This window comes from Winogradskyella epiphytica, from assembly GCF_003217215.1.
Classification (GTDB): Bacteria; Bacteroidota; Bacteroidia; order Flavobacteriales; family Flavobacteriaceae; genus Winogradskyella; species Winogradskyella epiphytica.
In genome coordinates this window covers 57,672-173,014 of record NZ_QJTD01000001.1, presented here as the reverse complement: position 1 = coordinate 173,014, position 115,343 = coordinate 57,672, and the positions used below count along the sequence as shown (strand labels likewise).

At 35.2% G+C, this 115,343-nt stretch carries 99 protein-coding genes (2 of these 99 cut by a window edge); 50 read left to right on the top strand and 49 right to left on the bottom strand.

The window, feature by feature from the left end; all coding sequences use genetic code 11:
* Both DFQ11_RS00760 and DFQ11_RS00755 read left to right on the top strand, forming a co-directional pair.
* A protein-coding gene (locus tag DFQ11_RS00760) for a mechanosensitive ion channel family protein (RefSeq protein WP_110473735.1) crosses the window boundary here: on the top strand, window positions 1-755 show its 3' portion. Its footprint begins 349 nt before the window's first position; only the last 755 of its 1,104 coding nucleotides appear in the window; its start codon lies off the left edge, out of view; its stop codon occupies window positions 753-755.
* A gap of 103 nt (window positions 756-858) precedes the next feature.
* The gene (locus DFQ11_RS00755) at window positions 859-2,163 is read left to right on the top strand and encodes a Glu/Leu/Phe/Val family dehydrogenase (protein ID WP_110473734.1); all 1,305 of its coding nucleotides are present in this window, start codon (window positions 859-861) and stop codon (window positions 2,161-2,163) included.
* A gap of 105 nt (window positions 2,164-2,268) precedes the next feature.
* Here DFQ11_RS00755 and nagB read toward each other — a convergent pair whose 3' ends face one another.
* The 3 genes from nagB to DFQ11_RS00740 all read right to left on the bottom strand — a co-directional run bounded on the left by nagB (window position 2,269) and on the right by DFQ11_RS00740 (window position 5,459).
* Entirely contained in the window at window positions 2,269-3,072 is an 804-nt protein-coding gene (gene nagB, locus DFQ11_RS00750) for a glucosamine-6-phosphate deaminase (RefSeq protein WP_308425313.1), read from the bottom strand.
* A 67-nt stretch (window positions 3,073-3,139) separates the two neighbouring features.
* Entirely contained in the window at window positions 3,140-4,105 is a 966-nt protein-coding gene (locus DFQ11_RS00745; protein ID WP_110473733.1) for a Gfo/Idh/MocA family protein, read from the bottom strand.
* 31 nt (window positions 4,106-4,136) lie between these two features.
* Window positions 4,137-5,459 carry a sugar MFS transporter gene (locus tag DFQ11_RS00740; RefSeq protein ID WP_110473732.1) on the bottom strand — a complete coding sequence of 441 codons (1,323 nt, stop codon included), beginning with the start codon at window positions 5,457-5,459 and terminating at the stop codon, window positions 4,137-4,139.
* 196 nt (window positions 5,460-5,655) lie between these two features.
* On the opposite strand from DFQ11_RS00740, the gene DFQ11_RS00735 reads away from it, so the two are divergent.
* Window positions 5,656-6,600, top strand: a complete 945-nt coding sequence (locus DFQ11_RS00735) for a UDP-glucuronic acid decarboxylase family protein (protein WP_110473731.1) — start codon at window positions 5,656-5,658, stop codon at window positions 6,598-6,600.
* A gap of 74 nt (window positions 6,601-6,674) precedes the next feature.
* Here the strand turns inward: DFQ11_RS00735 and DFQ11_RS00730 are convergent, their stop codons facing one another.
* The 5 genes from DFQ11_RS00730 to DFQ11_RS00715 form a co-directional block, all read right to left on the bottom strand.
* Complete coding sequence (locus DFQ11_RS00730; RefSeq protein WP_110473730.1) at window positions 6,675-7,268, bottom strand: AIM24 family protein; 594 nt, start codon at window positions 7,266-7,268, stop codon at window positions 6,675-6,677.
* Window positions 7,269-7,355: 87 nt separating this feature from the next.
* Window positions 7,356-8,420, bottom strand: coding sequence for a nucleotidyltransferase family protein (locus DFQ11_RS00725; RefSeq protein WP_110473729.1), 1,065 nt, complete (start codon window positions 8,418-8,420; stop codon window positions 7,356-7,358).
* A gap of 30 nt (window positions 8,421-8,450) precedes the next feature.
* Window positions 8,451-9,587, bottom strand: coding sequence for a hypothetical protein (locus DFQ11_RS00720; RefSeq protein ID WP_110473728.1), 1,137 nt, complete (start codon window positions 9,585-9,587; stop codon window positions 8,451-8,453).
* 15 nt (window positions 9,588-9,602) lie between these two features.
* On the bottom strand, window positions 9,603-9,767 hold the full coding sequence (locus tag DFQ11_RS15220) for a hypothetical protein (protein WP_189342967.1): 165 nt from the start codon (window positions 9,765-9,767) through the stop codon (window positions 9,603-9,605).
* 697 nt (window positions 9,768-10,464) lie between these two features.
* The gene (locus DFQ11_RS00715) at window positions 10,465-14,052 is read right to left on the bottom strand and encodes a T9SS type A sorting domain-containing protein (protein WP_110473727.1); all 3,588 of its coding nucleotides are present in this window, start codon (window positions 14,050-14,052) and stop codon (window positions 10,465-10,467) included.
* Between the two features lie 699 nt (window positions 14,053-14,751).
* Between DFQ11_RS00715 and DFQ11_RS00710 the strand changes: the two genes are divergently transcribed.
* The 24 genes from DFQ11_RS00710 to DFQ11_RS15215 all read left to right on the top strand — a co-directional run bounded on the left by DFQ11_RS00710 (window position 14,752) and on the right by DFQ11_RS15215 (window position 44,209).
* Complete coding sequence (locus DFQ11_RS00710) at window positions 14,752-15,135, top strand: HU family DNA-binding protein (RefSeq protein ID WP_110473726.1); 384 nt, start codon at window positions 14,752-14,754, stop codon at window positions 15,133-15,135.
* 996 nt (window positions 15,136-16,131) lie between these two features.
* A complete protein-coding gene (locus tag DFQ11_RS00705; RefSeq protein WP_110473725.1) occupies window positions 16,132-16,551 on the top strand; it encodes a DUF2061 domain-containing protein in 420 nt (139 codons plus the stop codon).
* Between the two features lie 17 nt (window positions 16,552-16,568).
* Complete coding sequence (cysC, locus tag DFQ11_RS00700) at window positions 16,569-17,168, top strand: adenylyl-sulfate kinase (RefSeq protein WP_110473724.1); 600 nt, start codon at window positions 16,569-16,571, stop codon at window positions 17,166-17,168.
* On the top strand, window positions 17,165-18,070 hold the full coding sequence (gene cysD / locus DFQ11_RS00695; protein WP_110473723.1) for a sulfate adenylyltransferase subunit CysD: 906 nt from the start codon (window positions 17,165-17,167) through the stop codon (window positions 18,068-18,070). The genes cysC and cysD overlap by 4 nt, the downstream gene beginning before the upstream one ends.
* Before the next feature lie 991 nt (window positions 18,071-19,061).
* Window positions 19,062-20,318, top strand: a complete 1,257-nt coding sequence (locus DFQ11_RS00690) for a sulfate adenylyltransferase subunit 1 (RefSeq protein WP_110473722.1) — start codon at window positions 19,062-19,064, stop codon at window positions 20,316-20,318.
* Between the two features lie 273 nt (window positions 20,319-20,591).
* Entirely contained in the window at window positions 20,592-20,948 is a 357-nt protein-coding gene (locus DFQ11_RS00685; RefSeq protein WP_110473721.1) for a four helix bundle protein, read from the top strand.
* Between the two features lies 1 nt (window position 20,949).
* Complete coding sequence (gene cysQ, locus DFQ11_RS00680; protein WP_146221485.1) at window positions 20,950-21,936, top strand: 3'(2'),5'-bisphosphate nucleotidase CysQ; 987 nt, start codon at window positions 20,950-20,952, stop codon at window positions 21,934-21,936.
* A gap of 264 nt (window positions 21,937-22,200) precedes the next feature.
* Entirely contained in the window at window positions 22,201-23,484 is a 1,284-nt protein-coding gene (locus DFQ11_RS00675) for a nucleotide sugar dehydrogenase (RefSeq protein WP_110473720.1), read from the top strand.
* Window positions 23,485-23,647: 163 nt separating this feature from the next.
* Complete coding sequence (locus tag DFQ11_RS00670) at window positions 23,648-24,646, top strand: SDR family oxidoreductase (RefSeq protein ID WP_110473719.1); 999 nt, start codon at window positions 23,648-23,650, stop codon at window positions 24,644-24,646.
* A 13-nt stretch (window positions 24,647-24,659) separates the two neighbouring features.
* Window positions 24,660-26,186 carry an oligosaccharide flippase family protein gene (locus DFQ11_RS00665; protein ID WP_110473718.1) on the top strand — a complete coding sequence of 509 codons (1,527 nt, stop codon included), beginning with the start codon at window positions 24,660-24,662 and terminating at the stop codon, window positions 26,184-26,186.
* The gene (locus DFQ11_RS00660; RefSeq protein ID WP_110473717.1) at window positions 26,186-27,178 is read left to right on the top strand and encodes a glycosyltransferase family 2 protein; all 993 of its coding nucleotides are present in this window, start codon (window positions 26,186-26,188) and stop codon (window positions 27,176-27,178) included. The genes DFQ11_RS00665 and DFQ11_RS00660 overlap by 1 nt, the downstream gene beginning before the upstream one ends.
* A gap of 3 nt (window positions 27,179-27,181) precedes the next feature.
* Window positions 27,182-28,243, top strand: a complete 1,062-nt coding sequence (locus DFQ11_RS00655; RefSeq protein ID WP_110473716.1) for a polysaccharide pyruvyl transferase family protein — start codon at window positions 27,182-27,184, stop codon at window positions 28,241-28,243.
* A gap of 38 nt (window positions 28,244-28,281) precedes the next feature.
* Entirely contained in the window at window positions 28,282-29,244 is a 963-nt protein-coding gene (locus tag DFQ11_RS00650; protein ID WP_110473715.1) for an ATP-grasp fold amidoligase family protein, read from the top strand.
* Window positions 29,245-29,259: 15 nt separating this feature from the next.
* Window positions 29,260-30,393, top strand: coding sequence for a glycosyltransferase (locus DFQ11_RS00645; protein WP_110473714.1), 1,134 nt, complete (start codon window positions 29,260-29,262; stop codon window positions 30,391-30,393).
* 208 nt (window positions 30,394-30,601) lie between these two features.
* Complete coding sequence (locus tag DFQ11_RS00640; RefSeq protein ID WP_110473713.1) at window positions 30,602-31,693, top strand: EpsG family protein; 1,092 nt, start codon at window positions 30,602-30,604, stop codon at window positions 31,691-31,693.
* Between the two features lie 9 nt (window positions 31,694-31,702).
* Complete coding sequence (locus DFQ11_RS00635; RefSeq protein ID WP_110473712.1) at window positions 31,703-32,512, top strand: glycosyltransferase; 810 nt, start codon at window positions 31,703-31,705, stop codon at window positions 32,510-32,512.
* A gap of 125 nt (window positions 32,513-32,637) precedes the next feature.
* The gene (locus tag DFQ11_RS00630; protein ID WP_110473711.1) at window positions 32,638-34,023 is read left to right on the top strand and encodes a phenylacetate--CoA ligase family protein; all 1,386 of its coding nucleotides are present in this window, start codon (window positions 32,638-32,640) and stop codon (window positions 34,021-34,023) included.
* A gap of 155 nt (window positions 34,024-34,178) precedes the next feature.
* On the top strand, window positions 34,179-35,285 hold the full coding sequence (locus DFQ11_RS00625; RefSeq protein ID WP_158524971.1) for a glycosyltransferase family 4 protein: 1,107 nt from the start codon (window positions 34,179-34,181) through the stop codon (window positions 35,283-35,285).
* Between the two features lie 960 nt (window positions 35,286-36,245).
* Window positions 36,246-37,346: a non-hydrolyzing UDP-N-acetylglucosamine 2-epimerase gene (gene wecB / locus DFQ11_RS00620; protein WP_110473709.1), complete on the top strand. Its 1,101-nt coding sequence runs from the start codon at window positions 36,246-36,248 to the stop codon at window positions 37,344-37,346.
* A 1,585-nt stretch (window positions 37,347-38,931) separates the two neighbouring features.
* Window positions 38,932-39,927: an MraY family glycosyltransferase gene (locus tag DFQ11_RS00610; protein WP_158524970.1), complete on the top strand. Its 996-nt coding sequence runs from the start codon at window positions 38,932-38,934 to the stop codon at window positions 39,925-39,927.
* 66 nt (window positions 39,928-39,993) lie between these two features.
* Window positions 39,994-40,755: a polysaccharide biosynthesis/export family protein gene (locus DFQ11_RS00605; protein WP_110473706.1), complete on the top strand. Its 762-nt coding sequence runs from the start codon at window positions 39,994-39,996 to the stop codon at window positions 40,753-40,755.
* 1 nt (window position 40,756) lies between these two features.
* Window positions 40,757-43,093: a GumC family protein gene (locus DFQ11_RS00600; RefSeq protein ID WP_110473705.1), complete on the top strand. Its 2,337-nt coding sequence runs from the start codon at window positions 40,757-40,759 to the stop codon at window positions 43,091-43,093.
* A 92-nt stretch (window positions 43,094-43,185) separates the two neighbouring features.
* Entirely contained in the window at window positions 43,186-43,611 is a 426-nt protein-coding gene (locus DFQ11_RS00595) for a CBS domain-containing protein (protein ID WP_110473704.1), read from the top strand.
* 457 nt (window positions 43,612-44,068) lie between these two features.
* Window positions 44,069-44,209, top strand: coding sequence for a hypothetical protein (locus tag DFQ11_RS15215; RefSeq protein WP_189342966.1), 141 nt, complete (start codon window positions 44,069-44,071; stop codon window positions 44,207-44,209).
* A gap of 672 nt (window positions 44,210-44,881) precedes the next feature.
* On the opposite strand, the gene rpe is transcribed toward DFQ11_RS15215, so the two are convergent.
* The 9 genes from rpe to rpsO all read right to left on the bottom strand — a co-directional run bounded on the left by rpe (window position 44,882) and on the right by rpsO (window position 56,025).
* Window positions 44,882-45,544: a ribulose-phosphate 3-epimerase gene (gene rpe, locus DFQ11_RS00590; protein WP_110473703.1), complete on the bottom strand. Its 663-nt coding sequence runs from the start codon at window positions 45,542-45,544 to the stop codon at window positions 44,882-44,884.
* A gap of 1,200 nt (window positions 45,545-46,744) precedes the next feature.
* The gene (locus tag DFQ11_RS00585) at window positions 46,745-47,608 is read right to left on the bottom strand and encodes a sigma-70 family RNA polymerase sigma factor (protein ID WP_094967995.1); all 864 of its coding nucleotides are present in this window, start codon (window positions 47,606-47,608) and stop codon (window positions 46,745-46,747) included.
* Between the two features lie 95 nt (window positions 47,609-47,703).
* A complete protein-coding gene (locus DFQ11_RS00580; protein ID WP_110473702.1) occupies window positions 47,704-48,078 on the bottom strand; it encodes a hypothetical protein in 375 nt (124 codons plus the stop codon).
* A 166-nt stretch (window positions 48,079-48,244) separates the two neighbouring features.
* Window positions 48,245-49,444: a glutamate-5-semialdehyde dehydrogenase gene (locus DFQ11_RS00575; protein ID WP_110473701.1), complete on the bottom strand. Its 1,200-nt coding sequence runs from the start codon at window positions 49,442-49,444 to the stop codon at window positions 48,245-48,247.
* Between the two features lie 21 nt (window positions 49,445-49,465).
* The gene (gene proB / locus DFQ11_RS00570) at window positions 49,466-50,245 is read right to left on the bottom strand and encodes a glutamate 5-kinase (RefSeq protein ID WP_110473700.1); all 780 of its coding nucleotides are present in this window, start codon (window positions 50,243-50,245) and stop codon (window positions 49,466-49,468) included.
* Between the two features lie 115 nt (window positions 50,246-50,360).
* The gene (gene proC / locus DFQ11_RS00565) at window positions 50,361-51,167 is read right to left on the bottom strand and encodes a pyrroline-5-carboxylate reductase (protein WP_110473699.1); all 807 of its coding nucleotides are present in this window, start codon (window positions 51,165-51,167) and stop codon (window positions 50,361-50,363) included.
* Between the two features lie 411 nt (window positions 51,168-51,578).
* Entirely contained in the window at window positions 51,579-53,015 is a 1,437-nt protein-coding gene (locus DFQ11_RS00560; RefSeq protein ID WP_110473698.1) for a glycosyltransferase, read from the bottom strand.
* A 255-nt stretch (window positions 53,016-53,270) separates the two neighbouring features.
* Window positions 53,271-55,526 carry a polyribonucleotide nucleotidyltransferase gene (locus tag DFQ11_RS00555; protein WP_110473697.1) on the bottom strand — a complete coding sequence of 752 codons (2,256 nt, stop codon included), beginning with the start codon at window positions 55,524-55,526 and terminating at the stop codon, window positions 53,271-53,273.
* A 229-nt stretch (window positions 55,527-55,755) separates the two neighbouring features.
* Entirely contained in the window at window positions 55,756-56,025 is a 270-nt protein-coding gene (gene rpsO, locus DFQ11_RS00550; RefSeq protein ID WP_110473696.1) for a 30S ribosomal protein S15, read from the bottom strand.
* A gap of 217 nt (window positions 56,026-56,242) precedes the next feature.
* Here rpsO and DFQ11_RS00545 point away from each other — a divergent pair, with 217 nt between their 5' ends.
* Together DFQ11_RS00545 and DFQ11_RS00540 are read left to right on the top strand one after the other, a co-directional pair.
* Window positions 56,243-57,349 (top strand): sensor histidine kinase, encoded by a 1,107-nt coding sequence (locus DFQ11_RS00545; protein ID WP_110473695.1) that lies wholly within the window; start codon window positions 56,243-56,245, stop codon window positions 57,347-57,349.
* Window positions 57,350-57,475: 126 nt separating this feature from the next.
* Entirely contained in the window at window positions 57,476-58,615 is a 1,140-nt protein-coding gene (locus DFQ11_RS00540) for a sensor histidine kinase (protein WP_110473694.1), read from the top strand.
* A gap of 55 nt (window positions 58,616-58,670) precedes the next feature.
* On the opposite strand, the gene accD is transcribed toward DFQ11_RS00540, so the two are convergent.
* From accD to tamL, 3 genes are all read right to left on the bottom strand, one after another.
* Window positions 58,671-59,528, bottom strand: coding sequence for an acetyl-CoA carboxylase, carboxyltransferase subunit beta (accD, locus tag DFQ11_RS00535; protein WP_110473693.1), 858 nt, complete (start codon window positions 59,526-59,528; stop codon window positions 58,671-58,673).
* Window positions 59,529-59,801: 273 nt separating this feature from the next.
* On the bottom strand, window positions 59,802-60,869 hold the full coding sequence (fbaA, locus tag DFQ11_RS00530; RefSeq protein ID WP_110473692.1) for a class II fructose-bisphosphate aldolase: 1,068 nt from the start codon (window positions 60,867-60,869) through the stop codon (window positions 59,802-59,804).
* A 185-nt stretch (window positions 60,870-61,054) separates the two neighbouring features.
* Window positions 61,055-63,643, bottom strand: coding sequence for a translocation and assembly module lipoprotein TamL (tamL, locus tag DFQ11_RS00525; protein WP_110473691.1), 2,589 nt, complete (start codon window positions 63,641-63,643; stop codon window positions 61,055-61,057).
* 164 nt (window positions 63,644-63,807) lie between these two features.
* Between tamL and DFQ11_RS00520 the strand changes: the two genes are divergently transcribed.
* A complete protein-coding gene (locus tag DFQ11_RS00520) occupies window positions 63,808-64,542 on the top strand; it encodes a TrmH family RNA methyltransferase (protein WP_110473690.1) in 735 nt (244 codons plus the stop codon).
* Here DFQ11_RS00520 and porT read toward each other — a convergent pair.
* Window positions 64,529-65,245 carry a type IX secretion/gliding motility protein PorT/SprT gene (gene porT, locus DFQ11_RS00515; protein WP_110473689.1) on the bottom strand — a complete coding sequence of 239 codons (717 nt, stop codon included), beginning with the start codon at window positions 65,243-65,245 and terminating at the stop codon, window positions 64,529-64,531. The genes DFQ11_RS00520 and porT overlap by 14 nt on opposite strands.
* A 2-nt stretch (window positions 65,246-65,247) precedes the next feature.
* A complete protein-coding gene (gene ubiE / locus DFQ11_RS00510; RefSeq protein ID WP_110473688.1) occupies window positions 65,248-65,979 on the bottom strand; it encodes a bifunctional demethylmenaquinone methyltransferase/2-methoxy-6-polyprenyl-1,4-benzoquinol methylase UbiE in 732 nt (243 codons plus the stop codon).
* Window positions 65,980-66,247: 268 nt separating this feature from the next.
* On the opposite strand from ubiE, the gene trkA reads away from it, so the two are divergent.
* Together trkA and DFQ11_RS00500 are read left to right on the top strand one after the other, a co-directional pair.
* Complete coding sequence (gene trkA / locus DFQ11_RS00505; protein ID WP_110473687.1) at window positions 66,248-67,597, top strand: Trk system potassium transporter TrkA; 1,350 nt, start codon at window positions 66,248-66,250, stop codon at window positions 67,595-67,597.
* 4 nt (window positions 67,598-67,601) lie between these two features.
* Window positions 67,602-69,104, top strand: coding sequence for a TrkH family potassium uptake protein (locus DFQ11_RS00500; RefSeq protein WP_110473686.1), 1,503 nt, complete (start codon window positions 67,602-67,604; stop codon window positions 69,102-69,104).
* Window positions 69,105-69,212: 108 nt separating this feature from the next.
* Here the strand turns inward: DFQ11_RS00500 and DFQ11_RS00495 are convergent, their stop codons facing one another.
* Entirely contained in the window at window positions 69,213-70,397 is a 1,185-nt protein-coding gene (locus DFQ11_RS00495; RefSeq protein WP_110473685.1) for a pyridoxal phosphate-dependent aminotransferase, read from the bottom strand.
* 18 nt (window positions 70,398-70,415) lie between these two features.
* Window positions 70,416-71,516, bottom strand: coding sequence for a fatty acid desaturase family protein (locus DFQ11_RS00490; RefSeq protein WP_110473684.1), 1,101 nt, complete (start codon window positions 71,514-71,516; stop codon window positions 70,416-70,418).
* A 142-nt stretch (window positions 71,517-71,658) separates the two neighbouring features.
* Between DFQ11_RS00490 and rsmG the strand changes: the two genes are divergently transcribed.
* Window positions 71,659-72,288, top strand: a complete 630-nt coding sequence (rsmG, locus tag DFQ11_RS00485; protein ID WP_110473683.1) for a 16S rRNA (guanine(527)-N(7))-methyltransferase RsmG — start codon at window positions 71,659-71,661, stop codon at window positions 72,286-72,288.
* 70 nt (window positions 72,289-72,358) lie between these two features.
* On the opposite strand, the gene DFQ11_RS00480 is transcribed toward rsmG, so the two are convergent.
* Window positions 72,359-74,038: a DUF6029 family protein gene (locus DFQ11_RS00480; protein WP_110473682.1), complete on the bottom strand. Its 1,680-nt coding sequence runs from the start codon at window positions 74,036-74,038 to the stop codon at window positions 72,359-72,361.
* A gap of 45 nt (window positions 74,039-74,083) precedes the next feature.
* Window positions 74,084-74,563: a TlpA family protein disulfide reductase gene (locus tag DFQ11_RS00475; RefSeq protein WP_110473681.1), complete on the bottom strand. Its 480-nt coding sequence runs from the start codon at window positions 74,561-74,563 to the stop codon at window positions 74,084-74,086.
* Window positions 74,564-74,660: 97 nt separating this feature from the next.
* On the opposite strand from DFQ11_RS00475, the gene DFQ11_RS00470 reads away from it, so the two are divergent.
* Entirely contained in the window at window positions 74,661-75,731 is a 1,071-nt protein-coding gene (locus tag DFQ11_RS00470) for an Omp28-related outer membrane protein (protein ID WP_110473680.1), read from the top strand.
* A gap of 82 nt (window positions 75,732-75,813) precedes the next feature.
* On the opposite strand, the gene DFQ11_RS00465 is transcribed toward DFQ11_RS00470, so the two are convergent.
* The 4 genes from DFQ11_RS00465 to DFQ11_RS00450 all read right to left on the bottom strand — a co-directional run bounded on the left by DFQ11_RS00465 (window position 75,814) and on the right by DFQ11_RS00450 (window position 81,253).
* A complete protein-coding gene (locus DFQ11_RS00465) occupies window positions 75,814-77,520 on the bottom strand; it encodes a T9SS type A sorting domain-containing protein (protein ID WP_110473679.1) in 1,707 nt (568 codons plus the stop codon).
* A 142-nt stretch (window positions 77,521-77,662) separates the two neighbouring features.
* Window positions 77,663-79,288 carry an L-glutamate gamma-semialdehyde dehydrogenase gene (pruA, locus tag DFQ11_RS00460; protein WP_110473678.1) on the bottom strand — a complete coding sequence of 542 codons (1,626 nt, stop codon included), beginning with the start codon at window positions 79,286-79,288 and terminating at the stop codon, window positions 77,663-77,665.
* Between the two features lie 202 nt (window positions 79,289-79,490).
* On the bottom strand, window positions 79,491-79,877 hold the full coding sequence (gene apaG, locus DFQ11_RS00455; protein ID WP_110473677.1) for a Co2+/Mg2+ efflux protein ApaG: 387 nt from the start codon (window positions 79,875-79,877) through the stop codon (window positions 79,491-79,493).
* Window positions 79,878-79,999: 122 nt separating this feature from the next.
* The gene (locus tag DFQ11_RS00450; protein ID WP_110473676.1) at window positions 80,000-81,253 is read right to left on the bottom strand and encodes a type IX secretion system plug protein; all 1,254 of its coding nucleotides are present in this window, start codon (window positions 81,251-81,253) and stop codon (window positions 80,000-80,002) included.
* Window positions 81,254-81,415: 162 nt separating this feature from the next.
* Here DFQ11_RS00450 and DFQ11_RS00445 point away from each other — a divergent pair, with 162 nt between their 5' ends.
* From DFQ11_RS00445 to nqrF, 6 genes are all read left to right on the top strand, one after another.
* Window positions 81,416-82,762, top strand: a complete 1,347-nt coding sequence (locus DFQ11_RS00445; protein ID WP_110473675.1) for a Na(+)-translocating NADH-quinone reductase subunit A — start codon at window positions 81,416-81,418, stop codon at window positions 82,760-82,762.
* A 10-nt stretch (window positions 82,763-82,772) separates the two neighbouring features.
* Window positions 82,773-83,999, top strand: a complete 1,227-nt coding sequence (locus tag DFQ11_RS00440; protein ID WP_110474784.1) for an NADH:ubiquinone reductase (Na(+)-transporting) subunit B — start codon at window positions 82,773-82,775, stop codon at window positions 83,997-83,999.
* 3 nt (window positions 84,000-84,002) lie between these two features.
* Window positions 84,003-84,752 carry a Na(+)-translocating NADH-quinone reductase subunit C gene (locus DFQ11_RS00435; protein WP_110473674.1) on the top strand — a complete coding sequence of 250 codons (750 nt, stop codon included), beginning with the start codon at window positions 84,003-84,005 and terminating at the stop codon, window positions 84,750-84,752.
* A 6-nt stretch (window positions 84,753-84,758) separates the two neighbouring features.
* Entirely contained in the window at window positions 84,759-85,403 is a 645-nt protein-coding gene (locus tag DFQ11_RS00430) for an NADH:ubiquinone reductase (Na(+)-transporting) subunit D (RefSeq protein WP_110473673.1), read from the top strand.
* A 73-nt stretch (window positions 85,404-85,476) separates the two neighbouring features.
* A complete protein-coding gene (gene nqrE, locus DFQ11_RS00425) occupies window positions 85,477-86,226 on the top strand; it encodes an NADH:ubiquinone reductase (Na(+)-transporting) subunit E (protein ID WP_110473672.1) in 750 nt (249 codons plus the stop codon).
* Between the two features lie 5 nt (window positions 86,227-86,231).
* Window positions 86,232-87,539 carry an NADH:ubiquinone reductase (Na(+)-transporting) subunit F gene (nqrF, locus tag DFQ11_RS00420; protein ID WP_110473671.1) on the top strand — a complete coding sequence of 436 codons (1,308 nt, stop codon included), beginning with the start codon at window positions 86,232-86,234 and terminating at the stop codon, window positions 87,537-87,539.
* A 70-nt stretch (window positions 87,540-87,609) separates the two neighbouring features.
* Here nqrF and DFQ11_RS00415 read toward each other — a convergent pair whose 3' ends face one another.
* Window positions 87,610-88,320, bottom strand: coding sequence for a YggS family pyridoxal phosphate-dependent enzyme (locus DFQ11_RS00415; RefSeq protein WP_373287858.1), 711 nt, complete (start codon window positions 88,318-88,320; stop codon window positions 87,610-87,612).
* Between the two features lie 13 nt (window positions 88,321-88,333).
* On the bottom strand, window positions 88,334-89,359 hold the full coding sequence (locus DFQ11_RS00410) for an AAA family ATPase (protein WP_158524969.1): 1,026 nt from the start codon (window positions 89,357-89,359) through the stop codon (window positions 88,334-88,336).
* Window positions 89,360-89,685: 326 nt separating this feature from the next.
* Between DFQ11_RS00410 and DFQ11_RS00405 the strand changes: the two genes are divergently transcribed.
* Both DFQ11_RS00405 and DFQ11_RS00400 read left to right on the top strand, forming a co-directional pair.
* Complete coding sequence (locus DFQ11_RS00405; RefSeq protein ID WP_110473669.1) at window positions 89,686-90,063, top strand: Na(+)-translocating NADH-quinone reductase subunit F; 378 nt, start codon at window positions 89,686-89,688, stop codon at window positions 90,061-90,063.
* 52 nt (window positions 90,064-90,115) lie between these two features.
* Complete coding sequence (locus DFQ11_RS00400) at window positions 90,116-91,093, top strand: FAD:protein FMN transferase (RefSeq protein WP_110474783.1); 978 nt, start codon at window positions 90,116-90,118, stop codon at window positions 91,091-91,093.
* 29 nt (window positions 91,094-91,122) lie between these two features.
* Here the strand turns inward: DFQ11_RS00400 and DFQ11_RS00395 are convergent, their stop codons facing one another.
* The 4 genes from DFQ11_RS00395 to map form a co-directional block, all read right to left on the bottom strand.
* Window positions 91,123-91,494 carry a DUF423 domain-containing protein gene (locus DFQ11_RS00395; RefSeq protein ID WP_110473668.1) on the bottom strand — a complete coding sequence of 124 codons (372 nt, stop codon included), beginning with the start codon at window positions 91,492-91,494 and terminating at the stop codon, window positions 91,123-91,125.
* A 13-nt stretch (window positions 91,495-91,507) separates the two neighbouring features.
* Window positions 91,508-92,272: a class I SAM-dependent methyltransferase gene (locus DFQ11_RS00390; RefSeq protein WP_110473667.1), complete on the bottom strand. Its 765-nt coding sequence runs from the start codon at window positions 92,270-92,272 to the stop codon at window positions 91,508-91,510.
* 48 nt (window positions 92,273-92,320) lie between these two features.
* Window positions 92,321-92,701, bottom strand: a complete 381-nt coding sequence (locus DFQ11_RS00385) for a GxxExxY protein (protein ID WP_110473666.1) — start codon at window positions 92,699-92,701, stop codon at window positions 92,321-92,323.
* Between the two features lie 67 nt (window positions 92,702-92,768).
* Window positions 92,769-93,587, bottom strand: coding sequence for a type I methionyl aminopeptidase (gene map / locus DFQ11_RS00380; protein WP_110473665.1), 819 nt, complete (start codon window positions 93,585-93,587; stop codon window positions 92,769-92,771).
* 124 nt (window positions 93,588-93,711) lie between these two features.
* Between map and DFQ11_RS00375 the strand changes: the two genes are divergently transcribed.
* Complete coding sequence (locus tag DFQ11_RS00375; RefSeq protein WP_110473664.1) at window positions 93,712-94,977, top strand: acetyl-CoA hydrolase/transferase family protein; 1,266 nt, start codon at window positions 93,712-93,714, stop codon at window positions 94,975-94,977.
* Between the two features lie 13 nt (window positions 94,978-94,990).
* On the opposite strand, the gene DFQ11_RS00370 is transcribed toward DFQ11_RS00375, so the two are convergent.
* From DFQ11_RS00370 to pepE, 3 genes are all read right to left on the bottom strand, one after another.
* Window positions 94,991-95,389: a BT0820 family HAD-type phosphatase gene (locus tag DFQ11_RS00370; RefSeq protein ID WP_110473663.1), complete on the bottom strand. Its 399-nt coding sequence runs from the start codon at window positions 95,387-95,389 to the stop codon at window positions 94,991-94,993.
* A 41-nt stretch (window positions 95,390-95,430) separates the two neighbouring features.
* On the bottom strand, window positions 95,431-96,948 hold the full coding sequence (gene gpmI, locus DFQ11_RS00365; RefSeq protein WP_110473662.1) for a 2,3-bisphosphoglycerate-independent phosphoglycerate mutase: 1,518 nt from the start codon (window positions 96,946-96,948) through the stop codon (window positions 95,431-95,433).
* An 82-nt stretch (window positions 96,949-97,030) separates the two neighbouring features.
* On the bottom strand, window positions 97,031-97,738 hold the full coding sequence (pepE, locus tag DFQ11_RS00360) for a dipeptidase PepE (protein ID WP_110473661.1): 708 nt from the start codon (window positions 97,736-97,738) through the stop codon (window positions 97,031-97,033).
* 166 nt (window positions 97,739-97,904) lie between these two features.
* Between pepE and DFQ11_RS00355 the strand changes: the two genes are divergently transcribed.
* The 6 genes from DFQ11_RS00355 (at window position 97,905) to DFQ11_RS00330 (ending at window position 104,447) form a co-directional block, all read left to right on the top strand.
* Window positions 97,905-98,723, top strand: a complete 819-nt coding sequence (locus tag DFQ11_RS00355) for a carboxypeptidase-like regulatory domain-containing protein (RefSeq protein WP_158524968.1) — start codon at window positions 97,905-97,907, stop codon at window positions 98,721-98,723.
* A complete protein-coding gene (locus tag DFQ11_RS00350; protein ID WP_110473659.1) occupies window positions 98,707-99,522 on the top strand; it encodes a peptidase associated/transthyretin-like domain-containing protein in 816 nt (271 codons plus the stop codon). The genes DFQ11_RS00355 and DFQ11_RS00350 overlap by 17 nt, the downstream gene beginning before the upstream one ends.
* Before the next feature lie 46 nt (window positions 99,523-99,568).
* Window positions 99,569-100,078: a DUF6702 family protein gene (locus tag DFQ11_RS00345; RefSeq protein WP_110473658.1), complete on the top strand. Its 510-nt coding sequence runs from the start codon at window positions 99,569-99,571 to the stop codon at window positions 100,076-100,078.
* Between the two features lie 64 nt (window positions 100,079-100,142).
* Window positions 100,143-102,440: a M1 family metallopeptidase gene (locus tag DFQ11_RS00340; RefSeq protein WP_110473657.1), complete on the top strand. Its 2,298-nt coding sequence runs from the start codon at window positions 100,143-100,145 to the stop codon at window positions 102,438-102,440.
* Window positions 102,441-102,541: 101 nt separating this feature from the next.
* Window positions 102,542-102,832, top strand: coding sequence for a Sec-independent protein translocase subunit TatA/TatB (locus DFQ11_RS00335; protein WP_110473656.1), 291 nt, complete (start codon window positions 102,542-102,544; stop codon window positions 102,830-102,832).
* Window positions 102,833-102,947: 115 nt separating this feature from the next.
* The gene (locus tag DFQ11_RS00330; protein WP_110473655.1) at window positions 102,948-104,447 is read left to right on the top strand and encodes a S8 family peptidase; all 1,500 of its coding nucleotides are present in this window, start codon (window positions 102,948-102,950) and stop codon (window positions 104,445-104,447) included.
* 75 nt (window positions 104,448-104,522) lie between these two features.
* Here the strand turns inward: DFQ11_RS00330 and DFQ11_RS00325 are convergent, their stop codons facing one another.
* The 10 genes from DFQ11_RS00325 to kynU form a co-directional block, all read right to left on the bottom strand.
* Window positions 104,523-104,906: a DUF3037 domain-containing protein gene (locus DFQ11_RS00325; protein ID WP_110473654.1), complete on the bottom strand. Its 384-nt coding sequence runs from the start codon at window positions 104,904-104,906 to the stop codon at window positions 104,523-104,525.
* The gene (locus DFQ11_RS00320) at window positions 104,896-105,675 is read right to left on the bottom strand and encodes a HipA family kinase (RefSeq protein WP_110474782.1); all 780 of its coding nucleotides are present in this window, start codon (window positions 105,673-105,675) and stop codon (window positions 104,896-104,898) included. The genes DFQ11_RS00325 and DFQ11_RS00320 overlap by 11 nt, the downstream gene beginning before the upstream one ends.
* An 11-nt stretch (window positions 105,676-105,686) precedes the next feature.
* Window positions 105,687-106,328, bottom strand: coding sequence for an O-methyltransferase (locus tag DFQ11_RS00315; protein WP_110473653.1), 642 nt, complete (start codon window positions 106,326-106,328; stop codon window positions 105,687-105,689).
* Window positions 106,329-106,400: 72 nt separating this feature from the next.
* Window positions 106,401-107,489 (bottom strand): amidohydrolase family protein, encoded by a 1,089-nt coding sequence (locus DFQ11_RS00310; RefSeq protein ID WP_110473652.1) that lies wholly within the window; start codon window positions 107,487-107,489, stop codon window positions 106,401-106,403.
* An 86-nt stretch (window positions 107,490-107,575) separates the two neighbouring features.
* A complete protein-coding gene (locus DFQ11_RS00305; RefSeq protein WP_110473651.1) occupies window positions 107,576-108,112 on the bottom strand; it encodes a 3-hydroxyanthranilate 3,4-dioxygenase in 537 nt (178 codons plus the stop codon).
* Between the two features lie 287 nt (window positions 108,113-108,399).
* Window positions 108,400-109,182, bottom strand: a complete 783-nt coding sequence (locus tag DFQ11_RS00300) for an SDR family oxidoreductase (RefSeq protein WP_110473650.1) — start codon at window positions 109,180-109,182, stop codon at window positions 108,400-108,402.
* A gap of 76 nt (window positions 109,183-109,258) precedes the next feature.
* Complete coding sequence (locus tag DFQ11_RS00295; protein ID WP_110473649.1) at window positions 109,259-110,698, bottom strand: aldehyde dehydrogenase; 1,440 nt, start codon at window positions 110,696-110,698, stop codon at window positions 109,259-109,261.
* Window positions 110,699-110,755: 57 nt separating this feature from the next.
* On the bottom strand, window positions 110,756-111,181 hold the full coding sequence (locus DFQ11_RS00290) for a RidA family protein (RefSeq protein ID WP_110473648.1): 426 nt from the start codon (window positions 111,179-111,181) through the stop codon (window positions 110,756-110,758).
* Between the two features lie 50 nt (window positions 111,182-111,231).
* The gene (locus tag DFQ11_RS00285; RefSeq protein WP_110473647.1) at window positions 111,232-112,632 is read right to left on the bottom strand and encodes an FAD-dependent oxidoreductase; all 1,401 of its coding nucleotides are present in this window, start codon (window positions 112,630-112,632) and stop codon (window positions 111,232-111,234) included.
* Between the two features lie 299 nt (window positions 112,633-112,931).
* Window positions 112,932-114,209: a kynureninase gene (gene kynU / locus DFQ11_RS00280; RefSeq protein WP_110474781.1), complete on the bottom strand. Its 1,278-nt coding sequence runs from the start codon at window positions 114,207-114,209 to the stop codon at window positions 112,932-112,934.
* Window positions 114,210-114,356: 147 nt separating this feature from the next.
* On the opposite strand from kynU, the gene DFQ11_RS00275 reads away from it, so the two are divergent.
* A protein-coding gene (locus tag DFQ11_RS00275) for a sensor histidine kinase (RefSeq protein WP_110473646.1) crosses the window boundary here: on the top strand, window positions 114,357-115,343 show its 5' portion. 396 nt of this gene lie beyond the right edge of the window; only the first 987 of its 1,383 coding nucleotides appear in the window; the start codon lies at window positions 114,357-114,359; its stop codon lies off the right edge, out of view.

Here is a 115,343-nt window from a genome sequence, read left to right as displayed (position 1 = left end):
AAGAAAAGGTCACACAAGACCTAGATCCTACAACTTATAAATTCTTGAGATACCTCGCGGTATTTGTCATCTGCTTTTTAGGTCTGCTGTTCTGCTTAATGGCTTTTCCTTCTATGAAGGGCATTGCGCAAACGGCTTTAGGTGGTGCGGGAATTATAGCTTTAATTGCCGGTGTAGCCTCACAAGAAGCGCTGTCTAACCTCGTTGGTGGATTGTTCATTATTTCTTTTAAGCCCTTTAAAATAGGAGATGTCATAAAGGTAACCGATACAATGGTAGGGACGGTAACGGATATTACATTACGCCATACCATTATTAGAAATTTCGAAAACAAGATGATTGTAATTCCTAATGCTGTCATTAACAAAGAACGACTCATTAATTACGATTTAGGTGAATTGAAGAATTGTGAGCACGTGGAAATGGGGATTTCTTATAGTAGTGATATCGATCTCGCCAAAAAAATACTCCAAGAAGAATGTGAAAAGCATCCTTTAATTATTGATAACCGAACGGTACTTGAAAAAAAGGAGGGAAAACCAATAGTAAGAACAGCTTTAACCAAATTTAATGATTCGTCTATAACAATTAGAGCCTGGGCATGGTCGGCAAAATTTGGTGATTCCTTTACTCTAAAATGCGATGTTTTTGAAAGCACAAAAAAGCGATTCGATCAAGAAGGTATCGAATTGGCTTTTCCAACACGTACGATATACTTCGCAAATGAAAATTCTATGGAAAAGAAAGATATTTAAGTCTATATAATTTAGATATTTCTCGGCAAAACATATTTTTCTTACGAAAAACATTATTTTAGTGGTGTAAAATTTAATAATTCTAAAATTACACCTTTAAAAAATGGCAAAATCAAAAAAAGAGAAACAGACTCAACATAAAAAGCCGCCTTTAAGAGGGATGATGGATAATGTGATGGAGCAATTTAATAATGCTGCCGATCGTATACAGCTACATCCTCATATAAGAAAAATTCTGAGCATCACTAATAACGAGATTTTAGTGAATTTTCCTGTAAAAATGGACAATGGTGATGTTGAAGTGTTTACGGGTTATCGGGTGCAACATAATGCCGCCTTAGGACCTTATAAGGGCGGATTACGTTACCATCCTACAGTAGATTTAGATGCCGCACGTGCTTTAGCCATGTGGATGACATGGAAATGTTCTTTAGCGGGCTTGCCTTACGGTGGTGGTAAAGGGGGCATTAAAATTGATCCTTCAAAATTTTCTGAAACAGAATTAGAGCGAATCACTAGGCGATTCACTTACGCTTTAGCCGATAATATTGGTCCTGAACACGATATTCCAGCACCAGATGTCAATACCAATAGTCAAACTATGGCTTGGATTGCAGATACTTATATGAGTACAAGACCTCCGGCACAACGTACTGCCAATCAGCATATTGTTACAGGTAAACCAGAAGGGTCGGGAGGCTTAGAAGGTAGAGATAGAGCTACAGGCTATGGCGTGTATTTAACCATTATCTTTTGGGCAGATAAAAATGATATCAACTTAAAAGGTAAGAAATTTATTGTTCAAGGTTTTGGAAATGTAGGGTATTGGGCCTCTCATTTCTTAGAAAAAGATGGTGCTAAACTTGTAGGTGTACAAGATGCCTTCGGAAGCATTCAAAACGAAAAAGGAATTAATGTTGAAAATCTATTTCAATACACTAAAACCAATAAAGGAAGTATTGTTGACTTCCCTAATTCACAAACCGTCGATCATGATGACTTCTTTGCTTTAGACTGTGATATTTGTATTCCAGCGGCCCTAGGAAACCAGATTACAAAAGAGAATGCGCCACATATTAAAGCTAAATTAATTGCTGAAGGTGCTAATGGGCCGACCAATGTGGATGGTGAAAAAATCTTAATCGATCGCGGCATTACCATTATCCCTGATATTTTATGTAATTCAGGAGGGGTTATTGCGAGTTATTTCGAATGGTTACAAAACCGAAGTGGCGAGATATGGCATTACGACGAGGTCATGGAAAAGCTCGAAAAGAAATTAAAAGGGAACTTCAATAAAGTCTTTGTCTATGCCGTTAGAGAAGGTGTAGATATGAGAACCGCAGCATTTTGCATAGCGATAGAGCGCGTAGAAAAAGCCTATGTACAACGAGGGATATTTCCATAAATCATTTAGGAGATGGAAAGAGGAGTCCTCATTTAAACTAAACATAGAGCATTTTCAGGCTTGGTAAAGCTTATCAAGCCTGAATATGTGATATGATAAAAGCTCTTATTTATTACCTGATGGGGTTGGAATCAAACGCTCAGGAGAATGTACTCGTGTCAGTTTTGCGGAAGACGCATGGTCGAGCACAAAGGTCACGTTATGGTGCTTCTGTAAATAGGAAGGAGGAACGTTTTTAGTTACCTTACCTTCAATAGCAGCACTGATAATCTCGGCTTTTTTATGACCCCAAGCCATTAAAATAACACGCTTCGCTTCCATAATTTTCTGAACGCCTAAGGTGATAGCTGCTTTTGGGGTATGTTCAATTCCAGAAAAATAAGGACTAGCCTCTTTAATGGTGATATCATCCAAAGCTACCCAACGTGTTTTAGAATCCTCTCGTGACCCCGATTCATTAAAACCAATATGTCCATTGGCACCAATACCTAAAATCTGAAGATCAATGCCGCATAAGGCTTCTATTTTAGTTTCGTAGTCCGTACAATAATCGTCAATAGCGTCTTTAGCTAAGCAACCATCTGGGATATGATGGTTTTCAGGAAGCATATCGATATGATCAAACAAATACATATTCATAAACTGATAAAAACTTTGTTCTGAGTCGGGTTGTATGGGATAGTATTCGTCCAAATTAAAAGAAATCACATTCTTAAAACTTAGTCCTTCGTACTTATGTAGCCTAACCAATTCCGAATAAAGTTCAATGGGAGAGTTTCCAGTAGCTAAACCTAAAACACAGGGTTTGTTCTGAGCTTGTTTGTCACGGATGAGTTCTGCGATTTCTTTGGCAATTTCTTTTGAAGCGCTAAAAGGGTCTTTTGAAAATAACAGTATCGATCTTTTCAAATCGTCGGTCTCTATCCGTTGCGGTATCGTATGTGCTTTTAATCATATTTGAAACTTTAAACACGTTTTATGTTAATATCTGCTCCATCACCCAACTTGTATGCGCTGCGGTGTCACCTGTTGAAGGGTGTAAGCTCACATGTTGCAGATGTTTTTTAATATTTTCAACATGGTATAATTGAATATGTTTTGGATTTTCAATAATCACACTTTCACTATTACCACTGTGGTTCAGTAAGATAGGTTGGTTGGCAAAGATAGAAAATTTTATTTTTCCTTGACTACCAAAAATTTCAACCTCATCTTCTCGTTTTTCCGTTCCAAAATTCCAACTTCCCGAGCCTGTGATGCCCGATTCATGAAGCCAATAACCTGTAATAGCATCTTTGGCAGAATATAAGCCTTGCTGATTTATAGCTAGGCCATTGGCCTTAATAATATCACCTAATAGATAGCTAAACAAATCTAATCCATGCGATGCCAGGTCGTCAAAATAGCCTCCAAGGGCAATACGCGCATCGGTACGCCAATTATAGTGTTGAGACAAGTCCATTGGATTAGCAGGTTTACTAAAATGCCAACGGATATGTCTGATTTCTCCAATTTTGTCCTCCTCAATCCATGATTTCACTTTTTGAAAGCGTGGTAGCGATCGTCTGTAATAGGCAACGAATAGAGGAAGGTTTTTTTTTTGGAAGGCGGTATTGATTCGTATACAAGCCTCGTAGCTTGGAGCCATGGGCTTTTCAATACAACATATTTTTTGGGCTTCAGCCACTTTTAAGGCGTAAAATTCATGCGAGTCAGGAGGAGTAGCGATATAGATGGCATCAATGTAGGGATCATTAATCAGTTCCTCAGCAGTTTTATGGACTTTAGGGACCTGATGTCTTTTAGCGTAATCTTGAGCCTTTTCATAATTCCGACGCATCACAGCATGAAGCTCAAAACCTTCCGTCTGCTGATAGGCGGGTCCACTTTTAATTTCCGTCACGCTCCCGCAGCCAATAATGCCCCATCGGTATGTTTTCATAATGGTGATTCTGAAATATGCGATTAAATTATTAGTCTTTGGTCGGCTTCGATTTGATTTTATGGCCCCAAACGGCAAAAAATAAAATCATTGCATAACAGGGAATTAAAATCCAATAACTTTCCGTCGAGGCTATGGCTAAAGCCTCTGATGAATCCATTCCTGAGCTCATCAATTCTAACTTGGTACTGTCCACAATTCTTCCGTAGAGCGGTGGAATAATGGCACCACCAGCAATAGCCATGATGAGTAGGGCAGAAGCTGTTTTGGTATGTTTACCAAGTCCGTCTAAGGTTAAAGGCCAAATCGCAGGCCAAACTAAGGCGTTTGCAATTCCTAAAGCCGCTACAAATAAAACCGATGTAATTCCAGAGGTGGATAAAATCAATATACTAAACACCATACCTAAAATTGCACTAACAATCAGTGCGGTTTTTTGATTGACGTACTTCGGAATTAAAAAGACGCCTAAAGCATAGGTGCCTACCATAGCCATTAAAGTATAAGTGGTAAAGAATTTCGCATCTGTTCCGGGCATGCCAAGGGAAATACCGTAAGAAATAATAGTATCTCCGGCAATCACTTCAGCGCCTACATAAACGAATAAGGCTAACACGCCTAACCATAAATGCGGAAATTGAAATATGGTCTTTTTCGAGGTGTCGCCATGGATATCATCTTCCGATTCAACAGGTTCAACATGTGGAAGAGGTGCTTTTCGAATGAGAATTCCTAAAATAGCTAAAACCGAGGCCATGATGATATAGGGCATAAATACAGAATCGGCCATGGTATCTAAAAGTATTGTTTTTTCGTCGTCAGAAGCTCTGGCCAATTGCTCTTGCACCGCATCAATTCCAGAAAGAAGGATAGCTCCAAAAATTAGAGATCCTAAGGCACCAGCGGTTTTATTGGCAATTCCCATGATGGCGATACGTTTCGCCCCACTTTCAATAGGACCTAAGATAGTGATATATGGGTTGGAGGCAGTCTGCAACAAAGTCATTCCAATACCTTGAATAAAAATTCCAGTAAGAAATACCCAATAAGTTCGCGCTTCAGCCGCGGGAATAAATAGTAAAGCACCGATAGCCATGATAAATAAACCGAGCGACATACCTTTGCGATAGCCTATTTTACTCAAAATATAAGAGGCTGGCAGTGCCATTACCACAAAGGAGATATAGGAGGCAGAGGCTACTAAGTAGGATTGTGCATCCGTAAGCTCATTAATGGTTTTCATAAAGGGAATTAAGGCCCCATTAATCCAGGTCACGAAACCAAAAATAAAGAAGAGACCAGCAATTATTAATATGGGAACAAGGTTATTTTGTGGTTTTGTACCTGTAGTCATTAGTTCGAATGAGTTTTAAATTGGAGGTTAATATAATAGTTTTGTTTTAAAATTGGAGCAGCTTTGGGTTTAATAATTCGGTGTGGATAACTTTAAAAACACAATACTCATAGCGTCCATACTCAATTTAATGTGAGTAAGAGCAAAGACACTTATAAAATATGTCTTATTTTTAAACTTTTAAAAGATATACTAGATGATAAGAATTTTAGTTACTGGTGGTGCTGGATTTGTAGGTTCGCATTTATGTGAACGATTATTAAATGAAGGTCACGAGGTGATTTGTTTAGATAATTATTTTACGGGGTCTAAGGGCAATATAGAACATTTAATGGATCACCATTATTTTGAATTAGTACGCCATGATATCACCAATCCGTATATGGCGGAGGTCGATGAAATCTATAATTTGGCTTGTCCAGCCTCACCAATCCACTACCAGTACAATCCTATAAAAACGATTAAAACCTCGGTAATGGGTGCTATTAATATGTTAGGATTGGCGAAACGTGTAGATGCAAAAATTCTACAGGCCTCTACTAGCGAAGTCTATGGCGATCCCACCGTCCACCCACAGCCAGAAAGCTATTGGGGAAATGTGAATCCTATTGGTTTACGTTCCTGCTATGATGAAGGCAAACGTTGTGCTGAAACGCTGTTTATGGATTACCATAATAAGAACCAAGTAAATATTAAAATCATCCGTATTTTCAATACCTACGGACCGCGTATGCATCCTCAAGATGGTCGTGTGGTCTCTAATTTTATTATGCAAGCACTAAGTGGAAAGGATATCACGGTATTTGGAGAAGGGACACAAACCAGGAGCTTTCAATATGTAGATGATCTTATTGAAGGAATGCATCGCATGATGAATACCAGAGATGGCTTTACAGGCCCGGTGAATATAGGAAACCCTATTGAGTTTACCATGTTAGAACTCGCCCAGGAAGTGATTGATTTAACAGGATCTTCCTCTAAAATCACCTTTATGCCCTTACCTCAGGACGATCCCTTACAACGTCAACCTGATATTAGCTTGGCTAAAAAAGAATTAGGAGGTTGGGAACCTAAAATTCAATTAAGAGAAGGATTAAAACAAACGATTAATTATTTTGATGATTTACTTAAAAAGAATTAAGTAATTAGCTTAGGTGATATAAAAAAGGCTCACATGAACATGTGAGCCTTTTTTATACTATGATTTAAACTAGATTATAATTTAAATACGAATTGTATATGATGCTGAAAATGGTTATTGTCAATATTAACCATATCGCTATCTGAATGGTTAAGTGCAAATTTGGCTATAGTTTGTAATCTTATACCAAAGCTTTTTTCACGATTTAGCCAAAATAATACGCCGCCACCTACGTTTGCAGAGATATTGGTTTCATCGATATGGCTAAAACCTAGACCTCCGTTCACATAAATATCAAACCATTCCGCATTTCTGCTAGGCGCTTTTCCTAAAAGGAGGTCGCCAAAATAATACTTCAAATGTGTGTCTAATGAGATATAATTATAATCTCTTGCTGCATTGGGATATGGGTCTAAAAAATCACCTTTATTAAATCCGTTAAAAGTTAATGATTGTTCTATTGCAATATTTTCTGCCCAATTAAATTCTACAGCAGCTGAAAGCGGAAATTTGAAGGCCCAATCACTAGAGTTTTTATATGGGTTTTTAGTTCCTACATCATTAATCGCATTGACTCCTATACTAAAAAACCATTGATCCTGATGCCTTTGAGCAAAAGAAGACAAACTAAATGCAACTAATAAGATTATTAAAAATATTTTTTTCATACTAAAATAATTTTTCACCAAAGGTAAACTTTAAAGGTTATAAAACAAATTAAGTCACAAAGTTATGAAATAAATAATGATAAATCCTTACAAATTTTTTAAAATAGATTTAATGCGGTTATAAAGCTGTTTTCTCCTTTGAAATGAAGCCATTCTATAACTTTTATTGGACATAAATAGTAAAGTTCTAGATATTATTGTTGGTATGTAATTAAGAATTTTTAAAATTCTAAACCAAAATTTGTTAAACCTAGGATGTTTAAGTGTGAATATATAAAACTTCGAAAATATATTGGGCTCGATTTGAGTTTTTTTAGTGATATCTTTAAAGAAGATACTCGTATTACTAAAATAGCTTTTAAAATATTTGTCCTTGTACCAATATGTTGAATCCAGATAGTTACGCTGTAGTATTATGGTGTCGTAAGCTGCTCTAAAACTTATACTATTATACCAAGTCCCATCATCGTTAATTTGAAAACTAAGTATATTGTGCATTAGTAAATGTTGATGGGAGGGAATATTTATATTTTGTACAATTATTTTCTCTTTAAAAATAGATTTCGGTAATAAGGGCTCAAAGTTGTATAAATCAAATAGTTTGCTGTGCAATTCTACGGCAGCAATAAACTGGTTCGATTTAAGCCTCGGAAGGTGTCTAGTGTCAAAATATTCATCTTCTAAGGTCTGTTCATTGGGGTAATAACCATTATTGCAAAGTAAGTGGTGGGCTATAGAAATTTGCTCCTTTGGAATTAAAAGATCAATATCACCTACCATGCGCTCTGCAATATCTTCGAAACATCCGAACACTAATAGCGCAGCACCTTTTAAAAAAATATAATCGATCTCATGTTTATCAAACAAATCAACGAGTTGATGTATTTCATTTATTATAGTCGTATTCCTAGTTCTATTTAATGCGGTAATTTCTTCTAAATAAACGATCAGGTCGGGTGGTAGAAGGTGAAGAAGTTTTTTAGACTTTAATCTACAATAGAGAGCTGGTAATACTAAATGCCTACTTCCATGAATGACTATAGCATCCCAATCAAAAGCAGGGTCACTTAATGTGGCTTTCAGCTCATCATGAGCTGTTTCAAAACTTAAAATATCAGCTATATATCGGTATGTTATAGCATAGTTTTCCATAGAAATAAAATAAAAGTCGAATATACACTTTTATAGACCAAGGTGATAGTGCTGAAATAGCTTGGTCACTTCCGAGTGCACACTTGCCGTATCGCTATACGTCAATTGATACAGATCTAAGGTTTCTAGCCAATCTAAAAACTGTTGGGCATGTTTAGGGGTGGGTGACAACCATGAATCTTCAATAATCGTTTCAAGAACTTGTTTAATGGAAATGCGTTCTAAGGTGGTTTCTGCTTTGGCTTTATAATTGACTAATATAATGGCGCGACAGGGATAATGATTTCTCTTGGGCTTTTTACAAGGGAGGTACTTTAAATCCCCTTTACTTCGTGTGAAACTGATGACTGGCAATTCTTCAAAGTTAGGAACTTCGGTTTTTAACAATTCGAAAGCGCCAGATTTAATGGAGATGGCTGCTGGATTGTAATAAATATGCTGGTCTTCAGATAGTATAGGAGACACATCATCCGCCAATAAATCAAAGCCGTGGGCTGTTAATAAGGCGCATAAAGTGCTCTTTCCTTTGCCTGATTGTCCTGCAAAAAGTAAAGCATTTTTGCCGTCTGTTAGGGTAGAACCGTGTAAGGTGCCTAACCAATCTTTTTCTCGTTTATCATGTAAAATGCAGAACAAATGCATGATAAACTTACCTTGAATATAATGATAGTCTCTTTTGGGGACTTTGGTAATCAATTCGTCGTCTATGAAAAGATGTAGTACATCATTTTTAAGATAGGTATCTATAGTGGTATGAATCAAAGCCTCCGTATTAGAATAGTACTGCGCTATTTGTGGATGTACTATTTTTTGGACTAATTCCGAACTATAATAGACTTCAATGGTCTTTTCCTCAAAAGTATATTGCTTTGAAATTCGCCTTTGAGAATGGTCGATTTTGATAGTATCAACTGGAGGTGAGGCATTGACTGAATTGCTAGCCTGGAGATAATTTAATAACGTTTCAGAGATGTGGGTATATTCTGAAGCGCTAAGGTCGTCTGATAAAGTCTTAGAGAACTCTGATAATGATTTAGACTTAATATAGGCATCTAAAAGCACCTTAAATTCAGGTGTAATAATAGAGTAACTATTGGATATGGCGTACCACATCACCCAATAGTCACCAAAATACTTCTGAAAAGCAGGTGCTAAATTATGATTCAAAATTAATTATAAAAATTAATCGAATGGGTTACCGCCAGGATCTTGTGGCACTGAAAACTGTTGAGCTTTAAGAGGATTTAAAATCACAAAAGTTCCTAGAGCGGTAATGGCCGCATATTTCCCCATTTTTTTTATGGCGTCTTGACGAGTGATTTTATCTGAGTTATTGTCTTTCTTCATGGCTGTTGCCCTAAATTATGTTATTTAATTGTATAGCTAAAATTCAAATATATAATAAGAAAACGTATACCCTCAAGTTAATCTATAAACAGTAGAGTTTTTAGTTTAAGTGTACTGCCTAAGCACAACTTAATCTTGATTAAATCTACATATTTAAAATAATATGATATTATATACTTTTTTCAACTTGCAAATATAAGAAAATTAAGCATATAAATCCTTATATCTGTATGAATTAGGGTACAATATAATAGATTTTTATTGAAAAGAGAATTTCAATAGATATAATTTTTATAAACTAATTGTATTATCACTTAAAATTCGCAGGAGTATGAAAGGTTTTAGTTTTAACAAGATAAATAATACAAATGTTATTAGAATAGTATATAAGAATTCTTTAAGTGTAAGCTATCAACGATGTGGGAGTGGAATGATAGGTTGTCTATGAAAGCTTATGGTTAAGGAGCAGGCTCTTGGTCACTAATGATAAAGGGATGATCCTTATTTTATTATGATCAATAAGACTTGAGTGGTAGAGCATTTTGCCTTGTTGGAAATATAGTCTTTGAGTTTTACTAAGGAGTTTTATTAGGGGTATTCATTCAGTTAAATATTGTAAGCCTTACTTGATGTTATGGTATAAAAAAAGCGCACTTTGAAAAAGTGCGCTTTTGATAAATATAAAAGTATTCTCAAATTATTTAATAATAACTTTTTGAGTTCTACTACCAGAAGTGTTGTTTAATTCTACTACATAGATACCAGCAGAAATATGTGATACATCAATCTGGTGCTCATTAGATTTTGAACTTAAAACCTGTGAATTCACCATACGACCTTGGATGTCATATAATTTAAACGTTGTTTGAGTTTCTAACTGACCTTTTACTACAATCGCTTTTGGATGAGCGTTCGTGTAAATTTGTAGATCATTCATGATATTATCATTTAATCCTAATCCTACTTGAGACATTTGTAAATAGAAACGACCAGTACCAGATAAGGTTGACGATGCCGTAAACGTATAGTCACCTTCAATTAAGTCAGTATAGGTATTGTTCAAGTTATCGTATAGAGTGATCATCGTTCCTTCTGGAACAAAATGTTCATGTAGGCTAATGGTTGCTTGCTCACCTTGAGCAATATGAACCCCTAACGGAATCGTTACCTCTTGTAAATCCGAATAATGAACGGTTTGTACAACCATATTTTTACCTGAATTGTCTTCTACTAATTGTGAATACAAAGCAAAATTTGGAGCGTTGGATTCGAACATCTCAGAATCATATCCAGGATCTAAACCTAAAGAGGCATTAGAATTAAAATAGATGTCCGTTTTATAGTTTCTATCATTACTAGAAAGGGCTAGGGTTAAATTCGCTGACTCCGTTGACTCCGCTGAGCGTCCAACAATAAAGTCACCTGAAGTTCCTGCTGATCGCATTTCAGGAGTGAAATTAATCGTGCCACCGCCCACTTTAGAATTAACGAAGAATCCTTGGCCAGGTGCTACTAAAGCTTCAGGATTTGCATCTGTGAAGGCTTTGTTATATACCTTAAATCCGAGGGTTGGATCTTCAACATCGCCTGTATAAGCATAGATCCCTGCGCTTGTAGGGCTGAATTCCCCAAGGTTAGCATCAATAAATGCTCCCATATTTATATATGACGGATAAGGGTTACCGATAAGGTTAAACTTAGTGCTTGAACCTACAGTAATAGGTACTGACAAAGATCCGGTAATCACATTTCCTACAAATTTAAAAGGTGAACCTGTAGGTGCAGTAGATGCCGTTCTATAACCAATACCAGCTTCAACGACATCAGGATCATTAGTTGCTGTATAGTTGATATATTCATTCGTGTTTTGGTCAAAAGGACCAAATAAGAATGATGGAACACCTTGGATAGTCCCTGATGGAATATTAGAGTTTGTGGCGCGTAGTACAGCGAAAGTTTGGTTCGGACTGGTCACAGGAGCAGAAACCAAATCATTATGTCCACTAGACGAACCTGAATCTGCAAACTGGTTCACGTGTCGATTGTAAATCACCTCACCTATGACCTCATTACCTATCAAGCTAGAAAATGTCGACGCGGTAGAATTTAGTTCCAAAGTTCCGTTATTAATTACAGTAGCGTTTGCAATAATAGATTGTGAAGGAGGAATTGATGTTTTAGCGCCTTCTTTAATAAAAAAGTTTTTTAATTTAATTTGTTCTTCTTCAGGGTCTTCCATGGCAGCTATATAGGTGCCGCTCATCACATAGGCGTTTTCATTTCCTGTAGTCGAATCTGGAGTACCACCTATCCATCCTGCAGTTTGTCCATCATCCATATAAATCATGCCATCAAATGCACCTACGAGTTTAAAATTGTCAAAACCAGTATAACCATTGACGTCATTTCTGTTTCTTAATCGAATTTGTAAAGAGATGCTATTTACCGTGTCAGGAATTGTGACGTTTTCCGTTCCAGTAGTTGTAGCAGCAGGAACACCACCTTCAACGATTCTAATCCATGGTTGAGCAACTCCATCATATAGCAATCGGTATTGAACAACACCAGCACTATTTGAATAACCATGTACATTCCAATCAAAAGAAACTCTAACATTAGTAAAGTCGCTAATACTGACAGGTTCTAAAGTTAGCGTAGCAAACCCTGTAGTACCATTACCTTCATCATTAATATCATTTTCTCCGAAAATATTTCCTGAGAATGATGAATGATTTAAAGGCGTAGCTATATTGCTGTCTATCACACCGTAATAGCCATCAGTTCCCCAGCCATTGTCAAATGTAGTGACGTCTGTGCTGTAAGGCCAGTTTGGTGTGCTGCCATCAAAATCTTGTTGAGCTAAAGTTAGTGAAGGGCCGTGGACACTAAACGATGTGCTCATGACAAAGAATGGGTCTAGTACCACTAATTTTACTGACGAACTCTTGTTCGATAAAGTAATATTATCTAAAACGGCCAAACCATTAGTAATTGGGTAATTGTTTGGATTTGGTGTAATGTTTGAACCATTAGCTAATATGCCAATAGTGTCGTTATAATCATAATCACGATTACCATTTACATCCACAGCAATAACTGTTGGAAACGGTGTCATAATATCAAATTGGTTAGTGTCCGTTGGTTGTTGGCCAAATATAAAACGGTCAGCAATAACATTGATTCTGTTATCATCACCAACTATAGGTGTTTGAGCTGCTCCGGCATCAAAAGCTTCAAAAACAGATCCTAGTAACGGGTTAGCTACAGCTTTAGTAATTTTAAGCTGAAATTGTTCCTTGTCCGTTACTGCACTATTAAAAGTAGTTCGAATTTCAAAGATCTTTGATCCATTATCAGGAGCTTCAAGCCCTGATAAACCAGAAAAGCTAACTGTATTCGAAGTGACTGCTGCTTCTGCTATTCGAGTACTACCATCAAAAATAGCAATAGTTTTTAAGTTGCTGCTATTTGTGATTTCAAAATCTAAGTCAGTTAAAATCGTACTAGCGTTATCAGCGTCTGTTAAATCATCACCACCATCTTGAATTGTAAATTCACCGATTTTTAAAGAACTCCCCACGGTTAATCCAGTTGATCGCGGATATGTTGTATAGTTATCGATATTGTCATATGGATCGAAACTTGAGGCCACAATATTTGACTCAGCGCTAAATACTACTGTAGATGCTATCGTTCCTCGCATTCTTAAACCAGGTTTAGCAATGCCATATTGTGCCCATGAATTCTGACCAGCGATTATAAAATAACCAAATTGATTAGGTGCGTTCCACGCATAGAGTCTAAAGGTAATCGTTCCCCCAGTGCCTGAAGTAATATTCAAACCTGTAAAATTTCTTACATCTGCCGGGTTAGGACTGGTCTCTACTCCTGAAACTGGTATTCCAGGTGTTGCGAAATTATCTAAGCTATAAAATATTTGATAATTAGCCGGGCCATTTGCTGTGGCTCTGAATTTTCCATCAATTCTACTGATGTTAATGCTGTTCGAGACACTAGCAGTTGTAGACCATTCGATATATTCATTACCTAATACGGCATCTGCTAAACTTGTCGACTGCCATCCATTTGTAATAAAATTTTGGTCTGGATTACCAGCTAATTGTACACCGGCACCTCTTACAAAACCGCTAGAGCTTATTGCCGGGTCATTTCCAGTAGCGGTAGGACCTACAATATTATGGCGGTCTATCGTGACGATCGGAGATTGACTAAAACCTAATGAGAAAAAGGCTAGTAAAACATATAAGATGTAATGTTTTTTCATGAGTGTAATTTTCTATAATTAAAAATTTTTTATTTGGGTTTGTTAGGCCACAATTAGGGGCTTTATAATCAAATAAAGCGATTTATTATGTCCCATAGTTTGCGAAACTACTTATTTAAAAGCTTACGTTATAATATCTTAGATGAAACGCTTATTATCTTGGTTGAAAAGAGTTGGTTTAAAAAAGGATGGGGGTGTGGCGAACTTTTCCTTCAAAATTGATGCGCTAAGAATAACCAGTTTTATAGTTTGTTCGAATCGTTAATTGGGTGGATAAATCAAGGAAGGTGACGGTTGTTATTTGGCTAATGACCTACTTTATTTATCTCATCAGCATCAATTCTATTTTTATAGTTGAGATAAAACGTACTTACGGTAAATTTCAATATGAGGACAGTAAAAGCAGTCGCTGCTCGATGATCATTTAGGACTTATTAACATAGAGGGTTTATTAGTGTGTTATAAATTTACTGTAAATAACAAGAAATGCTTTAGGTTTATAATGTTAATTAGCCTTATTTATTTGATATTGACACTATTTCGGTAGAGTTGAATCAACATGCGCAATGTAGTTATGTTTGGTTTTTGTTAATAAGTCATAAGGGAATTATAGAATAAATTTATAATCTTTGTATCTGACAGTTAGGCGCTTAGGTGTACTAAGTCGAACATTTATTTATTAATTAAAACACACATGCAATGAGTGTAAAATTCAAGGCGCAAGCCAGACGGAACCCTCAGGATGTCACATTGCCTGAGAAGTACTACGCTGCTGCGATAGCAGATGGCGAAGTAGATTTAGAAGTGCTCGCGGAGCAAATCTCGTACGAAAGTACGGTAACCGAGTCCGACTGCCATGCCGTTCTGCTCTCTTTAGAACGAAACATATTGGTTTCGCTAAAGCAGGGACGGATTGTAAAGTTAGGCCGACTCGGTAATTTTCAAGTGAGTGTCAGTTCGGAAGGGCGTGATACGGAAGAAGAAGTCAATGCCTCCTTAATTACAAAGGCACGAATTCTTTTTAGACCAGGTAAACGCCTGCGTAATTTATTAGGTGATTTAACTTTTAAGAAAGCGAGCTAGAACCCCGTTTTTCACCTAAATTTAATAAGGTCTTGAGTGTTCTTACCACTCAGGACCTTTTTTTTATGATTAAATGTGGTGGTATTTATACGGGTAAAGAGAGTGGAAGATGCTCAACAAAGAGACTGTTGTTCCGTATGTTTCATTTTAAAGCTGCTGATGAACTAAACCCATGTGGTTTTTGATGTTGTTTAACACGAATTAGTCTTGAATTCTTCAAATCCTATTCGATTTACGGTTGTATCGGGCATTTAAATGCTTGAAAAACGGCGTAAAAAAAGCCTAAAACACAGCTAGAACCCCGTTTTTAGGCTAAATTTAATAAGGTCTTGAGTGTTCTTACACACTCAAATCAAATGATTATTTTACAAATATAATGAAGTGATTTTGAAATCACCTTCTTTTTGAGGCTTAAAATGAGGTTTTGTTTGAATAGAAGCAAAGATTTCCCTGCAGGTTCTGGCGGTCGCTCGTTAGGTGCGACTATTATTGCGGTTTCAGGGTGCGTTTAGCTTAAAGTCGCGTAGATTTTGCTCATGGACTAAACTTTAAGAATAAGGGCCAATCGCGACTAGTAAAATGGGGGTTTAGGAGGTCGAGGATTCTGGTCACTTTAAAACGGCTTTAAAATTAGAATGCTGCCTTAAAGTTAATTTCAATTCGTATTTTAGTGCAGCCCATCAGTTGTAAGTGTGGTCTAGTTTTTAGGAATGTCTCTTGTTGACTTTTATTTTAAGTGATTCCAGCATAAATTCTAAGAGATAGTGACTAAATAGTATCAAATGATTTAATATTATTGTGTAAATAAGTATTTTCGGGAATTTAAAACACACATCTTATATATCGGAGTGCGATGGTATAAAGAAGGCTTGTGTTCGCTTAAAGTGAGGTTACCTCAATAAAGAAAAAGGGAAAGAGTTTAGCTCGGAAAAGATTTTTGAGTCTTAAACTGGGAGGGTGACAATAAATATTAGGAAATAATCATAAGCATAAATTTTGAAATTTAGTAAACGTCATGCGGCCAAAACGCTTACTTGGAGACTTGTAGGTACTCTAGATACTATGCTTTTGTCATGGTTGCTGTCTGGAGACCTATGGATAGGGCTGCAGATAGGTGGATTTGAGTTGGCGACCAAATCGTTTTTGTACTATATGCACGAAAGGTTTTGGTATCGAACGAAAATAAAGTCGGCAAACAAAAGACATATATTTAAAACATTCTCATGGCGATGCATTGGGACTTTAGATACCATACTGCTCGGTTGGCTGGTGACAGGAAGCCCCTTAACTGGTCTGAAAATTGGAACGGCCGAGGTCTTTACGAAAATGCTATTGTATTTTGTGCATGAGAAATTGTGGTATCGTATTAATTTTGGTCTTGACAAAAGAATTAAAGAACGACGACTTCAATCGTAAAAATAGTTAATCACATCATGAGTTCACACACACGGCAACAGGCCTATAGAATAACAAAATTGGACAGGGAAAAACGTCATGGTCATCGCTCTTTTTTACTGTGGTTTACGGGGTTATCTGGCTCTGGAAAGTCGACCTTGGCAAACTTGGTAGAGCAAGAGCTTTATAAGCGAGGGATCTCCACCTACTGTTTGGATGGTGATAATATAAGGCAAGGTATTAATAAAGATCTTAGTTTTGCGCCAGAGGACAGAGCTGAAAACATTAGGCGTATAGCTGAAGTTGCTCGTTTAATGATAGATGCGGGAATATTAACCTTAGCGGCTTTTGTATCGCCTTATAGAGAAGATCGTGATAAGATTAAAACTATAGTGGGTAAGAACGAAGTGTTTGAAATTTATGTCAATACCTCCTTAGAGGAATGTGAACGGCGGGATGTGAAGGGTTTATACAAAAAAGCACGAGCTGGTGAAATTGAAAATATGACAGGGATATCAGCCCCTTATGAAGCGCCCTTATCAGCCGATTTGGAAATTGTTACCGATAATCAGTCTGTTGATGTTTCGGTAAAAAAGATATTAGATTTTATTCTAGAAAAATTAAAGTATAACCTATGAGTAATTACGTCATTAATCATTTAAAAGCCCTAGAGGCAGAAGCTATTTTTGTTATACGTGAAGTTGCTGCTCAATTTGAAACGCCAGCTTTACTATTCTCTGGAGGTAAAGATTCAATTTTATTGACGCATTTAGCGAAAAAAGCATTCTACCCAGCAAAAATTCCATTTCCTTTAATTCATATTGATACTGGACATAATTTTCCTGAAACTATAGCTTTTAGGGATCAGTTGGTTCATGAATTAGGAGTGCAGTTGATTGTGGGATCTGTGCAAGAGGCCATTGATAAAGGTCGTGTTATTGAGGAAACTGGAGCAGACGCCTCGCGTAACTCACTGCAAATTGTTTCCCTTTTAGATACGCTAGAAGCTTATAAGATTGATGCCGCTATGGGTGGAGCAAGACGAGACGAAGAAAAAGCACGAGCTAAAGAGCGTTTTTTTTCTCATCGTGATGAGTTTGGGCAGTGGGATCCTAAAAATCAAAGACCAGAATTGTGGAACCTGTTCAACGGTAGGAAGAATTATGGAGAACACTTTAGAGTATTTCCTATTTCTAACTGGACCGAATTAGATGTTTGGGAATATATTAAATTAGAGAATATTCAGTTGCCTTCGTTATACTTTTCGCACCAACGCGACTGCATAATTAGAGATAATGTGATTTTGGCACATTCAACATTTTTAAAGCTCAAAGCCAATGAGGAGGTAAAAAACATGACCATTCGCTACCGAACTTGTGGCGATATGCCAATAACAGGTGCGGTAGAATCGAAAGCCGATACGGTAGATAAAATTATAGAGGAAATTGCAACCACAAGAACAACGGAACGTGGGGGTCGTGCCGATGATAAACGTGCTGAAACGGCCATGGAAGACCGTAAGAAACAAGGCTATTTCTAGTAATATGACCTGCCCATCTAAAGAATATCCCTTTGGGTCTAATGAGAAACAAAACACCTTCTAATTAAAAACTATCAAGCGTAGCTCATTAGGGGTGTTTTCAAAGTTTAACTAGAAATACGAATGATAACTGAGAGGCATGTCCCCTCGAGGGGACTTTAGGGGTGTATTTAATGTTTAATTAGAAATACGAATGATAAACGTGAGGCATGTCCCCTTGAGGTTAATGAAAAGTAAAATATATTTTGATTTGTAATTACCGAGTGTAGCTCATTAGGGGTGTCAAAAAACATTTACATTGGCTTTGTCTATGATTAAAGATTGAGGTGTAATAAGAATAATAAACGTGAGGAATGTCCCCTCGAGGGGACTTTAGGGGTGTTATTAAAATAGGAACATTAAATTTATAGCTTAAATAAAACATAAGAAAATTGTAACATAAACATCAAGCTGAGGAATGTCCCCTGGAGGGGACTTTAGGGGTGTATTTAAGGTTTAACTAGAAATACGAATGATAACTGTGAGGAATGTCCCCTTGGGCTTAATGAAAAGTAAAACATATTTTGATTAGAAATTACCGAGCATAGCTCATTAGGGGTGTCAAAAAAACATTTACATTGGCTTTGTCTATGATTAAAGATATGAGGTGTAATATGAATAATAAACGTGAGGAATGTCCCCTCGAGGGGACTTTAGGGGTGTTATAAAATAGGAATATTAAATTTATAGCTTAAATAAAACATAAGAAAATTGTAATATAAACATCCATCTAAGGAATGTCCCCTTGAGCTTAATGAAAAGTAAAATATACTTTACTTTGAAATTACCGAGCGTAGCTCATTAGGGGTGTTATTGAAATATGAACATTATATCAATACCAATACTTATGAAGGATTAACCACAGAAATCAACCAAATAAAACGAAAATTACACAGTCTAAGTAAAAAACTAAGAAATAAAGCTGTAAGCCTAAAGCCTAAAATATAAAATAATGAAACATCAAAACATAGAACTATTGAGATTCACTACAGCGGGAAGTGTAGATGATGGGAAAAGTACTTTAATAGGGCGGTTATTATATGATTCTAAATCAATTTTTCAAGATCAATTAGATGCTGTTGAGAAATCGAGTAAAACCAAAGGTTACGATTATGTAGACTTGTCCTTGCTAACAGATGGCCTAAAGTCAGAACGCGAACAAGGAATTACGATTGACGTGGCTTACCGTTATTTCTCCACGCCAAAACGCAAATTTATTATCGCTGATTCACCTGGGCATATTCAATATACCCGTAATATGGTTACTGGGGCATCAACGGCTAACTTAGCCATTATTCTCATAGATGCGCGAAAAGGATTATTGGAACAAACCCACCGTCATGCCTTTATCGCTTCCTTATTGCGTATTCCGCATGCTATAGTCTGTGTCAATAAAATGGACTTAGTGGATTATGAAGAGGCTGTTTACAATCAAATTGTAACCGACTTTAAGACTTTTGCATCTAAACTCAGTATTAATGACATCCAGTTTATACCTATCTCGGCCTTACAGGGTGATAATATTGTGAACCGTTCTACTCATATGGATTGGTATCAAGGAAGTACACTTCTCTATCATTTAGAAACTGTTCATATTTCTAGCGATAATAATTTAGTAGACTGTCGTTTTCCTGTGCAGTCTGTGATTAGACCACACACCTTAGAACATCAAGATTATAGAGGTTTTGCAGGGCGCATTGATGGAGGTGTGTTTAAACCTGGTGATAGGGTTAAATCATTGCCATCTGGATTTGTATCCACGATTAAGAGTATTGAGCTTAATGGTGAGCCTATTCAAGAAGCTTTTTCACCTATGTCGGTAACCATGACTCTAGAGGATGATTTAGATAATAGTCGCGGAGATATGATTGTGCGTGAAAATAATGTTCCTGAAATTGGACAAGATTTAGAAGTGTTAGTTACTTGGATGAGTAATAAGCCAGTGCAAGCTAGAAGTAAAGTGTTAATTAAACATACAACAAATGAATGTGTGGCTATGATTAAAGAGATTAAATATAAAATAGATATAAATACCTTACATCGTATTGAAAATATCAACCAAGTTGAGATGAATGATATAGCACGGGTATCGCTAAGAACGGCTAAGCCTGTGTTTTACGATAGTTATAAAAGAAATCGACAAACGGGGAGTATAATTTTAATAGACGAGCAGACGAACGAGACTATTGGTGCAGGGATGATTATTTGAGGGGGAAATGGTGAAGTGGTGATGCGGTGATAGCGGTGATAGCGGTGAGATGGTGAGGTGGTGATGCAGGGATGCAGGGATGCAGGGATGCGGTGATAGTGGTGATGTGGTGAAATGGTGAAGTGGTGACGTGGGGTTGTAGTGATGCAGGGATGCGGTGAGATGGTGATGCGGTGATAGTGGTGAAGTGGTGAGGTGGAGATACGGTGATGCAGGGATGTAGTGATTTGGTGAGATGGTGGATCTTTAAATAGGAATTTTAAAATTTTAGTCATGACTCATAAAGATTTAGAGGTTTATAAATTAAGTTTAGATCTAGTGGAGCAAATTTATGCCTTAACGAAGGAATTTCCTGCGTCTGAAGATTTTGGATTGACCTCACAATTGAGAAGGGCAGCTGTGTCATTGCCCTCAAATATTGCAGAAGGTTCAAGTAGGGGTTCTACCAAAGACTTTATTCGGTTTTTAAATATAGCATCAGGATCATTGTCAGAAATAGAAACACAGTTAGTGATTGCAGAACGTATAGGGTATATAACGTTTAGCGAGGCATTACAAAATAGTATTATCACTATCAGAAAAATGCTATACCGTTTAAAGCAAGCCTTAAATAAAAAATTAAGTCAGTAATATGAAAAAAAAGAACAACCAACCGTCCCACCGCTCCACCGATTCCCCGAATCACCGATTCCCCGATTCCCCGAATCACAGTCTCACCAACTCACCAACTCACCGCTCCACCGATTCCCCGCCTCACAGTCTCACTGCCTCACGGTCTCCCCGCCTCACCGATTCCCCGCCTCCCCGCCTCACCGATTCACCGCCTCACCTAAAAACCGCCATCACCGCTGCCCTAGAAGCCGGAAAAGCCATCCTAGACATCTACTATTCTAACGAATTTGACGTTGAGCTAAAAGGTGATAACTCACCACTTACAAAGGCTGATATAGCGGCACATCACGTTATCATTTCTTATCTGAGCGAAACCAATATTCCTATACTCTCTGAGGAGGGAAAACATTTACCCTATGAGATTCGAAGTACATGGAATACTTTATGGATTGTAGATCCTATTGATGGTACTAAAGAATTCATAAAGAAAAATGGTGAATTTACTGTGAACATAGCTTTGGTAGAAAACCAAATTCCGATTCTTGGGGTAATTTATGTTCCTGTTCTTAAAGAGCTCTACTTTGCGAGTAAGGATTTGGGATCTTACAAAGTGAAAGACATTAACGAATTTACATGCATAAAAAAATTAACCGAAAATGCAGAAAAACTCCCACTAAACGAATCAACGGATTTACAAAAAAACGAATTCACAGTCGTAGCAAGTAAATCGCACTTATCTAAGGAAACAGAAGATTATATTGGCGAGCTCGAGAAGCAACATGGTGCAGTCACCACAATTTCTAAAGGCAGCTCCTTAAAACTCTGTATGGTTGCTGAAGGCCAAGCCGACTGTTACCCACGGTTTGCGCCGACTATGGAGTGGGACACGGCTGCAGGACAAGCTATTTGCGAGCAGGCGGGTTTTCAGGTCATGGATTGGGTTACTAAAAAGCCCATGTTGTATAATAGGGAACAGCTTCTAAACAACTGGTTTGTGGTGAGATAATCGAGGGGTCATTCATTTTTTAAGACTTTTAGGAATGCGTTAAGGACCATGGCATCGCAGTCCAAAATGAGAACATAATCCCTTGTTACTCTTTAAATTTAGAATATCTTTGCCGAGATTTAATCTATATCGAATGCTGTAATTCATATAGATTTTTTTCTTGTTTATACTAAAATACAAATGTCTCAGCGCCGATGCAGTGGCATTTGTTAGGATAAGTGAGAAGAGAATTAAAAAGAAAATAACAGACATATATAATAAACTATGAAAATAGCCATTATTGGTTTAGGGTACGTTGGGTTACCGTTAGCAAGATTATTTGCAACAAAGTACCCTGTTATAGGGTTTGATATTAATCAATCACGAGTCAATGAATTACAAAATGGTATAGATAGCACTCTAGAGGTTGAAAATGAAATATTAAAGGCAGTTTCGGTTAATGAACCAGAAATTCTTTTGCAAGATGAAGCGAATGGATTGTATTGTACAACGGATTTAGAGTTAATTGCAGATTGTACATATTATATCATTACGGTTCCAACGCCGGTTGACAAAAATAACAGGCCAGATTTAATACCACTTCATAAAGCAAGTGAAACTGTAGGGAAAGTGCTCAAAAAAGGAGATATTGTGGTTTACGAGTCAACGGTATACCCAGGTGCTACGGAAGAAGAATGTATTCCTATTTTAGAACAAGTATCGGGATTAGTTTATAATACGGACTTTTTTGCAGGCTATTCACCAGAACGAATTAATCCAGGTGATAAAGAGCATACAGTAGAAAAGATACTAAAAGTGACATCTGGGTCAACGCTAGAGACGGGACAAAAAGTAGATACCCTTTATAAAAGTGTGATTACGGCAGGGACTCATCTAGCTCCAAATATTAAAGTGGCTGAAGCCGCAAAAGTGATCGAAAATTCACAGCGTGATATTAATATTGCCTTTGTCAACGAGTTGGCAAAGATTTTTAACCGTCTCGATATAAATACCAATGACGTTTTAGAAGCCGCAGCGACCAAGTGGAACTTCTTACCATTTAAACCCGGTTTAGTAGGAGGGCATTGTATTGGTGTCGATCCTTATTATTTAGCACAAAAGGCCCAAGAAGTAGGGTACCACCCTGAGATTATATTAGCAGGTCGTCGTATGAATGATTCCATGGGAGAGTATGTGGCGTCTCAAGTGGTGAAATTAATGTTGACCAATGATATTAAAGTTAAAGGGGCTAATGTTTTAATGTTAGGAGTTACTTTCAAGGAAAATTGTCCTGATGTTAGAAATACCAAGGTAGTAGATGTGGTTCATGAGTTAGAAAGCTACGGAATCAACGTCACGATTTACGACCCATTAGCATCACCAGAAGAAGTTGAGCAGGAATACAAACTTAAAACGGTTAAAACAAAACCAGAAGGTCAATTCGAAGCTGTGGTTTTAGCGGTGGCACATAATGAATTCCTAACAGAAGATTTCGATAGTCTAAAAGCAGTAAATGGAATTGTTTACGACGTTAAGGGGGTTTTAGATCAGTCAGAAGGTAGGCTTTAGTGGCGTAACAAATATTTTACGTAGTTTTCAAGCTTACTAAAATCAGCCTAGATTTTTTTTGGTTCGTTTTTTCAGCAATGAAATCGAAGATTCACAAACACCTAAATTACAATAGACAAGGTGGTGAGTAAAAAAATGAACACATAAAATAGAATTAAAAAACATGAATTTAGAAGAATTTAAAGTTTTAGAAAATAAAAATATACTAGTAACCGGAGGAGCCGGATTTATAGGCTCTAACCTCTGCGAAGCACTACTTAGCTTAAACGCTAAAGTAACCTGCCTAGACAATTTCGCTACAGGACACAGATACAATATAGCCCCTTTTCTAAGTAACGAAAATTTTACCCTTATAGAAGGTGATATCCGTGATTTAGATACCTGTCACAAAGCCTTTGCTGGTCAAGATTTCATCTTACACCAAGCGGCTTTAGGTTCAGTACCACGTTCTATTGCAGATCCAATTACCTCTAATGATGTTAATGTTGGTGGTTTTTTAAATATGTTAGTAGCAGCTCGTGACGCTGAAGTAACCCGTTTTGTGTATGCAGCTAGTTCATCAACTTACGGTGACCATGAAGCCTTACCAAAGATAGAAGAAACTATTGGGAAACCTTTATCTCCTTATGCGATTACAAAATATGTCAACGAATTATACGCAGATAATTTTTATGCGACTTACGGATTAAACACCATAGGCTTGCGTTATTTTAATGTTTTTGGAAGACGTCAAGATCCTAATGGAGCCTATGCGGCAGTGATTCCATTATTCGTAAAGCAATTTATGAATCATGAAAGCCCAGTGATAAACGGAGATGGAACTTATTCTCGTGACTTCACCTATATCGATAATGTGGTGCAAATGAATTTACGTGCCATTACCACAGAGAATAAAGAGGCTTTAAACCAGGTGTATAATACGGCAGTTGGAGATCGTACGACATTAGTACAGTTAACCGACTTACTAAAAAAACATCTATCAAAGTACGACTCTAAAATAGCTGAGGTCAATATCGTTCATGGACCAAATCGTAAAGGAGATATTCCACACTCCTTAGCCTCTGTAGAAAAAGCGAAAAAATTATTAAATTATACCCCTTCTCATGCCATAGATAAAGGAATTGAGGAAGCCGTGCAATGGTATTGGGAAAATTTAAAATAAAAGATTAAGTCGATTGAAAACCACCTCCAATCAAAGAATTGCTAAAAATACTTTCTTCTTATATATAAGAATGGCCATTACCATGGTCGTTTCTTTATATACTTCTCGTGTTGTTTTAAACACTTTGGGAGTAGAGGATTTTGGTATTTATAATTTAGTTGGAGGAATCGTTGTTTTGTTCTCTTTTATTAATTCAGGAATGACTGCAGCGACGCAGAGGTTCTTGAACTTTGAGATGGCTAAAAATTCAACTAAAGCTGTACAACGTGTTTTTAGTGTGAGTATGAATGCCCATTTCTTGATAATTGGGGTAATCTTATTTTTATCTGAAACTGTTGGGTTATGGTTTTTAAATTATAAGTTGAATATACCAGCAGAAAGAATGTATGCGGCAAATGTTGTCTATCAGTTTTCGCTGTTGTCATTTTGCTTTAGTGTTCTCAAAGTGCCTTATAATGCGAGTGTCATTGCTTATGAGAAAATGTCTTTTTATGCATGGATAAGTATTATTGAAGTAATATTAAAATTAGTTATAGTATTTCTACTTGTTCTGTTTTTTTATGATAAGTTGATTTTATATTCAATTTTAGTTTTTGCAGTTTCGGTAATTATATTCCTAGCCTACCGGTTCTTTTGTAGACGCTTGTTTGAGTCGTGTAAATATAAATTCATAAAAGATAAAACCCTTTTTAAAGAATTAATTAGTTTTTCTGGATGGAGTCTCTTTGGACATATGGCATTAATCGGTTCAAACCAAGGTGTATCATTCATATTAAATATTTTTCTTGGTGTTACAATTAATGCAACCATGGGGATTGCATCACAAGTTAATACAGCTATCTATGGCTTTGTTTCCAATTTTCAAATCGCCTTCAATCCACAAATAGTGAAAACATATGCTTCTGGTAATATAGAAGAGCATAAAAATTTGCTTTTTCAAGCTTCTAAATTTTCTTATTATTTACTATTAATATTGGCTGTTCCAATTTTATTAAATACTGAGTACATTTTAACTTTATGGTTGAAAATCGTTCCAGATTTCGCAGTTGAATTTACACAATTAATAGTGCTCTTTTCTTTAGTAGACGCATTAGCAGGCCCATTTTGGTCATCTATAAATGCGACAGGAAAAATTAAAAAATACCAATTAGGAGTTGCGTTAATTTTATTTATGAACCTACCTATTGCTTATCTTTTATTGTATTTTAATTATTCTCCAATTTATGTAATTATAGCAAAGGTTGCTATTAATATATTATTGTTTTTATTTCGTTTGGTTATTTCTCATAGATATTTACACTTTAATTATTCGAAAGTATTAATCCAAATATATCTGAAATTAATTTGGGTGAGTGTTATTACTATTGGACTTTTGTATTTAATTAGAGAGAAAGTGTTTCTTTCAATTCAGAATTGGTATAGTTTAATTTTGTTCTCAATTTTATGTCTAATTATTTCAGTAAGTGTAATTTATATCGTTGGTATAACTAAAAGAGAAAAATCTTATATACTTAACTTTGTTAGAAATAAAATGTACTAATGCCTAAAGTATCCATCATTCTTCCTTGCTACAATGTAGAAAAATACATTGCTAAAAGCATTCAATCTGTTTTAGAGCAAACTTATGCTGACTTTGAGCTATTGGTTGTTATTGATGGCTCGCCTGATAATAGCAAAGCAATCGCTGAAACCTTCCAAGATTCAAGAATTCATATCTACGAAAAAACTAATGGCGGACTCTCTGATGCAAGGAATTACGGATTAGAAAGAGCAAACGGTGAGTTTGTTTATTTTATGGATAGCGATGATTGGATTGAATCGAGTTTATTAGAAAAGTCAATTTGTGTTTTAGAAGAGGAAAATCTAAATCTTGTAATCTTTGGCTATATACAGGATGATGAAGATGTAGATGGCAACCTGACTGCTTCTCACGTAATTCTGCCTAATACTAATGTTATCCAAAAGTTAGATGAAAATAAAGAATTGGGACCAAACATTTTAGGACTAATGGGCTACGCATGGAATAAGGTTTATAGAAGGTCTTTTTTAATTGCTAATCATTTCGTATTTGAAAAAGGAACCTCCTTAATAGAAGATATTCTTTTTAATGCACAGCTATATCATAAGCTAGATAAATTACGCTTTATTAACGAAGCATTTTATCATTACCTAAATAGACCAAGTGCAACATTAATTAAACAATACCATTCAGATTCTTTTGAATTAAAATTAAGAAGAAATAGAGTGTTGCAAGCTTTGTTTAATGAATGGGCCTTTAGTAATCAGGACAGTATAGTAGCTGCTAGTCATATTGGCGGAATTAGATATTGTTTGCATAATATGTTCTATTTTAAAAACAGTTTATCATTCTATGAAAAAAAAGAGCATATAAAAGAAATGATCCAACATCCATTTACCAAAGAAGTAATTAATAACTTTGCGCCCAAAACTTTAAAAGATAAAGTGTTCAAAGTATTGATAAAATATGAACAAGCCTTCTTGCTTGCTATTTTAGCACAACTAAAAAAATAAAATATGATTAAGAAATTAATTAGTTTTAGAACAAAATATAGAATTAGATTGTTTTTACAACAATTTAAGTCACTTGATTATTTCAGAAATACCAAAATAGATAATGATAAGAAATATGCCTATATTTTTTTAGCGGCAGATTATGGCAACCTAGGGGATGTGGCTATTACATATGCACAAACAAAGTTCTTAAAGGATAATTTGGGTGAAGATTTTGATGTCATTGAAATCCCTATTAGTCAAAGTTTAGAAGGGCTTCAGTTTGTGAAGAAAAATATTCAAAAAGGTGACATTGTGACCACAGTTGGTGGAGGTAATTTAGGGGATATGTATGACCAAATCGAATTTATTAGACAACTTGCCGTCGAGTTTTTTCCAAACAATAAGTTTATCTCATTTCCACAAACGTTTGACTTTGCAGATACGCCGAATGGTCAAAAAGCGCTAAGAGTAGCCAAGAAAGTGTATAATAATCATTCTAATTTGTTTTTTGTGGCAAGAGAAAAGACCTCGTTTGAGATGATGAAAAAGCATTTTACGAATACCACTGTTTTATTAACGCCAGATATTGTATTAAGTCTTGACAAACAGCAACCAATTAAAGAAAGAAAGGGGGCGGTAATCTGTATGCGACAAGACAAGGAGAAAAACTTATCGGATGAACAGACCAAATTTATTCAAAATCAAATCAAAAACAGATTTGAAATGGTGACTTACTATGATACTCATATTAATCAGGACAAATTGAGTATTAAAGATCGAGAGCAGGAGCTACACAAAATTTGGGATACCTTTAGAGGAGCAGAGCTAGTTATTACAGACCGTTTGCATGGTATGATTTTTTGCTATATAACCAACACGCCTTGTTTGGTCTTTCAAAATAACAATCATAAAGTAAGAGAAACCTATGATTGGATAAAAGGGAATAAGAATGTCAACTTACTGAAAAACTACTCAGAAACAGATATAAAAAGATTTTTTGAAAAATCAAGTTTTAGTCTTGGAGAATTAGTGAATATCACAAATGAGTATTTACCACTAAAAGATCAATTGGCTAAAAGTTAAACCGACTATGGTTAAATTATTTGTAAAATAATTATGCAATGAAACAATCCATCAAGAAAAAATTATTGAAAACAGACTTAGGGACTCTATTGTTCTATAAAATTAGAGTTTTAAGAGAAAAACTGTCGTTGGCTCAAAAGAGTGATTATCAATATATTAAAATTGATTATAAAAAACGATATGGAAAGGAGATCGACTTAAAAAATCCTAAAACAATTTCTGAAAAATTACAATGGCTTAAATTATTTTATCGCAATGAAAATATGCCAATTTGTTCAGATAAATATGACGTCAAAATATTTTTAGAAAAATTTGGTTATGAACACCTCTTGAATGAAGTTTTGGGAGTGTATCATACGGCAGATGAAATTGACAATATCGATTTGGAATCATTACCAGATTCCTTTGTAGTTAAAGCAACACATGGAAGTGGTTGGAATTTTATTTGTAAAGATAAAACAAAAGTCGATTGGGTTGACCAAAAGAAAATCTTCAAACAATGGATGAAATTGAATCTTTATGTTTTTGGGAGAGAATGGAATTACAAAAATTTAAAGCCCAAAATATTAATCGAAAAGTTTATTGATGAACATCCTTTAAACGACTACAAGTTTATATGTTATAATGGTAAACCAAAAACAATTCAAGTTAATAGTGTTAAAGACAATATAAAATATATGGATTTCTATGATCTCGATTGGAACAGACTAGGTATTATGTATGACTCTTATGTGCAAGCCGACCACTTTGTTCCTAAACCGGATCAATATAATGAAATGCTTCAAATAGCAGAGGAACTTAGTCAAGAATTTCCTTATGTACGTGTTGATTTTTATAACTATAATGGTAAAATCTTATTAGGAGAATTAACATTTTTTCCTGTTGGAGGTATTAAACCTATTGTTCCAGAAACTGACAAATATGAAAATCTATTTGGTTCATATTTAACATTACCTGAACCAAATCATAACATGGAGCTATACCATAAAATTAATGCCTAGTTTTAGACTTATAAGATGTCAAAAAAAAATATTCTATTCTTAATTAATAATTTAGGCGGTGGTGGCGCAGAAAAGGTATTAGTGAATCTCGTTAATCATATGGATTATAACAAGTATAATATAACTTTAAGAACCTTAGTTAACGAGGGTGAAAATAAACGCTTTTTATCCAATACGATAAATTATGAATATATATTTAAGAAAAGTTTTAAAGGATTAAATTATTTACATTTATTACCATCTAATTATATCTATAAGAAAGTGGCCTATGGTACTTTTGATGTAATTATAGTTTACCTACATGGTGTGTTAACAAAAATTGTTGCAAATGCACCAGCTTCTCAAAATACAATTGCCTATTTGCATGCTAATATGCAAAACTCTCCGTTTATAAAGAGTTTTTCAAATCAAAAACAAATAGTAGCTTGTTTTAAATCTTATAATGCTATTGTTTCTGTGAGTAAAAGTGTAGAAGAATCATTCAAGGCTGTTTCAGGAATTAATGAAAACTTACATGTTATTTATAATACTTTTGACGTCAAAGGTATTGTTGAAAAAAGTAAAGAACCATTAAATCATTCAGATGTCATAATAGGGGAGGCTGATAATAAGATTTTAAACTTAATTACCGTAGGGAAACTAACGGCAGTAAAAGGTTACGAGAGGTTAATCAAGGTAATTAAAAAATTACGGGACTACGACATTAAGGTAAATCTTTCCATAGTAGGAGAAGGAGAGCAAAGAAGTTTGTTAGAACAGTACATTAAGAAGCATCAATTAGAAAACTCTATAAGCCTCCTGGGGTTCCAATCCAACCCTTATAAATATATTGTCAATAGTGATCTCTTTGTTTGTTCATCTTACTCTGAAGGATTTAGTTCTGTCGTAGTAGAGAGTATTATATTAGGAGTACCTGTTATTACAACGGATTGTGCGGGGATGAGTGAGATAGTAGGGGAAGAAAATGAATACGGCATCATAGTCGATAACAACGAAGAAAGCTTATACAGAGGATTAAAAAAGATGATTTTAGAAAGAGATTTAATCACTAGTTATTCTATAAAAGCAAAAGAGCGGGCCAAATACTTTTCTACAGAAAAAGGTGTATTAGACGTAGAAAAATTAATTGACCGAATCTTGAATGGTTAGTCAAGGAGAATGCTCTTATTTAAATTTGATTTAAAACTTTAATACACTATGCCGACTATTAAATATACGGAAAATGTATTGGGTTATGCATATTTGTGTGAGTTGTAAAACGAAAAATAAAATGTTTAAAGTAATAACAGTATCTGAATCTATATGAAAAAGAGCATGTGCGCGCTTACTTCTATTGTAAATAATTAATGGTGATAATATGATTGATTTTATTCCTATAGAGCACTATACAGCCTTTTATCACTATATGATGCTTATAGTCGTGCTTGTGGTTTTCTTGCATACCCAAACACAACAAATGTATTCTCCTGAAGTATTAAGACTTAACACTAATTTTGGAGTAGTTACTTTAGTATTAGTGTTATTATATATGGGGTTGCGCCCAGTCCATGTAGTCTTTAGCGATATGGTAGGCTATAGCTATATGTTTAATAATTATGCTAATGGTTATCCAATAACCTCGACAAAAGATGTTTTTTTTCATGTTTTCGCAAAATTTAGTTCGCAAATAATGTCTGTTCATACCTATTTTGTGGTATGTGCAGCCTTATATATAATTCCTCTATATCTAGTTTGTAAAAAATGGTTTAAGGGCCATTGGTTTTATGGATTTTTGTTTTTAATAGTTTCATTCGAATTTTGGGCTTATGGTACCAATGGCATAAGAAATGGTATAGCAGGTTCATTATTTTTACTAGGAGTTTCACGAGAGAAAAAACTATGGCAAATAGTTTTTATAGTTTTAGCTATAAGTTTTCATAAAACAATGTTATTACCAACTATGGGGTTTTTGTTAGCTCGTGTATATAATAGACCAAAACAGATGATTGCTTTTTGGACGCTCTGTATTGTGTTATCTTTAATGAGTGGTGGTTTTTTTGAGAACTTTTTTGCTACAATTGGCTTCGATGAAGATAGATTGGAATATTTAACACAAGAGGTCCGAGAAGGTAGATTTAGTAGAACTGGATTTCGTTGGGATTTCCTGCTGTATAGTTCCACAGCCATATTTGCAGGTTGGTTTTATATTGTGAAGCGTAAATTTAATGATAAAATTTATTTTTGGCTTTTTAATACCTATGTGTTTGCTAATGCCTTTTGGATTTTAGTTATACGAGCGAACTTTTCTAATCGCTTTGCTTACTTATCATGGTTTATGATCGGCTTAGTGATAATTTATCCCTTATTAAAACAACCTTTAATTCCTATTCAACATAGAAAAATAGGCCTTATATTGTTAGTTTATTTTGGATTTACTTTTTTGCTGAATGTAGTACTGAAATATATTTAGATTACTGATATGATAACACGAATTTCTGTTTTGATGGGTATTTATAATTGTGCTGATACTTTACCAGAAGCACTAGATTCTTTATACGCCCAAACCTATCAAGGGTTTAAGATCATTCTATGTGATGATGCTTCTACTGATGATACCTATAAAGTAGCTAAAAACTACGCAGATAAATATGATAATATTGTTTTAATCCGAAATGAAAAAAACTTAAAACTAGCGGCAACCTTAAACCATTGTTTAGAATATGTGGATACCGAGTATATCGCGAGAATGGATGGGGATGATATTTCGCTGCCAACACGTTTTGAAAAAGAAATCGAATTCCTAGATAACAATCCTGATTTTGCTTTGGTAAGTTGTCCGATGATTCACTTTGATAAGACTGGAGATTGGGGAATTGGTAAAGCAATTGAAAAGCCCAATAAGAATCATTTTAAAACAGCTGTTCCTTTTGCACATGCGGCTTGTATGATTAGGACAGACGTTATGTTAGCAGTGGGTGGATATACTGTTAGTAACCTATTGCAACGAGGTCAAGATTATTATTTGTGGTATAAGATTTACAAAGCGGGTTATAAAGGTTTTAATTTAAACGAACCCTTATATAAGATGCGCGATGATCGTGATGCAATTGCTAGAAGAAAATTTAAGAATAGATTTAAAGGAGCCGTCATTAGGTATAGAGTTTTAAAAGGACTTAATGCATCTAGCCCGCTATATTATGCTACATTAGGTGCTATGAAAGCTTTTGTGCCGAGAATACTGATGGAGCGAATAAGAAAGAAAAGAATGGGGATTAATAAAAATGTTTAATAAGTAAAATAATGAAAACGGCTATATTATTTGATGATAAATTACCTGAGTCATATTTTTTGATACGAATTAATCCACTTTTTCCTAAACTGTTTTATTTTATTCGATTCAAAACTAATAATTAAATGAAAGAAAGCGTTTATAAACTAATGCCTCATTCTGTACAAAATCTATTTGTTACAGGTTATAACATTATACAATACAGAAAACGATATGGAGGGAAATACAATTTCTTTCTGCAACATTTTTTAAGTAAAAGAAGTGCATCTTTTGACGAATTGAAAACTATTCAAAACGAGCGGTTTTTAAAATTGTTAGGACATGCTATTGAAAATTCTAAGTATTATCAGAATTTGTATAAGGATGCTGAGATGCCTACTTCAATAGGTGAAATAGCGAAACTACCGATAATTTCTAAAGAAATGTTACGTCAGAATATTGACGATGTTGTAACTATAGATGGTAAAGATGCTATACACCTTAAAACAGGAGGTACAACAGGGAAATCTTTAGAGGTGCTTTTTACCCTTGATAATAACCAAGAACGTTTTGCTATGCTTGATGATTTTAGGGGAAGAATGGGGTATCAATTAGGCAAGAAGACGGCATGGTTTTCAGGAAAGAGCCTATTAACGAGTAGAGACCTTAAAAGGAATCGTTTCTGGAAAACGGATATTAAACATCATGTGAGGTATTATTCTACATTTCATATTAAAGATGACTATTTGAAATACTATGTAGAAGATTTAATAAAGTTTCAACCTGAGTTTTTGTCTGGTTTTCCTTCAACCATGTTTGAAATAGCAAAACATGGCTTAAAGTATGGCCATGAGTTTCCTGCAAATACCGTAAAGGCAGTTTTTCCTACTGCCGAATCCGTAACTCCTGTTATGAGAAGTGCTATTGAAACATTTTTTAAAACTAAAATGTATAACCAATATGCCTCTTCTGAGGGAGCTCCATTTATTTGTGAATGTAAGCATGGCAACTTACATTTAGAATTACAGAGTGGTGTCTTTGAAGTGCTAGATAAAAACGATAGACCTACTAAGTCGGGAAGGCTTGTAATTACATCCTTCACAACGGAAGGAACACCTTTAATAAGATATGATATTGGCGACTCTATAACACTTGAAGATGAAACAAAAGTATGTGGTTGTGGCAACAATAACCCAATGGTTAAAGAAATATTGGGGAGGGTAGATGATTATGTGTACTCACCTGAAAATGGTAAAATAAACTTAGGTAATGTGTCAAATACTCTAAAAGATACGAAAGGTATTATACGTTTTCAAGCTGTACAAAATGAAATAAATACGATTGATGTTTTAGTAGTTGTAGATTCGGAAATTTTTAATGATAAAATTGAACAAAAGTTTATCCAAAATTGGCGCGATAGAATAGGGGATAAAATGGGGTTAAACATAAGATATATGGATGATATACCTACAGAGAAGAGCGGTAAATTTAGAATTGTAAAAAATAATATTAAACATCTAGTTAATACATAATTTAACTAATGTCCATTTAGTAATAATAATAATAATAATAATAATAATAATAATAATCACGACTAACTTATAGTTCCAGCATGCGGAGTAGTCCTGAGGGAAATATAAATGTTGGTTGGTTAGACTATAGTGAGTTATATATTTATACTGCATTGATGAAAATAGTAATTGCCATAAATACGAGTTGGAATATATATAACTTTAGATTGGGGTTGATTAAAGCCTTACAAGTCCAAGGTTATCATGTGTTGGCGGTTGCGCCTAATGATGAATACGTAACACTTCTAGAGAGTGAAGGCGTGGAATGTGTTCCTATAGATATTAATAGTAAAGGGACAAGCATCAAAGAAGATCTAGGACTTATCCGAAGTTACTATAAACTATATAAAGACATAAAGCCTAACTTAATATTGTCTTATACAATTAAACCTAATATCTATGGTAATTATGCTGCTAAAGCTTTGGGTATTCCTGTAATTAATAATGTTAGCGGTTTAGGAACTTTATTTATCAAAAAGAATTTGTCCACGTTTATAGCCTATGGTTTGTATAAAACGGCATTTCTTAAATCTGATTGGGTGTTCTTTCAAAATACCGAAGATCAAAATCTTTTTCATACTAAAAAACTCATAAATATTAAAAAAACAAGTATTATACCTGGCTCTGGGGTTAATACAGAAACTTTTAAAGTTGTTAGATTTAATAATCATGCTAAGTGCATACTTTTTGTAGGTAGATTAATTGGAGATAAAGGCATACGTGAGTTTATTGATGCCGCTAAACTATTACTTAATGAATTTCCTGATTTAAAGTTTAAAATAGTTGGGGAGCTTGGATACAATAATAAAACTGCGGTTAGTGAAGAAGAGTTGGAGGAATGGCTCAAAATATCTCAAATAGAGTATATAGGTAAGGTTGATAATATGAAGTTGGTTTATGAGCAATCAGACATAATGGTCTTACCATCTTATAGAGAGGGCTTGTCCAAAAGTTTAATAGAAGCTTGTGCAATGAGTTTACCAATCGTAACCACGAATGTGCCTGGATGTAAAGATGTGGTTTCTGATGGTTTCAATGGATATTTATGTAAACCTAAAGACGCCGTAGACCTTGCTGATAAAATTGCTTTATTGCTCAATGCATCCGAGGAAAAACGATTAGAAATAGGCCGTAACGCTCGTAGAATTGCAGTTGATAAATTTGATGAGAAATTAGTGATTGCTTCATATTTAGAAAAGATAAAATCTTTAATTAATAATTAAGTAGGCGTATCTGAGCTAAGTAATAATTCTTAATTTAAACGGCCTTTGTTTATTCGGGTAAAATAGTGGTTTCTTTACCACTTTTTTAAGTCTCGGATAAGTCAACGAGCTTCCACAATAATATAATATTTTTAACGGTGACTTTTGTATCGTTGTTCTACAATCTATTATGAGTATAAGTTTCGAAGTTTGCCGAAAAGCAATTCAAGAAGTTGTTTATAAGGTGAACTCAGGGTTAAATGGTATTGGTTTTGTCATTCCCAACTCACTTGTCGTTCAGAGCAAAGCGAAGAATCTCTAAAACACATCAAGTATTAAAGAGGTGCGAGACCCTTCAGTCGTACCTCCTTATGGATGTCATTCCATTTTTTAATAAAACTACGTTTGTCACTTCGAGTGATTCCGAAGCGTGAGGAATTGTATCGAGAAGTTTAGTCATATTAAACCTTAGTTTAGGTTGAGTTATGTAGAAAGGAAACTCGATGCGGACATAATAGTTTAATTCCTGAAACAAATCTTAATCGTCACCGGCTCCTCCCTTCAGTTGAAGGGAGGTGGCTCATCGGAAAGGAATGGAGATGAGTCGGAGGGTTTGCTACAACCAAAAAATAAAACAATGACCTAAAATCAACATTATTTCCCCAATCATTAAGTAAGGTTAAAATATTTAATCGTATAATTATACCTAGTTTTACACACTAATAGACGAAGGTGTTCCATGAACTATGGCAACTAAGTTCGTACTGAAAACAGGTTAAAGAATAACTGAAATTAGTTAGTCGGAATTAAAACGAACTTAAATCACGGTGTATGGATGATGTATGGATAGTGTATGGATAGTGTATGGATAGTGTATGGATAGTGTATGGATAGTGTATGTCGACTAGTAAAGATACAAAATAAAATAAAGCAGGCTACCAAAAGCCTATATGGAATCACTAAAAGCGAATAGGTATAGAGATGTATAAAATCACCATCATAGCAGGAGCAAGACCAAACTTTATGAAGATAGCACCTATCATTCATGCTATCCAAAAAACACAAAAGGAGGGTTTTGAGCTGGATTATCGCTTAGTCCATACGGGGCAGCATTACGATAAAAACATGTCCGGTAGCTTTTTTGAGCAATTAGACATTCCTGAGCCTCATGTGAATTTGGACTGTCATGGTGGGTCTCAAGCTCAGCAGACTGCGGATATCATGATTCATTTTGAAAAGGAATTGCTAGCTCATCCCGCTAATTTGGTGTTGGTGGTTGGCGACGTGACCTCCACTATGGCCTGTGCTTTAGTCGCTCAAAAATTGAATACAAAGGTAGCACACGTCGAAGGAGGAATAAGATCTGATGATTGGTCCATGCCAGAAGAAATTAATCGTTTGGTGACCGACAGTATAACCAATTACTTTTTTACCACCTCGGAAACAGCAAACATCAACTTAAAACAATCTGGGGTAAAGGAGGATCAGATATTCTTTGTGGGTAATACCATGATTGATACGCTTTTAAAACAACGCCCGAACTTTACAAAACCAAAAGTTTGGAATGACTTAAACCTAGAGAAGCAAAACTATATCGTTATGACCTTACATCGACCAGCGAATGTCGACGAGGAGTCGCAGTTGAAATCTATGATCGATGAAATTATAGCGCATACTCGAGACTTGCCATTAGTTTTTCCTGTTCACCCTAGGACAGCAAAAATTTTAGAACGTTTGAAGGTAGGGCATTCACGCTTACATATGTTAGAGCCCTTGAGTTATTTAGAATTTAACTACTTGGTAGAAAATGCCAAAGCTGTGATTACAGACTCTGGAGGTATCACTGAAGAAGCGTCTATTATGCGCGTACCCTGTTTAACCCTAAGAGACAATACCGAACGACCAGAAACCATCACATTAGGTACGAACGAACTAGTCGGAACCGATCCTGAGAATTTAAAACCTTACTTGGATAAATTATTCGCAGGACAATGGAAAAAAGGACAAGATATTCCGCTTTGGGACGGTAAAACCGCAGAGCGTATTGTGGATGGCCTTAAAGCGATTAGTAATGAGAGATGAATTTTTAGTCGGTAGTTGGTAGTTTTTAGTTGGTAGTGGTGAGTTTTTAGTTGGTAGATGTTAGTAGTTAGTTTCTAAAATTGTTACCCAGAGATTCGCAGAGTGAACACTGAGAGACACAGAGCAATATTAGAGAGCACAGAGAGTTATAACTGAAAAACGATACTGGCTATTTACTTAGTTTTTCAACTTCAACTTCAATTTTAATTTCGAGTTTCCAAGATTGTTACACCGAAACTCACGAATTTACGCTGAGACTCGCAGAGAAATTCTTGAGATGCACAGAGAATCTATTAATTAGTTTCAAATTCCAATATCTAGCTTAAAACATCTAGCCTCTAGCCTCAAGCTTCCAACTTCGAGCCTCTAGCTTCTAGCGTCCAGCTTCCGACCAAACCCCTAATCCTTAATACCTAATTCCTAATGCCTATGTCTCACTTTTCACTTTTCGTTTTTCACTTCTCCCGCTTCCAGCATCTAGTTGTTAGTCGTTAGTTTTTAGTCGTGAGTGGTGAGTTTTTAGGATTTAACTTGAATAAATAGTTCCACAGAGATTCTCGAGAGTAGCACTGAGAACCACAAAAGTTACGTAGAGATACACGAGAGTTACGCAGAGACGCGCAGAGTATATTAGAGACTCACAGAGAGGTCAGTCGTGAGTTTTTAGTCGGAAGTCGGTCATTTTTAATATCGATCTTCCAACTTCCAACTTCCAACTTCGAGCCTCTAGCATCTAGCGTCCAGCTTCCCACCAATCCCCAATCCCTAATCCCCAATCCCCAATCCCCATAGTTCACTTTCCTCTTCTCCAGTTTCCAACTACCACTAAATTCCTAATCCCTAATCCCAAATACTTATGGTTTACTTTCCACTTTCCCGCTTCCATCATCAAAATAGTTACACAGAGACTCACGGAGTGAACACTGAGAAACACAGAGCAATATTAGAGAGCACAGAGAGTTATAGCTGAAAAAAGATACTGGCTAATTACTTAGTTTTTCAGCTTCAACTTCAATTTCAATTTCGAGTTTCCAAGATTGTTACCCAGAGATTCACGCAGTGAACACGGAGTTGCACAGAGAAATTTAAGAGAGGCGCAGAGAAATATTACTAAAAAAAGATCATGTTTAATTGTTAAGTGTTTGTGCTTTAGTTTGTTACTAGCTTCTAAATTCTAACTTCCAAGGTCGAGCCTCTAGCTTCTAGCGTCCAGCTTCCGACCAAACCCCAATCCCTAACCCCCAATCCCCAATCCCCATAGTTCACATCCCACTTTCCATCAAATTGCTTAACTCATTACAAATTAAAAATCAATGAGGGATTATGACTTTACCTCTCATCGTAGATATGTGAAAATCAACAAGTATTTTCTATTAATTCCAACTGAGACCTAATAGATTACTGATAAAATACTATCTTGCGCTAGCTTTAAATCGGTATAGAAAAGTTATATCACTTACTTATGATAACAACGCTACTAAATAATTTTAGCCCAGAAAATAACGCGATTCTTTGGTTATCCGCTACATTTCTATTGGCCTTTCTTATTGCGCTACGGACCTTTCCGTCGATCTTATTTATATCGATGAGAAAGCGTTTAATGGATGAGCCGGATAACAGAAGTATGCATTCTTACCGAACACCAACTTTAGGTGGGATAGGCATATTTTTTAGCGTCATGTTAGTCATCGCCATTACAGGGGCGTTTTTAGACGCTCAAGTCTTGCTGCTGGTCATGGGCGGCTTAACCATCCTATTTTTTCTTGGATTAAAGGACGACTTAACGGTATTGTCGCCTAAAAAAAAGTTAATAGGTCAATTAATTGCAGCTTTATTAATTGTCATCTTTGGAGATTCTAGAATTTTAAGCTTTTCGTCTATACTTGGCATAGGGGAATTACCATACTACATATCTTTAGTTTTTACCTTATTTGTTTATATCTTAATTATTAATGCTTATAATTTAATCGATGGCGTAGATGGATTGGCAGGAAGTGTGGCTTTATTGATTAGTGCTGTATTTGCCTTTTTATTTTTTAGTACGGGAGACTTGAGTTTAGCAACTTTAGCGATTGCACTCATGGGCGCTCTCTTGGCATTTTTAAGATATAATATGTCATCTAGACTCAAGATATTTATGGGCGATACCGGATCTATGATTGTTGGCTTTTTATTGGCGTTCTTTACGGTGAGCTTCGTATCCCAATCACAGTTAAACATCAGCTCTGAATTTTATGAGGCATCACCTGCTATCGTGTTGGCATTGTTGTTTTATCCACTGATTGATACCTGTAGAATATTCTGTTTCAGAATGTTCGTATTAAAATCAAGTCCTTTTGCTCCAGACAAAAATCATATTCATCATATGTTTATTAGTTTGGGTTATACACATATTAAGACCACTTTGATGATATCTGCCGTCAGTTTAATTATTGTATGCATTGCTTTTAATTTAATACACCTTAATCTGAATTTGCAAATTATAGCCTTATTGCTCTACGGTTCAGTTTTATATCTCATTCCATTATGGATTTCAAAAGCGAAGTATAAGGCTGAAATTAATAAGAAGAACCTAAGTTAGTTATAGTTGAGGTTTTGCTAGTACTTAAATTGCAACTATATTTGCTACTTATAAAAAGAAATGAGAATGAATTTTAAACTATTAGGCTTAATAAGTCTTTTTGCTTTAGCTTCCTGTGCCTCCAAAAAGGACATATTATATTTACAAGATATTGATACCACGGATGTAAGTGCTATTGCATACCAATCGACCAATATTCAGCCTAACGATATTTTAAAAATCACAGTGGAGAGTTTAGTGCCTGAAGCAGCATTGCCATATAATAAGGTGGTGTCCCAGAATTCTACATCTACAAGTTTAGAACTCTTAAAGTTAGAAGGGTATAAAGTATCAATTAGTAATTCCATTAGTTTTCCAGTTTTAGGAGAGATATCTACTGAAAATAAAACAGTTCAAGATTTAGAAGCTTTTATTAGTAATCGACTAATCACAGAAGGCCACTTATCTGATGCTAGAGTAAATATAAGTTTAATTAATGCAAAGGTCACGATTTTAGGCGAAGTGAATGAGCCTGGGACCATTAATTATACGGAGCCTAATATGACCTTGTTGCAAGCTATAGGTTATGCTGGTGACTTAACTATTAACGGAAAGCGTGATGATATTTTATTGACTAGAGAAGAGGATGGAGTTAGAAAGGTAACTCATATTGACTTAACTTCTGCGGAGTTCATGAATTCTGAATACTACTTTATAAAACCTAATGATGTGATCGTGGTCAACCCTAATAATCCAAGAGTTAAAAATGCAGGATTTGTTGGTGATGTAGGCACGGTATTGACTATAGCATCTTTAGCACTTAGTATAACAATATTATTGACACGATAGTATGGATAATTCATTTAATAATATGCATACCATTGACGAAGGCGATGGCCTAGATATTAAACAAGAAATTGGGCGCTATTTACGCTATTGGCCATGGTTTATAGCAACCGTAGCTATCGCGTTGATTACGGCATTTTTGTACTTGAGGTATACGCCTCCAGTTTATGAAACCTATTCAAAAATTAAAATATTAGATGAGTCTGGGGGGTTAGAATTGCCTACTTCTGCCTTTATATTTAAGAGATCTAATATTAATTTAGAAAATGAAACAGAGATTTTAACGTCTTACCGGATTATGAATCAGGTGGTAAGAGAATTAAAGTTAAATACAACTTTTTATATTGAAGGTACTGTGCAAACCATTCAAGTAGAAAGTTTACCTATAGGTTTTAAACAAACGATTCACCCCGATAGTATTACAAACAACTTATCTTATAACCTGAAAGTAAAACCTAATGGGGTAGAAGTGACGGATAGAATTAGCGAAGTTGTTTATTTTCTTTCTAAAAATTCCTCTCGTACTGACGAGAATAATCTACCTTTTGAGTTGGATTTGAACATAATTACAAGTAGAGCTGACCTCGTGGGTAGGAATTTCGTTATAAATTTTAGCCCCTTAAAAAACACAGCATTGAACTTAAAGTCGAGAATTGGGGTGTCAGCTATTGGAAAGGAAAGCCATTTGTTGAGACTTAGTATAAAAGGGGGGAGTAAAGCCTTATCTGAACGAATTTTAAATAAATTGATGAATGTATTTGACAGAGATGGAATTCAGGATAGACAATTAGTTTCAAAACGAACCTTGGATTTTATTGATGACCGCTTTGTGTTTTTAGCTCAAGAGTTGGATTCTATAGAGGTTGGGAGACAATACTTTAAAGAGCGCAATAATATTACAGATATTCAAGTTGATGCTGAATTAGGCTTAGGACAACGCTCTCAGTCGGAAGAAGAGGTCTTTCAAATTGAAAGTCAACTTGCCTTATCTCGTTTACTAGAAAATTCCTTAAAATCAAGTGCTGAATCCGATTTATTACCAGCAAACATTGGCATAAGTAATAATAGTATTAACGGCTTAATTTCGGAATACAATACAGCCGTAATTAATAGAGATAAGTTTTTAAATAGTGGTGGAGCTAACAATCCTATTGTTAAGCAAGCGGTGGCTCAAGTTGAGGATTTGAAGGCGAATATAAATAGATCTTTAAAGAACTATGTCAGTCAATTAGAAACGTCACGTCAACAATACGATCAGAGAAATAGAAAATTCAGTGGCAAGGTGGCACAAATTCCTGAAAAGGAAAAACTATTACGTGCTATTGAACGTCAGCAAAAGATTAAGGAAAGTCTCTATCTTCTATTATTACAGAAGCGAGAAGAGGCGGCTATAAACTTAGCGATTACAGAGCCATCAATTAAAGTTGTGGAATATGCCTTATCTAATTATGGTCCTGTTTCACCAAAATCCAATATAGTCTATGCAGGGGCGTTATTGGCAGGCTTATTAATTCCATTGGGAGTGTTGTACTTGATGTTTATGTTGGATACTAAATTACACTCCAAAGAAGATATCATAAAAGAGAATCCTCAGATTCCGGTGATAGGTGAAATACCTAATATAAAAAATAAGGAAGTTGTTATTTTTGACGATCCAAACGCACGTACACCGTTGGCGGAATCTTTTAGAATACTGAGTTCTAACGTTGACTACATCTTACCAGCAAAAGATGATCATAAGGGAAAAGTGATTTACTGTACCTCTACGATTAAAGGGGAAGGGAAGACTTATATAAGTCTTAATTTATCTCTGGCCTTATCTAGTATCAACAAAAAGGTGTTATTAATTGGTGCGGATTTAAGAAATCCACAAATCCATATTCATATTGCTCAAGATAGACATAAACCAGGCTTATCTAATTATCTACATGATGTTCATTATAATTGGAAAGATGCCATTATAAAAGGATTTGATAAACACCCAAATCACCATATCATGCTGTCTGGTACAATTCCTCCAAATCCAGCACAATTGTTAACTAATGGACGTTTTTCTAAGTTAATCGCAGAAGCTAAAGAGGAGTATGATTATATCATCGTTGATACAGCACCAACTATTTTAGTCACAGATACCCTATTAATTTCTTCATTAGCGGATGCCACGGTGTATTTAACACGAGCAGATTTTACAGATAAGAGTTTATTAAAATTCTCTAAAGATTTGTCAGAGTCAGGTAAACTGAAAAACATGGCTTATGTGGTGAATAGTGTAGGGGCAAGCAAGTCTTATGGCTATAGCTATAATTATGGGTATAACTACGGGTATAATAGTGAGGATTAATAGAGGCATTACCTTCTAAATAGGCTGATATTTATCATAGATTTCTGGACTTTTATAAGCTACTTTAGGAGTGAAATATAAAACTAAAAGTCATGAAAACTCTTGATGCTATCTCCACAATTATGTCTACCAATTTAATCACACTCAAAAGAGAGGATGATCTTGAGACGGCTGAGCTATTTTTTAAACGTCATAAAATAAGACATATTCCTGTAGTGGCTAAGGATACCATTATTGGGATGTTAAGCTATACCGATTTACTCCGAATTAGCTTTGCAGACGCAGTAGACGAGTCCGAAACAGAGGTCGAATCCATGGTGTACAATATGTTTACTATTGAGCAGGTCATGGCCAAAAACGTCGTCACCGTAACTTCAGATGCTACTATTAAAGAAGTCGCTCAAATTCTAGCTCAAAAAGAATTCCACGCCTTACCAGTTGTTGATAGTAACCGTTTAGTTGGTATTGTTACCACTACGGATTTGATTCAGTATTTGTTGAAGCGGCTAGAGGAGTAGGGGTTAGGGAGATTGAAATTGAAATTGAAGTTGAATAGTAAAGTGTTAGAAGACAACTAACCATTAACAATGATCTTTTTTAAAAGTATTTCTCTGTTAAAGCTTCTCATAGCGTAACTTACCTGTTATTAAGTATAATGAACAACGTTAAGATGAAACCCTCGACCTTCGATGATTTAGCGTAAAACATGCAGTGAAGCGAAGGAAGTAGCAAAAATCGATGGTAGAATAAATGAGTCAAATTTAGATAAAGTCGTTTGGTGAGGAAAAAATCTTCAACTTTCCGTTTCCACCATTTTTGCGCCGAAGCGAACAAAATGTTTAGTTTTTAGCCGTTAGCCGTTAGCCGTTAGCTGTTAGTTGTTGTGTGTTGTCAGATAATAGGCATTAGGTATTAGGGAGTAGGGATTAGTTGGTAGTTCTTAGATGTTAGTCTTTCGCCGTTAGCTGTTGGCAGATGATAGGGATTAGGGGAATTGAAGTTGAAGTTGAAATCGAAGTTGAAGTTGAAGTTGAAGATGAAATCGAAGTTGAAGATGAAATTGAAATTGAACTTGAAATTGAAGTCGAAATCGAAGTTGAAGTTGAAATCGAATAGTAAATTGAAGAAAGAGAACTAACCATTAACATTGATCTTTTTCAAGAGTAATTCTCTGTTAAAGTTTCTCATAGCGTAACTTATCTGTAATTAAGTATAATGAACAACGCTAAGTCGACACCCTCGACCTTCGATTATTTAGCGTAAAACATGCAGTGAAGCGAAGGAAGCAGCAAAAATCGATGGTAGATTTAATGAGTCAATTATAAATAAAGTTACTTGGGGAGGATAAAATATTCAACATACCAGTTCCTCCATTTTTGCGCCGAAGCGAACAAAATGTTTAGCTAAATAAACGGCAGTCTTGATTTTTTGTCCACTTTTTTATCAAGAAAAAAGTTGGAAGAAATTTTAGTTGTTAGATGCTAGCCGTTGTCTGTTGTCAGACATTAGGGAGTAGGGATTAGTTGGTAGTTCTTAGATGTTAGTCTTTCGCCGTTAGCTGTTGTCGGATGATAGGCATTAGGGGAATTGAAGTTGAAATCGAAGTTGAAATCGAGTAGTGAATTGAAGGAAGAAAACTAACCATTAACCTTCGATAATTTAGCTAAAGAAATACCGGAAAACGAAAAAGGGAGTCTCATTTACTATTAAGTAATACTACTCCCCAATTTCTAATTTCTTTATGCCGTCGAAAGGCAGAAAAAAAAATCTATAATTTAAGTTTAGATTTTACGAATTCGCTAAATCTTTCAAACGTTTTATCGTAGCGGTAGGATCATCACTTTTAAACACGTGACTACCGGCAACGAAGGTATCTGCTCCAGCGGCTACTAATTTTTCAATATTCTGATCGGTAACCCCACCATCCACTTCAATTCGTGTATCTAACCCTTGCTCGTCAATCATTTTACGAAGATTCTTAATACGCTTATACGTCACCTCTTCGAATTTCTGACCACCAAAACCTGGGTTGATGGACATTAATAAAATCATATAACATTCAGGTAAAATATCTTCTAAAACCGTTAAAGGCGTTGTGATATTAAGCACAATTCCAGCTTTACAGCCAGCATCTTTAATCTGTCTTAAGGTTCTGTGTAAATGCACTGTCGACTCATAATGAACCGTAATAATATCTGCACCTACTTTAGCGAACTCTTCAATATAGCGCTCAGGTTTTTCAATCATTAAATGCACATCTAATGGTTTAGTCGCATGTTTTTTGATAGCTTGAATCACCGGCATACCATAAGAAATGTTGGGAACAAAGTGCCCATCCATCACATCGATATGAAACCAATCGGCATCACTGTTATTAACCATTTCTGTATCACGTTGAAGATTACCGAAGTCGGCAGCAAGCATCGAAGGAGCAATTAATTTTGAAGACATTTGTTGTGTTGTTTTTGTTTAGACAAAGGTAGTGTTGTAAGTGAAAAATTAAAAGTGAAAAGGGAAAAAGTATGGGAGTGGAAGTGGAAAGTTAAAAGAGAGGTATGGGCATTAGGTATTAGGTATTAGGTATTAGGTATTAGGGATTAGGTATTAGGGATTTGGTATTAGGGATTAGGTATTAGGTATTAGGGATTAGGGATTTGGTGGGAGGTTGGAGGCTAGAAGCGGGAGAAATGAAAAACGAAAAGTGAAAAATTATGGAAGTTGGATACTAGATGCTGGAAACTGAAATCATAACATAAACTGCGGCATAAAAACTAAACGATTAGCAGTGCTCTTTTTTCTATAGTATTTCTCTGTGTGTCTCAAATATACTCTGCGCGACTCTGTGTTTACTCTATGAATCTTAGCGTAACTATTTAAGGAACTAGAAGCTAGAAGTTGGAAGCTCGATACTAAAAACTACCGACTAAAAACTCACCACTAAGTTCTCTGTGAGTCTCTAATATACTCTGTTGAGCTCAGTGCGACCTCTGTGAGTCTCTGCGTAACTCTTGTGTATCTCTGTGGAACTATTCTTCAAGTTAAATGCTAGAAACTCAACACTCACGTCTAAAAACTAACGACTAACAACTAGATGCTGGAGGCTGGGTAAGTGAAAAGTGAAGCATGGGAATTAGGGATTAGGTATTAGGGATTTGGTGGGAGGTTGGAGGTTAGAAGTTGGAAGCTGGAGGCTAGAAGTTGGATACTAGATGCTGGAAACTGAAATCGTACCAAAAACTGAAGAAGCTAAACCATTAGCAGTGCTCTTTTTTTCAATAGTATTTCTCTGTGTGTCTAAAATATACTCTGCGCGACTCTGTGTTTACTCTATGAATCTTAGCGTAACTATTTAAGGAACTAGAAGCTAGAAGTTGGAAGCTCGATACTAAAAACTAATGACTACCAACTAAAAACTCAACACTAAGTTCTCTGCGGGTCTCAGTGTTACTCTCTGTGTATCTCCGTGACACCTTTGTGAGTCTCTGCGTAACTCCCATGTGTCTCTGCGTAATAACTACCTATGCCTAAAAAAAAATGAACCCACGGTAATCAGCCGTGAGTTCTTTCATCAATCAAAAAACGAACAGTCTTATTACCCACATCAGTGGGTATCTCAATTAAGAGAATATACTGTTTGTTATCGTTATTAGCTTATCCTAAATAAGTCTTTAATATTTTACTTCTAGACGTATGTTTTAATCTACGAATAGCTTTTTCTTTAATTTGTCTAACACGCTCACGAGTAAGGTCGAATGTTTCACCAATTTCTTCTAAAGTCATTGGGTGTTGGTTACCTAAACCAAAGTACAAACGAATCACATCGGCTTCACGAGGTGTTAAAGTTTCTAAAGCACGCTCAATCTCCGTACGCAATGATTCATGTAATAAATCTTTATCAGGGTTTGGAGACTCGCCACTTCGTAAGACATCGTATAAGTTAGAATCTTCACCTTCAACTAAAGGAGCATCCATGCTGACGTGACGGCCAGAGTTTTTCATAGACTCTTTTACGTCGTTGATCGTCATGTCTAATTCTTTCGCGATTTCTTCCGCAGAAGGTGGACGCTCATGACTTTGCTCTAAAAATGCAAAGGTTTTATTAATCTTGTTAATAGAACCAATTTTGTTTAACGGTAAACGTACAATACGCGATTGTTCCGCTAAAGCTTGTAAGATAGATTGTCTAATCCACCATACCGCATAAGATATAAATTTAAAACCACGCGTTTCATCAAAACGTTGTGCCGCTTTAATTAAGCCTAAATTACCTTCATTAATTAAATCTGGTAAAGTTAAACCTTGATTTTGGTATTGCTTAGCAACAGATACCACGAAACGTAAGTTAGCTTTCGTTAACTTCTCTAAGGCTATCTGATCTCCAGCTTTAATACGTTGAGCTAATTCTACCTCTTCATCGGCAGTAATAAGATCGACCTTACCAATTTCCTGCAAATATTTGTCTAACGACGCAGTTTCCCTATTGGTTACCTGCTTGGTAATTTTAAGTTGTCTCATTTAATTTTAAGATTTGTGCAATTTTATTACAACAACGTGTTGCTTTTATTATACGTGTAAAGTCATAAAAATGTTACACAATAATAAAAAAACTTTTAAATCTTAAGAAGCTTTACCGTGTCGAGATTAATATCTTCAATGATTTCATTGGTGAATTTGTAATGGCCACGTGTGGTGATTAATCGGAAACGGTAAGATTTCAATTGACTCAAAGTATTTAAAAATAACCATTTTGATTTTAATAATCGTGGTTTCTGAGACTTTAAACTTAAATCGAAAATGTGCTTTCGACCTTCCTTTTCTGCAACAATATCTGGGGTGACATCGATATCACTGCCTTTTTTATGATAGGATTTTGGTGATTCATAGCCTTCCATATCGGCCTTGATGTTTGAATATCCTAAGTTCTCAAGGTAGGAAATGGACTGACTTAATTCTAATGTGTACTTGCTTTTATCTTGTGTTATCATAACCTATAGTGTACGTTTTTTTAATGAGAAAACCAAATGATTTTAATAATTTAACGTTAAAACCATTTGGTTATCAGTCTGTTGTGTGGTTCTGCGAACATCATTGGCCGAAAACGGCAGACGCTTGTCTAAGCAAAACTAGCCATCGATTAGCTATAGTTTTAATTTATACACGTACTTGGCCGTCACCATACACATAATATTTATTGGTGACCAATTGGTTGAGGCCTAATGGGCCTCTGTGGTGTAACTTATCTGTACTAATCGCTAATTCTGCACCAACACCCATCTGTCCACCATCGGTGAATCGCGTCGAAGCATTATGGTACACAGCCGCACTATCCACTTGTTGCATAAAGGTCATCGCTTCGGCTTTATCTTCAGTAATAATGGCTGCCGAATGCTTTCCAGAATATTTGTTGATAGTTGACACGGCTTCGTCTAGAGATTCTACTTCGGCAATTAATAATTTTAAGGCTAGAAATTCTTCATACCAAATGCCTGCATCTTGAATCGTTTCTTTTTGAGATAAAATACCAGAGACCTTATCGTCTACAATAATTTCAACCTTATGTTGTTCTAGCTTTTCTTGAAGCATTTTTAACTTCGTTTGATATTCAGGTAGGTTTTTATTGATAAGCACCTTGTCTAAGGCATTACATCCTGAAATTTTATCGGTCTTGGCGTTGATAATCACGTTTACCGCTTTTGCCCAGTCCGCATGCTCTGAAACATATAAGAAATTATTTCCTCTACCACTGACTAGAACAGCGCAGGTGGCATGAGTCTTAACAAAGTTGATGAGACGTTCACCTCCTCGTGGCACAATTAAGTCTAGTGGCTCGGTTGGATTCTTTAAGAATTCTTGAGTTTCTTCACGTTGTAAGTGTAGAAGCTTGATCCAGTCTTTAGACAATCCGTGAGTTTCCAATGCTTCGTGCCAACATTGTTCTAAGATAAGATTAGAATTTAAGGCTTCTTTTCCGCCTTTTAATAAAATCTTATTATTCGCTTTAAAGGCTAAAACTGCCGCTTCAATAGTGACGTCTGGTCGGGATTCGTAAATAATCAGAATGGTCCCAAAAGGGGCTGTTGTATTTACAATGTTCAACCCGTTTTTTAAAGTCAGATTAGAAATCTCTTGACTTACAGGATCTTCTTGGTGCATCACAGCATCTACGGCCGCAATCATTTCATCAACCTTCTTGTTGTTCACCACCAATCTGTCATATAAAGCTTGGTCGTCTCTATTAAAGGCCTCTAAATCCTTTTTGTTCGCGTCTATAATGTTCGTTCGTTCACGATCTAGAATTTCGATCATGGATTGAAGAACTTTGTTTTTTATATCTGTATGTAATAGTTTCATGTGTTTGTTTTTTTTATTGATTTAGGCCGAAATAAATTTGGTGCCTACTTCTTTATTATTAATAATGTCTACAATGACATTTTCGCGTTTCCCATTTGCGATGTATGTTGGAATATCTTTGTTAGCCGTGAATTTGGCGATTCTTAATTTTGAAGCCATTCCGCCTCGGCCTTCTCCTTCTTTTTTATTCGACTCCTGAACATATTGTTCTACATTGTCATTGGTTTTTACTTCACTCACCTTGATGGAATCATCGTCATCTGGGTGGCCTGTATAAAGTCCGTCGGTATCCGATAGAATGATTAGTCGGTCGGCATCGATAAGTTCAGCGACTAAACTCGCTAACTCATCATTATCCGTGAACATAGACATGGTTAAAGACACGGCATCATCTTCATTAGCAATAGGAATCACGCCTTCAGACAATAAACCTTCATAACAATTAATCATATTTTGTCGGTGTTTACCAATATCGAAATCACGCTTCGTGGCTAAAATTTGAGCGCATCGCATGCCGTAATCATGGAAAATACTATAATAATGGCGCATCATTCTGGGTTGACCTACGGCAGAATAGACTTGTCGTCGGATTGATTTATCTTTAATATCCGTATCGCCTAAAACTTCCATTCCTGCCATGGCAGATCCCGAAGAGACCAATACCACTAAGATGTCTTCTTCATATAGTACGGCGATTTGCCTGACCAATTCACGAAGAACGGGTCCTAAAATTCTATTGTCTTTATTAGTTAATACGTTGGTGCCTACTTTGACCACCACACGTTTTATATCGTCATTCATTGTGTTTAATCTATGTGCAAGAAACTATCTTGCAGGTTTGTGAGGGCCAGCATTTTTAGAAAATGTAGACACTCGATTTGAAAATTATTTAATTGATTTTTTAAGGAAATTAGGTTTAATCTTCTTTACCTAATTCTACCGCTCTGTCGAAAGCGGCATAAGCAGCATCTTGGATAAGTTGCTTGACGTTATTGTCTTCCATGGAGTCGATGGCCGCTTGGGTGGTACCACCTTTTGAAGCGACTTTAGCAATCCATGATTTTGGAGAGATGTCGTTTTGATTGAAGAGCTCGATAGCGCCTTCAAAAGTACTACTGACTAATACTTTAGAATCGTAAGCTGAAAAGCCCATTTTTAAAGCAGCTTCTAGCATAGATTGCATAAAGTAAAAGACATAAGCCGGTCCACTTCCTGAAATCCCTGTTGAGGCATCGATAAAAGTTTCGGTATCTACATGTATCGATGTTCCTGTAGTGTCTAATAGATTTCTAACCATGATGAGTTCTACACGAGACACCTCTTTAGATTCGGTATAAGAGGTCACACCTTTACCCACCTGTGCTGGTAAATTAGGCATGGTTCGAATCACTTTTGAAGCTTCTAATTTCTCCTGAATGGTATCAATGGTGACTCCTGCCATGAGAGATACAAAAATCTGACTCTGGTTGATCATAGTTTTCATCTCTTCAAATAAGCCATCACTATGATAAGGTTTTACGGCCACAAAAACGATATCGGCTTTTGGTAAGCAGTCGTCTAAATTATCGTAAACATCAAATCTTGAATCTTCTCGTAAACTTTTTATTTTTTTTGGATCGGTATCATATATTTTTAGCTTGTGCTTATTCAGCATTGGCGAATCTGCCATTCCTTCTGCATAAGTCAAGCCCATATTTCCGGCTCCAATTACTAATACTTTCATTCTTATTGAGTTATTTCTTCTTTATATTAAATCACACTATACACCACAAGGACTGTACGGAAGTGCCAAATAGAATCTTTGATTTTGAGAATTATGAAGTTTGTAGGGTTTTATGTCATTCTTTAAAATATTCTAATAATACAGGGTGAATTATTGTAAAATTCAAAATGTTGAAATTCAAGCTTTTCAACAATCCGACAATTTGTCGGTGACATTTTGTAGGTTTTTAGTGATTTATGAGAACATCAGCGATCATTTCAATAATATCTGAATGTGTTTCTCAGGATTAAAGCAATATGTTTAATGCGGATAGCTGATAATTAATGAGTTGTATGTGGTGCAAAAAAAAGATGGTCTAAAACATATCATATATTTTAGACCATCTTAATAAAGTTGTAATGCTATAAGAACTTATTTCTTTTCTGCTAAGCCTCTGGTTAACCAACCTCTTCTATTTGCGGTTGCAATAGCATAAGGTGTAATCCAGAATAAGGCGAAGGTATATAAGATACTATACGAATAAGCCCAAAAGCCTTCTGTTGTTTTATACTGACTTGCAAAGAACAGCACTGAAAATGTGGACACGACTAATATACTCACTAAGGTCGACCCTAAGAATAGGAGCGGGTGCACCAATACAAAGAACAACATAGAAATTAGTAATGGGTAACTCATCAGTATCTTTAAGAACTGACTGATAAATAATAGTCTAATTCCTGATTTACCGCTTTCTCTAAAATTGGTGAATACATATTTAGACATTTCAAGGTTCTCACGCACATTGCTTCGTCCCCATCTGATAAACATCTTATATAAGCCTAAATACTCTTCAGGAACATTGGTGTAAGCCACCGCATTCTTTTGGAATAAGACGTACTTCCCTTGTTTTAATATCATATTGGTCATGGCTCTGTCTTCTCCAATATCTGACGGCTGGCCCATAAAGGTTTGATTGATCCATTGTGGTAAACATTCGTGAACCGCAGTACTTCTATAAGCGGCTAAAGCGCCTGGTGTACATAATACCGAGTTCAAATTACTTTCTGCCGAACGCACAAACTCAAAACTCAATACAAAACTTACATCTAACATCTTAGGAAGCATTTCCTTTTTGTTATTAAGAACTCTAATATTTCCTGCTACAGCACCACAGTTTTCGTCTTTTACAAATGGACTCACCAAGTTTCTCAGGGTATCTTCAGTCACAATAGAATCACTATCTACAGTCACATAAATATCTCCAGTTCCTATATTAAAACCACGATAAAGGGCGTGACGTTTTCCTTGGTTTTTTGGTTGTTGAAGAATCTCTAAACGGTCTCCTAACTCTTCCTTTGCCTTTAACATCCAATCCCAGGTATCATCTTTACTTCCATCATCGATAGATAATAACTGTAATTTATGTTCGGGGTAATTACTATTGGCTAAACTCTTTAAAGTATCCCATACTTGTTTTCCTTCATTGTAAGCTGGTACAATAACGGTACAGGTTGGAAGTTCTTCATCTGATACAGACTCAATAGCTTTGTATTTGTAATAGTTATAGGCTTTGAATAAAAAGAATAGAATTTTAAACGCCAATAAACTTGTTGCTATAATAATGAATGAATAGCCTAGAGTGGTACTCATACGATCAGCATTGAATTGCTGAAAGTCGCCATGAAACACAGAGAAAAAGTAAATACCTAGAATTAACAGTAAAAACGAACTTAGTAATACAATTCGGTTATAAGGATTCTCAGTTTTACTCTTACTGTTTAATAGTAAGTTGATGGTATTTGGTAATGCGGTTATTTTGTCTTTAGTAGAGGCTAAGAAATTCTTAGACGATTTTTTGTTTGTATTCATATGTCGTGTAATAGTTTTGATGTTAACTAATACCCGATGTACGTTGACTTCGTAAGTTTAGATTGTTTTTAGATTTTATTTAACATTGAAAAAAATAGGGGAATTCAGTTAAAACCTAAGCTCAAGTCAAGCTAGGGTTAAGGAAACGAGAAATGAAGGCCTATTCATATTTTAACGTTTGCCTGTTGGTAAAAAAGCAAAAACCCATCAAGTTTCCTTGATGGGTTTTTTATAGTCTTAAGATGTAAAAGATAATTAATCTTCTCTCTTATTTTCTCTTGGTTTACGATCATCACGTCTGTTATCACGTCCGCGATTATCTCTTCCTCTATTATTATCACGTCCACCAGAACGGTTATCATCTCTTGGTGGTCTTGCCACATAACCTTCTGGTTTTGGTAAGATCGCTTTACGAGATACTTTTTCTTTACGAGTTCTAGAATCGATACCGAAGTACTTCACATCAAATACATCGCCCATGTTTACCACATCCGATACATTTTCTGTACGTTCCCAAGCTAATTCAGATACGTGTAATAAAACTTCGTTTCCTGGAGCTTGTGTATATTCTACAACAGCACCAAAATCTAACATTTTAATGACTTTTACTTCGTAAATGCTACCCACTTCTGGTTTGAATAATAAAGAGTCTATTTTTGCTAAAACAGCATCAATACCTTTTTTACCAACACCTAAAATTTCAACAATACCTTCTTCCGTTACAGGATCTTCGTTAATAACAATCGTTGTATCGGTTTCTTTTTGCATTTCCTGAATTACTTTTCCACCAGGTCCGATTAAGGCTCCAATGAATTCGTTAGGAATACGTCTTGTTACCATTGTAGGCGCGTGTTCTTTAACTTCAGCATTTGGCTTATCGATAGTTTCTGTAATCTTGTCTAAGATATGTAAACGACCATCACGAGCTTGTTTTAGTGCATTCACTAAAATTTCGTAAGACAATCCTTTGACTTTAATATCCATTTGACAAGCAGTAATACCATCTGCAGTACCAGTTACTTTAAAGTCCATATCACCTAAATGATCTTCATCCCCTAAGATATCTGAAAGTACAGCGTATTTTCCAGAATCACCATCAGAAATTAATCCCATAGCAATACCAGAAACTGGCTTAATTAATTGTACCCCAGCATCCATAAGTGCCATTGTACCTGCACAAACTGTTGCCATAGAAGAAGAACCGTTAGATTCTAAGATTTCAGAAACAACTCTTACTGTGTAAGGGCTATCATCTGGAACCATTCCTTTAAGTGCACGTTGTGCTAAATTACCATGTCCGATCTCACGGCGAGATGTTCCACGAATTGGTCTTGCCTCACCTGTTGAGAAAGGAGGGAAGTTATAATGTAAATAGAAACGCTCTTCACCTTCGTAAGATGGCATATCTATTTGGTTTGCTTCTCTTGATGTACCTAGAGTCACTGTAGCTAATGCTTGAGTTTCTCCACGTGTAAAGACAGCCGAACCGTGTGTAGATGGTAAGTAATCTACTTCACACCAGATTGGTCTAATCTCATCAGTTTTTCTACCATCTAAACGTAAACCTTCATTTAAGGTTAAGTCACGAATAGCTTCTTTTTCAGCTTGGTAGTAATATTTTGAAACCATTCCACCGAAGTCTTCTAATTCTTCTTCGCTGAAAGTAGCTTTAATTTCTTCTTTGATTGCATCAAATGCAGCGCTTCTTTCATGTTTAGCAGATCCAGCTTTTGCAATTGCATACACTTTATCATAAGCCATATCATGAATTTTCTTCGCTAAATCTTCGTCTGTTCTTTCTGGAGCGTATTCACGAACTTCTTTCTTTCCGAATGCTTCTGCTAATCTTACTTGAGCCGCACATTGTTCTTTAATTGCTTCGTGAGCAAACTTAATAGCATCCGCCATTTCTTCTTCAGAAATCTCATCCATTTCACCTTCAACCATCATAACTGAATCGGCAGAAGCTCCAATCATCATATCGATGTCAGATTCTAACAATTGAGCACGTGTTGGGTTAATGATGAATTCGCCATTAATACGACCAACTCTTGCTTCAGAGATTGGACATTCGAAAGGGAAATCTGATAATTGAATTGCAGCAGATGCAGCTAATCCAGCCATAGCGTCTGGCATCACGTCTTCGTCATGAGACATTAACTGAATCATTACTTGTGTTTCTGCGTGATAATCTTTTGGGAATAATGGACGTAGAACTCTGTCCACTAAACGCATTGTTAATACTTCACCATCACTAGGTCTTGCTTCTCTTTTGAAGAAACCGCCTGGGTAACGACCTGAGGCAGCGAATTTTTCTCTGTAATCTACAGTCAACGGTAAGAAGTCGACATCAGATTGTTTGTAATTGGAAACAACTGTACATAGTAACATACATTTTCCAGATCGCACTACAACGCTACCATGCGCTTGTTTTGCTAATTTTCCGGTTTCGATAGAAATCTCTCTCCCGTCACCAAGGTCAATGACTTCTTTAAATACTTTTGGTATCATAATTTTAATTCTATGTTTTAGCCCATTATTGCTGACTAAAACGATGTTAAACAATGGTCGTTGTGTTGTTGTTTTGTAGTTGTTGTTTGGCCTAAAAGGCCTGGACCAATGAAAAACCGCAATCCTAAACTTAGGATCTTTCTGCTATTTTTTCGCGATTTTTAAACTCTTACGCTTGAGTTATTTGCATACAAAAAACCACGCTAAACGCGTGGTCTTTGTATTGAGATTATTTTCTTAATCCTAATTCTTTAATAATAGCACGATATCTTAAGATATCTTTCTTAGTTAAATAATCAAGTAGCGAACGACGCTTACCTACTAACATTACTAAGGCACGCTCAGTATTATAATCTTTACGATTGTTTTTTAAATGTTCAGTTAAGTGGTTAATTCTGTGTGTGAATAACGCAATTTGTCCTTCTGCACTTCCAGTATCGTTTTTACCTTTACCGTACTTTTCGAAGATTTCTTCTTTTTTCTCTTTAGTTAAATACATTCTAATATTGTTGTAAATGATTTTTATGTACTCGAAAGCCTTTCTTCCGATCGGCAAATATACTATTTTTTTGTCATTTGGTATTTTTTTCGTAACTTTTTAAGATTAAAAAAGAGGTGTCGCCTGGTTTTGGCAAGGTTGGCCTTTATGATTTTACCCGTATTCCTTTTGACTAATTAATAGCTTTCAATGACATTAATCCCTGTAAATTTTATGCATGAAAGTAACAAATAATTTACGGAATTTTTCTAGTGCCTTTGATGTGCTAGAGCGTACTTTTAATAATGCCTATAATGGTATTGCTATTGTAAATTTAGAGGGAGATTGGCTTAAAGTTAATGATAGCGTCTGTGAAACTTTTGGTTATACCAGATGGGAACTCTTTAACATGGATATTAGTAATATTGTCTATGTTCAAGATTTAGGTGTGCATGAGGAAAAGTTTGAAAAACTTATCAGTGGTAAAATTGACAAATACCGCGTTAAACAACGTTATTTTCATAAAGATGGTACTATAATTTGGATGCTCATTTATGTGTCGTTGGTCTATTTCAAAAAGGGCAAACCTCATATGATTTGGCAGTTTTCTGATATAACGAAACACCAAAAAGGTCAGGATAAGTTAAAGACCATGCTTTATTTGGCTAAAGAACAGAATGACCGATTAAGAGCCTTTGCAAGTATTGTAACGCATAACTTAAGGTCACATTCCGGGAATCTCTTAACCCTTACTGAATTTTTGGAAGATGACGATTCTACCTTAAAACAAAATGAAAATTTTGTATTGTTAAAACAGGCGGTTGATAATTTACAGGAAACAGTATCCCATTTAACAGAAGTTGCAAAAATTAGAGAGATCGAAGATTCTAAAATGGATGCTCTTAATTTATATGATTACGCAGAGAAAGCCACCTATAATATTATTGCCTTGGCTCAAAATGCAAAAGCTGTTATTTATAATGAGATTGATGAAGACATTTGTGTAAAGGCTATTCCCGCCTATCTCGATAGTATTATTCTTAATTTTTTAACCAATGCCATTAAATACAGAACGGAAAAACGAAAACCCATAATTGCGTTAAGTTCCGATGTTGAAGGTGATTTTGTTGTCCTGAAAATAAAAGATAATGGTCTTGGGATTGATCTTGATAAATTTGGAGATTCCTTATTTCAGATGTATAAAACTTTTCACTGTAATCCTGATGCCATTGGTATAGGTTTATTTATTACGAAAAACCATATTGAATCCTTAGGCGGTAGAGTAGAGGTAAAAAGTGAAGTTGATGTTGGTTCGGAGTTTTCGGTATATTTAAAAAAAGCGTAATGGTATGAACTACTTAGAAGAATAATTTCCTCTCTTTTGAAAAATTAGCATTGCTGTTAACATAATATGTGATTGAGTTAAGCAAATAGTAGGGCTTCATTTAATTTTGAGGCTTATCATAGATCTATGCCTAAAAATTTAAAACGTCTTAGAAATCAGCTTTTTGAAAGTATATTCAATAATGCTCATGGTGGTATTTCTATAATTAGCCCTGAAGGAATATGGATTAAGGTGAATAAGAGCATCGAAAACCTATTGGGTTATAAAGAGAGTGAGTTGATTGGTACTAACTTTAAGGATATCACACATCGTGATGATTTAGAGTTAGACGTAGAACATATGCAAGAACTGCTAGATGGTACTTTAGAAAATTACCAAATAGAAAAACGGTATTTTCATAAGAATGGTTCTGTAGTTTGGGTGCTACTTTCTGTTTCTTTAGTAAGAGACGAAACCGATTCTCCAATTTATTTTATATCTCAAATGACCGATATTTCAGTTCATAAATCGGCATCAGGACGATTAGATTTTCTAATGAATGTGGTTAATGAGCAGAATGAAAAATTGAAAGATTTTGCACATATTGCTACGCATGATATAAGAACGCATGTTGGTAACTTATTTTCTATAACTGAATTTTTAGAGGAAGATTTTGAGGAAGTCTTAAGTTCAAATGAGAATTTTAAAATGCTGAAGGAATCCTTAGCCAATTTAAATGATACTATTAATAATCTTAGTTCTATACGAGAGAATAAGAAGCGATCGTTTAAGAAGTTAAAACGACTCTCCCTACATAAATATGTTGAAAGTGCCATTTACAATGTAAGTGCCATAGCTAAAAAAGAGAAGTGTCAGATTATAAACAATGTGAATAAAGGCGTGAAAATCCAGGGGATTGAAGCCTATTTAGATAGCATTATTCTTAATTTTCTAACCAACTCCATAAAGTATAAATCTGATAAACGCCTACCCGTTATAGAATTATCTAGCGAAATTGATAACGAATATGTGGTCTTGAAGATTAAGGATAACGGTTTGGGAATGGACTTAGAAAAAAGTTATGACAAATTGTTTACGCTAAATGGTATCTTGCATAAGCATCATGATTCTAGAGGTATCGGCTTATATATTACTAAAAATAATGTTGAAAATATTGGTGGTAAAATAGAGGTTGAAAGTGTTGTGGATGAAGGGACTGTTTTTTCAACTTACTTTTTAAAAGCAGAACCAATCAGTCAGGGAGATCATCGGGTCAGATTCGCATAATTTATAATTACATACAAACATAAAAAAAAGAGGCGCAATGCCTCTTTCTATTTTATTATGCTCTTACCGGTTGATTTCTTATCAAATCGATATATAAATTAACTTTCTTCTTTAAATCTTTTCTGTGTGTAATAAAATCTAAGAAACCATGTTCTAGTAAAAACTCTGAAGTTTGGAATCCTTCTGGTAACTCTTTACCAGTGGTGTCTCTTACAATTCTTGGTCCAGCAAAGCCTATTAATGCTCCTGGTTCTGCAATATTAATATCCCCTAACATGGCGAAAGACGCTGTGGTTCCTCCTGTCGTTGGATCGGTACATAAAGATATATATGGGATCCCTGCATCGGCTAACTGTGCTAACTTCACAGAAGTTTTGGCCATTTGCATTAATGAAAACGCAGCCTCCATCATACGAGCACCTCCTGATTTGCTAATAATCATTAAAGGTATTTTCTTTTTTAGAGAATAATCTGCAGCTCTAGCAATTTTTTCTCCCATCACACTTCCCATAGATCCACCAATAAAAGAGAAATCCATACAGGCAATTACTAAATCTTCACCATTAGATTTACCCACTGCCGTACGGATAGCATCCTTAAGTTTAGTTTTAGCTTGAGCAGCTTTTAAACGGTCTGGGTACTTTTTAGTGTCTTCAAATTTAAGAGGATCCTTAGAGGTCAAATTTGGATTTAACTCCTTATACTTATTATCGTCAAAAAGGATTTGAAAATATTCATTACTTCCAATTCTTACATGGTAGCCATCTTCTGGACTCACATAAAAATTTTGTTCTAGCTCTTTTGTATCTATGATTTTACCAGTAGGCGATTTGTACCATAGCCCTTTCGGTGTGTCTTTTTTTTCTTCTGTTGAGGTATGAATACCTTTTTCTTTTCTTTTAAACCAAGCCATATTAATTTACGATTTTCATCCGTCGTTGTCGCACATGTTATCGGGTGGTGTGACGCTCCGGACAGGTTTATGATTTTAGATCTTATTAATCTTCAATCGGTATTTTATGTTAGTTGTATTGCACGAATGCAAGTTTACAAAATTACTATTTTAATGAATACAACTCAAAAATAGCGAGAGGTATCTCAAAAAACGAATTATATACATGAATAAAAACCCACTAAAACTCTGATTATAAGTTCTAATGGGTTTCTAAAATATCTTAAATTAAGATTATAATGTGTTGACATTGTTTAAGTCTTCGAAAGCTTTTTTAAGTCTTGCAACAAAGGCTTCTTCTCCTTTTCTTAACCAAATACGTGGATCGTAGTGCTTTTTGTTTGGAACATCATCGCCATCTGGATTTCCAATTTGAGTCTGTAAATAGTCTTTTTTATCTTGAACATAGTCTCTAACACCACTCATAAAGGCATATTGCATATCCGTATCGATATTCATTTTGATAACACCGTAACTAATAGCTTCTCTGATTTCTTCTAAAGAAGATCCCGATCCGCCATGAAAAACGAAGTCGATATGATTATGTGGTAGATTGTGTTTCTTAGATAAATATTCCTGAGAATTTTTTAGAATCTTAGGCGTTAATTTAACGTTACCTGGTTTGTAAACACCGTGAACATTTCCAAAAGCAGCTGCAATTGTGAACTGGTCACTCACTTTGCTTAATTCTTCGTAAGCATAAGCGACCTCTTCAGGTTGTGTGTATAATTTAGAATCGTCTACATCAGTATTGTCTACACCATCTTCTTCACCTCCAGTGATTCCTAATTCAATCTCTAAAGTCATACCTATTTTGCTCATACGCTCAAGATAGTTTTTACAGATTTCAATATTTTCTTCTAAGGGCTCTTCCGATAAGTCAATCATATGAGAGCTATATAACGGTTTACCTGTTTCTTTATAATGTTGTTCACTAGCGTCTAAAAGACCATCAATCCAAGGTAATAATTTTTTAGCACAGTGGTCTGTATGTAATATGACAGGAACACCATAAGCTTCAGCCATAAGATGAATATGTTTTGCACCTGCTATAGAGCCAGCAATAGCGGCTTTTTGCCCATCATTACTTAAGCTTTTACCTGCATTAAAATGTGCTCCACCATTCGAAAATTGAATGATAACTGGTGCGTTTAATGCTTTTGCTGTTTCTAAAACGGCATTAATACTGTTGTTTCCTATGACGTTTACAGCTGGTAAAGCATAGCCATTTTCCTTAGCGTGTTTAAAAATATTCTGAACTTCTTTTCCTGTTGCAACTCCAGGTTTAATGTTATGACTCATAATTTTAGGATTGAAAATTTAGATACCAAAAATACGTAATTTTTCAGTATTTACTAAGTCAAAAAAGGGATAAAATACAGGTCTATAAATTGAAGCAAAATGCATTTATGGATTCCTGCGAATGGTGAAGTGAGCTGAAAGTTTAAAATAATACTTAATTAATCAACTTATCAAATAGTGGTGATTTAGAAAGGGTAGTTGATACCAATATTATAAACGGCGTTTCTAAAATTATAATCTTTAAACCAGCGTTCGCCATCAGGCAATGAAGGATCGTAAGTTTTAAAACCGACATCGAATCGAAGTACAAAGAAACTAAAGTCGTAACGTAAGCCAATCCCAGATCCGACAGCAATATCTTTTAAGGATTTAAACCCTGTAAATGTTTCGGCTTCTTCGGTGACATTGTCTAACACATTCCAAATATTCCCAGCGTCTACAAATATGGCACCTTGAAATGCACCAAATAGACTAAAACGTTGTTCGGCACTGAGATGGATTTTAAAATTAGCTTCATTAAATTCATTTGTAGTTTTAGAACTTCCAGGGCCTAAATCATAAGCAGTCCAAGCACGGTTGTCGTTGGGTCCTCCGGCAAAGAAACTTTCTGCAAACGGAATACTATTAGAATTTCCAAAAGGGATGGCAATACCAGCATAGCTTCGAAATGCAAGGACATTTTTTCTACCTAGATCAATATACTTAACGTAATCAAGTTCAGTTTTAAAATACTGAGAGAAGGCCACTCCAAAAATTTCATAATTTCCAGCATCATTTTTCTGAGATCCCATAGCACTTGATAAGTTAGATAGTAAGTTTCCGGCTAATTCTACATGCCATTTAAACACTGAAAAATCATTATCAAATATGTTCTTTCGCCTATCTTTTTTATAATCAAAACTTGAGGAAAATATGAGGTTATTCTCGGTTAATCGTTGCTTTCGCTCATCAATATTATTGACTAAAACATAATCTTCATTATTTGGACTTAAGCCTGTGTTACCTGATAATACGTCTGATATAAAGATATCAGCAGGTGTAAACGTATTAGAAGAATCATCATACAAAGTCTCATCGTTTGCAATATACCCTATGTCTCGTGCAATGATATTTAGCCGGTCGAAAGAATTTTTGTAAACTCCGAAATAATTGTTCGTATTTAAGTTTTTAACGAAATTGACATTAAAGAGCTCTACCGTATTAGTAACTGTTTTGGAAGGATACCAATTATAGCTAAAAACTCCGGAGATGGCTTGTTTATCTAATCCTATATTTTGCTGACTCGTTGCAGAAAGGTTCATTGTAGTGCTTGGAGACATGTATTTCGGTATAATTCTATCTGTATTAAATGGACTGAATAATCTCGGAATGGTTAAGCGGACGTTTCCTCCAAACTCATTAATATCAAAAAAGGCAGCTTCTGGGTCGTTACGGTTTTTTGACGCACCTATAGCTGCGATACCTGTTATTTCCAAGGTTTCAGCACCTCTAAACACATTCCTGATTTTTAATCCTGTACTAAAGGAAAATCCTATAGTTTGAATATTACTTGTGTTAATTTCAGGATCGAAACTTAAGGCGTATTTTTTCTTAGGCTCTAAGTAGATATTCGCAATTAAAGAAGTGTCCTGCGCATTCTCAATATAATCTATACTCGGGTACCTGAACATCTGAAGATCGTTGAGGTAACGCTGTGTTCTACTTCTTGCCAAATCACTGTAAATATCACCTTTATTAATAAAAACAGCGTCAGTGAGTGCTTTAGGTCTAAACCTTAAACGGTCTTTACTGTAAAGGTTAAAGTTTTTATATATGGTTGTATCGGCAATAACCTGATCACGATTTGTAAAATTATCATCGGTGAAAATATTCACTTCTTTAATCTTATAAATCTTGAAAGGCGTTACAGTTGTGGAATCATCACCTCTTATTGTACGGTCTGAAATGATTAATTCTGTATTTACCTTCTGTTTGGTTCCAATAGTGTCAATAATAAACCTCACATAATCCTGTCCAAAATAATAGAATCCGGAATTTCTTAAGTAGGTGTTAATGCGATCACGTTCATTTTCATAAAGTTGTTCGTCAAACTGTACGCCTTTTTGAAGTAAGGTCGTTTTTCCGAATTTCTCGTACAATGAATCTATGGCAGGGCTGCTAATAATTGGTTTAAGTGAGTCTAAAATATAAGGTTTGTTTCGTGTCACTTTATAAATAACTTCCGCTCGTTTATTGCTGTCTTTAACAATTTCGTAATTCACCTCATTGTCTAACCATCCTCTGGTATAATAGTATTTTTTAAGATTATTGGCGGTTTTCTTTGTTTTACTTTCGTCTAGAATAGTAGGGGCTTCTCCAGTTCTTTTTAACCAAGCGTTAAAATTACGGCGAGATTCAATAGATTTATCAAATTGCTTTTTAGAGAGTAGAGCTACTCTTCGTTTAACCTTTGAGGTATCGCTTAAAATATTGGCGTATAATATAGAATCAATATTAGGTCTAGCTAGGTTGTAAATACCTAATTTTATAGGAAGTTTAATGCCTAAAAAACCTTTTACTCCCGAATTGGTTTTTTGGATGATGATATTGTTTATACGTTCATTATTGGTTTTATTACCATCTTCTAATATTGTATTATTAACAATTAAGTGCTCGCCATCTTTGACGCGTTTTACAATATTGCAAGAACTTAGAAGGAAAATAGAAATAGCAACCGCCGCATAGCGTGATAGTAATTTTAAGTTAAAATGCGATATAAAATAGCGATCCTGCAAGTTGTAATGCCCTATGTTAATTAAATGTTGTTTTACGACTCAAAAATAATACCATTTATCCTTATGAAATAGTATAGTTGCATTAATTTAGAAAGACTATAAAATTAAAAAAGGTTTACTTTGTGTTTTATAGTGTTCCGTCTAACAAATGTAAATACATTTTGATGTTATCAAAGAATCAAATAAAGTTAATTAGAGGTTTAAGTCAAAAAAAGAATAGGCAACAGGAAGGTTTGTTTATTGTTGAAGGCATAAAAGGAATATCCGAGTTTCTTAAGTCCGATTTTAAACTAAAAAGCCTCTACACCACGATGCCAATTTTTGAAGCGCCATCGGAATTAGTTGTAGCGATTTCTGAAGCCTATTTAAAAAAGATATCCTCACTTAAAAATCCAAACACAGCTCTAGCTATTTTTGAAATTCCAAAACCAAGGCAAGTATCGGATCAAGGTTTGGTAATCGCTTTAGATGATGTAAGAGATCCTGGGAACCTGGGAACTATCATAAGACTTTGTGATTGGTATGGTGTTAAGGACTTGGTGTGTAGCTTAAATACAGTAGATTGTTATAACTCAAAAGTAGTGCAAGCCACGATGGGGTCTTTAACTCGTGTGAATGTTCAATACGTGGACTTGAATGATTATTTAGAATCTAGTCATACAAAAGTGTTTGGAACCTTTTTAGATGGCGAAAACGTTTATACTTCAGAATTGCCATCTGAAGGTGTCGTTGTTTTAGGTAATGAAGCTAATGGTATTTCTGAAACCATAGAAAGTCATGTCCACCGAAAAATAACCATTCCACAGTTTGGTGAAATCAAACAAACAGAAAGCTTAAACGTTGCTAATGCAACAGCCATATTATTAAGTGAGTTTAGACGTCGCTCTATTGGAAAGTAAAATTGATAAAAACGCCTCGTGTTTGCATTTTTGAAATGTTCCCTGTCCACGGACTGTTTGGGTCAATATCCTTCACAATCTCGTCATTAATTGCAAATACGCCTCTTATTGATGGCGTGAATTTAAAATAAAGTAAGTAGAAGTCGATACCAAAACCAAGCTCGTAGAAATAGGTGTTTTTGGTCATTCTAAATTCTCCCGAACGGTTGTCATTAGGATTATCTTGGTTACTTGATAGGTTTAAAGCTGTAGAAACGCCACCTACAATGAATGGTTTAAAATTATTGATACGTTTCGTTGAAATCTTTAAAAGTAGTGGAATATGAACATAGGTCGACTTCACTTCTCTTAATAAATCTGAATCGTTATGCTCTATACCTTCAAAATAACTTTCATCGTATTGTAGGTTTCTTGTGGTAAAAAATACGCCTGGTTCTAATCTTAAGTTTAAATGGTTGTTAATTCTCATATCTCCAACCAGTCCCAAATGAAATCCAAAAGTTTTATCCACAAGGATATCTTCTAAATTTTCATTATAATCAAAGTTAAAATCGTATTGATTGAAGCCTAAAAAGTAACCCCAAGTCAAAAACTTTTGATCAATATTATCTACGGAATTCGTCACTCTTTCTTTGGAAAAAAGTTGCGCAGACATATTTTGAAAAATTAATAAAAATACTGAAAGGACAAGAATTCGCTTCATACTTATGCTTTAGATGCTGAGTAAATTGTGGCCACTCCCATGGTTTGAGGATGGTCTTCGACATTAATAAACCCAATTTTTCGTAAAATATTGTTTAAAGCTTCACCATAAGGAAAAACTGAAGCAGATTCGCTTAAATAATTATAGGCCACTTTGTCTTTAGAAAATAACTTCCCTATCGTAGGCATAATTAGTTTAGTGTGGAAATTATAACCTGCTTTGTAAATTGGATTCGTTGGTACTGAAGTTTCAAGAATCACAAAGATACCGTTGGGTTTTAGCACTCTTAAAATTTCGGCAAGACCTTTTTCTAAATGTTCAAAATTCCGAACCCCAAAGGCTACTGTTATGGCATCAAAAGTATGGTCTTCAAAAGGTAATTCTTCAGAATCGCCAATAACCATAGAAATAATATGATCTAAATTTTTGGCTTTAATTTTTTGACGACCCACCTCTAACATGCCATCGCTAATATCTAAACCAATGATTTCTTCTGCCTTGGTTTCAGCAAGGCTAATGGCTAAATCACCAGTCCCGGTAGCAATATCAAGAATGTTTTTAGGATTGGTTTTATCTACCAATTTTACAACTTTATTCCGCCATTTAATATCTATTCCAAAAGAAATGACACGATTTAAACTGTCGTATTCTTTCGATATCGTATCGAACATTTTAGTGACTTGAACCTTTTTAGATTGGTCACTGTCCTTATATGGATTTACTTTCTTAGCCATAGAAATTTTTGGCAAATATACTAAGAACTTATAAGTGTGACTAAAGTTATTTGTTTACAAATGAAGTTAATAATTAGGGCGTTTTTAGAATTTGTTTGTTTTTGTTAATTAGCTTCTAAGTGAGTTCTTGCTTTTTATTCTTTGATTTTTAATGATTTAGGGGTTGGTTGAATTGTTCTTATTGGATTTAATTTAAACTTTAAATAGTTGAAAACTAAAGAGCTTCTAACTAATCCATATATTTGCAGTCTTATTCGGAGAAGATACAATGAAAATAATAATCGCAGGAGCAGGTGAGGTAGGATTTCATTTGGCGAAACTTTTATCCTACGAGTCTCAAGAAATTACTTTAATTGATACCAAAAAAGATAGCTTAGCTTATGCTGGTGAGCATTTAGATATTAGGACGATTAAAGGTGATGCCACCTCTATTTCAATCTTAAGAGATGCGCGAATAGATACAGCTGCGCTTTTTATTGCAGTAACATCGTCTGAAACTACAAATATCACGGCTTGCGTTCTAGCAAAACAATTAGGAGCTAAAAAAACGATTGCACGTATTTCGAATACCGAGTTTATCGAACATAAAGATATGGTCGGATTTTCTCAATTCGGGATTGATGAGTTGATTTCTCCAGAATCTCTAGCAGCGGCAGAAATAGAATTACTATTAAACCAATACGGATTTAATGATACTTACGAGTTTGAAGATGGTGAATTAACCATGTTAGGGCTACGTTTGTCTAGAACGGCAACCTTTGTTGATAAATCTGTGAAAGAAGCTGCCGAGCTGTTTTCAGAATTAAATTTTATTCCCATAGCTATACAACGTTACGGAACCCAATATACGATAATACCAAGAGGAGATACGATTTTCAAAGAAGGTGATAAGGTGGTTTTTATGACCTCGAAAGGTGGAGGAGAAGAGCTTTTTAAATTATCAGGAAAAGTCAAGGTGGATATCAAAGATGTCATGATTCTTGGAGGTAGTAAAATTGGTTATAAAACCGCGACTGACTTATGTACGAGTAAATTTAATGTAAAACTGGTTGAAAGTAAACGAAGTAAAGCTGAAGATTTAGCAGAAGATTTACCTAATGCTTTAGTAATTTGTGGTGATGGTAGAAATGTGGATATATTAGAAGAAGAAAACATTTCTGATATGGATGCTTTTATAGCCGTGACTGGTAATTCTGAAACCAATATTATGTCCTGTCTTTTAGCGAAATCAAAAGGTGTGGCAAAAACTATTGCCTTAGTTGAAAATATGGATTATTATCAATTATCACAATCTATAGGCATTGATACACTTATTAATAAAAAGCTCTTAGCTGCAAACAACATTTTTAGATATATACGAAAAGGTGAGGTTGTTGCCATGACGAAATTAACCAATATGAATGCTGAGCTATTAGAATTTGTAGTGAAGCCAAATTCTAAAATCACCAATAAGCAAATAAAAGATTTGAAATTTCCTAAATCGGCTATTATCGGTGGTGTCATTAGAGGAGGAAACGGATCTATTCCGTTGGGGAGTTTTAAAATTGAAGCCGGTGATCGTGTGGTTGTTTGTAGTTTACCACGATCTATTTCAGAAGTAGAAGCATTTTTCTCATAACCATATGTCGCGCATTAGGCTCAATCATAAAATCATTTTTCATTTTTTAGGACTACTACTATTATTCAATGGTGGTTTTATGCTTATCGCAACTTTGATAAGTCTTATTTATCAAGACGGTGTGACCCTCCAATTATTTTTAGCGGGATTCGTTACGCTAATCATTGGAGCTTTGGTGATGTATAGAACTCAAAATCATCGCAAAGAAATGAATAAGCGAGAAGGTTATATAGTGGTAGCCTTTGGTTGGATTGTGATGTCACTATCTGGAACCTTACCTTATTTGGTGACTGAATCTATTCCTTCGTTTACGGATGCCTTTTTTGAAACCATGTCTGGATATACCACGACTGGATCGTCTATATTAAATGATATTGAAATAATTCCTAAAGGGGTGTTATTTTGGAGAAGTTTAACCCAATGGATTGGTGGTATGGGTATAATTGTTTTAGCTATCGCTATTCTTCCATTACTTGGTGTTGGTGGTATGCAGCTATTTGCAGCCGAAGCTCCTGGACCTGTTGGTGATAAACTTCATCCGAGAATAACGGATACAGCGAAGCGTTTATGGTTAATTTATGTGGGCTATACGGTGGCAGAAACTATACTGTTAAAAGTCGCAGGGATGTCATTTTTTGATGCTATAAATCATTCGTTAAGTACTTTGTCTTCAGGAGGATTCTCTACTAAAAATGCAAGTGTTGCCTATTGGAACGATCATCCTATTATACAGTATATTATCATTTTCTTTATGTTCTTGGCTGGAACTAATTTTGTATTAAGTTACTATTTATTTAAAGGGAAAGTATCTAAGATTATACACGATGAAGAGTTTAAGCTCTACTTCAGATTTGTGGCAGTATTTACTATAATCGCTTCGGTCTTAATTTATTTTAGAGCGGATATATCTCAATCCTCAATAATACATCCTATGATATGGGGTGAAGGTGAAAGCGCTTTAAGACATGCCTTGTTCCAAGTGGTCAGTGTGATTACTACTACTGGATTTATAACGGCAGACTACACGGTTTGGACTCCGTTTTTGACCGTTTTCTTTTTCGGATTGATGTTCTTAGGGGGTTCTGCAGGGAGTACTGCTGGAGGTGTAAAAGTAATGCGTCAATTGATTTTAATTAAAAATAGCTTTTTAGAATTTAAACGTGCTTTGCACCCCAATGCTATTATTCCAGTAAGATATAATGAAAAATCAGTGTCTCGAGAAATTGTATTTAACGTCTTAGGATTCTTTATACTATATATGTTATCCTTTATCGTTGGTGCCTTAGTATTCTCTATGTTTGAAATTGATTTTGTATCGGCTGTTGGACTTTCGGCAACGAGTTTAGGGAATATTGGTCCCGCACTTGGGAATTTTGGGCCTGTGCATAATTTTGCCGCTTTACCTGAGTTAGGTAAGTGGTGGGCGTCATTCTTAATGTTAATAGGACGATTAGAACTGTTTACGGTTTTAATTTTAATGACACCTTTCTTCTGGAGAAATAGGTAGACTGCTTACATTTTATTAGACCTAACACGATTTAATTTAGGTGCATAAAAAAAAGCTGTAAGTCAAAAAATGACATTACAGCTTCTTCATTAAACACCACTTTTATTTTTAGCTTAAGGCTGCTTTAATTCGTTTTATAGCTTCTTTAATTTCATCTTGTGATGCTGCATAAGAAATTCTTATACAGTTTGGATTACCAAAGGCTTCACCTGTAACAGTTGCTACTAAAGCTTCTTCTAGTAGAAACAAAGAGAAGTCTGTCGCATTATTTATAGTGGTTCCTTTTATCGTTTTTCCGAAATATGAGGACACATCTGGGAATATATAAAAAGCACCTTCGGGTTCATTGTTTTTAAACCCTTCAATCTCATTTAATAAATCAAGAACGAGTTGACGTCTCTCTTTAAATTCATCTATCATATATTTAATACGAGACGGTGAGGCTTCTAAAGCTGTAATTGTGGCCCGTTGAGCAATACAGTTAGCACCACTAGTCACCTGACCTTGCATTTTAGTACAAGCTCTAGCGATCCAATCTGGAGCACCAATATAACCTATTCTCCAACCTGTCATCGCAAAGGCTTTTGATACACCGTTTACTGTAATGGTTCTGTCGTACATATGCTCAATTTCGGCCATACTAAAATGACCACCTTTGAAATTAATATGCTCATAGATTTCATCTGAAAGCACAAAAATATCCGGGTATTTCTTTAGGACTTCTGCTAATGATCTCAATTCGGCTTCACTATATACAGAACCACTTGGGTTACAAGGCGAACTGTACCAAACCATCTTAGTGTTAGGAGTAATAGCGGCTTCTAATTGTTCAGCAGTCATTTTAAAGTCGTTTTCAATTGAGGTTTGAACCTCTACAGGTACGCCATCGTTTAACTTTACAATATCGTTATAGCTTACCCAATACGGACAAGGTAAAATAACTTCATCACCTGGGTTGAGCATAACAGCAGCGATATTAGCTAAGGCTTGTTTTGCACCGGTGGAGACCACAATTTGTGGTAAGCTGTAATCGAGCCTATTATCACGCTTAAATTTTGTGATAATCGCTTGCTTCAGTTCTACATAACCATCTACAGGAGTGTAGCTGTTATAGTTTTGGTTAATCGCTTTAATAGCCGCATCTTTAATAAAGTCTGGCGTATTAAAGTCAGGCTCACCCAAACTTAATCCAATAATATCTTTTCCTTCGGCTCTTAATTCTCTAGCTTTTGCAGCCATCGCTAAGGTGGCTGATGTGGATAGATTGTTAATTCTATCTGAAAGTTGATTCATCTGTTATTTTATGTTGAATTAGGCTTGCATTGCTGGTCGTGCTCCCATTTCTTTTAAAAACTTGAAATGAGCAGCAATAGCTTTTCTTGTCGTTTCGTACTCTTTGTATGGTAAGTTAAATTCTTGTGCAGTTGACTTTACAATCTCTGCGATTTTACCATAGTGAATATGGCTGATATGTGGAAAAATGTGATGTTCCACTTGGTGATTTAAGCCTCCAGTATACCAGTTTATAATTTTACTTCTCGCACCAAAATTAACTGTAGTTTTTAATTGGTGGATCGCCCAAGTGTTTTTCATAGTACCATCTTTTTCTGGTAATGGCATCTCAGCTTCGTCCATAACGTGAGCTAATTGAAATACGATACTTAAAATAAGACCTGCAACATAATGCATAATGAAGAATCCGATTAAGACTTTATACCATGCGATATCAGTAAGAACCATAGGTATAACAATCCACATAGAAATATAGATGATTTTTGAAACCACTAATTTACTCCAGTTTGCCACTGGATTAGGGAATTTACCATAAGATAATTTACGCTTCATGTAACGTTTCATCTGTTGGAAATCTGTAGTAATCGCCCAGTTGATGGTTAATAAGCCATAGAGTAAGACGGAATAATAATGCTGAAATCTATGATGCTTACGCCATTCGGTATGCTTTGAGAAACGTAGAATTCTACCCGCTTCTAAATCTTCATCATGACCGTGAATATTCGTATAGGTATGGTGTAAAACATTGTGTTGAACTTTCCAGTTATATACATTTCCGGCTAAGATATAGATGCTGCTTCCCATGATGCGGTTAACCCACTCTTTGTTAGAGAAAGCACCGTGGTTACCATCGTGCATGACGTTCATACCAACACCGGCCATACCAATACCCATTACTACGGTTAAGAGTAATTGCGCCCAAGTAGGCATGTTTAAGGTGAGTAATAAAAAATAAGGCGTTAAGAATAAAGCAAACATGATGATGGTTTTTACCCATAGTTGCCAATTGCCTGTTCGTTTTATATTATTTTCCTTGAAGTAACTGTTTACGCGTTTGTTTAATGTTCTAAAGAACTTTGCGGAATCTGTTCTAGAGAAGGAAAGTGTTTGTTGTGACATGTATTTAAAAAATTTATATTATAATGTAAGTAATTTAGTGCATTATAATATAACAAAGATAGCTAATAAATAAAAGCAGTCATTATTGTAAAATGTTAAATTATAAATCCGAAAATAAGTACTTTTGCAGAAAGAACATTAAATGGAGCTGATTTTAAAATATTTTCCGGACTTAACTGAAACTCAAATTCAACAGTTTGAGGCTTTAGACGGCTTGTATAAAGACTGGAACAGTAAAATAAACGTTATTTCCCGAAAGGATATTGACGAATTATATCTAAGACATGTATTACATTCTCTAGGAATTGCTAAAGTGATGAAATTTGCCCCAGGTTCTTCAATACTAGATGTCGGGACAGGAGGCGGTTTTCCTGGTGTTCCATTGGCCATTTTATTTCCAGAATGCCAATTCCATTTAGTGGATAGTATCAATAAAAAATTAAAAGTAATTAATGCTGTTACTGAGGCAATTGGACTTACAAATGTTAAAACCACACACAGTAGAGTGGAAGCCATCGACGAAACTTTCGATTTTATTGTTAGTAGAGCGGTGACCGCAATGCCAGAGTTTACAACTTGGGTAAAGGGTAAAATTGCCAAAATACAGAAGAACGAATTAAAAAATGGAATCCTTTATCTAAAAGGAGGTGATCTTACCGAAGAGTTAAAGCCATATAAAGCGGTTAAGGCTTATTTGCTATCTGATTATTTTGAAGAAGAATTTTTTGTGACAAAAAAGGTAATTCATTTGCCATTAAAATTTAAAGTTTAATTGGCTTAATAAAAAAAACCTACTTGATTTATTGAGTAGGTTTTTTTTTGCGTTTTATGGTTTTTATTAATTAGAATGACATGGTTAGGTTAGCTGAAACGCCGGTAGCTTCTGCTGCATAACGACAAACACCTCCAACGCAGATCAGACCTGCTCTTTGTCTTCCATAATTCAAGCCTAATCTTGTAGAGCCTTTTGTATAACTGCCACCAATATTAAAGTAATGAGTTTCAGCGGTGTCACTATCATTGCCGGAGTTGTAAATATCGTTAATATAAACGGAATATTTAGAACTTAAATTAAATTCAAATGTTCCTCCAACCCAATCGTGACCATCAGAGTCGGACCATAATTTCTGAGCTTCGATTCGGAAGGATTTACCACCATTAAGTTTGCGGGTAGCTTCAGCAACCACAATATTTGATTTAATAGGTTCAGCTCCAAAATTCCCTTCTATCTGCTTCTTGCTGTAATATTGATTCACATAATAAAAGATACTATTCCATTTAGAATTCCATTTCTTTCTGATTTCGAAATTAATATCTGAAAAATACTTATTTCCGAAACCGAAAAGGTCAGTGCTATAATCTAAATTGTTATAATCAAAATCACCTTTTAGTCCTGCCCAATACGACATATTGAAAGCGATCTTTGTGCCATATTTGCCACCTAGTGGTGTGTCTTTTTTAATCTGGTAAAATAAATCTATTTGACCACCAATTTCGCCAGCTTTTAAAAGGCCTGGGTCTAAGAAGGATACTTGTGGCTGAGCTTGATAAACAAAGATATTAGTTAACAAATAATCGTGTTGTTTTGTTAAACCAGGGGTGTAGTTAACAATATTTTCTATAAATAGATTACCACTTTTTTGGCGTTCTGAGTAAAAAGACATGTTTTCTAATCGTCTGAAGGTAGCATCTAATCCAAATCCTTTTTGTGAAAACCCTGCGTTAAACAGAATGGCATTACCAGGCTTTACAAAGTTATTCATAATTTGTCCCACTTGTACAATGGCATCCTCACTTTTAGAAACATATTCTAAACTTGAATAAAAACTACCCTCATAAAAGTCAAGTCTTCCTGAAAAAGCATTGGTCAATTCATCAAAATTAGGATCTACAATTTCTGTCGCTTCCTTTCTTCCTACATAACTCAACCCTAAACTTAGAGATGTGCTTTCGAAATCTATAATTGATGAGAGGTCAATTTCTACATTGGCTCCAAATACTTCTCCATCAGAGGTGTCAAATCCAACACGTTGTTTGCCATATAAACCTGTTAGGTGAATGGATTCCATAGGCGTGTATTCTACTTTTCCACCGAATAAGGCATTGTTTAAACCTAATTGTCGGTCTTCCCAGTTTCTAAGAATTAAGCCGCTGCCAAATTGTGCATAATAATGACCAGCGGTAACGTCTAATTTAGAGGATTTATAGTTTAATGAATAGGTCCCAATATTGGTTCCTTCTAAATTAGGGGAATAATTAATAAGAGCTAATGGTTCATAGGATTCGATTTGAACAGAAGCTTGAAAGTTCTTTAAAAAGCTATAGTCTAACTTTAGGTAGTTGTTTGATCTAATGTGTTTATCTCCATCTTGGTTTTCGGTGTCATAAAAAGAACCTGTCTTTTTATCATCGTTGTACCAAGCTGAATTAGACTCTAATCCAATTCTTAAATTATCTAATAATTGTGCAAAAATAAATTGTCCTGATAGACAAAAAACTAATAGTAATATCAGTCTTTTCATAATGTTTGTTTTGGCTAGTATTTTGTGAAAAAAGTTCTAAGGATTTTAATTGGAGTGTTTTTTGATTACTTCATATAAAGCATCTTCACTACCTGGGGTGTATCCTGTATGTTGGTGGATGATTTTTCCGTTTTTAACGACAATCACGTAGGGCATTACTGTGATGTTAAGTGCTCGTTTAAGCTCTTGATTATCGTCGAATAAGATTTGATATTCCCAGCCTTTTCCATTAACAAGTGGAGTAACACGTTTTTTGGTTCTTGAATCATCAGTAGAAATAGCAATAATTTCTACATTGGTTTCATCTTGCCATTCCTCATAAACTTCACTAATTGCGTCAAGTTCATTAATACATGGAACACACCATGTGGCCCAAAAGCTAAAAACTTTAACCGTGTCCGAATTAGCAAGTTCTTGAATATTTACAGATTGCTCATCAATACTTTTTAGGGTGATGTTTGGTAATTCTTGGGCATTAGATAATGAGATTACCATTAATAATACGAGTAGGTAAATGTTTTTCATTGAAAGATTGTTGTTTTGTTAGTAATTGTGCAATAATAACACCAAAAAATTATAAAAAAATTATATTAGCCATCGAATTAATAAAAAACCTAATCTTATGAACAACACACACATTTTAAAATCCTTATTTTTTGCCTTAACGGTGATGCTTTTGAGTTGCAGCGGTGACAGCAATGATGATTCGGGAGGAGGGTCTGACGTAACAAGTATTACGATATCAAAACAATTTAATAATGATATCTATGTTGGCGATGCCATATTTTTTGATGTAAAAACTAATAACAACGATTTTGTTACTACTTCTGCCAATATCACAGTAAATGGAGTAAGTATTAATGGAAGTAATTATACACCTCAAACTGCTGGGGTTATAGACGTAGTTGCTACTTATAATGGCTTAACTAGTAATACATTACAAATATCGGTTTTAGAATTGCCTACAAAGTTTACTAAAAATGTTTTAATTGAAGATTATACCGGTACGTGGTGTGGCTGGTGTCCTAGAGTAGCCTATGGAGTAGAGCAGGTTGAAGCAGCTACAGACAAATCAATTACTGTAGCTATTCATAGAGGAAGTCCTAGTACGAGCTCAAGTACTCATGATCCATATAACTTTAATGCCACGGCATTAGAGAACATTATCAATCTTGAAGGCTACCCAACAGCGATGTTAGATAGAACCACTGTATGGGCTTATCCAGAGCCAAGTAATGTGAATCAAGTTGTTAATATAGCTAATGAAGAAGCAGATCTTGGTCTCGCTTTAGCTCCAGTACTTAGTAATAATAATATTTCTCTTGATGTTAATGTGAAGTTTGGGACGGCAGTTGCTAATCCTAAACTTGTGGTTTATGTTTTAGAAAATGATCTATTTTATGATCAAGTAAACTATACAAGTTATTATGGTGGTGGTGATATTTTAGCAAATTTTGAGCATGACAATGTGCTAAGAGCAACATTGACTGATTTAATGGGGGATCAAATTCCTTCTGCTGAAGTGGTTGCTGATAATGTTTACTCGAAAAACATTACTGTTTCTGTTCCAGGAAATGTAACTAATACGTCAAAAATGACTATTGTAGCTTTTGTTGTTAATGGAAATAATAATAAAGTTTATAATGCAAGGGTAGCTACATTTGGTGAGACTCAGACAATTGAAGAATTATAGAGAATCTTATTTAAGCGTAAAAAAAAAACCTGTAAATCTTTGTACAGGTTTTTTTTTTTGCTTAAATATTAAATAGAATAGTCTAATTATTGACCATAAACTTCGTGGTGAAAGTAGCATTAGTGTCGCTAACCACTTTGAGAATGTAAAAGCCTGAACTTAAATTAATGGGAATTGATGTTCTATTATTTAGGTTTGAATTTAATTGATACACCGTCTTTCCTGTTAAATCCATGATGTTAATTTTAGCCTTTATGTTTTCGGTGTTAAGTATTACTAGTTCGTTCTTTACAGGATTGTTTTCTAATTGCATTGATAGAAATTCAGAATTAGTTGTTGATAAAGGAGCGTTAAGAATCTCATTTAAAGCAAAGGCAACGTTGGCGTCCGATAGATATAAATGTGGCTGATTATCAATTGGGGTGAACGTGTTATCAAATGGACTATTAATAGCATGTCCGCTTCCGTCTATTTCTATATCGTGAAACCAATTTCTTTCATTTCCGGTGGATTCGTCCGTAGTATCTAAGGCTAGAGCACTAATTGATGGGATAAAGCTAAATTTATCTATTTGTAAACCGTCAATAAAGTCGGAAGCCATATCTCCACCAGTACCAGATTGGTCCATTAATGCAGAAAAATCAATTAATCCACCTGGAGCTGCATCTACGCCATCATAAAAACTTGTTCCTGAATTGGCTATGGATTCTACATTAGGAATAAAAGGAGGGAAAAGGGGTGCGAAAAAACGACTCACTTGTTGTGGAGTTCCTGCACTTGGTGTCATGTTTATTTCAATTTCGATGTCTATAGCTCCGACAATAGGTACTTCCATGGGAAGTGTAAGGTCTACCATTGTAAAACCATTGGTTACAGGAGTTACGCCATCTGCAGCTGTATATGAACTTCCAATAGCACTTCCGTTAATTATGGCAACATTACGAACATTTTCAGGAAACCCTGTTGGGGTTAAACTATTAAGGCTGGCTTCAAAGATATTTCTATAAGGATGTGGTGTGGGTTGGGTTATATCAGAATCAAAACTGTATAAGTCGGCACCAGAGAGATGTGCTTCAAAATGATCGATTAGCATTTGTCGAGCTGCTGGAGATTTTATTGTGCCGTCAATAAGTGGAGCTAATTCGGTGACTGGACTCAGTGAATTATTAGCTAAAAAGTTTAATTGATGTTGTAGTCCAATAGGAATATTTGCACCAAAATGTGGCGAATCGAAAGATATATATAATCTTGTATCGGCATCTAGGCTTTCATTTTCCATATAATTTAGCGCATATCTTGCTATCAATCCTCCTGCACTTGGGCCAATAATAACATTTTGCTCGGCGTTGTTAGAAGCTTTTTCTGCATTTATAGTATTAATCAATTCAACTAATACCATAGCGTTGCGCTCCAGATAATCGGTTCCGCCATCAATGATAGCGTTATCTTCAGCTCTTGTGTAATTTGGGAAGTTTAAAAAGATAACATCAAATCCTTCAGCTCTAATAAGATCAATTAAATTTTGGTCTCCAGAACTATTGGTGAAATTGAAGAGGTTATATAAAGCTGCAATATTCAAGGTGTCTCCTGGGTCAAAAGGATCCACAACAACTATCGGTTTGTCTAAAATTCCATCAGCACTTAAATAAATTTCGTACTCTCCTTGGCCTGGAAAATTCGTAGTTTCACCATAGGCTGCTAAATCGGGGGTTATACTTGAGGTGATGGCTGTTTGAGCACTAATAATAAATGGTAGACATAATAAGGCGAAAGTGTAGAAGTGTTTCATAAATTCAAGATTTTGAGTCTTAAATATACGAATATTATAAAAATTTTAACATTTAATTTAAGCTTCCTTAGGTAATGGATAAAAAAAAATCCCTAAAAGTTAAAAATACTTTTAGGGATTTTTAGGGTTGTTAAATTATAAATTAGCCTAAGAAAGGATATCTGTAATCTACAGGAGTTACAAAAGTTTCTTTTATTAATCGTGGAGATACCCAACGTAATAAGTTTTGAGAACTACCCGCTTTATCGTTTGTACCAGAAGCTCTTGCGCCTCCAAATGGTTGTTGTCCTACAACCGCACCAGTTGGTTTGTCATTGATATAGAAGTTTCCAGCGGCATTTTGTAATGCTTTTGTAGCTTCTTCAATTGCGTAACGACAAGTAGATAAAATAGCACCTGTTAAAGCGTATTCACTTGTTTCGTCAACTAATTTTAAAGTTTCTGTAAACTTATCTTCATCATAAACATAGATAGTAATTACCGGTCCAAATAATTCAGTACACATAGTTTCGTACTTTGGATTAGTAGTTACGATAACCGTAGGCTCAATAAAATAACCTTTCGATTTGTCATAATTTCCACCTGCAATAATTTCTGCGTCAGCATCAGCTTTAGCTGCGTCTATATATTTTGCAAGTTTATCAAAAGATCCTTCGTTAATTACTGCAGTAACAAAGTTACTCATATCTTCTGGAGACCCTTGTTTAAAAGATTTCACATCTGCAATAACGAATGTTTTAACATCTTCCCATAGGTTACTTGGAATATAGGCTCTAGATGCTGCACTACATTTTTGTCCTTGGAATTCAAAAGCACCACGTGAAATAGCTGTTGCTACTTGTTTAGCTTCGGCTGATTTGTGTGCTACAATAAAATCTTTACCACCAGTTTCACCAACTATTCTTGGGTAGGTTTTATAATTTTCTATATTGTTTCCTATTTGTTTCCAAAGGCTTTGGAATACTGGAGTAGATCCTGTGTAATGTAATCCTGAGAAATGTGGATTAGCCATAACCGTATCGGTAATCATTCCTGGGTCACCAAAAACAACGTTGATAACTCCAGCTGGTACACCAGCTTCTTTAAAAACATCCATGATGACTTTAGCTGAGTAAATTTGGTTGTTACTTGGTTTCCATACAACTACGTTACCCATTAATGCCATACATGATGGTAAATTTCCAGCAATAGCTGTAAAGTTAAAAGGAGTTACTGCATAAGTGAATCCTTCAAGTGGTCTGTATTCCACTCTGTTCCAAGCGTCGCTTGTACTTTCTGGTTGTTCCATATAAATGTCAGACATAAACTGAACATTGAAACGTAAGAAATCAATCAATTCACAAGCCGAATCAATTTCAGCTTGGTGGATGGTTTTTGATTGAGCAATCATTGTCGCTGCATTGATTTTTGCTCTGTATGGACCTGCGATTAATTCAGCAGCTTTTAAAAAAATGCCAGCACGTTGTTCCCAAGGCATTTCTGCCCAAGCAGTACGAGCTTCTAATGCAGTAGCAATAGCTTCCTCTACATGTTTTTTTTCTGCTAAGTGATATTCACCAACAATATGTTTATGATCGTGAGGTGGTGACATTGTTCTGGTGTTTCCAGTTTTAACGTCTTTACCGTTTATATATAAAGGGACTTCAACCTTAGAATTAAACATTGATTTGTAAGCTTCTAAAACAGCTTCTCGTTCAGGTGAACCAGGTGCGTAACTTTTAACAGGTTCGTTGACTGCTACAGGTACATTAAAGAATCCTTTTCCCATGATATAATTGTTTTTTTAGTTTGAAAATTGAAAGTGCAAAGGTACAATTTTTATAGCAGAAATATGGTTTCAAACGTTATAGATGTGAGGCAATTGAAAAATAGGTGGATAAGTAATATTGAAAATCAATTTCCGATTCACTGAAAATGTCAAAGAATCTTAAAGATGTCTATGAACGTTAATCCGTGTGAAATACGAAATTTTAGTTAAGCGCGAAAGGAGCACTCAACTTAAATGAAGGAACATAAACTTTAAATTTGCTCGCTTTATTGAGGTTCGTCATATTATAGAAACCATTCATGGCTCCAAAAGGAGAGGTTAATAAAGTGCCGGAATTATAAGTGTAAGTTTCTCCAGGTCTTAAGATGGGTTTTTTCCCTATGACTCCTTCTCCTTCAATAATTTCCTCGTTGTTTAGAGCGTCTAAAATTCTCCAATGTCTTGAGTTAAGCTGAACTGAATCTTTACTTTGGTTCTCAATAGTTATTTTATAACCAAAGGCAAAGTGCACTTTATAGTTCTTATAAAATGTACCTTCAAAACTGGTCTCGACAGAAATTTTGATGCCGCTTGTAACTTGTTGTACCATGAATGTAAATAATTAGTCAGTAGCTAAAATAACATAAATTTTGATTGAAGCATCATAATTGCGATAAGTAGCGCTGTTTTTTAACAATTATAAGACTTTACTGAGGAGTAATGCATTCATATTTAATTAGAAATGTCAAGGGATGAGGCTTCACCGAAACCGATTATTCGATCATAGCGCGCGCCTAAATCTTTGTAATATATTAGCGCTTTATAGTCGTTTTCGGTTTCCCAGAAATTACCGCTAATAGCCCCTTCATCTAATTCACCCGACTTTCTATCTATAGTCGCGTATTTATAATTGTAAAAACCTTGCTTTAGCAAAAGTATACCTTCATATCGTTTCTTTTTAGAATTATATCCCATTTTAGTTTGAGGCTCAATGGTAAAAGCATTAAAATTACCGTAGATATAAACGTCTTTGTTTTTTAGTTCTTCATGCTCTAATGAAAAATGGATCATCGTATAATCGGCTTCGATATCTAAGTCAGATCTGTCTATAGCGGTAATTTGAAAGTTTCCATTAATATCAGGATTATAAGTGTAAGGTCTATTTTTACGAGAGATATTTGTATATAGATAATTGTGGTAGAGGTCTTTTAAATCTATAAATTGAACACTAACATTAGCGGCTCTCACGTCTTTATTTTCAAAAAACAAATATTCATTCCCGCCCCAAAAGGCTGATTCGGTATCATAGCGATAAATTAATTCATTACCCAAGGTGTATTGTGGTTTTAAATCTGAAATCGCTGTGTTTAGGTTATTGTTTTGAATGATTAATGTTTTTACTGTTTCCAGTGGGTTATTTAAATTCATGCCATTCGTATTCACCACTAAATCGACAGACTGCATCTGAGCTATAGATTTTACATTGCGTGAACGCTTTACTTTTACGCCAACATTCGTTAAGTCTTCGTAAATCATAAATTTTCTACTAAACATCACTTCTCCAAAATCATCATAGATGGAAATCATATAGTTTCCACTTTTTAATAAAGCCTGTGTTTGAGGATTAGGAATTCTTAAATCGTAATGTGAATAGATTTGATAGGTGTTGAATGAGTTTTGATAATTTAAAATTCTTTGGTTGTCTAAGCCTTTCAAATACTCGGATTTCACCAAGTTTGAAGGCGTCCAGTCAAAGTTAAAATGTTCAATGACGTAATGAAAGTCCTCTTCATTTGCGGTTAAGGCATCAAATTTTAACACCAAAGGTTCTCCAAGTCTTAAGATTGGTAATTGACCTTGAGTTGTATTGCTTGAAAAAGTGATGGTTTTTATAAAGTCAGGTGGGCTCACTTCTTGCGCTACTTGTGGAAATACTAGAGTAGACGCTGCTAAAAGGAGTACAATGCTTAAAAATATATGCTTCATTCTATAAAATCTGTAAAGTGTAAAGATAAACAAAATCCATGCCTTGAAGTAATTAGGTTATTTATAATGGTTATAAATAAAAAAGATGACTGAATTAGGGTTCTTTATTAGCTTAAATTTGTAAATTTGCACGGATTTTTAGATAACTAATCTTTAATAGATATGTCAAAAGACATCAGAATAAAAAAAGGTTTGGATATAAAGCTTGTCGGTGAAGCCGAGAAAGCTGTAGAAAATGCTGTAGTAAGTAATTTCTATTCCATACGACCTGAAGATTTTCACAGTATTATCCCAAAACTAGTAGCAAAGGAAGGCACTCGCGTAAAAGCAGGTGAAACTTTGTTTTACAATAAGGATAATGAAGCAATGAAGTTTGTTTCTCCTGTTTCTGGAGAAATAACTGAAGTACAACGTGGGCCAAGACGTCGCATCGATGCCTTAAAAATTACTGCTGATAAAGTGCAAGAGCACGTAGATCATGGTAAATTTGATTTAGGCGCTGATGCTGAAAAGTTAAGAGCACATTTATTAGCCACAGGTTGTTGGGCATTTATAAAACAACGTCCTTATGATGTTGTTGCAAAAGCCGACAGTACGCCAAAGGGGATTTTTATCTCGGGTTATGCTAGTGCTCCGTTAAGCGCAGATTTAGATTTTACCTTAAAAGGTAAAGAAGCTGAATTGCAAGCGGCTATAACGGCTTTGTCTAAATTTGCTAAGGTTCATGTGTCTGTAGGGAAAGATTCAGACTCTCCTCTAGCTAAAATGCAAAACATAGAGTTGTATAAAGTTTCTGGACCACATCCTTCTGGAAATGTTGGTACTTTAATTAACAAGGTGAGTCCTGTTAATAAAGGCGAAACGGTATGGACGGTTAACGCACAAGATTTAGTAATTATTGGTGAGTTACTGCTTACTGGTAAGTTTAATGCTGAGCGTGTTATTGCATTATCTGGTTCTGCTGTTAAGAAACCACGTTATTTTAGAACTTTAATTGGTTCTGAAATTTCTACTATGGTATATGATAACGGTGTAGAGAGAGGTGCTAATAATCGTTTTATTTCTGGAAATGTATTGTCTGGAAAACAAGTAGGTCCTGATGGTTTCTTAGATTACTACAGTAATGTTGTGACTGTAATTCCTGAAGGTGACGATTATGATTTCTTCGGATGGAATAAGCCAATCTTTGATAAAGTGTCTAACTCTAGAGCTTTAACTTTTTCTTGGTTAACGCCAAATAAGAAATATGACCTAAACACGAATATGAATGGTGAGCATAGAAATTTTGTGCTTACTGGTAAATATGAAGAGGTTTTTCCATTAGATATATATCCATTACAAATTTTAAAGTCATGTTTATATAAAGACCTTGACGAAATGGAAGCTTTAGGTATGTATGAAGTAGCACCTGAAGATTTTGCTCTAACAGAATTTATATGTGTGTCTAAACAACCGCATCAACAAATTATTAGAGAAGGTTTAGATTTAATGATTAAGGAAATCGGTTAAAATGAAGATAATGGGTTTAAAACAGAACTTACATGCATTAAGAGAAAAATATAGAGGGACGAAAATGGCACCAGCCTTTAACGCTCTTCATACTTTTCTATATACGCCAAACGATACTGCTAAAGGTGGTACGCATATAAAGGCGGCGGACGATTTAAAACGTACCATGAATACGGTGATTATGGCATTAATTCCATGTCTAATCTTTGGTATGTTTAATACAGGTTACCAACACAATTTAGCCATTGGAGAAATTCAAGCGGTAACCAATGGATTTTTAAGTGGCGAATTTTGGTCACTTGCTAACTTCTCAGTTGGTTTTTGGCAAATCTTACCATTAATCATCATCTCTTACGGTGTTGGTTTAGGTATAGAGTTTTTATTTGCTGTAATAAAAGGACATGAAGTTGAAGAAGGATACTTAGTAACAGGTATGTTAGTGCCATTAATTGTACCAGTAGATATTCCATTATGGATGCTTACAGTAGCTGTTATCTTCGGTGTAGTTATAGGTAAAGAAGTATTCGGTGGTACAGGAATGAATATCCTTAACCCGGCTTTAACGATTAGAGCATTTTTATTCTTCGCTTACCCAACTTGGATGAGTGGTGATAAAGTATGGGTACATGGTGCAGTTGAAAGAACTAAAGAGATTGCAAATGGTTCGACAGCCGATGCTATTTCAGGTGAAACGATCTTAGGAACATTAGCTCAGAATCAAGAATTATCATATTCGGTTTCAGATATGTTCTTCGGATTTATACCAGGTTCTATCGGTGAAACATCTACATTCTTAATATTGTTAGGTGGATTATTTTTAATCTTTACTAAAATAGGAAGCTGGAGAATTATGCTGAGTTCGGTATTAGGAGCTTTAGTGATGGGCTTCATCTTTAATATGGTTGTTGATGCCGGTTGGATTTCAAATACAAGTAAATTCTATGGCCTAATGAGTACTGAATTCTGGCACCATTTATTAATTGGTGGTATGGCCTTCGGTATTGTATATATGGCAACGGATCCAGTTACAGCGGCTCAGACGAATAAAGGTAAGTGGATTTACGGTTTCTTAATTGGTTTTATATCTATTATGATACGTGTATTTAACCCTGCTTATCCAGAAGGCGTGATGTTAGCAATTCTGTTAATGAATGTGTTCGCACCTACAATTGATCATTATGTGGTGCAAGGGAATGTGAAAAGAAGATTAAAAAGAGCAAAAATAAAAACAGCTTAAATTATGGCAATCGATACAGATAAAAATAGTTATACCATTGTTTTTGCCATTGTTATGGTGGTGATTGTAGGTTCTATACTTTCAGGATTGGCTTCTGGCTTAAAACCATTGGTAAAGGCTAACGAGCGTTTCGAAAAACAACAAAACATATTGTATGCCATGGGTATTAATGGCAACGAAGGGATTAGTGATGTTGAATTTATTTCTACAGATAAGGTAGAAGATGTTTTCAAGAACACAATCAAGAAGCAATATGTGATTGAAGGAGATAAAGTAACAGAGAACCCTGAAGCTTATTTAATTGATATTAAAAAGGAGGAAACAAAATCAAAAGATCCTAATTACACACGTAAATTACCTTTGTTTGAAGGTGAAAAGGATGGGAAACCACTTTATGTAGTTCCAATTCGTGGTAAAGGTCTTTGGGATGCTATCTGGGGATTTGTCGCAGTTGACAAGTCAATGGTTGTTCAAGGTGTGTTCTTTGATCACGCTGGAGAAACACCAGGTTTAGGTAGTGAAATTAAGCAACGTTATTTTATGGATGATTTTGAAGGAGAGCACCTTCTAAATGCATCTGGTAAGTTTGAAGGAATTACCGTAGCTAAAGGTAATGCAGATCCTAAGAACGAAAGAAAAACAGACAATGCAGTAGATGCTATTGCTGGAGCTACTATTACTGGTGACGGTGTAACGGCTATGATTAAGAAAGATTTAAAAATGTACGTGCCTTTTTTTAAGACATTAAAATAATATTGTATGGGACTTTTATCAAAAAAAGATAGTAAACTTATATTAGATCCTTTAACGGATGATAACCCTGTTACCATTCAGGTATTAGGAATTTGTTCAGCCTTAGCAATTACAGCACAGTTAAAACCATCTATTGTAATGGCGATTTCTGTAATATTTGTTCTAGGTGTTGGAAACGTTGTTATTTCGTTAATGAGAAACATTATTCCTTCAAAAATTAGAATTATTGTGCAACTTATTGTTGTAGCAACTTTAGTAATTATAGTAGATCAGGTGTTAAAAGCATTTGCCTATAGTTTAAGTAAAGAGCTTTCAGTTTTTATTGGATTAATTATTACGAACTGTATTATTATGGGACGTTTTGAAGCTTTTGCTTTAGGAAACGGTCCTTGGAAATCCTTTTTAGATGGTATTGGTAACGCTTTAGGTTACGGTGTTATCTTAATTATCGTTGGATTCTTTAGAGAACTTTTTGGTTCTGGTACATTATTCGGATTGAAGGTATTAGGAGATTCTGTTGAGAAAACAGGTTTATATGCCTTAGGTTACGAGAATAACGGATTTATGGTATTACCTCCAATGGCCTTAATCGTAGTAGGTATTATCATTTGGGTACAACGTAGTAGAAACAAAGAATTAATCGAAGACTAATCACTAAGCATCAGTTAGTCGAAGGCTATTTTTTTTAATAGTGACCGAGACTAAGACTGAAAACTAAAAGAATATGGAACATATAGAGTTATTTTTTAAATCGATATTTGTAGATAACATGGTATTCGCATACTTCTTAGGTATGTGTTCGTACTTAGCGGTATCTAAAAAAGTATCTACTGCAGTAGGATTAGGAGCTGCCGTTATTTTTGTATTGGCAATTACAGTACCCCTAAACTGGTTGTTAGATCAATATTTATTACAGGAAGGTGCATTAACATGGTTAGGCCCTGAATATGCAGATTACGACTTAAGTTTTCTTTCCTTCATTATGTTTATTGCAACTATTGCTACAATGGTACAATTAGTTGAAATCATTGTAGAGAAATTTTCACCATCATTATACAACTCTTTAGGTATCTTCTTACCGTTAATTGCTGTAAACTGTGCGATTTTAGGAGGTTCATTATTTATGCAATCTCGTGAAATTGAAACTTTAGGTTTAGCGCTTAACTACGGAGTTGCTTCTGGTATTGGATGGTTCTTAGCAATTGTTGCTATTGCAGCGATTAGAGAAAAAATAAGATACAGTAATGTACCTGCACCTTTAAGAGGTTTAGGAATTACTTTTATTATTACAGGTTTAATGGCGATTGGATTCATGAGCTTTGGTGGTATGTTAACAGGTGGAGAAGATGAAGCTACTGAGGAAACTCAAGAAGATACTGTTGGAATGATTACAACTGTTACAGAAACTAAGGAAGATGATAAGACCTCTAGTCTTGTGATTGAAACAATAAACGATACGGATAAAAAACAATAGATAGTATGGTATTAGCAGCAAGCACAATAGGAACCGTCATTGCTACAGTTGTCGCGTTTTTAGTAGTTACTTTATTATTGGTAACACTTTTACTGGTAGTGAAACAAAAACTTTCACCTTCAGGTCCAGTTAAAATCACTATAAATGGTGAGAAAGAATTAGAAGTAAGTTCAGGAGATACATTATTAAGTACTTTAGGTAATAATAAAATATTTTTACCATCTGCTTGTGGTGGAGGTGGAACATGTATTCAGTGTGAATGTCACGTTCTTTCTGGTGGAGGTGAAGCTCTACCTACAGAAACGCCACACTTTAGTAGAAGAGAGTTACAAGAAGGCGCTCGTTTATCTTGTCAGGTAAAAGTAAAACAGGATATGGAAATCACCATTCCTGAGGAAGTATTTGGTATTAAGAAATGGGAAGCAACGGTTGTAAGAAACTATAACGTAGCATCATTTATTAAGGAATTCGTTGTTGAGATTCCTGAAGATATGGGTTACAAAGCTGGTGGATATATTCAAATTGAAATTCCACCATGTGAAATTAAATATTCAGAAATAGATATTACGGCTCACCCAGAAGAGCATGATACTCCAGATAAGTTTCAAGCGGAATGGGATAAATTTAATTTATGGCCATTAGTCATGAAGAATACCGAAACTACAGAGCGTGCATATTCTATGGCCTCTTACCCAGCAGAAGGACGTGAGATTATGCTTAACGTTCGTATTGCAACTCCGCCATGGGATCGTAATAAGAACGGTTGGATGGATGTAAATCCAGGAATTGCGTCTTCGTATATCTTCAACCAAAAACCTGGAGATAAAGTGGTAATTTCAGGACCTTATGGTGAATTCTTCATCAACGAGTCTGAAAGTGAAATGTTATACGTTGGTGGTGGTGCTGGTATGGCTCCAATGCGTTCGCACTTATATCACTTATTCAAAACCATTAAAACGGGTAGAAAAGTAACTTATTGGTATGGTGGACGTTCAAAACGTGAGTTATTCTATATCGATCACTTTAAAGAATTGGAAAGAGACTTCCCTAACTTCAAATTCTATATGGCACTTTCTGAGCCATTAGAGGAAGATAATTGGCAAGTAAAAGAAAATATCGATGCACCAGGTGACGGTTTCGTAGGATTCATTCACAATTGTGTAATTGAAAACTATTTAAATCATCATGAAACTCCAGAAGATATCGAATTATATTTCTGTGGACCTCCGTTAATGAACCAAGCGGTACAGAAAATGGGTGAAGACTTCGGAATTCCGGATGAACACATTAGATTTGATGACTTTGGTGGATAGTTCAAAACATTATAAAACAAAAAAGCCGACGATTAATCGTCGGCTTTTTTATTAGGTTTAATTTCTGATATTATTGGTCTTCATTCCAATAGTAACTATCAGGATATTCTCGTTTACCAAATATGGCGGTACCTACTCTGACCATAGTAGATCCTTCCTCAATGGTTATTTCTAAGTCGCCACTCATACCCATAGATAAATCATGAACGGAATGCCCATGATCAAAAAGTTGGGTTTGAATTTGATTCAACAATTTAAAACAAGCTCTTACTTTTTCAGCTTTAGCAGAAAATAGGCCAATAGTCATCAAGCCTTTGATGTTTATTCTATCCAATTGTTGGATCTCCTTAGCAAAAGAAATAGCATTTTCTGGATTCATTCCAAATTTACTGTTCTCGTAAGATGTGTTAAATTGTAAATAGGCATCCATTGTTTTATCTTCATAATCCAATCGGTTTTGTAGCTTATAAGCCAATTTGAGTCGGTCTAATGACTGTATGCAGTCTACATCATATCTTATCAACTCTTTGACTTTATTCGTCTGAAGATGGCCTATAAAGTGTTTTTCATGTTTGATGCTTTTTAAGGCCTCGTATTTTTCTTTGATTTCTTGAACTTTATTCTCTCCTATTAACCGTTGGTTATGATTAATAGCAAGCTTTATATGATCTGCTGATACGGTTTTTGTAGCCATAAGCAGTCTGACTTCCTTTGGGTCTCGATGTGCCTTTTTACAAGCGTTTTCAATTCTTATAAGAATATGGTTTAGGTTATCTATCATAGATGCTTCCATTTTAAAATGAATTATGATCTACATAAACCCATACCTCTTTTCCAGATGTTGTTGTTTCTAAGACGCGTTTATAATTAAATTGTTCACGTTTATCTGTTTGAACCAATTCGGCACCCGATAGTTCAAAAACAACACCTTCAATTTGGTCTGTATCTGCTCTAGTCTTTTTAGCTGAGGCTTGAATCGTTTTGTTATCCTGTGAAGATGGATTTATGTTTAAATCGATTAATTTGTAACCAGGCAATACATCTTTAGTACCTTTTGAAATCAGGGAGGCATAATCTTTTGAGGTCAATTCGCCATAAGTAAAAACTAGATGTTTTCTCTGTTTTTCTAAATTGATGACCTTGCCTTTGATTTGCTGAAAGGTGATATCCTTTGCTTCCGCGTAAGAGATTCCGTAATGTCTATCTATAGTATTTATAGATTCAGGAAATTTAGAAAGTATATCATCATAATAAGTATCGAGTTGTTCTTTCGAAGGCAGTTCATAAGTCAGTCTTATTTGAAATCGTCTCAACAGGGCCGTGTCAATAATTTCAATATGATTGGTAGCACAAATTAATAAGGTGTCGTCTGATAAATGATCAATCTGTTGAATTAAGGCATTAACCAAGCGCTTCATTTCTCCTGAATCTACCTGATCGTAATCGCGTAGCTTACCTATAAAATCGAATTCATCAATAAACACAATAGCTTTATCGCTAGAGGCTTTCTTAAATATTTCTGCAAGGTTTTTTGCGGTTTCACCTAAACGTGATGAGACAAATCCTGCTAAGTTGATGGTTATGACTTTTTTATTCAATGCAAATCCAATAGCACTCGCTGTTGCTGTTTTTCCGCAACCGGTATGTCCATATAATAAAATCTTATTGTCAACAGGAATTTCAAGTTTGTTGAGGGCATCTTTATAGGTGAATTCTTCAATAAGTTGATTGATTCTCACACGAACCTCTCTGCTTAAATGGAGTTCTTCGAGAGGAATTACTTTATTCTTTATACTAGTTGTAGTGCTGTGGTAGGCCATAATGTCTAATTGCTAATGGTTTGTTCTTGACGTCTGTTAATTCACAATTCATTTATTATACATTTTAAAATTTCTCTATTTTGAACATTTAAATCCACTTCAAATTTAGGTAATTTGTACGGGTTAATGGGCGGTGTAAAGAATCTGTTTTTCTCCCTTAAGTGGTAAAGACATGGAAACGAAGAATAATAAACAATTCCCAGGTTTTCTACTTTTCTATATATGAAATTCTATTTTTATGAGGCATTAATTTATCTTTGCTGCAATCAAGAATTTTACCGCTGTTGCGGAAATTAAAAGGATTCCCATTACTTAGGGAAGTTAATATGAGTAAAGCACTAACACCTCAAGAACTTCACAACCTCGCCATGAATCATGTGGGCAAAGATCTCGAATCTCGTGGTTTTGAATTTGTAGCTATAAATAGTAAACTTAAAAGACATCCACAGTTTGTTTGCATTGATAAAAACAGTCAGTATTACTTCGTGATCGTTAGAGCTGTTATTCTTCCTGAAAACCCTAATAACTATGATGTGGTTTGGATGGAAACATTTAAGAAACATGCTTACGAAAAAGACGCTAAAGTATTATATGCAGGAGTCGGTTTAGGAAATCCTAAAGGTGAAGGTTTACCTGTTTATTTAAACGAAGAGTACCTTATAGAATACAACGGTATTCAAGTCATTGATATGCATTTGAATTAATTCAATATTGAAATTTTAGATGAACTCCATTCAGCTTCAAATCAAAATTTATATGAGAAAAATTGCTTTTCTATTTTTAATTTTCAGTCTTGTTTCATGTAAGCAAGAGCCAAAAAATATTAAATTATCAGGTCCGGTTTTTGGTACCGCTTATAATATTCAATACCATTCTCAAGATAATGCAGATTATCAAATGCAATTTGATAGCCTTTTTAACGTGGTGAACGAATCCATGTCTACCTATATTCCTTCGTCAAAAATATCAAGGATTAATAAAGGTGAAGACATTATGGTAGATGAACATTTTAAACGTGTTTTTAATAAAGCAAAGTTAATTTACAGAACTACTGAAGGTGCTTTTGATCCTACCATTGGCGCAGTTGTAAACGCATGGGATTTTGGACCAGAAGGAAAAATCACCAATATCGATAGTACGGCAATCGATAGTCTTATGAAATGGGTTGGGCTCAATAGAATGGGGCTTAAAGATGGAAAAATCATAAAAAATAAGGGGTCGTTTTTAGATCTTAACGCTATAGCTAAAGGCTATGGTGTAGATGTAATTGCGGAGTTCCTGGAAGCTAAAAATATTAATGATTATTTGGTAGATATTGGAGGTGAGATACGAGTTAAAGGGATAAATGTTGAAAAGAATACGTCTTGGACCGTTGGAATTGATGACCCTAATTTTGATGGTGAGCAAACCTATTCTAAGGTAGTCCATCTAAATGATGAAAGTATGGCGACTTCAGGGACGTATCGAAAGTTTAAGGTTGACGAAAATGGCAATCGTTATGCGCATATTATCAATACAAAAACGGGATATCCGAGTAAAACCAATATTCTAAGTGTTTCTGTTATTGCTAAAGATTGTATGACGGCTGATGGTTATGCTACAGCATTTCAGGCTATGGGTATTGAGAAAATGTCAGCTTTTTTAGAATCGCATCCTGAATTGAAGGTCTATATCATCTTTGAAAATGAAAGTAAAGCATTAGAGACAATGAGCTTTAATGGATTTCCTGAATAAACGATTGTAGAATCGCTAAGCGTGCTGTACTAACTGAAGGCATTAATAATTAATAGCAACCAACCTATAACCAATAGCAGTCCACCGATTGGCGTAATAGGCCCTAAGAATTTGAGTTTCTTTCCTTTAGCATCAGATAAAACTAAGCCATAAATACTGAAAGAGAATAGTATAATGCCCATAGTAAAACACCAATAGGTTGCCGTACTTATTTGAGTGGAATTGAATCCTAAAATCAGTAATATAATGGCGTGATACATTTGATATTTAACACCAACTTCGAAACTGTTTAACTGATCCGCTGATAATATTTTCTTCAAAGCATGTGCGCCAAAAGCACCAAATATGACAGCTAACATTCCGAAAAGTGCAGCTGTGGCTAATATAATTTGTTGAGTCATTTTGTTTGATATATTATTTATAAACCACGGGGATAATTTCTCCCTTGGCTAAGCAGTATTTTTCAATTTCTTCATCGGAAAGAGTAGTGGTGTAATCGACTTCTTCCACTTTAAAACCCATACGTCTCAGCTTATCAAAATAATCACGTCCATACACGCGAACATGGTCATATTGCCCGAATATTTTAGCGCGTTCGGCTTTGTCTGTAATGCTATTATCTTCAAAAGTTTCGGCACGATTCATATCTTGTGGAATCTGAAAAATTCCATAGCCTCCAGGTTTCATCACTCGGTATAGCTCTTGCATCGCCTTAGTATCGTCAGGGATATGTTCTAAGACATGATTGCAAAGAATAATATCATAGCTATTGTCTTCAAAGGGAAGGTCGCAGATATCCGCTTTCACATCAGCAATAGGTGATAGTAAGTCGGTCGTAGTATAGTCTATGTTTTTTAAACTTCTAAATCGTTTTAAGAAACATTGTTCTGGAGCGAAATGAAGAACTTTCTTTTGAGCAGTAAAGAAATCTGTGGAATTAGAAAGATACAACCATAATAATCTATGACGCTCTAAGCTTAATGTTGAAGGCGATAGAACGTTATTCCTTTGATTGCCGTAGCCATAAGGTAAAAAGGTTTTAAAACTTTTACCATCAATAGGGTCTGTAAATGAATCACCTTTTAAAAAGAAGGCTAGAATAGGGCGTGCGATGTAGCTTAGCCTGATTAATAGCGGTCTTGGGATGGTGTTGAGAATAAATTTAAAGAGTTTTTTCATTGTTATTACTCAGAGATGCACAAAGGCACACAGAGAATCACGGAGCGCTTATTCTGATGTGTTTATAAACCTTTTAATTCCATTTTTCAAAAGTTTAGTATTAAAATTAAATAATAAACCTATAGGGTAATTTCCTAACTTCATATATGTCAATATTTGAGCAGTGTGGACATCTGTGAACTTTTCAACATTCTTTAATTCAATAACAATTTTATTTTCAACAAGTAAATCAATTCGATATCCATGATCTAATGTTAACTGCTTATAAGTTATTGGTAGAGTGATTTCTTTTTTAATCGAGTATCCTAATGAATCTAATTCATAAAACAAACATTTCTGATAAGCCGACTCTAACAAACCAGGACCTAATGCTTTGTGTACTTCGATAGCAGCTCCAATGATATTCTCTGTTATCTTATTATAATTCATATCTTAAAAGGATTCAAAAAAGACGCTGTGAATCTCCGCGAAAACTCTGTGATGCTCTGTGAAATAGCTAAATAACTAAAGGCACTTTACGAAAAGCATCCTCCTCATCCGAAACAATACCTAAAGCTTCATGCACATAAGCAAAGGTTGAAAGAATCTCAGGTTTACCCTCTACAATCGCAACATCATGTTCAAAATGTACACTTGGCTTTCCGTCTTGGGTTACAATCGTCCAGCCATCGCTTAATTGTTTCACTTTATGAGTTCCTAAATTGATCATAGGTTCAATGGCAACCACCATACCTTCGATAAACTTTTTACCACGTCCACGTTTTCCGTAGTTTGGCATTTCAGGATCTTCGTGCATTTTTCTTCCAATTCCATGACCGACTAATTCTCTAACTACACCATAACCTTCGGCTTCACAATATTGTTGAATAGCAAAACCAACATCACCAACACGATTGCCAACTTTCAGTTGTTCAATACCAATGTAAAGTGATTCTTTAGTAATACGAATTAATTTTTTAGTCTCTTCATCTACATTACCAATTTCAAAAGTATAAGCATGATCACCGTAAAATTCATTCATTAAAGCACCGCAATCAACAGATACAATATCACCATCTTTTAATGGGATATCGGTTGGTAATCCATGAACTACTGCTTCGTTTACACTACATAATAGGGTAGAAGGGCAGTCATAAAGTCCTTTAAAACCTGGTACAGCGCCATGGTCTCGTATAAATTCTTCAGCTAAAGCATCTAAATGGTTGGTGGTAACCCCTTCTTTAATCTCTTTAGCCAACATCCCTAAGGTTTTAGACACGATGAGCGCACTTTGACGCATTAACTCAATTTCTTCTGCTGTTTTTACTATAATCATGATTCAAAATTGTTGATTGGCAAAGATAGGTAATTATATATTTTAAAATTTCTTCAAAGCATGACAAATGACAGTTTTTAACTGAGATATCTATTATAACTTTGCCTTTCTAAACGAAATAACCATGTATAAAACCGTGAGCGCGGAAAACGCATTAAAAGTAGTAAAATCTAACGATCGAGTCTATATTCAGGCGGCTGCAGCAGCACCTCAAGCTTTAATAAAGGCTATGTCAGCACGGCATGAGGAATTAAGAAATGTTGAAGTATGCCATTTACATACCGAAGGAGAGGCACCTTATGCAAATCCAGAATTAAGAGATAGCTTTCATGTGAACTCCTTTTTTATTGGGAAAAATGTGAGACATACGTTAAAAGCGGGTAATGGGTCTTATACACCAGTGTTTTTAAGTGAACTCCCTCGTCTTTTTAAGCAAGGAATTGTGAATCTTGATGTCGTTCTAATTCAGGTGTCTGTACCAGATAGACATGGTTATTGTTCTTTAGGGGTTTCGGTAGAAGCGACTTTAGCTGCGATTGATAATGCAAAGACGGTAATCGCTCAAGTGAATCCTCAAATGCCAAGGACTCATGGAGCAGGGATAATTCATGTGTCTGAAATTGATTTTTTTGTAGAATCGGATGAAGAACTTCCTATTTATAAGATGGCTGAACCTAATGATATAGAGGCTAAAATTGGAGACTATGTAGCGAGTTTAATTGAAGACAGAAGTACGCTGCAAATGGGGATTGGCTCTATTCCGAATGCCGTATTAACGCGTTTAACTAATCATAAAGATTTAGGCTTACATACTGAAATGTTCTCCGATGGTGTAATCGATCTCATTCTGAATGATGTGATCAATGGTAATTACAAAAAGATCAATCGCGGACGTGCCCTCACTACATTTTTAATGGGATCAAAACGTTTATATGATTATGTAGATGACAATCCATTTGTAGAAATGAGAGCTTCAAATTATACTAATAACACGGCCTATATTAAGTTAAACCCTAAAATGGTTGCTATAAATTCTGCCATTGAAGTCGATCTAACAGGTCAGATTTGTGCAGATTCTATAGGTTCGAGTATGTATTCTGGTGTTGGCGGACAAATGGACTTTATTCGTGGAGCTTCATTGAGTGAGGGTGGAAAAGCTATTATTGCCTTACCATCAATAACTAGACACGGCATAAGCAGAATAGTCTCAACCTTAAAACCTGGAGCAGGTGTGGTTACGACAAGGGCACATGTACATTATGTGGTTACAGAATACGGTATTGCCAACCTTTATGGAAAAACAATTAAGAATCGCGTAAAAGCTTTAGTAGAAATTGCTCATCCCGATCACAGAGAGGATATTGAAAGAGCATTTTTTAAAACCTTTTAAATAGTAAAAAGGTTTAAAATTGCCACCATTTCTTTTTTGGTACAGGAATATTTGGTTCTTCGTTAGTGATGATTTGATACACTTCGCCCCAACCTAAAACGCCACCAATATTGCGGTCGTCTATAAATAGGTCGGCATTGATTTTACGGCTTCTGCTATTATCGAATTTCTCTTCAGGGAAACTAGCGTTAACGGCATAAAACTCAATGCCGTTTTCTTTACAGAAATCAACAGCTTCCTGAAGTCGTGTACCGCATCTATAGGTCCAAAGAATTAAACGATGACCATCTTCTTGAAGTCGTTTTAAGGTTTCAAAAGCAAAAATGCGTGTTTTTCCAATTTTAGGATAGGCATCTTCTACTATTGTACCATCAAAATCTACGGCTATAATTAATCTATTTTGAAAATTCATATTCTTCATCACTTGAGGTCAAAGTTATATTAATAAGAGGTTTAAACAAGGCTTTGTTGTGTCATAGCCTTTGGTTGAGGTATGCCAATTAATTTTAAAACTGTAGGGGCAATATCTCCTAAAATCCCATCTTTAATATGTTTTAAATCTTTGTCGATTAAAATTACAGGAACCGGGTTTGTTGTATGTGCTGTATTTGGAGACCCGTCAGGATTAATCATGGTTTCACAATTACCATGGTCTGCAATTAAAATCGTGGTATAGTTATTTTCTAATGCTGAATTCACTACATCTTTTACGCAATTATCAACAGCTTCACAGGCTTTAATAGCAGCTTCCATAACGCCTGTATGGCCAACCATATCGCCATTGGCAAAATTTAAACACACAAAATCAACCTCGCCTTTTTGAAGCTCAGGAATTAAGGCATCGCGTAATTCATAGGCACTCATCTCTGGTTTTAAATCGTAGGTCGCTACTTTTGGAGAGTTTCGTAAAATCCGTGTCTCGCCTTCAAAGGGTTCTTCGCGTCCACCTGAAAAGAAAAAGGTAACATGAGGATACTTCTCTGTTTCAGCAATTCTAATTTGTTTTTTATGGTGCTGCTCTAAAACCTCACCTAAGGTTTCAGAGAGATTATCTTTGTTGAACACAACATTCAAACCTTCAAAATTATCATCGTAATTAGTGATAGTCACATAATGAAGATTCAATTTGTGCATATTGTATTCGTGAAAATCGCGTTGAGTTAATGCTTCCGTCAATTGTCGACCGCGATCTGTTCTAAAGTTGAAAAAGATCACGACATCATCCTCTTTTATGGTTGCAACAGGTTGATTATTTTGATCAGTTACAATCAGAGGTTTTATAAATTCATCTGTAATATCGTCATCGTAACTTTTCTGTATGGCGCTTAAAACATCATGAGTTTTTTCGCCTATACCATTTACTAAGGCATTATAAGCTAATTTTACACGCTCCCAACGTTTGTCTCTGTCCATGGCGTAATAACGGCCAGTAACTGTGGCTAGTTTTGCAGAGGTCTTGTTAAGGTATTCTTCTAACTCAGTAATAAAACCATATCCCGATTTAGGGTCTACATCTCTACCGTCTGTAAAAGCATGAACATAAACATTTTCTAAGCCATAAGCATCAGTGGCATCCAGTAGACCAAAAAGATGTTTGATATGAGAATGAACGCCGCCATCACTCACTAAACCTAATAAATGAACATTTTTTTTATTCGTTTTAGCGTAGTCGAAAGCGGTTTTTAAAACAGGTTCTTCACGTAAGGTGTTATTTTCTACGGCAAGATTAATTTTTACTAAATCCTGATATACAATTCGTCCTGCACCTAAATTCATATGCCCAACCTCACTGTTTCCCATTTGGCCTTCTGGTAAACCAACATGTAAACCGTCCGTTCTTAAACTTGCATTAGGATATTTGGTGTATAGTGAATCTATAAATGGAGTTTGTGCATTGTCTATTGCCGATACTTTAGGGTCAGGAGATGTTCCCCAACCATCTAAAATCATCAAAATAACCTTTTTGTTCATCTGTGAAATTTTAAGAAATTCAAATATAACATATACAAATCTATATCAAATTTGAAGCTTCATATATTTTGAATGGTTCGTGTTATTTTAGGAAGTTTAATTCCGAATCTGTGCCTATTTCATAAGGCTGTTTATCGTACTCAAAAATTCGTGCATCTAAGGCACCTTTTAAGGTTAATTGATTGCCTTTTACTTCAATCCAACTCCCTTCTCTCAAGCCAATTACAGGTTGTGAATTATAGGCATGAAACTCTTTAATACGAGTTTCTCTGGTCTCTCCCATATGTGTGTTTCCTTCAATAGGATCTAAATAATGCGGATTGATATTAAAAGGAACTAAGCCTAAAGTTTTAAAACTTGGAGGATAAACGATGGGCATATCGTTGGTAGTGTTCATAGTTAAACCACAAATATTACTTCCAGCGCTTGTTCCAAGATAAGGTGTGCCTTTTTCTATAGCCTTTTTGATTGGTAGGAGAACCTTGTTTTTATACAATTGATTGACAAGCACAAATGTGTTTCCTCCACCAACAAAAATACCTTGGGCATTTTCAAGGGCTTTTTCAGGATTTTCAAATTCGTGAATCCCCTTCACTGTTTTACCAATAGATTTAAAAGCCTCAGATGCTTTTTCTGTATATTCATCATGAGAAATACCTCCTGGTCTAGCATAAGGGATAAATAAAATTTCATCAGCCGACTTGAAGTGTTGACTTAGTTCGTCTAATAAATATTCTAGATAACCACTGCCATGAATGGTTGAAGTGCTTGCAATTATTATGGATTTCAAAATGTATAGTTTTTAAATTTCGTTGTTGTAAAAAGTCCTAATGACGTGAAAATATTAAATTAAAACAAAATGACTAGTTTAAATGTGATTTAACAAAAGATTAGACTAGAATTTTTATGCCATTAGAAGAATATAACCGAACTTTAGTAAACTTAAAAAAATGATTATGAAAAAAATATTACTCATAGTGTGCTGCATTTTTACTTTAACAGCTTTTAGTCAAGATATCGAAAGAATTACAGTTAACGGTAGGATTGTTGTTTCTTCAGAAGATAAAGAAGGTGTTACAGTATATAATTCATCAGCAAACCAAGGAACTATTACGGACGAAAATGGAAATTTTGAAATTAAAGTGGGTCTCAATGATATTATAGAATTCTCTTCATTATTATTTCAAGATTTTAGCGTTACGATTACAGATAAGGTGATTGGCTCTAGGCAGTTAACCGTTATTCTTGTTGAAGAAGTCAATAAGTTAGATGAAGTTGTAATATTACCTTTTGGTCTTACAGGTGATTTAAGTGCGGACTTAGAAAAGGTTCGAACTTATAATGTGAGTTTAGATGCCCTTTATTTTGGTTTAGATAATATCGAAGATTTTGAGTTCTCAGCGGATTATAAAACGAAGGCAGAAAATTTAGCCTTCAATGAGTATAATCCGAAAATGGATAATATGTTGAATTTAGTGAATGTTGCTGGGTTCCTTTTGAAGCAGGTCGCTGATGTGGACAAGAACAAGAAAGAAACAAAAAAAGAGGCCGCATTAAACAAAACACCTTTTAAAAAGGCCTTAGATGAATATAGTATCAACTTTATACATTCAAATTTCAATATTCCTTTAGACCAAGTTCAAGTATTTATTGATTATGTGGAAGAAGAAGGTGTAGATGAGTCTTTATTTGAAGAAGACAAGGAAATGCAACTTCTTGAGCGTATTTCTCAATTAAGTAAATCGTTCTTAAAGGAAAATGGTGAGAAGCATTAAAAGGCTCTTAATTGTAATTAGTCTTTTATTTATAGGCACAATACATGCTCAAAGAAAAGATGTAAAGGGGCAACTTATATCTAATGATGAGGTTGAAGGACTTCATATTCAAAATAGAACCGCTGCTAAATATACCATTTCAAATGACGATGGAAGTTTTATAATTCCCGTGCAAGTTTCAGATACTTTAGTGGTTTCCGGAGTGAAATACCATAAACAAGAAGTCATTATTACATCTTCTATAGTCGAATTAGGTCAGTTAAATGTATTATTAATTGAAAATGTAAGCGAACTCAAGGAGGTTATTGTCGGTAAAATTCTAACAGGAAGTTTAGAATCAGATATGGAAAATTCTGATGCTGAACCAGAAATTAACTTTTACGATTTAGGTATTCCTGGGTATACCGGAAAGCAAATGACTCAAAATGAGCGAAAACTTTATGATGCTGATGCCGGTGCAATGATGGGAATTGTAGGTGGAATATATGGAGGAGGGCCAAGTGTTAATCTCAATAAATTATTAAATACAATTAGTGGTAGAACAAATAAACTTAAAGCTATTGTTGAAATTGATAATAGAGAACAATGTATTCAACGCTTAAGAGCAGATTATGAATCCTTCCTTTTTGAAAAGGATACTTTGGCAGAGCATTTACGAAATGAATATTTTTTATTTTGTTCGGAGGATGATTCGTTTTTGGCCTTATGCCATAAAAATAATGAAATTGAGTTGCTTGAATTTTTACAAAGTATGCTAAAAGTCTATCAAGAGAATAGGAAATCAGTTTCTAAAGATTAATTTTGGAACAGGTTTTGTACCACAACAATCAATTCGAAAATCGCTTATGAAATTATTATTTCTATTCTTTTTAACACATCTTCCTTTTCAAAGCTTCAATAGTTCAGAACATGAATATTATGTAAGTGTAACAACAGTGGAGTATTCTAAAGAGCAAAAATCACTTCAAATTATTAGTCAAATTTTTATAGATGATTTCGAAACCGTATTACGAAAGCGATATGATGAAAATATCACTTTAGGAACTAAAGATGAACTGGCCATTAAGGAGGCTGAAAATTACATGAAACGTTACTTAACAGACAAGCTAAAAGTAAAGGTAAATGGCGAATCTGTAAAGTTTAAATTTATAGGCAAAGAATATAAAGACGATATCACTTACTGTTACTTAGAAGTTGAAAACGTATCAAACGTCAAGTCTGTAGAGGTAACCAATCAAATTTTATTCGATGTATTTTCAGATCAACAAAACATTGTGCGCTTAAAACTCTTAGGGAAAAACAAGAGCTTTTTATTGGTTCCTGAAAAGGATTCTTGCTTGTTAAACTTTAAGTAAATTATAGGAAAAACCACATTAATTCCTATTTTAGGCATCAGATTTTTTAACACTAATTTATTCTATGAAAATTATTAAGTATTTTTTATATGCCTTGCTATTTACGTCATTTAGCATGTATGCTCAAGAGGAGGTAAAAGCCGAACGTCAGCAAGGACATACGAATCAAAACAAATTCAAGCAATTATACGAGGAGTTTGCAACACCAAATATGTTTAGAACAGGGTCTGGTGCTCCTGGTCCTGCCTATTATCAGCAGCAAGCCGATTACAAAATGGATATAGAAATCGATGATGTAAATGCAAGACTTTACGGTGATGAAACGATTACTTATACCAACAATTCACCAGATGAACTCAGTTATTTATGGGTGCAGTTAGATCAAAACATGCGTGCAAAGGATTCTAAGTCGCCATTAATTAATAGTACAAACATAAGACCTGCGGCTTTGTCTTCTGGTGTGGTGAATACATATTTAGACGACTCTTATGATGGAGGTTTTAAAATTGAGCACGTAACCGATGTCAACGGAAAAGACTTACCATATACTATTAATCGTACTATGATGCGTGTTGAACTACCAACACCAATGAAATCTGGCGATAAATTTTCATTCAAAATAAAATGGTGGTACAATATTAACGATCATGTAAAAGATGGTGGACGCTCAGGTTATGAATATTTTGAAGAAAATGACAACCGTATTTATGTAATGGCTCAATTCTACCCGAGAATGGCTGTTTATAATGATGTAGAAGGTTGGCAGAATTCACAATTTTGGGGACGTGATGAGTTTGCTCTGCCATTTGGAAACTTTGATGTGAATATTACAGTTCCTGCCGATCATATTTTAGATGGTACAGGTTACTTAGTCAACAGAGAAGAAGTATTTACGAAAGAAATGATGAAACGCTTTGAGAAAGCGAAGAAGTCATATGATAAACCTGTAATGATTGTTACTCAAGCTGAAGCTGAAAAGGCAGAAAAGTCTAAGAGTAAAAAGAAAAAAACTTGGAAATTATCAGCGCAAATGGTTCGTGATTTCGGCTTTGCAACCTCTCGTAAATTCCTATGGGATATGATGGCTGTAAAACTAGATACTAAGGATGTAATGGCTGTTTCGTTATACTCTAAAGAAGGAAATCCACTTTGGGAACAATGGTCTACTAAAACTGTGGCAAGTACTTTAAAAACCTTCTCACGTATGACTTTTGATTACCCTTACCATAAGGCTATTTCTGTACATGCACCAATGGGAATGGAGTATCCAATGATCTGTTATAATTTCGGCCGTCCAGATAAAGATGGTAACTATTCAGATAGAACGAAATACGGAATGATCAGTGTAATTATTCACGAAGTTGGACACAATTGGTTTCCAATGATTGTGAATAGTGATGAACGTCAGTGGACATGGATGGATGAAGGTTTAAATACCTTTACTCAATACGTAGCGGAACAAGATTTTGCAGAATGGTTTCCTGATGCCTTATCACCTCATGACAAAACTTATCCGTCACGAAGAGGTCCTGCAAAGAATATCGTGCGCTATATGGGCGGTGATCAAGATTTTATTGCTCCAATTATGACCAAAGGTTTGAACACATACCAGTTTGGGAATAATGCCTACGGTAAACCAGCAACGGCGTTGAATATTCTTAGAGAAACTGTAATGGGACGTGAATTGTTTGACTATTCATTTAAAGTATATGCGAATCGTTGGAAGTTTAAACATCCTACCCCTGAAGATTTTTTCCGTACTATGGAAGATGCTTCAGCCTTTGATTTGGATTGGTTCTGGAGAGGATGGTTCTACACCACCGATTATACAGATATTGGTATTAAAGAAGTGAAAAAATATGCGGTAACTGCTAATCCGAACAAAAATGGAAAATTATTAGCTGAACGATACAATAGAGATCCTAATAGCTTAGTGTATTTTATTGAAGAAGGAGAGGAAGGTTATGAAGAGGCTATGAAAAAGGCAGCTTCTATTGAAGACTTACCAACGGTCAAAGAATACATCATGGATAACTTTACGCCGGAACAACAAAAAACAATGAAAAAGGCACCAAAGTTCTTTTATGAAATAACTTATGAAAAGCCAGGAGGATTGGTAATGCCTATAATTGTTGAATATACTTATGCCGATGGCACTACAAAAAGAGAGAAGTATCCAGCTCAAATTTGGAGATTGAATGATAAAGAGGTGAGTAGAGCTGTAGCTACAGATAAAGAAATTGTGTCTATTATGGTCGATCCAGATTTGGAAACAGCAGATGTAGACACGTCTAATAATTCTTGGCCAAGAGAAGCGAAAGTCAGTGATTTCGAGAAGTTCAAGAATAAAGTGCGAAACTAAAGAGAAGTGCATTATAATTTAAGCCGACTTTTTTTAAAGTCGGCTTTTTAATTTCTACATAAGTAGTGGTATAATTCACAAACTCACTCTATATTTGCAAAGTGATACAACAACTTACATTATTATTCATTGGCGGTACCGAAATAGTATTTATTCTATTTGTAGTGGTGCTGATCTTTGGTGCAGATAAACTTCCTGAAATTGCGCGTGGCCTAGGTAAGGGTATGCGACAATTAAAAGATGCCACCAACGATATTAAGCAAGAAGTCACTAAAAGTGCTAAGGAAAGTAACGTCATAGACTCAGATGTTGTTAAAGATGTCCAACAGGAAATCAATAAAGTTAAAGATGATCTTGAAGACTTTACAGGATCTTTAAAAAGGAATAAATAAATTCCTAATTCTCAAAAAAAGCACATCTGTTTTTGAGATAAACATATAATTACGAGTCATTTATTGTTGATAATTTAATATATTTAGGAAATACTAACCAACTAAATACTATTAAATGAAAAGAGTTTACACCTTGGTTGTGCTTGTTTTAGCACTAACCATAGTATCTTGTTCTAAGGATACTATTATGGAAATCGATCAGGAAGCACAACAACTTCCCACAGAACCTTTAACGATCGATCAAATCAATCAGCGTATAAGTAACAGCATTGAAAAAACGGGAGATTTCGACTGGAATAAGGTAGATGCTCACTTTTTGTGGAGTGCTTTAACTCATGGTCAATACGTTTTAACGGTAGGCTATGGTAACGACGGACAAAGTTTTAGCGAAGAAGTAGATAAAGAGCTTGAACGTAAAAGAAATACTTTAATTAATACGATAATTGCTGAGGAGCAAATTGATAAGACAGATTTGAAAATTAAACAAGATGAGATCCTCACTGTTTTTGATGCTGAGGTTACTAAACTTGAAACGATCATCGCTTTAAGAAAAAGTGACTATGTAAGATACTTAGAACCTAATGGCTATAACCAGTATGTAAGTATGCAAGAGAAGTCAAGTTCTGGATGTTCTACAAGTGCGGAATATATTAATCTATCGCACTATACAACAGTAGCTCCAAATAATGCAAAAGTCTCATGGCATTTTGATGAACATAATATTCGCGATGCTTGGAATATTTCTACAGGTTCAGGTGTAACTATTGGTTTAATTGATACAGGAGTTTCAAAATATCAAGCACTGTTGAATTCATCTGGAATTAATGATGGTTATTCTACAGGTCGTTTTGTTCAAAAATATGGAACCTTTATAGATTCTAATTGGTGGTGGTCGAGTAACTATGATGGTCCTCATGACAAATGCGGACATGGTACTGCTATGGGCTCTGTAATGGCTTCGCCTAGAAATAATGATGGCATGCCAGTAGGTGTTGCTTATAATGCAAATTTAGTCGCTTATAGAGCAACAGAAGATGTGTTGCTTAATGATTACCATGAGCGTAAAGGTGTATCTAAAGCATTAACACAATTAGGAAATAGAAGTGATGTGAAGATTATTTCAATGTCCATTGGTTATGTGTGGTCTATAGGTAATATTAAGGATGCTGTTAAATATGCTTATAGTAAAGGAAAATTAATTTTCGCAGCTGGTGGAACCTCTACAAGTTTTACAAATGGTTTTGGGGTGATATTCCCAGCGACAATGAGTGAAACTGTGGCTGTAACTGGTGTCAACGATGGAAGTAATTATGAGCGTTGCGATACTTGCCATAGTGGAAGTAAAATAGATTTTACAATTATTATGCAAGGCGATAATGATACAAGTAAAGCGCCACCAGTATTGAATTTTTATAACGGTCAAACGCGATATACAGGAGGTTCTTCTGCAGCTACGGCAACAACTGCTGGTATTGCTGCCTTAGTTTGGTCTAAGTACCCACATTGGAGTAGAGCTCAAGTTCTAAGTCGATTAAAACAATCATCGGATTTATATCCTTATAAGAGCAGTGAATTTGGCTATGGCAATATTGATGCTTTACAAGCCGTGCAATGAGCTATATACTGATTTAACAAAAAAAGCCTTTCTAATTTAGAGAGGCTTTTTTTTATATAACAGAGGGCCAGATGTTTATAAAACACAAGATTCAAAAATGGCTTTTAATTCTTTTTCAGGATTGTCAGTTAATCCAGCATGTGTTTTTGAACTTTGAATTATGGTACTTCTTGAAGCTGCTAACCATCTGAAGCGGTCTGATAATTCAAACTGACCAATAACACCCGCTGATGCATCGCCTTTACAAATTAATTCCCATGATTTTAAATAATTATTAATGGCTTCTAAGTCTAAATCACATGAATAGGCATCAAATTTTTTTTGATTGATTTTATATTTAACTCCAAGGAATTTTTTTCGTTTTGAGAATAATATCACACCGATATTAAAAAATTCCTCGCGTTCAACTTTAGGAACGAGTCGTATAATGGCATATTCAAAAGTAACTTTATCTTGCATCTTCAGCTTCTTTAACTAATGAGTCAATTTTTGAGAGTCTTGAATTTAGGTATTCAATATAGGCTTCTCTCATTTCATTTGGAGTGAGCGGCTCAGATTCGCTTAATAACCAATCTTCAGGAATTTTATAAATAATATCTTCAATAGTGTCTTTATCCAAGGCTTTTATAATCGCCTTAGAAGCTTCATCCAATAGTGTAGCACGTTCCAAAAGAACATGGTCTTTTATAAGAGGAAAAGTTTTGTCAAGGTGATTTTTCCAGGTGTTCCAATTATGGTGAAAATAGAAACTTGCACCATTGTCTATCACCCATAATTCGTTATTCCAATTTAGGAGATTAGTGTTTTTAGCGGTGCGGTCAATATTGCTAACAATGCTGTCAAATAGAACTATTTTGGAAGAAGTCAGAGCATCTGCAACAGATACTAAGGGGTCAAAAGTGATAGACCCACTTAAATAATGAAGGCCTAAATTTAAACCAATACTAAATTTTAGTAAGTCTTGAATCTCTTCATCAGGTTCAGTTTTACTGAAAGAATCATCTAAATTCATGAATACCAATTCAGGGACTTTTAGACCAATAGCTCTTGCTAGTTCTCCTCCGATGAATTCCGCGATTAAAGCTTTTTTCCCTTGACCAGCGCCTCTAAACTTTAAAACGTAAAGAAAATCATCGTCCGCTTTAACTATGGCAGGAAGAGAACCACCTTCTCTCAGTGGTGTGACGTATTTTACAACATCTACTGTTCGTATATCTATTTTACCCATTGGTTTTGAAATCATTTTTTTCTGCTAATGGTTAATCCATCTCTAATAGGTAAGAGCACAGTTTCAATACGTTTATCATTTTTCAAAAGCGTATTATATTCCAATACGGCTTTAGTAGATTTATCTTTATCATTTAAAGGTTCTACCACTTTTCCATGCCAAAGAACATTATCTGAAAGAATAATTCCACCTTTTTTCAACTTATCAATAATTAGATGGAAGTAATTAGAATAGTTCGGCTTATCAGCATCAATAAAAACAAGGTCAAACGTTTGATCTAATTTTGGAATGATGTCTAAAGCGCTTCCTGTATGTTGAATAATTTGTTCTCCATAATCAGACTTATCAAAATATTTTCGTTGAAAATCAACCAATTCTTCATTGATATCGATGGTGTGTAGTTCTCCATTAGGTGCTAAGCCTTCCGCTAAACATAAGGTTGAATAGCCCGTAAACGTGCCTAATTCTAAAATGGATTTAGGACGAATTAACTTTGAAATCATACTCAAAACACGCCCTTGATACGGACCACTGAGCATGATGGGTTGTAATATTTTTTGATAAGTTTCTCGAGTAAGCTGTTGCAGCAATTCAGGCTCTTGTTCCGAATGTGCTACTACATAATTGTCAAGGTCTTCAGGTAAAAAATACATAGAGGTAAATTATTAATACTGATCGTCTAAATCAGGCTGCAAAAATAATAGTAAATACTGAAGCTTTGATGTTTATGACGTTATTCTAGAAATTAATTTTTGCTTAGCCGCTTCATCATCTCCGCATAACCATTGAATAACATTATCCTCCCAAATAGCATCGCGTTCTGTTTCAGAAATAATGTCTCTTTCTATAGCTAAATCTAAAATTTTACCAGGATAAGAGGATTGCTTTTCGCTTTCCATTTCACCAAGAGGATACGGATCATCTAAGCCCATTAACACTTGTTTAGAACCTTGGTTTTTAATCAGTAATTCTAAGCCTCCTGTATCATGAACTAAGGTGTCAAAAAATATGTTCTTATGACCAACAGCTTTTCGTGGGTGACTTTTACCTTCAAATAAATCTGGACGACCATCAAATCCTTGAATTCTTCGACCTAAATTAATTTGAGCTAATTGTCCTCCATGAGCAAAGCAAGTTCGCATATTAGGGTATTTATCTTGATAACCATTTAGGGTTAAAAAGTGATACGCATCAGCACATTGGGCTAACATCCATATCAAATGAAAACGCCATGAGGTATTTTCTAATTTTATAAACTTCTCGCCATCGTAAGGGTGAATTTCAATGGCTAAATTATATTTATTTGCCAACTCGAAAATCGGTTCGTTTTCTTCATCAAAAATACAACGCCATGTTCCTATGGTATCCATATAATGGGTAGGTAAACACAAAAGCTGCATGCCTAATTCTTCAACACAGCGTTCAATTTCCCAACAAGCACCTCTAACAAAACCAGGATGCACAACAAATCCACAAGTGAATTTTGATGGATTTTCACGTTGAACTTTTGCATTAAAATCATTCTGAAAACGTAACGCTTGTTTCATTTCTTCAACTCGCAAACCGTTCCCATATAACTGAGATAAGTTTAAAACTACAGCATGATCAATTTTAAAGCGCTCCATCCATGCTAATTTCTCATCCAAGAAAAAGCTAGAATCCGTAATTGGTCTATTCCAATCTTTTTGAAGCATGTATTTTCGGTCTTTATCAACCCAAAAAATCCCTTTGTCTTTCATGAATTGTGGAATTTCTTCAGGATAGGGAAGGAGGTGAGAGTGACCGTTTATTCTTAGTTTTCGTTTTTCTGCCATAATATTTCCTACGGAACAGGAATTTTTTAATAAGAGATTAGTCTCTTAGATTGTATTTAAGTCTTGTGTTTTATGCCTTTTGAAAGTTAGTCTTCTATCTGAACTTTTTTAGGTGGTTCCATGATTTCACCGCAATTCGGACATTTACGTTTGTCCTTATCACCATAATATTTGTCGAAAATTTTCGGCATATCAGTTTCAATATTTTCAACGGTAAAATCCTCTTCATACAGCTTGGTTGTGCAATTTTCACAGAACCAAAGTAAGGCATCTTTTACACCTTCATCTCTTGGATATTCAATGACTAAGCCAACGGTATTAGCTTCACGCTGTGGTGAATGAGGTACTTTTGGAGGTAATAGAAAAATATCCCCTTCATTGATGTGAATATCTTTAGGTTCACCATTTTCAATCACCTTAAGAATCATGTTTCCTTCAATCTGATAGAAAAATTCAGGCGTTTCATTATAGTGATAATCCTTTCTACTGTTTGGTCCACCAACGACCATCACAATAAAATCGCCATCTTGCCAAACCACTTTATTACCAACAGGTGGCTTTAATAAATGACGGTTTTCTTCAATCCATTCTTTAAAGTTAATAGGAGGATATATTTTGCTCATGATACATAGAAAGCCCTTCCTAACCTTCCTTATCTAATTGTGGCGGTCACAACGCGTGGGAAGGAATTCTTAATCGGGCGAATAAGAATAATTGTTATACAATACCTTATGTTGGAAAATTCAACTTATTGTAGTCTAATTACCAACATGAGTTTATTAAACGTCCACTAATATACAAAGACCTCACAGGTTTTTAAAACCTGTGAGGTCTAAATTTTAAAGATACAGTTGAAATTTTAGTGATTGTAATAATCCTTAATTAATGTGATCGGTTTAGTTGAAGCGTTTTAGAGGGATTTAGTTCGTCCACCATCCACAGGTAAATTAATACCATTGATATAGGCAGCACGTTCACTGGCTAAAAACGTAATGGCATCTGCTAACTCTTCAGGTTTAGCGAAACGTCTAGCTGGCACTGCACTTTTCATTGCATTGGCAGATTCTTCTTCAGTTTTTCCTGTTTTGCTCGCTTTGTTTTTTATAATTTCAGACAGACGTTCGGTACCTGTGGCTCCTGGTAAAACGTTGTTAACTGTAATTCCAAATTCGCCTAATTCATTAGCTAAAGTTTTACTCCAGTTGGCAACAGCGCCACGAATGGTATTACTAACGCCAAGACCGTCTAATGGTTGTTTTACAGAGGTTGAAATCACATTAACGATTCTACCATAGCCTTCACTTTTCATAAAAGGAACAACAGTTTGCGCTAGGACGTGATTACATTTTAAGTGTTGCGTAAAAGCCGAATCAAACTCAGCAACTTCCGCTGAAAAGATAGGTCCGCCTTTTGGGCCTCCGGTATTGTTCACTAGGATATGAAATCCATGAATCTTAGAAATATAGGCTGAGACTTTTTCTTTCAATTCCATTGGGTTTGAAAAATCGGCAACAATGTAGTCGTGTTGTTTTTGTTGAGGTAATTCTGAAAGAACCATTTTAAGTTTGTCCTCATTTCTTGCTACAAGTGTCACTTGAACACCTTCTGCTGCTAAGGCCATTGCTGTGGCTTTTCCGATTCCTGCTGTACTACCGCAAACTAATGCGTATTTGTTGTTTAGGTTTAGATTCATAATATTTCCTGCGAAGGCAGGGATCTTTTAAAAATTAATCTCGTTTTATTTTATGAGATTCCCACGATAGTGGGAATTAATATTTTATACAAACATTCTTAGCTTCGGTAAAAAAGCGTAAAGCTTCAAATCCGCCTTCTCTGCCAACACCGGATGCTTTTACACCACCAAAAGGTGTTCGTAAATCACGCATCATCCAAGTGTTTACCCAAACGATTCCTGCTTGTAATTCATTACTCATTTTCATGGTGCGTTTTAAATTGTTCGTCCAAAGTGTAGCGGATAATCCGTACTTCACTTTGTTGGCCATTTGAAGAACTTCGTCTTCAGAATTAAAAGGCATAATAGTCACCACAGGTCCAAAAATTTCTTCTTGATTCACACGACAGTCGTCATTAGGAACTTCAATGACCGTTGGTTCTAAATAATAGCCGTTTTCAAAACCTTCAATAGTCACTTCGTTTCCGCCGCATAAAATAGAACCGTGTTCGTCTTTGGCGATGGCGATATATTCTTTTACTTTTTCTAAATGTGGTTTTGAAACCAAAGCACCAATATTGGTATCGTCTTTTGAAGGATGACCAACTTTTAATTGCTTTACTTTTTCAACAAAATCTTTTTTGAACTTCTCATAAATGGAAGCTTCTACAAAAATGCGACTTCCACATAAACAGATTTGACCTTGATTTGCAAAGGAAGATCGGACTGTAGTGCTTAACATATCCTCATAATCACAATCGGCGAAAATGATATTTGGGTTTTTTCCGCCTAATTCCAAGGATAGTTTTTTAAACATGGGAGCGGCTACTTTAGCGATATGTGCACCAGTTGCTGTTCCTCCTGTAAATGAAATGGCTTTTATGTCTTGATGTTCAATAATAGCTTGACCTGTTGTGGTTCCTAATCCATGAACAATATTTAAAACGCCTTTAGGAAGTCCAGCTTCATTGCAGATTTCCCCTAATAAATAGGCGGTCATAGGCGTGACTTCACTCGGTTTGGCAACGACACAGTTTCCAGCAGCAATAGCTGGCGCGATTTTCCACGTAAATAAATAAAGCGGAAGATTCCACGGGGAAATACAACCTACAACACCGATGGGTTGACGTAAGGTGTAGTTGATAGCTTGTAGGCCAATACTTTCATGGCTTTCACTAGCAAATTGAGTAATGGCATTGCCAAAAAAACGAAAGTTGCTCGCTGCTCTTGGTATATCGACAGCCTTTGCTAAACTAATTGGTTTTCCGTTGTCTTTACTTTCGGCCTCAGCAAAACGTTGTAAGTTTTCTTCGAGTAATTCAGAAATCTTAATAAGGATTCTACTGCGCTCTTCCAATGTTGTCTGTGACCAACTCGGAAAAGCTGATTTCGCTGCGATATAAGCGTTTTCAACATCTTCCTTTGTTGAGTTTGGAATTTGTCCATAGACCTCGCCATTTGATGGATTGTAGTTGTCTATCCAATCATCGTTAGTTGGGTTATGGAAATTTCCGTTGATGTAGTTTTGTATGTTCATTTTATTCACAGATAATCGAACTTAAAGAAAAGAATTCGAATTAATTTTTATTAAGTCTTAGTCTTGTTTTTTATACGCCATAACTTTGATTTCAACCACTAAATCAGGATGAGGTAACTGATGTACTGCAACAGTAGTTCTTGTTGGTCCTGTTTCTTTATCAAAGAATTCTGCATAGGCTTTGTTATAACCTGCAAAATCGTTCATATTTACTAAAAACGAAGTTACATCTACCACATCTTTTAAGGTTGCACCAACTTTAGCTAAGTTCTTTTCAATATTCTTGATGACTTCTCGGGTTTGTACTTCGGCATTCAGGTGTTTGGTTCCCATTTCGTCTATAATATCAACTCCTGCAATGGAATTATCTGCCCTTCGAGAACTTGTGCCTGATACGAAAATGAAATCGCCCACTTGTTTTACGTGTGGGTAAGCACCTCTTGGTGTTACATTAGTTCCTGTTGTTTTATCTTCTTTACTCATAATTTATACTATCAATTATACTATCAAAGTTTTAATTATTTTGCTAACCGTTAACTCAATCCGGCAATTCTATCATCTTCTAAAATGGCTTCGGTTTCGTTCTTTACTTTTTCCAAAATCGTATTTAAATCATCATCAACCGAAATAATGCCATCGGCTAACATATTCAAAATAGCTTTGTCTTGAGCTCTTCCTCTTAACATAGCTTCTCTATAGCTGATTGTTTCGTTAAAAGTAACTAAGCTATATTTTGATGAGTAATCGTTCGGAAATTCTTTTTCTAAGGCCATTTCTATCTTTCGCTTTTCTTGAAAAATAGGATTAGCCACATGGTCTTTCATTTCATGGAAATTGTCTATAGCTAAATCGGCAATAGCATCGGTGTCTTTCTTTCTGCCTTTTTCATAAGCTTTAAAAGTCGCTTCCCAACTTTCTAAATTTTGATCGAGAATATTATCGAATTCTACAACATCTTCAAATGCTGCATTCATGCCTTGACCATAAAATGGAACTATAGCATGTGCAGAATCTCCCATTAATAATGTATTGCCCTTATAATGCCAAGGAGAACATTTTACCGTTCCTAAAGAAGAGGTTGGATTGGTAAAGAAATCATCGACTAAATTCGGCATTAAGGCTAAAGCATCTGGAAATTCCTTTTCGAAGAATTCTGTAACGATTTCTGGTGTGGTTAAATTATTAAAATTGTATTCACCTTCATCATAACTTAAAAATAAAGTTACTGTAAAACTACCATCTAGATTAGGGAGGGCAATTAACATAAAGCTTCGTCGAGGCCAAATATGAAGAGCGTTCTTATAGGTTTTATATCCACCATCTTCTGTTGGTAAAAAGGATAATTCCTTATACCCATGATTTAAGTAATCTTGTGAAAAACTGAATAAGAATTTTTTACCTAAATAATAACTGTTTCTTAAGGCCGAACCTGCGCCATCTGTTGCAATAATACAATCGGCATCTTCTACAAACTCGTCTTTGGTATTGAAATCTCGGAATAATGCCGTTGTGTTTTCAAAGTCTACGGACTTACATTCTTTGTTGAAATGAATAGTTACATTTTCATGTTTTTCGGCTTCAGTGAGAAGTAGTCCGTTTAGCTCACCTCTTGAAACTGAATTGATATATTCATGATCACGTCCGCTGTAGTTTGATAAAAAAGTGTTGCCTTCTTTGTCATGGAGCATACGACCATTCATAGGAATACATAACTCTTTAACTTTGTCTTCAATATTTGTCAGTTTCATGGCTTTAAAACCACGATCTGAAAGCGCTAAGTTTATAGATCTACCAGCTGAGATATCGGTTTTTCTTAGATCAGGTCGCATTTCATATACATTGACGTTATAACCTCTTTGTCCTAATCTGAGTGCTAATAGACTTCCGCAGAGTCCTGCGCCTATGATAAGTATGTTCTGTTTTTTATTATTCATATGTTCTGTTCTTTTTCATGTTCAACTTGATACAATCTGTGGAGTAGATGAATAATTTTCACATATTAAGTATCAGCAATTAAACGAACTAAAAAATCAAATGTAGACTGTCGTTTCTACAACCTTCTTTCTCGGAATCTTGAGTTAGAAGCTGACTTTCATAACTTCAGTCTTATATTTCTTTATTTTAAACTTTGGTCGTCAATTTTACGAATTGACTATAAGTAATAAATCTTAATGTGTCTTGGTTGTAAAATCTTATACATGATTGATGCTTTCGAATTTTACCTTTGGTATTATTAAGATTTGTTCTCTAAGACTTTCTTTAATTTGTCGACCAATAGATATACATCTTCGAATGAATTATATAATGGAACTGGTGCAATTCTAATCACATCTGGTTCTCGCCAATCGCTTATAACTCCAGCTTCAGTTAATTCGTCATACAATGATTTATCTGCGTTTATAACTTGTAACGACAATTGGCAACCTCGTTGCTTTGGATCTTCAGGAGTAATCACTCTTATGGTGTCTGCTCCTAAATCCTTCAATAAGAACTCTAAATAACCTGTGAGTTTTTTTGATTTTTGTATTAGTTTTTGGATTCCGACTTCATTAAACATATCCAAGGATGCTCTAATCGCTGCCATAGATAAAATAGGAGGATTGCTTAATTGCCATCCTTCGGCTCCTGGTATGACATCAAATTCGTCACGCATTTTAAAACGTGTTTGCTTATTATGGCTCCACCATCCTGTGAATCTGTTGAGGTTTTTGTCATGAGCATGTCGTTCGTGGATAAAACAACCACCAAGACTTCCTGGGCCAGAATTCATGTATTTATAGGTACACCAAACGGCGAAATCAGCTCCGGAATTATGCAAATCTAAGTCTACATTTCCTGCGCCATGAGCACAATCAAAGCCAACTTTACAGCCATGTTTATGGCCTAATTCTGTAATTCTTTTGAAATCGAAAAACTGACCTGTGTAATAATTCACGCCACCAATCATGATTAAAGCGATTTCATCACCATGATTTTGCATGATGGATTCTAAATCTTCATAACGTAACAATTCTTCACCTTCGCGAGGTTTCCAAAGAATAAGTCCTTCTTTGTCATCATAGCCATGATGTCTCAATTGAGATTCTACAGCAAATTTATCTGACGGGAAGGCATCACTTTCGATAAGAATTTTATAACGCTTCTTAGTCGGCTTATAAAATGAAACCATCATCAAATGAAGATTCGTGGTTAAGGTGTTCATAGTAACCACCTCGATTGGTTTTGCGCCTACAACCTTAGCGGTAGCTTCTGTTAGAAACTCGTGATATGGTAACCAAGGGTGTTTAGCATCAGTATGGCCTTCGACGCCAAGGTTAGCCCAATCTTCTAATTCTTGATTTATATATGTTTTTGTAGACTTTGGTTGTAGTCCAAGAGAGTTTCCGCAGAGGTAAATAAGGTCATTTCCTTGCTTGTCTTTAGGAATGTGAAACTGTTGTCTATAATGTGATAATTCGTCTAATTTGTCTTGTTCTTTTGCGTAGTCAAGACCATGTTTGTAGTTGGACAATTTGCGTTGGTTTTCGGTTCTTAACAAAAATAAGATTTTTAAGTTAAATATCCTTTAAACGAATATCGTAATGAAATTTTGGTAAAGTTGTAAAATATACTTGTCTTTATTGTACCTTAAGGAATATTTACAAATAAAACACTCTTAATGTTAAAAACAATATGGACGTCTTATATAGGTCGTTATAGTGATTACATCGGGTTTTCGATGGATCGAGAAAAAGGAAGCCTAGTCTATTTTAGAGATAAATTATTCATATCTATTTTAATTTTAAGTTTTGTTCTTAGTGTCATTTCATACGTTCCAAGTGTAGTAATTGCAATTGTATTGGATAAATGGACTGTCTTTTACCTTGATAGCATCGCTGTTGTAATTCTTCTAATAACTATTTTTAATAAACGACTTGCGTTAAAAACACGAAAGCTTCTATTTTCTATAAATTGGTTTTTGTTATCCTCTTTTTTACTTGTGGAATTAGGCTTTAATAGTACCGCAACTGTTCTGTTGTTTACAATGATTGTTCTGATTACTTTAATTGCAGGATGGAGATCAGGAATGGCAGCTATAATGGTGGTTGCGTTATTTTATATATTGCTCATCTGTGCATTTAAATTTGAATGGTTTCACATAGAGTCGTTCGAAGGACTACAATTCGAAGTCTTACTTATTGTTCTAGCCAATAATATTGTGTTTAATATATTAACCGTGTTTTCTCTTTCATTTTTAATTGCTCAATTAGATGAAGCTTTTGTTAAGGAGAGCGAACTGCAGGCTGAACTTCTTGAAAAACATGAGAGTGTGCTTATAGAGAAAGAAAGAGCGGAGCAGTCAGATCAATTAAAGTCAGCCTTTTTAACAAATATAAGTCATGAAATTAGAACACCTATGTATGGTATTTTGGGAAGTGTTGAACTTCTCAAGGACTATCAACCTGTAAATGATGAAGAATTTACAGAGTATGTGGATATCATTGAAAGTAATGGATCTAAATTACTAGATGTTATTACGGATATTTTAGATATTTCAAAAATTCAAACGGGATTAGTGTCACTTAATATAGGTACGTTTAATATCAATGAAATCATTGAGACTGTCCACCAAAAATTTTTACTTGAGGCGGAACAAAAAGGAATT

Bases quoted from the DNA above. Each gene is read 5' to 3' on its own strand.
- DFQ11_RS00755 (WP_110473734.1), top strand. From the start codon at position 859: ATGGCAAAATCAAAAAAAGAGAAACAGACTCAACATAAAAAGCCGCCT.
- DFQ11_RS00745 (WP_110473733.1), bottom strand. From the start codon at position 4,105: ATGAAAACATACCGATGGGGCATTATTGGCTGCGGGAGCGTGACGGAA.
- DFQ11_RS00740 (WP_110473732.1), bottom strand. From the start codon at position 5,459: ATGACTACAGGTACAAAACCACAAAATAACCTTGTTCCCATATTAATA.
- DFQ11_RS00735 (WP_110473731.1), top strand. From the start codon at position 5,656: ATGATAAGAATTTTAGTTACTGGTGGTGCTGGATTTGTAGGTTCGCAT.
- DFQ11_RS00730 (WP_110473730.1), bottom strand. From the start codon at position 7,268: ATGAAAAAAATATTTTTAATAATCTTATTAGTTGCATTTAGTTTGTCT.
- DFQ11_RS00725 (WP_110473729.1), bottom strand. From the start codon at position 8,420: ATGGAAAACTATGCTATAACATACCGATATATAGCTGATATTTTAAGT.
- DFQ11_RS15220 (WP_189342967.1), bottom strand. From the start codon at position 9,767: ATGAAGAAAGACAATAACTCAGATAAAATCACTCGTCAAGACGCCATA.
- DFQ11_RS00715 (WP_110473727.1), bottom strand. From the start codon at position 14,052: ATGAAAAAACATTACATCTTATATGTTTTACTAGCCTTTTTCTCATTA.
- DFQ11_RS00710 (WP_110473726.1), top strand. From the start codon at position 14,752: ATGAGTGTAAAATTCAAGGCGCAAGCCAGACGGAACCCTCAGGATGTC.
- cysC (WP_110473724.1), top strand. From the start codon at position 16,569: ATGAGTTCACACACACGGCAACAGGCCTATAGAATAACAAAATTGGAC.
- cysD (WP_110473723.1), top strand. From the start codon at position 17,165: ATGAGTAATTACGTCATTAATCATTTAAAAGCCCTAGAGGCAGAAGCT.
- DFQ11_RS00690 (WP_110473722.1), top strand. From the start codon at position 19,062: ATGAAACATCAAAACATAGAACTATTGAGATTCACTACAGCGGGAAGT.
- DFQ11_RS00685 (WP_110473721.1), top strand. From the start codon at position 20,592: ATGACTCATAAAGATTTAGAGGTTTATAAATTAAGTTTAGATCTAGTG.
- cysQ (WP_146221485.1), top strand. From the start codon at position 20,950: ATGAAAAAAAAGAACAACCAACCGTCCCACCGCTCCACCGATTCCCCG.
- DFQ11_RS00675 (WP_110473720.1), top strand. From the start codon at position 22,201: ATGAAAATAGCCATTATTGGTTTAGGGTACGTTGGGTTACCGTTAGCA.
- DFQ11_RS00670 (WP_110473719.1), top strand. From the start codon at position 23,648: ATGAATTTAGAAGAATTTAAAGTTTTAGAAAATAAAAATATACTAGTA.
- DFQ11_RS00660 (WP_110473717.1), top strand. From the start codon at position 26,186: ATGCCTAAAGTATCCATCATTCTTCCTTGCTACAATGTAGAAAAATAC.
- DFQ11_RS00655 (WP_110473716.1), top strand. From the start codon at position 27,182: ATGATTAAGAAATTAATTAGTTTTAGAACAAAATATAGAATTAGATTG.
- DFQ11_RS00650 (WP_110473715.1), top strand. From the start codon at position 28,282: ATGAAACAATCCATCAAGAAAAAATTATTGAAAACAGACTTAGGGACT.
- DFQ11_RS00645 (WP_110473714.1), top strand. From the start codon at position 29,260: ATGTCAAAAAAAAATATTCTATTCTTAATTAATAATTTAGGCGGTGGT.
- DFQ11_RS00640 (WP_110473713.1), top strand. From the start codon at position 30,602: ATGATTGATTTTATTCCTATAGAGCACTATACAGCCTTTTATCACTAT.
- DFQ11_RS00635 (WP_110473712.1), top strand. From the start codon at position 31,703: ATGATAACACGAATTTCTGTTTTGATGGGTATTTATAATTGTGCTGAT.
- DFQ11_RS00630 (WP_110473711.1), top strand. From the start codon at position 32,638: ATGAAAGAAAGCGTTTATAAACTAATGCCTCATTCTGTACAAAATCTA.
- DFQ11_RS00625 (WP_158524971.1), top strand. From the start codon at position 34,179: ATGAAAATAGTAATTGCCATAAATACGAGTTGGAATATATATAACTTT.
- wecB (WP_110473709.1), top strand. From the start codon at position 36,246: ATGTATAAAATCACCATCATAGCAGGAGCAAGACCAAACTTTATGAAG.
- DFQ11_RS00610 (WP_158524970.1), top strand. From the start codon at position 38,932: ATGAGAAAGCGTTTAATGGATGAGCCGGATAACAGAAGTATGCATTCT.
- DFQ11_RS00605 (WP_110473706.1), top strand. From the start codon at position 39,994: ATGAATTTTAAACTATTAGGCTTAATAAGTCTTTTTGCTTTAGCTTCC.
- DFQ11_RS00600 (WP_110473705.1), top strand. From the start codon at position 40,757: ATGGATAATTCATTTAATAATATGCATACCATTGACGAAGGCGATGGC.
- DFQ11_RS00595 (WP_110473704.1), top strand. From the start codon at position 43,186: ATGAAAACTCTTGATGCTATCTCCACAATTATGTCTACCAATTTAATC.
- DFQ11_RS15215 (WP_189342966.1), top strand. From the start codon at position 44,069: ATGATAGGGATTAGGGGAATTGAAGTTGAAGTTGAAATCGAAGTTGAA.
- rpe (WP_110473703.1), bottom strand. From the start codon at position 45,544: ATGTCTTCAAAATTAATTGCTCCTTCGATGCTTGCTGCCGACTTCGGT.
- DFQ11_RS00585 (WP_094967995.1), bottom strand. From the start codon at position 47,608: ATGAGACAACTTAAAATTACCAAGCAGGTAACCAATAGGGAAACTGCG.
- DFQ11_RS00580 (WP_110473702.1), bottom strand. From the start codon at position 48,078: ATGATAACACAAGATAAAAGCAAGTACACATTAGAATTAAGTCAGTCC.
- DFQ11_RS00575 (WP_110473701.1), bottom strand. From the start codon at position 49,444: ATGAAACTATTACATACAGATATAAAAAACAAAGTTCTTCAATCCATG.
- proB (WP_110473700.1), bottom strand. From the start codon at position 50,245: ATGAATGACGATATAAAACGTGTGGTGGTCAAAGTAGGCACCAACGTA.
- proC (WP_110473699.1), bottom strand. From the start codon at position 51,167: ATGAAAGTATTAGTAATTGGAGCCGGAAATATGGGCTTGACTTATGCA.
- DFQ11_RS00560 (WP_110473698.1), bottom strand. From the start codon at position 53,015: ATGAATACAAACAAAAAATCGTCTAAGAATTTCTTAGCCTCTACTAAA.
- DFQ11_RS00555 (WP_110473697.1), bottom strand. From the start codon at position 55,526: ATGATACCAAAAGTATTTAAAGAAGTCATTGACCTTGGTGACGGGAGA.
- rpsO (WP_110473696.1), bottom strand. From the start codon at position 56,025: ATGTATTTAACTAAAGAGAAAAAAGAAGAAATCTTCGAAAAGTACGGT.
- DFQ11_RS00545 (WP_110473695.1), top strand. From the start codon at position 56,243: ATGAAAGTAACAAATAATTTACGGAATTTTTCTAGTGCCTTTGATGTG.
- DFQ11_RS00540 (WP_110473694.1), top strand. From the start codon at position 57,476: ATGCCTAAAAATTTAAAACGTCTTAGAAATCAGCTTTTTGAAAGTATA.
- accD (WP_110473693.1), bottom strand. From the start codon at position 59,528: ATGGCTTGGTTTAAAAGAAAAGAAAAAGGTATTCATACCTCAACAGAA.
- fbaA (WP_110473692.1), bottom strand. From the start codon at position 60,869: ATGAGTCATAACATTAAACCTGGAGTTGCAACAGGAAAAGAAGTTCAG.
- DFQ11_RS00520 (WP_110473690.1), top strand. From the start codon at position 63,808: ATGTTATCAAAGAATCAAATAAAGTTAATTAGAGGTTTAAGTCAAAAA.
- porT (WP_110473689.1), bottom strand. From the start codon at position 65,245: ATGAAGCGAATTCTTGTCCTTTCAGTATTTTTATTAATTTTTCAAAAT.
- ubiE (WP_110473688.1), bottom strand. From the start codon at position 65,979: ATGGCTAAGAAAGTAAATCCATATAAGGACAGTGACCAATCTAAAAAG.
- trkA (WP_110473687.1), top strand. From the start codon at position 66,248: ATGAAAATAATAATCGCAGGAGCAGGTGAGGTAGGATTTCATTTGGCG.
- DFQ11_RS00500 (WP_110473686.1), top strand. From the start codon at position 67,602: ATGTCGCGCATTAGGCTCAATCATAAAATCATTTTTCATTTTTTAGGA.
- DFQ11_RS00495 (WP_110473685.1), bottom strand. From the start codon at position 70,397: ATGAATCAACTTTCAGATAGAATTAACAATCTATCCACATCAGCCACC.
- DFQ11_RS00490 (WP_110473684.1), bottom strand. From the start codon at position 71,516: ATGTCACAACAAACACTTTCCTTCTCTAGAACAGATTCCGCAAAGTTC.
- rsmG (WP_110473683.1), top strand. From the start codon at position 71,659: ATGGAGCTGATTTTAAAATATTTTCCGGACTTAACTGAAACTCAAATT.
- DFQ11_RS00480 (WP_110473682.1), bottom strand. From the start codon at position 74,038: ATGAAAAGACTGATATTACTATTAGTTTTTTGTCTATCAGGACAATTT.
- DFQ11_RS00475 (WP_110473681.1), bottom strand. From the start codon at position 74,563: ATGAAAAACATTTACCTACTCGTATTATTAATGGTAATCTCATTATCT.
- DFQ11_RS00470 (WP_110473680.1), top strand. From the start codon at position 74,661: ATGAACAACACACACATTTTAAAATCCTTATTTTTTGCCTTAACGGTG.
- DFQ11_RS00465 (WP_110473679.1), bottom strand. From the start codon at position 77,520: ATGAAACACTTCTACACTTTCGCCTTATTATGTCTACCATTTATTATT.
- pruA (WP_110473678.1), bottom strand. From the start codon at position 79,288: ATGGGAAAAGGATTCTTTAATGTACCTGTAGCAGTCAACGAACCTGTT.
- apaG (WP_110473677.1), bottom strand. From the start codon at position 79,877: ATGGTACAACAAGTTACAAGCGGCATCAAAATTTCTGTCGAGACCAGT.
- DFQ11_RS00450 (WP_110473676.1), bottom strand. From the start codon at position 81,253: ATGAAGCATATATTTTTAAGCATTGTACTCCTTTTAGCAGCGTCTACT.
- DFQ11_RS00445 (WP_110473675.1), top strand. From the start codon at position 81,416: ATGTCAAAAGACATCAGAATAAAAAAAGGTTTGGATATAAAGCTTGTC.
- DFQ11_RS00440 (WP_110474784.1), top strand. From the start codon at position 82,773: ATGGGTTTAAAACAGAACTTACATGCATTAAGAGAAAAATATAGAGGG.
- DFQ11_RS00435 (WP_110473674.1), top strand. From the start codon at position 84,003: ATGGCAATCGATACAGATAAAAATAGTTATACCATTGTTTTTGCCATT.
- DFQ11_RS00430 (WP_110473673.1), top strand. From the start codon at position 84,759: ATGGGACTTTTATCAAAAAAAGATAGTAAACTTATATTAGATCCTTTA.
- nqrE (WP_110473672.1), top strand. From the start codon at position 85,477: ATGGAACATATAGAGTTATTTTTTAAATCGATATTTGTAGATAACATG.
- nqrF (WP_110473671.1), top strand. From the start codon at position 86,232: ATGGTATTAGCAGCAAGCACAATAGGAACCGTCATTGCTACAGTTGTC.
- DFQ11_RS00415 (WP_373287858.1), bottom strand. From the start codon at position 88,320: ATGATAGATAACCTAAACCATATTCTTATAAGAATTGAAAACGCTTGT.
- DFQ11_RS00410 (WP_158524969.1), bottom strand. From the start codon at position 89,359: ATGGCCTACCACAGCACTACAACTAGTATAAAGAATAAAGTAATTCCT.
- DFQ11_RS00405 (WP_110473669.1), top strand. From the start codon at position 89,686: ATGAGTAAAGCACTAACACCTCAAGAACTTCACAACCTCGCCATGAAT.
- DFQ11_RS00400 (WP_110474783.1), top strand. From the start codon at position 90,116: ATGAGAAAAATTGCTTTTCTATTTTTAATTTTCAGTCTTGTTTCATGT.
- DFQ11_RS00395 (WP_110473668.1), bottom strand. From the start codon at position 91,494: ATGACTCAACAAATTATATTAGCCACAGCTGCACTTTTCGGAATGTTA.
- DFQ11_RS00390 (WP_110473667.1), bottom strand. From the start codon at position 92,272: ATGAAAAAACTCTTTAAATTTATTCTCAACACCATCCCAAGACCGCTA.
- DFQ11_RS00385 (WP_110473666.1), bottom strand. From the start codon at position 92,701: ATGAATTATAATAAGATAACAGAGAATATCATTGGAGCTGCTATCGAA.
- map (WP_110473665.1), bottom strand. From the start codon at position 93,587: ATGATTATAGTAAAAACAGCAGAAGAAATTGAGTTAATGCGTCAAAGT.
- DFQ11_RS00375 (WP_110473664.1), top strand. From the start codon at position 93,712: ATGTATAAAACCGTGAGCGCGGAAAACGCATTAAAAGTAGTAAAATCT.
- DFQ11_RS00370 (WP_110473663.1), bottom strand. From the start codon at position 95,389: ATGAATTTTCAAAATAGATTAATTATAGCCGTAGATTTTGATGGTACA.
- gpmI (WP_110473662.1), bottom strand. From the start codon at position 96,948: ATGAACAAAAAGGTTATTTTGATGATTTTAGATGGTTGGGGAACATCT.
- DFQ11_RS00355 (WP_158524968.1), top strand. From the start codon at position 97,905: ATGAAAAAAATATTACTCATAGTGTGCTGCATTTTTACTTTAACAGCT.
- DFQ11_RS00350 (WP_110473659.1), top strand. From the start codon at position 98,707: ATGGTGAGAAGCATTAAAAGGCTCTTAATTGTAATTAGTCTTTTATTT.
- DFQ11_RS00345 (WP_110473658.1), top strand. From the start codon at position 99,569: ATGAAATTATTATTTCTATTCTTTTTAACACATCTTCCTTTTCAAAGC.
- DFQ11_RS00340 (WP_110473657.1), top strand. From the start codon at position 100,143: ATGAAAATTATTAAGTATTTTTTATATGCCTTGCTATTTACGTCATTT.
- DFQ11_RS00330 (WP_110473655.1), top strand. From the start codon at position 102,948: ATGAAAAGAGTTTACACCTTGGTTGTGCTTGTTTTAGCACTAACCATA.
- DFQ11_RS00325 (WP_110473654.1), bottom strand. From the start codon at position 104,906: ATGCAAGATAAAGTTACTTTTGAATATGCCATTATACGACTCGTTCCT.
- DFQ11_RS00320 (WP_110474782.1), bottom strand. From the start codon at position 105,675: ATGGGTAAAATAGATATACGAACAGTAGATGTTGTAAAATACGTCACA.
- DFQ11_RS00315 (WP_110473653.1), bottom strand. From the start codon at position 106,328: ATGTATTTTTTACCTGAAGACCTTGACAATTATGTAGTAGCACATTCG.
- DFQ11_RS00310 (WP_110473652.1), bottom strand. From the start codon at position 107,489: ATGGCAGAAAAACGAAAACTAAGAATAAACGGTCACTCTCACCTCCTT.
- DFQ11_RS00305 (WP_110473651.1), bottom strand. From the start codon at position 108,112: ATGAGCAAAATATATCCTCCTATTAACTTTAAAGAATGGATTGAAGAA.
- DFQ11_RS00300 (WP_110473650.1), bottom strand. From the start codon at position 109,182: ATGAATCTAAACCTAAACAACAAATACGCATTAGTTTGCGGTAGTACA.
- DFQ11_RS00295 (WP_110473649.1), bottom strand. From the start codon at position 110,698: ATGAACATACAAAACTACATCAACGGAAATTTCCATAACCCAACTAAC.
- DFQ11_RS00290 (WP_110473648.1), bottom strand. From the start codon at position 111,181: ATGAGTAAAGAAGATAAAACAACAGGAACTAATGTAACACCAAGAGGT.
- DFQ11_RS00285 (WP_110473647.1), bottom strand. From the start codon at position 112,632: ATGAATAATAAAAAACAGAACATACTTATCATAGGCGCAGGACTCTGC.